Genomic DNA, 113,119 nt, shown 5'->3' with positions numbered 1-113,119 from the left:
GCCCCGAACGGCCCCTCCATCGTATAGGGCTGGAGCGCGGTCCGCAGCGCATTCGACTGGAGCAACATCGACAGGCCAGTGAGCGTCCGCTCCACCTCAGGCGCGGTCGCGAGGCTGGCGAGCGCCGACCAGAGCATCTCCTTGATCTCGGGGGTGACGGGCACACCATCGCGCGTCAGCAAGGCGGCCAGCCATTCGGAGGCCCAGACCCGCGTGTCGGGGCGGTCGATCCCCCTCAGCGGCTGGAAAGCAAGCGTCTCGTCGTCGCCCCGCACGCCGAGCCCGAAATGCGCGCCGCCCATCGCGTGCGTGACCGCGCGCGCCGAGAGTCCCTTGTCGAAGATATAGACCTGCGCGCCGGAATAGCGACGAAACTGCAGTGCCATCAGTCCTAGCAGCACAGACTTGCCAGCACCGGTCGGGCCGACGATCAGCATATGACCGACATCGCCGACATGGGTGGAGAGACGGAACGGCGTCGCGCCGCCGGTTGCTGCGAAAAGCAAGGGCGGCCCGCCGAGATGGCCGTTGCGATCGGGGCCTGCCCAGACCGACGACAAGGGCATCAGATGCGCGAGGTTGAGGCTATGGATCAGCGGCGCGCGAACATTGGCATAGGCATGACCCGGCAGGCTCGACAGCCAGGCCTCGACCGCATTCACGCTTTCGCGGATGCAGGTGAAGCCGAGCCCATGGATGATCCGTTCGACGCGCCGCAGCTTCTCGTCGGCAGCACGGGCATCTTCGTCCATCACCGTGATCGTGGTGGTGAGATAGCCGAAGGCGACATAGTCCTGCCCCAGCGCCTGAAGTGCGGTGTCGCTGTCGGCGACCTTGTTGTCGGCATCGCTGTCGGTGAGTTCAACGGGCTGGTTGTACATCACCTCGCGCAGCATTTGCGTGACGGACTTGCGCTTGTTGAACCAATGCCGCCGCGTTTTCACGAGCTGCTTGGTGGCATCGGTCCGATCGAGCGCGATGAAGCGGGTCATCCAGCGATAGCCGAAACCCAGATGGTTGAGCGCATCGAACAGACCGGGCCGGCTCGATGCGGCGAAGCCGTTGATCGTGAGCGTGCGGAGATGCTGGTCGCCGAGCATCGGATCGAGCCCGCCAGCAAGATCGGCATCGACCAGAACCCCGTCGAGATACATGGGGATCGGCGGGCACGCGACATGATGGCGGTGCGGCGAGATCGTTCCGTGAAGATAGGTCAGCGTCTCGGCATCGCTGAGATCGGCCATCTCGGGCAGAATGTCGGCGAAGAGATCGGCGGCCCGGTCAGTCTCGGTGCGGAAGCTCTGAAGCGCGCGCGACCAGTCGCGCGTGCCGTCCTGTCCCGGGCGCTCGACGAGGAGATTGCCCGCGCTGTCGACGCCATCCTCAGGCGGCAGCCAGACCAGCGTCATATGGTAGCGGCTCTCGAAATGCCCGCCCGCCGCGTCCATGAACTGCGCGCGCCGCTCGGCTTCGATGCGGGCAGAACCCAGATCGGGAAAGTCGCTTGCCGGATAGCCGATCGCGGGCAGGCGCTCGGCCTCGAAGAACAGCGCCCAGCCCGACCCGAAGCGCTTCAGCACATTGTTGGCGCGCGCCGATACTGCGACGAGTTCGGCGTCGGTAGCGCTGTCGAGATCCGGGCCCCGGAAACGGAAGCTCCGCTGGAAGCTACCATCCTTGTTGAGCACGATGCCTGGCGCGATGAGTGCGGCCCAGGGCAGATGATCGGCGAGGCATTCGCCGCGCGCGCGATATTCGGAGAGGTTCAGCACCGGTAATGACCTTTCTGACGAAGGTGGCGGATTAGGATCGGCAGGAAGTCGGGATCCCGGCGCGCGGCGATCACCGCGACGCTGTGGCCGAGCGCCCAGACGAGGATACCGGCGATCCAGAGCTGGAGCCCGAGCCCCACCGCCCCGGCGAGCGTGCCATTGACGATCGCGAGACCGCGCGGCGCACCGCCCAAGAGGATCGGTTCGGTGAGCGAGCGATATACGGGCACTTCGAAGCCCGGGATCGCGCTACCGGAAGGGGGCGCCTCGGACATCAGATGACCGCGCCGCCGCCGAAGCTGAAGAAGGAGAGGAAGAAGGACGAGGCGGCAAAGGCGATCGACAAACCGAAGACGATCTGGATCAGCCTGCGGAACCCGCCCGCGGTTTCACCAAACGCGAGGGTGAGCCCGGTCGTAATGATGATGATCACCGCGACGATCTTGGCGACCGGCCCCTGGACCGATTCCAGCACCTGCTGGAGCGGCTGTTCCCACGGCATCCCCGATCCCGCCGCCCATGCCGCGCTCGGCAAAAGCATGGCGGACACGCAGGCGGCAGAAAGACAGGTGAACGCACGGCGGAGGATCATGATTGGTCTCCTTCTGGAAGATGGGCGTTGAGGCGGTCGGTGAGCTGGTAGCCGCCGGCGGGATCGAGCCCGCCAACTGCGACGATCTCGGCGATGCGGCGCGCGGCGCCGCGTCCGGCGATGAAGACGATGATGTCGATCGCTTCGGCGATCAGGCGGCGCGGTATCGAGAGCGCGACCTCCTCGACAAGCTGTTCAAGCCGGTCGAGCGCGGCGATGGCGGAGTTTGCATGGACGGTCGCGATCCCGCCCGAATGGCCAGTGTTCCAGGCCTTGAGCATATCGAGCGCCTCGGGACCCCGAACCTCGCCGACGATGATCCGGTCGGGGCGGAGCCGCAGCGTCGAGCGGACGAGATCGCCCATGGTCACGGCGCCCGCCCGCGTTCGCAGCGCAACGGTGTCGGCGGCGGGACAGCGCAGCTCGCGCGTATCCTCGATCAGCACCACCCGCTCGCCAAGCTCTGCCATCTCGGCAAGGAGCGCATTGGCGAGCGTGGTCTTGCCAGAAGACGTGCCGCCAGCGACGAGGATGTTACGCCGCTCGATGACCGCGCGTGAAAGCAGCCGTGCCGTCGTCGCCGGCATAATGCCGTCGGCGACATAGTCGAGCAGCGTGTAGACCTTCGCAGCGGGTTTGCGGATCGCAAAACAGGGTGCCGGCGCGATCGGCGGCAATATACCTTCGAAGCGCTCGCCGTTCGGGGCAGTGCCGCTAGCGGGCAGCTCAGCGGAGACGATCGGGCTGTCGGCATGCACTTCAGCGCGAACGTGGCTCGCGACAAGCCGGATGATACGCTCCGCATCAGCGTGAGCAATCCGCGTGCCGGTGTCGATGCACCCGCGGCCCAATATGTCGAGGCGGAGAGCCCCATCGGGGTTGACCATGATTTCGACGACGAGCGGGTCCGCGAGAGCCTGCGCGATCTCAGGACCGAAAGCGGTGCGGAGCATTGCCTGACGGCGGAGCGCGATGGGTGACAAACCGGTCATGGCCGCCCTCCCCGTCCGGGTGCCTTCTCAGCGCGCGCGAGTCGTCGCCCTACTTCGGTGATAAAGCGGTCGAACCCTTGCTCACCGAGCGCATGGGCAGCGGCATCGCCCGCGCCGAAGCCCGGGCCGACGGTCAACTGGTGCAGAACAAGAAGCGATAGACTTTCAAGAAGCACTTCCACATCGCGCTGGAGCCTTCCTACATGGCCGCCGATGCGATCGAGACGGGTGCCGAACATCTCGTCGAGTTCGTGACCCGCGCGGCGGCGGAAATAATCGTTCAGCGCCGCGCAAACGATCGCCGACTTGGTTGCATTCGAGCGGCGCGCAAGCTCGTCGAGCTGTTTGCTGAGCTTCGGTTCGAGATAGAGATTGTGGCGCGGACGCATGGCTCAGAACCCCGGCAACGGAGGATCGGAACGGTCGGCGTCGTCAAACCCGTAGGCCCGTGCGACGGCGCTGAGGCCGCGGACGCGATCCATCGCGCGTGCCTCGGCAGCCCCATCGCTTTCATCTTCGCCTTCGCCCGGCGTGCGATCGGTCTGCTCCTCCGGCTTTACTTCCGTCTCTTCTTCGAGCGCGGGATGGCGCACATGCTCGGGTCCACCGCCGGCGATGGCCTCGCCATCCTCGCCTTCGTCGATTGCAACCAGGCGGGCATCGGCGCCGGCCCGGCGGTCAGCCCAAACATCGGCCTGGGGCGCGGGCCGATCCGGATAGCCGCTGGCGTTCTCCAGCCGCGGCACCGGCAGCACGCGCGTTTTCAGCGCCGGTTCGAGATAATAGCGAAGCTTCTTCGCGCGGATCGGCGCCAGCCCGGAAACGAGGATCAGTTCGTCATTGGGCGGCAATTGCATGACCTCGCCCGGCGTCAGCAGCGCACGTGCGGTTTCCTGACGGCTGACCATGACGTGCGCGAGCCACGGCGCGAGACGATGCCCGGCATAGTTGCGCATCGAACGCTGTTCGGTCGCGGTGCCGAGCGCGTCCGAAATGCGCTTGGCGGTGCGCTCATCGTTCGTCGCGAAGGCGACACGTACGTGGCAATTGTCGAGGATCGAGTTGTTCGGCCCATAGGCTTTTTCGATCTGGTTGAGCGACTGCGCGATCAGAAAGGCGCGGATGCCGTAGCCCGCCATGAAGGCGAGCGTGGTCTCGAAGAAGTCGAGCCGTCCAAGCGCCGGAAATTCGTCGAGCATGAGGAGCAGCGGCGGACGATCGTCACGGCGCGGTTCGAGCGTCTCGGTCAGTCGACGGCCGATCTGGTTGAGCATCAGCCGGATGAGCGGCTTGGTCCGCGAGATGTCCGACGGCGGCACGACGAGGTAGAGCGAGACCGGCGTCGATCCGACAAGATCCGATATCCGCCAGTCGCAGTCCGCCGTGACCCTCGCAACGGTGGGATCGCGGTAAAGCGCGAGGAACGTCATCGCCGTCGAGAGCACGCCCGAGCGCTCATTCTCGCTCTTGTTGAGCAGCTCACGCGCGGCGGACGCCACCACGGGATGCACCTGCGGATGATCGGCGTCACCAAGATGGTTGGTCGTCATCATCCGCCGAAGCGTGGCGACGAAGCTGCGCTGCGGGTCTGAGAGGAAGGTCGCGACGCGTGCGAGCGTCTTGTCGTCCTCGGCATAAAGAATGTGGAGGATCGCGCCGACGAGTAGCGAGTGGCTGGCGCGATCCCAGTGGCTTCGACGCTCCAGCGCCCCTTCCGGATCGACTAATATGTCGGCCACATTCTGAACGTCGCGGACCTCATAGGTGCCGCGCCGTACTTCGAGCAGCGGATTGTAGCGCGCAGACGCAGGATCGGTCGGGTTGAACAACAGGCAGTGCGAGAAGCGTTGCCGCCATCCGGCGGTGAGCTGCCAGTTCTCGCCCTTGATGTCGTGAACGATCGTCGAGCCGGTCCAGCTCAGCAAAGTCGGCACGACTAGGCCGACGCCCTTGCCCGAACGGGTCGGCGCGAAGGCCAAAACATGTTCGGGTCCGTCGTGACGGATCAACGCACCATGATGCTTACCGAGCATGACGCCGCGATCGGACCGAAGTCCCGCCCGAGTGATTTCACCGGAGCTGGCCCAGCGTGCCGAGCCATAGGTGGTAACGTGCCGGCGTTGCCGCGCGCGCCACAGCGAGCCGACGATCGCGGAAGCACAGCCGAGAAAGCCCGACGCTCCGGCTAGCGCGCCGGCTTTATCGAAAACATGCGGCGCATAGGCTTCGAACGAATACCACCAGCCGAAGAGATCCCAGGGCCGGTAAAGCGGCATCCCGCCGACCATCATCCACGGGCGGCCGAGCGCGGCCTGATAGCCGAGCATCGCGGCCGCCCACTGCGTCGCCGCCCAGCAGCCGATCATCATGACCAGGAGGACGACGAGCATCTGACCGACGAGGAGCTTGGTGGGCGTCATGGCGGTCCCATCGCGCCAGCTCTCGATTCAGAGAATTACGGTCCTTATCGTTGATGTACGGGCGTGGTCGGGGCACGGCGGCGCTCGCCGTGATCGATACGGAACGGGCAATCTGGAGCGTGATGGACGATACCGGGAAGACAAAGCCGCGATGCAAAGGAACGGGAATGCCGGTTGAGATGGTCACGTCGGAATAGTGCGGAAGGACAGCGCGGGCTGAGATAATCAACTGATCTCCATTCCGCGCTGCCGCCCGATCGACCAGCTAATCCCGCTTTCGCGAACGATGCCTGTGACAGGCTGCCCCAGCCCACGTTCGAGAACCGGGCGCCAAGGCACGAGTGTGAACTCGCGCGACTTCTCGATCAGCGCAAATTTTTGACCGCCGATATTCAAACCGCGACGATAGATGCCCTCGACCTTCGCACCGGTTCGCGCCTCGGCAAATTCCATCCCCAATTCTCCCGACAATTGTGCCGCCACCCTGAGCAGCTCTCGTCGCTGCAACGTCGTCACCATTCCGGAAGCGAACCGGGTCACGCCGTCGGTCTCGGTGGCAAGGCCCTGACCGACCAGCCAGGCCCGCCGCTGCAGCCGAGCCGCCGCGACATCGCTGCCAAACCCCTCTCCCTCGAAGGCTTGATCTTCAATCAGGGTTCGGTCGAGCCAGGTCGCGCCATTATGGCCAATTTGCGCACCGAGCGGCATCGTGGATAGCGGCTCGATCTCTACGGGACGATCCTTCGCACGCAAAGCCTCGCATCGACGAACACGCTCCAGATGGTCCGGCGCGATCCGCCAGCTTCCATCCGCAGCGCGCTCGATACCGGGATCGATACGACGAAGCGCCTCCAGCCTCCGCACATGGGTAGCAGCAAAACTCTCGGTAGCGCTCGGGTCGTGGCGAAGATGGGTGTCGACATCATAGCGCCCACCATGCGCTGCGGCGATGTCGACGATGGTGCGATCGGAAGTGCGTATTTCGGGCAGTCGCGCTTTCACTGCCAGGATCGATCCGACTGGCAGCAGCTCGACATTCTCGCCCTTCCCGATGTCGACATAATGGGTTCGTCCGTCGATGCCGTCGACGATCATAAAATGCCGGTCGCCAAGCTCGTCGGAAAGGCCGCGCTCGACAAGGCGGCCGACGAGCGTTTCGGAGCGAGCTTGTTCAAACTCGCAGCGCTGGCTGAGCGGTCGCTCAATTCCCGCACGCGTGACCGCCTGGTTCAGCGCAGCGATAATGTCTCCACGTCTGCCCATTTCTCGGAGCGCCGCTTCGGCTTCGTCGGAAAGCCGCCAGTGGTCGCCGCCAATTGGGGTCGCAAGGCCCATAGCCTTCAGTGTTTGCAGCCGACCTGCCCGGAGCGTCTGATCGAACGGGTCACGCGCGCGGGCCTCGACCAGTCCATTAGCAGCCTGTTCGCGGATGAAGCGCCGATCGAGACTGGTCAGTCTCTCCTGCCCCATTTCGCGGCGGAGCTGTGCGGCAATCTCATGATCGCTTCTGAGCCCCAGATCGCGCCGTACAATCTCGCATGCTCGTTCGCGCATGCCGCGGGCGATATAATCCTTGGCGATAACGAGATCGCGTCCGCTCTCCTCTCGGCCGCGCAGCACGATATGCGTGTGAGGATGGGCGGTATTGAAATGGTCGACCGCAACCCAATCAAGCTTCGTGCCGAGATCCCGCTCCATCTCGCGCATCAGGGTACGCGTGAAGGGTTTGAGGTTGGGATATTGATCGCCATCCTCGGCCGACACGATGAAGCGGAATTGGTGACGATCGCCGTCGCCGCGTTTCAGGAATGCGGAACCTTCGACCCGATCACTATCAGGTCCGTAGAGGGTGCCCCGTTCCCCATCGCGCGTGACGCCATCGCGCTTCAGATATTGGAGATGAGCAGCAGCGCCGGCAATGCCCCTACCCGACAGCCGAACGAGCCGCGTCTTGATCGTCACACGTCGCTGCCGCCAAGAGGCCAGCCCGTCCCGGCCAGCAAGAACACCGCCAGCTCCCGCACCACGCCCATTGCGCGCGCCTGTGAAATGCTTTCGCCCTAGCGGGGACTGCCCACTACCTCGGGCGAGATTGGTGGCGCGCACAACCCGACCGACATAGCGGCCCTTCCCTTTCCCCAGCCGCCCAAGGCGCGGTTCAAACCCGTCATCGTCCATGAGCCACCTCGCCGGCTGTCGTAATCGGCGGCGAGATGGGGATATGCTGGCGACACGCCAATTGGTGCCGTACCCAGCGGCAGATATCCGCCATTTTTGAAAATATGGCACCAAGCCAATCGCGATGGTGCCAACCCAAAACCCGAAAAAACGACGTGCAGACGCCAAAAATGGCCACCCTCGCCGCGCGATGGTGCCATTGCTTCTATCTTGCCCTAATCCAATTCCTCCCATTTTCGCGAACCTAGCGGGCGCCAACCCGCATCCTCGTCAGGATAAGCGGCCAGCTTCGACCATGGAGCGGCAGGCGCGACGGAAGCCTGCACTCCCCTCCAGATATGAGAAACTTGGCCCTGCGAACGATGGTGCGAAGCGTAAAGATGGGCCGTCGCAGCATCTCCAAGTGCTGCAACGGCCCGATGATTTCACATATGATACACCTCTGCCAGGGCGTCTTTCTCCACGATTGCCGCTGCGAGTTCGCGCTCGATCTGACGCCGCTCACGCTTGCAAACGCACGCCGCCAGCTCGGCGCGAAGTTCTTCGATTTGTGCCTCGATATGCATGCCAGCCTCCTCATCTACGTGAAAGATGAGAGGGCTTTCCGGCGGCGATCGTGCCGGGTCAGGGACCGCGAAGCGGCCGCGCCAGCGGCGGTGGGGGCAACGATTTTGCGCAGCAAAATGGTGGGGCCCCACCGTCCTTGACGCGGTGCGACCGCCGCTGGATCATCGGCAGTTCTTACGCGGTAAGCCTCCCACCTCCGCGTAACGAAGGCCCGCGCCGGAGACCGGCGCGGGCGGTTCGGCTCACTCGCCGGGGTTCCAGATGATCGCATAAACATCGTCATCGGATTGCCCCGCCGCGCGCCCGAGATTGGCGTAGAGCGTGCGACTGCCGAGTTCCGGTGCAGACATGGCGAGCCGGACATATTCACGCTGGCTGACCTCGCCGGTGCGAATCCAGCCGCCACCGAGTTCCACGCCACCCGACAGCACCAGATAGTCGGGCCGATCGCCGGCCTTGTCGCGATTGGGGACGATCGCGATTTCGGCGTTGACCGACAGCGTCCGGATCGAACCTTTGAAGCTGCCATCGGACTGACGCTGGACATAACCAAGTGCGGGCATTTTTCATCTCCTTCCAATGTTCGCCTGAACCGTTTCCGGGCGATGAGCGGACCGAAGGGACGGCATGGAGCGGCAGCACGAACCGGCAGGCCGAAGCGTCAGCGAAGGACCGGAGCGGCGGGCTGATTTGAGGCGCAGCCGCGCGCGAGGAGACCGGCAAAGCCGGTCGGGGAAATCAGTTCGCCGCGATGGTTTCGGGCCGTCGCGGCCGTCCCAGGTCATACGCACAGCCCGGATGAACGGTCGACCGAACAGCAGGAGATGAAGGATTCCGCGCTCGGTTTAAGCGCCAGAAAGGGTCAGCCGAGAGCGGAGATCCCCACGTCAAAAGCCAGCCGTACGCGCGCGACGGCCGAAACGATTGCGGAGAGCCACATATTTCGGGACCGCGGTGCTGCCCCGACGCGGTGCGACGTTTGCCTCAGGCCCTCTTGGCGCGGCCGCGCGCAGCCGGCTTGGCGGCGGCGGTCTTCGCGGCAGGCTTGCGGCCACCGCCCCGGCCTTTCGTGCCGAGTCCGATTTCCTTGGCGAGCGTACGGCGCTTCTCGGCATAGTCGGGAGCAACCATCGGATAATCCTTGGGCAGACCCCATTTGGCGCGATAGTCGTCAGGCGTCATGCCGTAATGCGTCATCAGATGACGGCGGAGCATCTTCAGCTTTTTGCCATCTTCAAGACAGACGATATAGTCAGGCTTGATCGACGAGCGGATCGAAACGGCGGGTTTCAATTCTTCGACGGGTGCTTCAGCGGGCGCCCCAAGGCCCGACAATGCGACGTGAACACGCCCGATGAGATCGGGAAGGTCGGCGATGGCGACACTATTGTTCGACACATGCGCGGCAACAATATCGGCGGTCAGCGTAATCAGCATTTCTTGAGCATCGTCGGACATGTTCAATCTCCTTCGAGGCGCGCGCCTAGCTGCAATTAGTTACCGCCGCTACTTCTATTTGGACAAGGACTTCGCGCCGGGCGATGGCGAAGCGGCGCCCGGCGCGCCAATTTACGGGACGGCATAACCGGAGCCTATGCGGACATAAGAGCGGCGGCTTTCGCCGCCGCTCCCTCGTCACGCTGCTTCGCGATGGTCTTCGAAGTCGGCTTCGACCTCATCCGGCACTTCGATCTCGACCGGCGGCTCTGCTTCAACCGGCGTCACTGCCTCGACGACCAGTCCGCCGCGCGCGGTATAAGCGGAAGGCGGAAACACCATCCAGCGCGGCACCCAACTTTCGACCTTCGCCCGGCCATTGGTGCCGTCCAGATGGTCGCGAATAATCGCTTTCAACGTTGCACCCTTCTCCTTGGCATTGGCGGCGGCGACCTCGGCTCCGCCCACGTCAGCGACGATGGCGGTCAGGACTTCCTTGTCACGAAGCCCTTCGAAGAAGGCGTCGTCGGCGCTCCACCATGCTGCCATATCGACCCCGATATGGAGGCCAACCCTCTCGATCACCGGACTGCCCGCGAACAGCGTCTCGCCGATAACGATAGCGACGATGTCCATCACCGCGCGGTCGGGCAGTTCGAGCAACCGCTCGAACAGCGTGGCAAGCCGCAGACTGCCGCCGCCCGTCACGGTCGGCTCCTCGGCATCGAACCCGAGCAGCGCCAGCACCGCGCGGCGCTTCTCATCGAACCGCGTCTCCGCCGCTGACGTCTCGATGCTCTCGCGCACATCGTCCTGCTTGGCGGCCTGTTCCTCGATCCGGATAGTCCAGAGCGGCGATCCCTTAATCGCATGGGCGGCCATCAGCCGCAGAGCGACTCCGGGATGATCGGTGAGCGCGACGCGCACGGCAGCATGGCGATGAAGATCGATATAGGTCTGCATCCGCGACGTGAGTTCGGGACGCGCGACCTTGCCGATGGCCGCAACCTTCTCGCCCCGATCAAGCCGCGCCGCTTCCCTCGTGGTCACATAGCCTTCGTGGAAGACCACCTCACCGCTGGCCTGAACATCGACATAGATGCGCCCGCCCTTGCGCTTGGGGGCCTTGCGATATTCCCATTGCGAGAAATATTCACCCTTGCCCACGATCACCACCTCGGCCCAGCCATCGTCCAGATAGGCCTCGCGCCGCACCTCGATGGCCGCGCTCTGCATTTCCCAGAACGCCTCGGCATCGGCAAGATAGCGATCATCGCCAAACAGATCGGCGATGATCGAAAGCCCGCTCGCCTCGACATCGAACAGCGCATGATCGACCTTGATCTCGCTGCCACCGAACAGCCACGCCTTGAGTTGGTTCCCCTGCGGGCAATAGGCATCGGCATCGTCGAACAGCGCGAGCCATGCGCGCTGCTGGCTCTTGGTCGCCAACGTCAATTGCCGGACGGTCGCGGGACTGATCTCTTCCTTGGCATAGAGCGACCGGATACGCGGCAAGAGATTCCCCAAGGCGAGAATGCGCTTCACCATGGCCTCGGGCATTCCGAAAGTGTCCGCGATCTCGGCGATGCTCCGACCTTCCTTGACCAGCCGGGTATAGCTTTCCCACTGCGTCACCTCGTCGGCATCGCGGCGCGCGACATTCTCGATAAGCGAGGCTTCGAGCGCAGCGGCGTCGTCGCCCTCGTCGAGAATGGCGCAAGGCAGCGGTTCGGCCTCACCACGCTCTGCGGCAACGATGGACGCCGCCGCGAAGCGCCGCGCCCCCGCTACGATTTCGAACGCACCTTCTGCACAGTTCGGCCGAACGATCAGCGGAACGAGAACGCCGCGCGCCCGGATCGTCGGCAATATGTCCGACACATCGGGGGCCTTTTTGGCATAGCGCATATTGGCCTTGCTGATCGACAGCTTGCCAAGGTCGATAAAGTCGAGTTTCATGAGGTTACCTTTCTTCATGAAGGGGCCGGTCCGTCGGATTTCCAGATTGGGCGGACCGGCTTAGGGATGACGGCAAGACGCGCCGCCAGCGTCTGCCGCCGCCTAGTCAGGCTTCGGAAGGTCGGAGCCACGCACCCGAAAGTCGCGGCGGAAAAGGGTTTCGGCGACAAGGATCGATCCCGCGCGGCGCGACCACGCCGCCCATGTCGAGATTGCGAGGCCGCTTTCGAAATGGAGGTCGCGCTCGATGCCGAGGCCGAAGGCGAGGCGCACCGAACCCAGTTCGCAAAGGCTGAACGAGCCGAGTTCGGGCGTCCCGAAGCCGAGATCCGCAAGGCCGAACAGCGTGTCGCCATCCTCGCCCAATTCGGTGGCGAGCCAGGTAGCCGAACCAACCGGCGAGAAGAATTTGGCGAGCGGCACGAAATCAGGCTCATTCAATCCCGCCATGACGGCGGCGCGGCGGGCTTCGTCGTTCGCGCGCAAAGCAGCGCGAAGCTCGGGGGTCAGGAGGATCATGCCGCCAGCTCCCGCCCGAGATGCTGGCCCGCATCGGCTTCGCCATAGTGCGCAAGCAACCAGTCCGCCGCCTTGCTGGCGAGGCTCGCGGCGCGGAAGATGGCGCGATTGTCTTCGCGAAGCACCTCCAGCCATGATCCGATATAATCGGCATGACGCACGGTCGGCGCGATACCGAGCGCGGCGCACAGAAAGGCGCTGCCCATTTCGGCAACCAGTTCCTCGCGCGCATAGTCCTTCGATCCGAACGCATTGAGCAGCTTGCGGTCGAGCCGCGAGGCGTGACCCGTCGCATGGGTGAGTTCGTGCAGCGCGGTGCGATAATAGTTGATCTGATCAAAGAAGGCCGGTTGCGGCGGCACCTGCACATAGTCATGCGCGGGCACATAAAAGGCCCTGTCGCCGCCGATCCGAAAATCCACCCCCGATGCCGCGATCACCGCCTCGGCGACCGGCACGATCTCGCGCTCGGACAGCGGCGCCGGATCGATCCCGATCCCCGACCGCAGTCCCTCGCACTGCGCGACATTGAAGACGGTGAAGCTTTTGAGGAACGGCACGGCGCGTGCCTCGCCGCCATCCTGTGCCACCCGTGCGGCCTCGCCCTTCGGAATGAAGCGATCGGCATAGACGACGGTCGTCCCGCGCTCGCCCTTGCGGACATTGCCGCCCGCCTCCAGCGCCTGCCGGAAGGTGAGCCAGCCCTGCGAAGGCCAGCCCGCCTCGATCACCGCACCCCACAGGATCAGGATATTGACCCCCGAATAGCTACGCCCGGTCACCGCGTTGCGCGGCAGGGCTACTGACGCGCCGCCATCGCTGCCGCGCACAGCCTGCCACGGCTGCACCCAAGGCAAGCGACCTTCTTCGAGTTCGGCAATGATCTTGTTGGTGACCGCGTCATAGAGCGACGCGCGCGGCGCGCCCGCTTCACCTCGGCTCGACCTTGCACGACGTTTCGATTGGACAGGCATATTTCCTCCATTCCCGCCCCAAATCCCACAGGCCTCCCGGCGGAGCGGGGATGGGCGGCGAGATGCGACCTGCCGGGCGCGGCCAGGAGGCGGCCCGCATCTGCAGGACCGCAATGCAATGGAGGAGCCGCGAAGCGGCTTGCGGGACGCCGGGACGCGCCCAGAGGGGAGCGCCGGCCAGCAACGCGACTGTCGGAAGGCCCCACCAGTACGCCGCCGCGCGGGGCGCGGCGTCACCATCGGGGTGTTGCGGGGTGCCCCCGCATAAGGGGTACGGACAGACTACAGGCTGGCCGTTAGGGGAAGCGTCCCCTCAAATGATGAAGTCGGGCTCCAGCCGCGCATAGGCATCGAGCAGCGCGAAGATTTCATCTCGACCTTTCGGCCCTCCGTCTGGAAGCAGCAGATAGAAGGAAGAAAAGGACGCTCGATCGATCCGCCACAAGTCTTCGAACGTGCTGATACCTCCTTCTTCGAGCGCCCGCCGGGTTCGTGCGGAGAGTGGCAGCAAGGCAACCGGACTCGATCGTATCACCTGATCAAGCGTCAGTGGTCCAGGCTGTACCTTTTGACGCCGGGCAATAAGATACAGATCCCGCGCACGCTGCGTCGATACGCCAAGCTCCGCGGCAATATCCTTGAACGTCATGCCGCGCTCCCGCAGCTCAAGCACATAGGCGCGGCGCTCGCTCGGGCTGGCAAAGGGCGGTGCGGCCATAGTCGTTTCTTTCGGGCAGCCGTCTCCAGCGCCCGACCGGACATGCCCGGCCGCGCCCGAAAAATCCGGCGGGGTTGGTTTTGGGTTCCACGCTATTGAAGCGCCGCGCCCGCCAGTTTCCACAAAAGTTGGACCCATTCTATACGGGCATTTGTCGGGGTTGTTTTATTGCCGGAGCTGTTTTGATGAGCAATCGCAGCCGTCCGTCGCTGCATGAAGAGCGGGATAATATGTACGCAAGGACCGGACGCATGAACCCCGACGGATATGCCAAGAAGTTGTTCCGCGCCTCCGGCGTTTAGGCGCAGCCAATGCCAGTAAACGGTCAAGCCTGCGGGCCTATTACCACGCACAGAGCGATCAGGCCGAGTGGTTGGATATCGGAACACGCTGATCCACGGTACGCCCAGTTCGAGGCAGAAAGCGAGAGTATCCGCAGCCGGTTGTGTCACGACCCGAAAGCTCGCGAGAATGATTGGTGAGCACCATCAGAATTTGGCCGACGAGCGGCTCGGTTGGGCTCATGCTCGATCTCCGCCCGCATGCGGGGAAAGTGATCGTAGACGTGGCAGAAAGCTCTCAAAAATCGGAAGTCTGAGTCGGATATTCTTGAGGGGCGTGAAACCCATCTGTTAGAATCGCGACAGCGCCGCTTCTAATCCCGATTGAATAGGCTTTCTGCCATTTTTTTCACTCTTTCAAAATTCGCCTTTTCTAAAAGCGAATGCTCTAGAGTAAACGCCGCTCGTGGTTCGCCGCCATTCAGCAAAATGGGCATGGCCAGTTCGTTAGCTTGCGACGGTATCTTGGCGGACGTAGCGATTACCTCGGCGACTTTTCGCCTCGCACCATCAAAATCGCCCAAGCTGAAATTTCCCTTTTGAAGGCTGTCGATTTCTTGATCAACAAGGTCGCTCAGTCCGGGAGGGCTTGCATCGCCGACAAGATAGCTGATGCGGACATCAACGAGTGCTTCACCACGGCCCGCGGCAGCGGGCCACACTCGCCAATTCACGCTCGCGCCGGTGTACACGCCATTGTTTCGAAGCAGGTCGAAAAGCCGGTCGTTCAAAATTTGGGCGACCAATCGCGAATTCGCGTAGATGTCCTGTTTGTCTTCCGTCGCAATCGTGAAGAGGCGTGTAATCTTTCGGCCGTCGACCCATTTCTTAGCCGAAAGGCCGTCATCATATGACAATTTCGGCAACGACGTCGGGGAGGTCTTCGGCATAGCCGGAGCAATATCGCTCAGATATTTCGTCGTCAGGGCGATCGCGTCGACAATCTCGAAGTCGCCAGTGATCAATATGGTCTGAGGCGAAAAGCGTTTAAAACCCTTGCCCAGCATTTCGGAGCTATCTGCTGACAGTGCGATCGCTTCCCGAAACCCAGAACGATAGTCGAACCGAGCACCAGCCGGGGTTCCGCCATATGATTGTAGGAAGTTTACGCCAGTGCCGGATTGCGCGGATTTCAGGACGACACGTACCGCCTGAAACAGACTATCCGCACTATCCGATCTCCCCGAAATCGTCAGAATTGTACGGTCGGCCGATAGGGATATTTCGGAAGCGAGGCCCTCGCGGTTCAGAAACTCCCGATACTGCATTTCGTCGAGCCGCTCTGGGCGCGCGATGAAAGCATCGGAGATCGAGTAGAGGGGTGGATTCGCAGTGCTTAGCAAGTCCTCATTGGACGTGATGCTGCCCGCGGAGGCGACCAGGGCCCCGCTGTCGACATGCTTTAGGATGACACGCTGGCCGCTCGGCAGATCGAGTACTCCGATGCCTTGCTGGTCGACGGTTGCTGGACCGACACGCGCTTGATCCTCGCTTCCCGCTGGCTCGGCAATAGAATCGAGACGCGGCTGAGCCTCGGGACGCCTGATATCGGCTTTCATCCCGCTGGACCGGGCTGACATCAGGGCAGATTTGAGTTCGGGGGTTAGCGCTCCGCGCGGTCCAGTCACAGCGATATCGAAATCGCGATCGAACCTTATGGCTTTCCGCAAATAATTGTTCACTTCGCTCAGGCTAATGGTGTCGATAACGGACTTTGCTTCCTTGCCCGATGGCAGTCGCGAAATCGCGCCGATTTGCGCCATATCCTTATATTCTCGGACACGCGCGACCGGGTTTTTAAACTCTTCATTCACCTGCTTGAGAACCGAGCGTCGGGCTTGCGCCAATATGACTTCGCTTACGCCGAACTTTTGGACCGTGCGAAGATTTCGGATGGCATTTCCCATTGCGGTCCGGGCCCCTGCAAACCCGTTCCCTCTCTCGGTATCGCCATTCAGTTCGAACGACATACTGATCGACTTCTGGTAGATGTCCGGAAGATGAGGTTCCTCCAAAGCAAATCCCATGCTGCCCGCTGCCTGGAGAGCAAGCCTATGTAGAAGAGCCTTACGTATATTCAATCGCGGTTCATCCACGAGCGATCCCTGGAGAGACCGGGGCAAAATAGCTACTCGCACAGCCGGCGACTCATCGTCCCGCTCGACAGCCAAGTAGCGCGGCGCCATCCCCATTGCCAAACCTGGCGAGCGTTCCGAACGCCTGCCTTCTCGGCCTCGCGGACTGGGGCCTGACGGATTGGGCAAAGACCCAAGCGATTCCACTGCCGGAATCCATTCCGAGATATCGATCTCTCCGCTGACGATGATGGTCGCGAGATCCGGCCTATACCATTTCTCGTAAAACCGCCGCACGCTCGCCGCCGACATCTGCTGAACCCCACGAAGCTCCATTAAGCGCGCTTCGGCAATCCGGCTGCCAAAAGCCTGCCGAATGACCTCATTCTGACCTGTCAGGGCGGAGTCTACCCTAGAGTGCTCGGAACCCACATTGACGCGCTCTCGCTGAACACTCGCCTCGTCGATCGGGGCGCCTGTCAGCCAGTCCGAAACCACCCGAATGACATCTTCGGGCGTCGCTGCGGCTTCGCGCGGAAGCTGCAGCCAATAATCGGTCCCTCGCATACCCGTTGAGCCGTTTCTAATCTTGATCTGCCCCTTTGCAACCAAGAGATTGAGGAGGCTCGCATCGTGCGCCGCCCCGAACTGTAAGCCGATATGCTCGATGACATGCGCGGCAGCCCCTTGATCAGCTTCTTGATCGAGGTCGCCCGCGTTCACCGCGAGCATGACCACGGTTTCGGGATTTGCCGTCCTCTCGATGATATATCGCATTCCATTCGGAAGCGTCCCGAACCGAAACTCAGAGCCTTCGACCATTGCGCTGTTCGAAACCGGCTGTGCCTGAAGGTGCGGGATCGGCACTATGGCAAGCGAAATCAAAAATAGCCCGCTTCGTATCAAAGCCATGCGGTCACTTTCCGGTAGATTCGTCGTTGGCACCAACGCTCGCCACGGCAGCTCACAGCTGCCGAGGCGACGCGAATGATGATCCTAGAAGGTGGCGGTCAGGCCGATCCGCAATGTGCGACCACCAAGATACTGGTCGCTCGTGGGGTATATGTCGCCGGTGGACAGTGCCTTGTCACCCGACGACTGTGTCACATCCGTCGGCCCTTTCAGCAGGTTCGAACCTTCGAAAAAGATGCGATATTCGCTGCCGAAGAGCTTGCCGTCGTAGCTCAGCCGAAGATCCAGCGTATCGAACTTCGCGCGACCTTGCTGCGTAAATCCGAACGCCGGATATCCGGAATACATGCCAGCCTGATAGGTGTATGCCAGCGAGCCGTTCACTGGCCCCTTCGAATAGGTCAAAGCAAACGTGCCTGAGTGAGGCGGCTGCTGAAGATAGGGCACTTTGGCGGTGACGAAGCCCTCCGGTACGCCGCCATAGACATAGCTGTCGTTCATCGAGCCGTTGGTGTAGGTATAATTGGCGTACACGCCGAGGCCCGAGAGCAAGCCAGGCAAGAACTTGAATTGACGCTCGATCGAGAATTCCAGCCCCCACAGCGTCGTCAGGTCGGGAGAATTTACCGGTCGCTCGGATATCAGATAGAGATTCGGGGTATCGAAGCGAGGATCATCAGGAATTGGAGCGTCGTCCGGAATTCCCTCGACCAGCAGCGAACGGATATTCATGATCGAGTTTTTAGTGGGCTTGTAGAAAGCGCCAGCCTTGATGACCCCAATATCGTCCGAATATAATTCGACCGAGAGGTCGAAACTGTGCGTCGTCGCCGATTTGAGATCGGGATTGCCGGAGATGAGCGAAAGCATCGGCTGGTCGAACTGTGGACCGTAAAAAGGCTGAAGATCGAGAAATACCTGCCAATTCTGGCTGATGCTGGAGAGCGAAGGCCGGGCAATCGCGTTATAATATCCGAGGCGTATGACCAGATTTTCCTTTGGTCGATAATTGATCATCACGCGCGGCAAAAACGTATCGTGACGTCCCCGGAAATTTACCAGATCGGAGTTGTTCGCGGCGAAATCTTCGTCAAGGAAGCCATCTGCCGAGATTATCTGCGGCGCGAACAATGTGAAGGAGTTGGTCTTCACCCTTTCGAATCTGACCCCGCCCACGATCTCAAGCTTGCCGAATTGTAGGGCCGCTTGAACATAGGCGGCCATATCCCGCTCTTCCGTAAAATCATCGAAGTCGAATGGGCTCGACAGACTTTCGGCCGCGGACACACCCGGAACATTCCCGGAAAAGAGATCACGCGCGAAACTTCTCGCCTGCTTTGCGTTCAGCATCCGGAGCGTCCCGGCGGCACCGATGCGCGATAGCGCCACATCTTCAAACGACAGTCCCAAATTTGCGGGAGGAATCCCCGGAAACGCAAAATAGCTGAAGCTGTCATAGGGCGGGTTTGCTTCGGTTCGCGACTGCTCATAGAAAGCTCCGGCCTTGATATATTTGAGAAAACCGGTTTCGAAGTTTCTCGTGGTATCAAGGCGGAGAGTAAATCTTTTGTTGGTGTCGTCGCTGGTCGATTTTTGACCGCCGGTGAAGTTGAAAAGGGCAGGATCGTTCAAACGGTCAAAGCCCGCCGAGCTAAATGAGGGTAGTTGAACGCGCGATCCACTAGTGGGCAAAAAGGCCGAAATAACTCGGCCATTAACGGTATTGCCCAGCAATTCGTCTGAAAGGTGAATCCGGTCAAACGCGACCAACCCTCCGGGAGACAGCGTGAAGCCTCCTTGAAAAAAGCGCCGCTTACCCTTCGCATAAGACGCCTGATAGCCGAAATCCCACAGACCTAGGCTGGTATCTCCGTTGAATGTAACGACGTGTGATACGTCCTTCGATTCATTAAAATTGTATCGTTGGAACAGGCTTGCTGGAAGCGTGCCCAAAATCGGAAAAAAATTCTCCCAGACCAGCGCAGAACGGGTCTGTCCGTTCAACGAATCCAAGGGAATGCTAGTGTATCCGTTGAAATCGTCGAAACTCAGAAGCGAGCTACTAACATCCTGCTTTGCTTCATTATATTGATAATCTAGGCGAAGGTTGGTGTGGGTTCCAATTTTCCACTGCATGCCAGCACCAATGTTCAAATTTTCGAATGCGTTCGCACTGTTCAATGCACCGAAGCTTGCCTGGTAGCGTTCGTCGACACCGGCTTCGAAGGGAAACCTCGTCCGGGGATCAAGGGCGAAAGTTCCCGCCACGCCTTCGGGCAGATAGGCGCCATAGAGGTTATTGGCGATCAGGCTGATCTGTTCGATATTGCGCTTGCGATACTGCGCGCTGAGGCTCAGGCCAAAGTTCTTCGAGGCGCCAAAGCGCCACGACGCAGTTCCTGAAATCCCCGTATCATCGAGAAAGTCTCTCGCGGCGAAGCCCTTTTCAACGGTGGCACTGAAATAGCGGTCGGGCCGATCAAGCGGCCCCTTGGTCTCGATTTCCACGAGGCCACCCGTACCGGATCCATCTTGGCTGGGCAGCAAGGTCTTGTTGATCGTAATTTTCGATACAGAGTCAGCCAGTATATTATTGAGAGCAGGCGCTCGATTACCGTTGGTGCTCGCCGGCAATCTCTGTCCATTCAGCGTAACGGTATTGAGGTCGGGACCTAGGCCGCGGACGATGACATTGTCCCCGGTACCGGTTCCATTGAAGTCTGTAGGTACGAAGGCGATCCCCGGCGCACGACGAAGTGCATCCGAAATGGAAATGCCGTCGAACTTTCCGGTCAGATCGTCAGAGATGATGGTCGAGGTGTTTTCGGCGGTGCGCTCTTGATTGAGCGCCTGCGCGCGACCTGCCTTGTAAGCGGTGACGACGATCTCGCCCGCCGCGCTACCGTCGGACAGCAAAATTCCGACGGTCGCCCGTCCGCTCCTCAAGTCGACAAACTGCTCGTACGGCGGATAACCAAGGTAGGAAATCCGGATGTTGTAACTGCCGTTTCTCCCCGGGAAGCGAAAATCGCCGAGATCGCCAGTTGAAGCCTTCTCGCCCGTTTCAACAAGTTCGACTAGCGCGCCTTTGAGCGCCGCCCCTGTCCGCGCATCGACTACCGTCCCAATCGGCGCCGAAACGGAAGTACCGACCGACGCGTCAGCGGATGCGCGGGCCGGAGCGGGTGCGTTTCCCGCCTGGGTTACCCGCGCGGCGTTCGCGGAGACAAATGTGAATTCAAGCCCTGACCCTGCAAGCAGACGTTCAAGAGCTTCACGAGCGGTCATGTCCCCCGACACGGCCTTGCTTGTACGCCCCTTTGTCAATGAGCTTGGTGCAGCGATCGAGATTCGCGCTTGGCGCCCCAACTGGAGAAGAGCCTTGTTGAGCGGCTGCGCCGGAATATCGAAGCGCTGCGTTGCGTTTTGCGCATATGCAGCCGGCGTTGTGGTTGCCACGGCAACGGCTGCGATGCTGATTGCAGCCGCGAGACGGAAACGCGTACCCTTAAAGTTCACTTTGCCCATACTCTTACCCCCCAATTTTATGTGGTCTGGTAGGAGTGACGATTGGTTAGCGCGCCCTACGCGGTCGCCCGAAACATTTTTGTAAGAAATTTGTATCGGCTCATTCAGAGAGGGTTTCCTGATCGCGGCCTTTGGTGATCTTGAGGCCCAAAATGTCCGCCAGAGTCCCCAGCGCGCGCTCGCGATCTTCCACCTGTAGCCTGATCGTTACGCGCTGATCGCCGAGCTTTGGATCAGCCAGCTTCACTTGCCGCGGGAAGAACAGGTTGAGGTCCTCAACGACGCGCGAGATCGGCGCATCTTCATAATCGAGCGTGCGCGTGCGCCATTCGGCGATGCCCTCGGACGGAATGGCAGCGGCTACAACCGCTGTCGTCGGTGGAAGCGCTGTCGCGTCGCCAAGCGAGACCCGCTTGCCGGCAGTAATCCGGGCTATCTCCTGCCCCCTACGCGGACCCGATAAAGCTTTGATCGCGACGACGCCTTCAATGACCGCCACATCGAGTTGACCGTCACGATTTCGGACGTTGAACGCCGTACCGACGGCGCGCACCTCATAATCCTCTGTCCGCACAAGGAACGGCCGTGACTTGTCCTTACGGACGAAGAAAACAGCCTCGCCTTCGCCTAGGTCGACGGTCCGCTCATTATGCTTTTCCGCAAAGGCGAGCTTCGTCGCGACATTGGCCGTAATGACGCTGCCATCAGGCATAGTCGCCGTGCGCTGCTCACCGATGGCCGTCGCGATCTGGCTGGAACCCTGTTCCGCTCCCGGCCAGCTCACAAAGAGAGCGCCCGCGCCAACCATCAGGGCGACGCTCGCGGCAACCGGCAACCAACGGCGCGAGACCACGGGACTATGCTGCGGCTTGACGGCATCGGGATTGAGCCCGGCAAGCTCGCCCCACAGCTCATGCATCGAGTTCAAAGCCGCCTGATTGACCGGGCTTTGGCGCCACACATCATATTCCGAGCGTTCCTCAACGGTCATGGGGCCGCGACGAAGGGCAGCGAACCAATTCGCAGCTTCTTCCCTTATGTCGTCGCTGAACTTCATGATGCGTAGAAACTCCTTGAACCCGATTGACGCTTGAACACCGCTCTCCCCCTAGTCGCCGTCGGCATCATTTTGATCCAATTCGGCAGATATTCGATTGAGGGCGGCGGCGAGATGCCCCTCGGCCGTCCGCGCGCTGATGCCAAGCCGCTTGGCAATCTGCGCATAGGTCAGGCTTTCAAAGCGGTGCAGATGAAGCACTTCACGCTGACGCGTCGGAAGACGTTCTATGATTGCCATGGTGCGCGCCAAACGGTCCGACGCAATGACCGAGCGCTCGGGATCGGGGGCAGCGTCGACCGCCACGGCGTCGAGATCGGAAGAGTCCGAGATGATCGTGGAGCGAAATGCCCGGCGGCGAAGTCTGTCTATAACGGTGTTGCGGGTGACCGCCATGACGAACGCCGCCGCCGATTTCAGAGGCTGCGCTTGTTCAGCTTCCATCGATTTCAGGAAGGCGTCCTGGACGACATCCTCGGCGTCTTCCTCGCCTCCTTTACGGGCAAGCGCGCGCACAAGCTTACGCTTGCTGCGGTACACGCCTTCGAGCGAGTCGTCATCGGATTCTGCTCTACTCCCCATGCTGTCATGATGGCGAAACAAAGAGTCTCGTCAACGCCGCGATGGGCGGCTCGCTTCAACCAACTGATTACAAATGATACTTTCGGCGCCACTTGAAGCCTCGACTCCAATGAAAACCAAATTGGCGTCAAATTCGGGCGCGTAGACATGCGCCATGAGGCGTCAGTTGCGAAGAGATCGAAATAATGTTGGTGGTTGATGCCAGACTTGGCCTTTGCTCAGAATTTCATCGACCTATCGCGCAGCGCGGCCTCCGTGGACGCGCTTTTCGCGATGCTCGCCGACGCGGCGAGATATATCGGCTTTCCGAATGTCTCGATCGTACCGGTGTTCGCTGCGGCAACGGATGAACCGCCCTGTTTCCTCCAATGCAATAATTATCCCGAAGGCTGGGAGGAGTTCTTCCTCAGCCAGGAGCTTTTCCAGAGTTGCCCGGTCCTCAGGACCAGCCAAGACACGACCGTCGGTTTCCGCTGGGATGAGATTGTGGACCCGACGGACGAAGAACGCGCGACGATCGAAGCATCTCGCCGTCTTGGTCTCGGTGAGGGTTTCACGGTGCCGAGCTGCCTTCTCGGTCTCGCCCATGGTTCGGTCAATTTCGTGACCAAGCCCGGCGTTTCGATCCCCTGTCACCGAAGGCGCCTTGTTGCCGAGATCATCGGCTCGCATAGCCTTGAACAACTTTATCGGATCTGCCTGCCGAGGAGCGACCGCAAGCCGGTCAAGCTGACCGCGCGCCAGATGGAAATCGTGCTTCTCGCAATGCAGGGCAAATCGGACAGCGTTATCGCTCAGTTGCTCGGAATCACTCCCGGCAGCGTCAACGAGACGATGGGGCGGGCGTTGAAAGCCTACAAGGTCGCACACCGCATCCAGCTCGCGCTCCGCGCCGTCTGGAGCGGCGAGGTCACGCTTATCCAAGCGATTGGCGTCAACCCTGTACCTACCCGGTTGGGTCGATAGCGCGACCTGCGCCACATCCCCGGCATCCGAACCGGGAGACAGAAACATGCTCAAATATCTCGATGCCGTGGGCGAAACGCCCACTGGCAGATATCTCCGCACGATGTTCGAAGACCGGAAACGCGTCTTCGTCGACCGTTGCGGCTGGGAACTGCCCGTGACCGACTGCGGGCTCGAACATGACCAATATGACGGCATCGACGCTCGCTATCTCGGGCTCGTCGGCGCCGACGACGCCCATCTCGCTTCACTGCGGCTGGTTCCGACAACCAGGCCGCATCTTCTCGACGAGCATTTCGGCTATCTTTGCGAATGCGCGCCGCCGACGGGGCCCGGTATCTTCGAAGTGACGCGGTTCTGCCTCACGCCCAGCGTCCCGGCGGCACAGCGTCGAATGCTGCGGACATGCCTGATATCGCATCTGGTCGATCGCTGTGTTGCCGACGGCATCCATATGCTGACCGGCATCACTTCCGCGGGCTTCCTCGCACAGCTTCTTGAGATGGGATGGCGGTGCGAGCGGCTTGGTCCGGAGGCCGCACTCGCTTCCGGGAAGGTCGGGGCATTCAAGATCAGCTTTGACAGCGATACCGCGCGCCAGCTCAGCGAGCGCGGCGAATATATTCCACCCACCGAGCGCGATGCGATCGGCAAGGCTTACCCCGAAGCTGGCTTCCTGAAATTGGAGTTGGGGCAATGACGGCCGATGCAAATCGCGCCGCGGCGGCACTCCACGATCTGGAAACGAGCGGATATGCCGTGCTGCGATCGGCAGTCCCCGCCGCCGAATTGTCGGCGATCGGCGATTGTTTTGCCCGCCGCTTCGCATCGACGCCTTTTTGCCAAGGCGGTTTCTATGGAGGCAAAACCAAGCGCTTCGGTCGCCTTCTTATTCGGCATCCCAATGTCGCGGCACTGGTCGAGCACCCGATCATCCGCACGGTAATGGACGCCGTCCTTTTGCCAGCCTGCGACCGGCTCAACCTCAATCTGACGCAGGCAATCGAGCTACACCCCGGCGCGCCCGCGCAGGTGCCGCACCGCGATCAGGATCTCTGGCCGGGCGCAAAGGGATCATTCGAATATCTCGTCAATGTGATGTGGCCGCTCACACCATTCACGGAAGCAAATGGCGGAACCTGCCTATGGCCGGGGAGCCACCGTGACGTGAATATCACCGATGCCGAACCCTCCATCGTGCCAGACCTCTATATGGGTGACGCGCTGATCTGGCTTGGCTCGACGCTGCATGGTGCCGGCGCAAACCGCAGCGAGCATTCGCGCGTCGGAGTGATCGTCAGCTATTGCCTCGGCTGGCTCAAGCCGTTCGAGAATCAATGGCTCGCCTATCCGCCGGCGATTGCGCGTCATTTCTCGACCGAGCTTGCCGCCCTTGTGGGCTACAGCCAGCACCGACCCAACCTCGGCAATTTCGAAGGGCAATGCCCGTCCATCGTCCTTCGCGACGATCTTCCCGAGCATATCGGTGCCATCGATGCGCTGAGCCCCGAACAAAGCCAAGCGCTCGCAGCATATATGGCTGAGCAGGAGCTTCGATCGATCCCATGACCCGTAAGGCTGGCCCTGATGCTCCGGGCGTGATCGACGCAGCCAAGGCCCGAGAAGGCAGCCCTTTCCTGACCACGAAGCAGGCTGCCTTCTATCTCGGCGTCTCGCCGCGCACGCTCCAGGACATGCGGACCGACGGACGCGGCCCGCCCTATCACCGGCATGGCCGGTCGGTCCGTTATCATGCGAGCGAGCTGATCGAATGGGCAACTGGCGATCCCATAATCGGCAAGAGGGCTTGATCATGCCCGTATCACGCCGCGTTCGCCCTCGGATCAGCCGAAAGCTGCTGGCGTTCGCGACCCTCGGCGTGGCGATGATCGCCCTGCCCACTTTGCTAGCTCCGGCACCGCGCCTAATCTGGAATGCATCCGCCAGCGCGCCAATAGGATTTTATCTCATTCGGCCAGGCGCGAATTGGCGAGAGGGCGACACGGTTCTGGTTCGCATTCCGCAACGGCACTCAATGCTGGCTGCCCAACGCGGCTATCTCCCGCCCGCCGTGCCGCTGATAAAGCGCGCGGCCGTCATCGGCCCAGGCACGATCTGCGCGCGCGGCGAAGAGATTCTGCTCGATGGCGAGTGGATTGCCCAAAGACGAAGAGCGGATCGCCAAGGCCGCGCCCTCCCCGCGTGGCAAGGCTGCCTGGACCTGCGATCCAACATGGTCTTCTTGCTGGGCGAAGGTCCATGGTCGTTCGACAGCCGGTATTTCGGACCGGTCCCTACGGATAATGTCATCGGCTCCGCGCGATGGATCGGACGCCCATGAAAGCCCCCACCGCGCTGGTAGCTGCGTTCGCGCTGGCACTGACCTTCCCCGCGAAGGCCAATCCGCTCGATCGTTGGCAGCCACTGATCAAGGAAGCCTCGGTCCGCTACGGTATTCCAGCGACATGGATCGAGCGCGTCATTCTCGCCGAAAGCGGCGGCCACACCCGGCTCAATGGCCAGCTCATCACAAGCTCGGCAGGAGCAATGGGGCTGATGCAGCTCATGCCGCAGACATGGGCAGAGATCACCAAAAGCGAGCGTCTTGGCTCCAATCCGCATCATCCGCGCGCAAATATCTTGGCCGGGACCTATTACCTCCGCCTGATGTACGATCGGTTCGGCTACCCTGGTCTGTTCGCGGCATACAATGCCGGGCCCGCAAGATACTCGGCCTATCTTTCCGGACGAGCCTCCCTCCCCGGCGAAACGCGCCAATATGTGCGCAGTGTCACCGCGCACAGCAGAGGTCGCCGGACATATTCCGATCAGAACCCGCCGGCGGGACTCGTCGTCCGATCCACGAAGTCGGATCCGCGCCCGGAGCCGCACGCGCTATTTGCTATCAAGGTTGGGGGCTCCGCGAGCCCAGCGCAATAGTCGGTAGTGCTGGAGAGCTGTGCCGAGGACTATTCGGCGATATCTTCTGGAATACCTTCCACGAGCACAGACGCACTGACTTTAAGAGCCGCAGCGATCTGCCCCACGATCTTCACGGTAGGATTTCTTCTGCCGCGTTCGACGTCGCTCATATAGCTGCGAGCTAGGCCCGCTTGAAACGCCAGTTCTTCCTGCGACATGCCGGATGCCACTCGTGCTTGCCGCACATTGTTACCGAAGATCGTTTGAGCATCCATCGGTAGGGAAAAGCCGCGATGGCAATTTGCTTCCACCCGATATGAGTGTCATTTCGCATCTCCCATGCTATGCGATCCGAATGCACAAATCGGACACTGTTCAGAGCCCCGGCACTCTCACCGTCGAAGATTGGGAACGGCGATTCAAATATGTCCGCTTGTTGGAAGCAGAAGCCGCGAACGTGCCTTGGGAGGCCGCGGCGCGAGAAATCCTTGAATTAGGTCCGCAGATGGACAGCGGAACGGTCCGGCAAGTTTGGCAGCAATATATGGAACGAGCCCGGCTTATGCACCGGATCGGACATGCATTCGTCTGCCAAAACAGGCACCGCTGAAGAGGGGAGAAGCGGCGCCGTATCTCGCCACACGGCCGAGCGGTGTATCGTGGCGCCATCTCGGCACTATGGTGCCGAATTGACACTCTTGACGCTCCATCCGGACGCCGCATCTTTCATATTGCGCCTATCCCCAGACGCGTATTGTGCATGAAGGATGATACCGTGCGAAACGATGCCCCCCTCGTCTCCATGAAAATCGCAATCCATCTAACCTCGCTGTCGCGAGCAACCATTTATCGCCGCATCGCAGAAAGAAAGTTCCCGCCGCTGGTCGACCTCGGTGGACGGCGCATCGCCTTTCATCGCGAAGAGCTTGACCGCTGGATCGCCAATCCTGGGAGCTACCAGCCGCCCGCCTGAACTATAACGCCGCCGGCTGGGGAGCGTCGGCGGCACCTGTTACGAGAGCGTGCGCCGAACGTCTTTCAAGAGAAGGGAGAGGTGGTAACTATCGGTGAGCGATGGCTCAAATCCGTAGCGCTCGTAAAAATCCTTCGCATCGTCATCCTTCGCATGAACGACGATCGCGCGGATGCCTGCCAAGTCGGCCGCCTGTAATGTGCGCAGCATGGCATCCTTGAGCAGCCCCGCTCCGAGCCCCTTGCCCTGATAGTCCATTGCGATCGCCAGCCGCGCGAGCAGCATGACCGGAACGGGATGCCTAGGCATTCCTTTGGTCAACCGCTCCGCAGCATCGTCATAGGCTACCTCGCCTACCACGAGACTGTAGAAGCCCACCACGCGATCCCCGTCCAACGCGACATAGCTGTTGGCGGCGCCCGCCTGCTGACTTTGCAGCGCGTGACGATCCAGAAAACGATTTAGCGGCTCTTTGCCGCAGTCGAATTCAGCGACGATATGGGTACGGTCGAGCTTTTCAATTCGCAGCGCCCCCGCTTTGGCACCACTCATTTGGCGCGCGGTTGCTCAAATACGCTCGGTTCGTTCAGCAACTTGCGCAAGGCTGGCACCGACTTTGGAGGCGCGTCCAAGGCGGCCTGAAACGCTTGCCAGCGCTCGGCATCGAGACCGAATCTTGTCCGGTCTGGAAGCGTCTCCGCGGCGCGCGCGAGCGCGCTTTCGATCACGAACTCGCTCACCGAGCGCGAGGACGCCACCGCAGCCGTCTGCAGAATGCGCTTCGCTGTGGCGGTGAGCCGCAAATCTAGCTTTTCGGTACGGGCAGCAGCGCGAGCCATTTGAAATCTCCTTGCAGCCCATATAGCAATTTCGCCCGACATTGTCATGACAATTTTACGCCGCCGTTTTCTGGCGCAGGACGGCCACACGATCGGCGCTTCGGCCGATTACCTCCGCTTCGAGATAGCTCGCCCAGGCATTCAGGGCCCGCTTACGCGGCTCGAACAATTCCGACCGGTTGTAGATGCGCTGGACCTTCGATCGCGTCGCCGTCGCGACATGGTTGAGGATACGATCCGCGACCGCCGCGTCGATCCCGAGTTCATCGCAGGCGATCGTGTTGAACGTCGTTCGAAGGTCATGGACCGTCCAGTGCGGCACCGTCACAGGGGCTCGCCCATGTTTCGCGGCCTCCTTATCTCGTGCCTCCGCTATCAACCGGTCGAGCCGGGCCTTGGCTTTTGCAAAGCCGCTGACTGGCGTCACGCCCGTGGTGGTAAACACGTAACGGCTCTCTTTTGGATGATCTTCGTCAGTCAGATCTTTCGGCCGTGCCGGATCGTTGATCGCATCAATCAGGATTGCGCGTGCCAACGGCGATAGCGGAATCCTGAGCGCCTTCGCATTCTTGGTTGCCCCTGCTCTGAGCGTCCACACGCCCTCAGTCGGATCGTCATCGTGCCCAAGATCGAGGGAATTGACTTCGATTGCTGCATTCTCCTGCCGGCGCAGCGGCTGGACGATCGACAATCGATAGAGATGCTTGAACGGGTACCCCAATGCGTCGGTGGCATCCCAGATTTCACGCAGTTCTTCCACGCTGTGAAACCGGTCGCGCTCATTCTCGTTCGAGGGTTTGCGGATATTCGCCGCCGGATTCTGATCCAGCAATTCCTCTTCGACACACCATTCAAAGAAGGCGTTCGCATACGCCAACTGACGGTTGGCCGAAATCGGCGCATCCACCGCCTTGGCCCGCACCACCTCGGCGACTTCCGCGCGAGTCAGCGTCTTGATATCGCGCTCGGAGAATGACGAGAGCAAGCCTTTGGGGCCGTCCAATGCGGACCGAGTTTTCTTATGAGTCCTCAACTGGACCAGTTTCTCGGCATCATAGCGATCGAGGGCTCGTAGAACCGAATAGCACGCGAGTTCAGCCGCCAGCTTCTCACGAGCGGCTTCCTCACGCTCCCGTTTCAACTCCGCCGACGGATCCAGACCGCGGCTAATCTGAGCCTTCCAATCGGCCGCTTTGGCCCGCGCAGCTTCGAGAGTCAGCTCGGGAAACTCTTGCGCGTACCCGCCCAATGTTCGGCGGGTCGGATTGGAACTGGGAGGGAAGCGCGCGAGCAACACAAAGCTGATCTGCGCAGCCTTACCTTTGTAGCGGCCATGCTCGACGGCCGCATCCCCAACCCGGACCCGCAAACCGCTGATGTGAGTGTCGGCAATTTCGTACCGCTTCCCGGGAGCAGCCGGCTCCAAATTATTGAGACCGCGAACGGTAAATTCGAGCTTCTTGGTCATGGCCACCTCATTCTCAGGGCAACGCTGGGGCAACACTGGGGCAACACTGGGGCAACAAATTGGCTGAGCTTCAGCGCTGCATCCTGAGGCGTGATAAATCACGGTTCATCTACAAATACAAGTAAAACAAAGATAATTTTTGGATATACGATCTCTTCTGGTTCATCTAGAAACACCCTGAAATCGCATGTTCGCTGACTCTTAATCAGCGGGTCCTAGGTTCGAGCCCTAGTGCGTCCACCACCTTTTCAAGCAGTTAAGCAGAGTGGGCCTCCCACCCCGTGCTTCATGTCCGGCTGATGTCCGAAAGAGCAGAGGGGCTACCCGCCTGCTCAAATTGCAACGCGTTGCACCGCCTCTGCTCATTGATCCCTCCTCTTAGTGCCCCTACAAACCGCGACACTTGATCGACGTCCGGCCTTCGGAGCGCAAGGAATTGTGATGATGGGGGGATCGTGACGAAGCTGACCCAGCAGGAACTGGAACGGCATCTTTGGGGCGCAGCGGACATTCTGCGCGGGACCGTGGATGCCGGGGACTACAAGCAATATATCTTCGGCCTGCTGTTCTATAAGCGCCTCTGCGATGTGTGGGACGAGGAGTTTGAGAAGCTCCTGACCGAAACGGGCGACCGCGAGGAAGCGGCGGACCCGGACGAGCACCGGTTCGACATCCCGGCGGAGCATCGCTGGGACGCGGTGCGCCAGCAATCGACCCTGATCGGCCAGCGCCTCAACAACGCGCTCGCTGCGATCGAAGACGCGAACTTCCGCCTACGGGGCGTGTTCGGCGACGTGGACTTCGCCAATCAGGATCGCTTCTCCGACGCCCTGCTCGAAAAGCTGCTTACCCATTTCGAGAAGCATCGGCTGCGCAACGCCGATGTGCCTGCCGACATGCTCGGCGACGCCTATCTATATCTGATCAAGATGTTTGCGGAGGGTGCGGGCAAGAAGGGTGGCGAGTTCTATACGCCCCGCTCGATCGTCCGTCTAATGGTCGAGATCGTCGCGCCGCGCCCCGGCATGTCGATCTACGACCCCACCTGCGGCTCGGCGGGCATGTTGCTGGAGGCGGTCCAGTATCTGAAAGATCGCGGCGAGAACGCGCGCAGCCTGTCGCTCTATGGACAGGAAAAGAACTTCGCGACGTGGGGCATCGCCGAGATCAACCTGTTTCTCCACGACGTGGACGATGCCTTCATCGCCAAGGGCGACACGATCCTGTCACCAAAGCGCTACGTTCCCAAGGCGCGCGAGTTCGTCGAGGGTGTCGGCGCTTATGATCGCGTCCTCGCCAACCCTCCCTTCTCGGAGAAGGTGTGGGGCTATGAGGTCTGGCAGAACGGTGATCCGTTCGGGCGCGATGAATATGGCTGCCCGCCCAAGGGCTATGGTGACCTAGCCTTCGTACAGCACATGCTCGCCAGCCTGAAAGACGGGGGCGTGCTGGCGGTGGTTGTGCCGCATGGCGTGCTGTTCCGTGGCGGGGCCGAGGGACGCATCCGGCAGGCTATGCTGGACGCCGACGTGATCGAGGCGGTGGTAGGACTGGCTCCGAACCTGTTCTACGGCGCGGGCATCCCAGCCGCTTTGCTGATCTGCCATAAGAAGAAACCCGCCGACCGGCGCGGCAAGGTGCTGATCGTCAACGGCGATGCGACCTACACACCCGGCAAGGCGCAGAACTTCCTGATCGACGAACATATCCGCACGTTGACCGATGCCGTCCACGGCTTTGCCGACATCGACAAGCTGGCCCGCGTGGTGCCGGTAGACGAGATCGCCGCCAACGGCCACAACCTCAATATTAGCCGCTATGTGCAGACCGGCGCGGATGCCGAGGCGGTCGATGTCGCGGTGGAAGTTGCCAAGCTGCAAGACCTGATCGCCCAGCGGAACGAGGCCGAAGCGGTGATGTTCGGCCACTTGCGGAGGCTCGGTTATGTCGAGTGAGGCGCTGGCAACCTGTCAGCCGCCCTTACAAGTTGAGGTCGCGCCCGGCCCTCCAGCCGACTGGCAAACGGCGACACTCGGCGATGTCGTCGATACGCTCATTGCCGGGGTGAGCGTCAACGCGGACAATCGTCAGATCGACGATGGCGAGATCGGCGTGCTGAAAACGAGTTGCGTTTCCGGCGGTCAGTTTGTCCCTGATGAGCACAAGGCTGTTCTCGCGGGAGAAGTTGATCGAGTGCGCACTCCTGTCCGGGCTGGCTCGATCATCATCAGCCGTATGAACACACCCGCGCTGGTCGGGGCCAACGCATATGTGGATCAGGATCACCCTGACCTGTTCCTGCCTGACCGGCTCTGGCAACTTCGCACCAATCACCGCGCCGATTGCCGGTGGCTTTCCTATTCCATGCAATCGGCATCGTTCCGGCGCTTCATCGACGACATTGCCACCGGCACGAGTGGCTCGATGAAGAACATCTCGAAGGAGCGCCTTCTCCAAGCTTCGTTGGCGCTCCCCCCGCTCGAAGAGCAGCGGCGGATAGCCGAGGTGCTGCGGTCGGTGGATGAGGCGATTGCTGCCAATGAGGCAGTCGCCGTTCAGGCAGATCGCGCATTTCAAGCTACACTGATTGAACTGATCGGTAATGCTCCCGCACACTGGGAGACGGTGAGACTAGGGCAAATCGCCGACCTCACTTTGGGGAAAATGCTCGATAAGAAAAAGAACAGGGGGGAGTTGAGGCCTTACCTTGCAAATATCAACGTACGGTGGGGTGCGTTTGATATGACCGACCTTCGCCACATGCGGTTTGAAGAGCGCGAGCTTGAGCGATACGGCCTCCGCTGCGGGGATATCGTCATGTGTGAAGGAGGTGAGCCGGGAAGGTGTGCCCTTTGGATCAATGAAGGATCAGATATGATGATCCAGAAGGCTTTGCATCGTATCCGTCCGCAAGAAGGTGTTGACTGTCATTATCTCTACTACGCACTGGTGAATGGTGTTCGTTCCGGCGCATATGATGAGTATATGACCGGAAGCGGCATCAAGCATTTGCCCCGCAATCAACTTGCGAAAATTGAAGTCTCTCTACCGCCATTCGACGAGCAGCAACGGATCGCCGACGCACTGCGGATGGTGGAACAAGCCGCTGCGACTAAACTGGATGCCTTGGAACAGGCTCGCCAGATTAAAGCCACCCTGATGTCCGACCTTCTCTCCGGTCGCGTAAGGATGCCCGCGTGAACGAGTATCGCCTTGCCGAGAAGCCCGCGCTCGATATGCTGGCGGCGATGGGCTGGCAGGAGCTATCCCCAACCGCCGCCTTGGCGATGCGGGTGGAAGAGAACCGGGTCATCCTCAAGCCCGTGCTGATCGCGGCGCTGCGCGACCTCAACGGCATTGGTGAGGCCGACGCCGAGGCGATCTACGCCGACCTTGCCACGCTGTCTGACAATGAGGATTGGCAGCGCAAGCTGCGCGGCGGCTATTCCCGCCGCCTGACCGGCGAGAACCGCGATAGCCCGATCGCGCTGGTCGACTTCAAGAACCCTAGCCGCAACCAGTTCCACGTTACCCGCCAGTTCCGCGTTGCCGCCCAGCGACCGCGCGTGGCCGATCTGGTGCTGTTCGTAAACGGCATCCCGCTGGCGGTGATCGAGGCCAAGTCGCCGCTCAAGGCCACGGCACGCGCCGAGGAAGCTTTCGAGCAGATCAAGCAGTATGAGCGCGACATCCCGCGCCTGTTCGCGTCCAACGCCTTCAACATCGTCACCGATGGCATGACGACGCTCTACGGCGCAACCGGCAGCCCGGCGCAGTTCTATGCTCCGTGGCCTGATGCATGGCCGCGCACCCGCGCGGACTTCCCGGACGATCTGTCGAAAGACCTGTGGTGCCTGTGCGAGCCGTCGCGGCTGCTCGACCTGCTGGCGCACTTCATCGTGTTCGAAGTGGACCCCGAGACGGGCCGCAAGATAAAGAAAGCCTGCCGCTATCAGCAGTTCAGGGCGGTCAACAAGGCCGTGCAACGGGTTGCAACCGGCGAGCACCGCAAGGGCTTGATCTGGCACACGCAGGGTTCGGGCAAGAGCCTGACGATGGTGTTCCTCGCGCTGAAGCTGAAAACCCACCTCACCCTCGACGCGCCGACGCTGGCCAATCCCAACATCCTCGTGTTGACCGACCGGATCGACTTGGACGACCAGATCAGCAAGACCTTCGTCGCCTGCGGCCTGCCCAATCCAGCGCAGTGCGGATCGGTGGCGGCGCTGCGCGAGGCGGTGAACCGGGGCGGCAATGGGCAAATCCTGCTCTCCACCATCTTCAAGTTCGCCGGATCGAAAGAGCCGATCTCGAACTCGGCCAACTGGATCGTGCTGGTGGACGAGTGCCACCGCACGCAGGAGAAGGACTTGGGCGCGTTCCTGCAAGCGACGTTGCCCGATGCCCACTTCTACGGCTTCACCGGCACTCCGATTAAATCCACGGACAAGGACACCTACGCCCGGTTCAGCGTTGCGAGCGAAGGCTACCTCGACAAGTATGGGATCGACGACGCCGTGCGCGACGGTGCGACCGTGCCGATCCTCTACGAGGGCCGGAAAGCCGACTGGTCGATTAACGAGGCCGAGATCGACATCCTGTTCGACCGGTGGTTCGTCGATCTGCCCGACGACAAGCGCGAGGATTTGAAGCGTAAGGGCCTAACGCTGGCGACCATCGCCAAGCACCCGGAGCGTATCCGTCTGATCGCGCTCGACATATGGGAGCACTTCAAGGCGGTGTGTCAGCCGGATGGCTTCAAGGCGCAGATCGTGGTGGTGGATCGCGAGGCGGTGATCCTCTACCGCGCCGCGCTCGCCGGGGTGATCGCCGCCGATCTCGTGCGCGGTGGCATCGATGCCGAGACGGCGCAGACCGACGCCGACGCGATGATCGCCTGCGTCTATTCCAAGAGCCAAGAGGACAACAAGCCGAGCGAGAACGCCGAGGTGCAAGCCCTTCGTGATGGTCTGGAGGCGTTCTACCTCGACGCCGAGGGCGAGAAGGACGCCAAGAAGCGGTTCAAGGCATACGGCGCGCAGCCCAGCTTCCTGATCGTCTGCGACAAGCTGCTAACCGGGTTTGACGCGCCCATCGAGCACGTGATGTATCTCGACAAGCCGCTCAAGGAGCACAACCTGCTCCAAGCCATCGCCCGGACCAACCGCACCTGTTCGATCAACCTGCCGGACGGCGGCGAGATCGCCAAGCCCAATGGCCGGATCGTCGATTACATCGGCGTTACCAACCATCTCGACGAGGCGTTGAAGTCCTACCGCGCCGACGACGTGGAAAACGCGCTGCGCGACATCGCCAATCTGCGCAACGATCTCAGGGAAGCCCATGCCCGCTACCGGGCGCAGAAGCGCGCCATGGGGTTGGAGGGCATGGACGAGAAGGCCGCAGCCTATGCCGCCGCCGCTATCGCCGCCGATGGCCGGGAGGACGAATGGTTCGACCTCCAGCGCCTCACCCGCATCTTCATCAAGGTCTATGGCGATCTGTCCCCCGATCCCGCGATCCTAGACTTCACCGCCGAAGTGAAATGGGCGGCAGCGTTCCTGCGCCTCGCGACGCAGGCCATCGCCAAGGAAGAGAGCCTCGATCACCGCAGCTACACCGGCAAGATCAGGGACATGCTCGAAACGCATGTCCATGTGACCGGGCTGTCCACCACCATCCGCTTGCGCAACATCACCGACCCGAACTTCGCCGATGATTTCGAGACCAACGAGAAATCGGACGAGGAGTTGCAGGAAGCGTTCGTGCGCAAGTCCGCCGAGCTTCGTCGGGTGACCCGCGAACTGGTGGACAAGAACCCGGCGCAATATGGCAGCTTCTCCGAGCGGGTGCTGGAGATCATCCGCCGGTTCGAGGCCGGGCAGATCGCTGCCGCCGATGGCTTGGCCGATTTCGAGGGGCTGACCGGCGACATACAGGCCGAGCAAGGCGCGCACACCGAACTGGGCATGGACGAGAACGCTTTTTCGATCCTGCGCATAATGGAGACGATCGCTCCGGACATTGCGCACGACACCTTGCAAACCGCTGCGATGGCGATCGGCGCGGTTTATGCCGACGCTGCCGCGACCCAACCCGCCTTTGCTCATATGGAAGCGTATCTGCGAAGCCTGCGGCAACAGGTGCGTCGCATCCTGACCGAGCACGGCGTCGGCGAGACCAAGATCATCCGTGAGAAGGTCGAGGACTTCGCGATCCACGCCTACGGCGGTGGGGCCTGATGCCGGTTCTCCAGATCGGCCGCGCCGAGATCGCGTATGAACTCCGGCGTAGTGCCACGGCTGCGGAGCGCCGCATTACGGTCACCCCTGACCATGTCGAGGTGATGGCGCTGACCACCGACGGCGACGACGACATCGCCGGATTTCTCGATCGCAAACGGCAATGGCTATTCAACACCATGCGCGACATGGAGCGCATCGCAGCCAGCCGCCATGCCGTGCCCCGGTTTATGACCGGCTCGAAAATACCCTATCGGGGTCGTAACATGCCGCTTACCGTCCGGCGCACCGATGCCGATCGTGCAATGGTCAACTATCGCAACGGTTTCATCGTCGATTTGCCACATTGGGCTGGGCAGGACGCTGATCGCCTAGTTGCCAGCGAGTTGCAGCACTGGCTGAAACAGCGCGCCCGCCGCGATGCAAGAGAGATCGCCGCCAATTACGGCAAGCGGTTCGGCCTCATTCCCCGGTCAATCCGAGTAGAAGATTTCGCCAACGGATGGGGATCGTGCGGGCCGGAGGGCAACGTGCTTATCAACTGGCACCTGATTTTTGCGCCAAGGAAGGTGCTAGAGTATGTCGTTGTGCATGAACTTGCCCATCTGCGTCACCGTTCGCATGACAAGGAGTTCTGGAGCTTTTTGAAAGAGCTACTTCCAAATTACGAACCAAGAAAGACGTGGCTCGACAATCATCAATCAGGACTGTCCGCCGATTTCCTCGAAGGTCGATGAGGTGGATCGCTCACAACCGCTTCTTCAAACTTCGGCTTCACCTGAAAGCCCTCTGCCAGCAAACGAAGAATAGGCTCTGGCGTCAGGACGCGCCTTATATGCTCAAATTTGAACGGCAGCGGCTCTCGATAACCACCCTGCTCCCATGGAAAGAACTGACCATCCCATATGAGCGCCGCCTGCCGACGATGTTTGTCCAACTCGACGAAAGTGCCATCCGGCAGGTTCGTGCCCGCCGAAAATCTCTCTGCCATCGGTGACAGACGGAGAGCTTCATCTATGTCGGGAGCCCGCAATGGTCTGCTGAACTGGCCAATAGCAGCGCTCCACACCGCCTTAAAGCGCTTCCAGTCTTCGCGGAGGCAAGAGCCACAAGGCCGGTGCCCAGCCGCCAAAGCGACCGCTTCATCATGGAAGAACAACGGATAATATCGACCCGGAGTATCAAACATCACTCGGCGTCCCCCACCATCTAAGGTGCAGTATATCCATGCTTTGTGTGCCCAGTGCCGTTCGCCAAGAGAACCATCTGACGCATGGATATCGCCCCGGTTGCCCATCAATGAGCCCTTTGCGAAATGTGCCTCAATGGCTCCAAATGGTGAGACGCGATTTCTGCGAGGCCGTTGAATGATCACCGCGCCATCTCCTCAACGCGCGCACGAACGCGTGCGACTTGAACACCAGTCCACGTAGCTCCCCGTGGTGTTCTCACGCCAAGGCGTTCCAACTCCCGAGCGATTGAGCGATCCGATCTTATTCCGTTGGCTTCAATCTGTCGGATGATGGGCAATACCTTCGCCGTGTAGTCGTCGACCTGCTTCGCCCTTGCTGCGCGCCCGAGCGCCTGAGCGTCGGCAAGATTAGTTCGGTTACCGAGGGGCACGCCTTGCGCCTTTCGCCGTGCTAGAGCCTCGCGTGTCCGTTGCGAGATGAGCGCCCGTTCCTTCTCTGCGAGCGCAGCGAAGAGGTGGAGGAGAAAGGGGTCTGTGTCGCTACCGAGTTCGGTCACCACAAATGGAATGCGTTGGGCCATGAGGCCGGATATGAAATGAACGTCCCGCGATAGACGATCGAGCTTTGCGACTACGATCGGGCAATCACTGCGCTTTGCATGTTGCATCGCCGCTGACAGCACAGGGCGACGATCCAACGCATCCGAGCCCTTGCCAGTCTCAATCTCTTCATACCACTCCGCGATCTCCAACCCTTCGCGCAGAGCGAAATCTGCGATGGCACTCCGTTGAGCATCAAGACCAAGGCCGGACCTTGCCTGCTTTGAAGTGGACACCCTGACATAGGCGACGGCCTGCTTCAGATGAGCCTCCAGCACTTTTGCAACAAGTTGCAACAGACTTAAACGAACATTTTAGTTTGTCGCATATGCGTAAGTATTTGTCAAATAATGCTATTTACTCCTTCTCCCGTTCTTCGCGGCGCTTTCTAATCCACTCCAACCTTTCCGCCTTGGCACGTCGTTCGCGCTCCAGAATAGGATCGACTAGTTCTCCAACTACCGATCCGTTCGATTGGTCGATCACTTCGAATGATGTGAAGCTGGCACGATACAGGCAAGCGCTAGTCTTAACCGCCCACGAGCTTTCCATACTCGCGTCCTTCTCGGTGATCCCGCATCGAAGCGACTGTCCCGGCCTCCATTCTTCCATTTGCCCTCGCAAGCGAACACGTAAGTTGCCAACTAAAGCCCGCACCCTCTCGCCAGCCATAGGGACGTGCAGTTCCAACGATTGCAGTGTGGCGTTCGGCTGCGCGATACCGATGAATGTGACGGCGGTTCGTGCAACGCTGACGGTAGCACCGAAGGCGTTTTCCATGACCTGGTTCGGCAATCGCCGTGACGAGCATTCCAACGCCACGGCCTCGAGGAACACCCCGGAGATGTCGGAAAACGGCGGCCTGGTCTCGGACTGACGGAAGTTGCGGGTGATCACCGCTTCCGGAGGGAGGTATATCGAGAGCGTGCCCGACGAAACATCATATTTCCACCAAGGGGATCCATAGCAATTTCCAACGCTAGGCCCATTGGGAGATACCTTCATCAGTAAAACTAGCGCCTGATCCTTCACGTTCGGCCCGGGGGGCGGAGCAGAAAACTGGTCTTTGGGTAAGAACGTTCTCGCTTCCCGAGCGGCAGCAATCAAGCTGTCGATGTTGGCTTCCTGCGCCATAGCCGAGCTGGTCACGGCTAGCGACATGGCGGTTATCACTCGGCAAACTTTCATATCCAATCCTCAAAATATCCCAAAATGGGATATCCCAGACCGGGATATATTTGAAGCGCTTTCCTCCCTGAGGCGGAGCGTGGACATGCCGGGCTCGGCCTTCTCTGATGCCAGTCTCCATGTAACTTTTGTGCTGCGTGAGGCTCGAAAGAATGCAGGGCTAACGCAGGTCCAGCTTGCCGTCGCGCTTGGAAAACCTCAGTCCTTTGTTGCCAAAGTGGAGAGGGGCGAACGTCGCATCGGTATCGTTGAGTTCATTGAGTGGGCCAACGCGCTCGGCATTGCCGCCGTCGACCTATTCGCAAAGGTGGAGCAGGGAATTCGCACGACAACGGCTTAGCGCTACGAAACAGGAAGCGTTTTGCAACTTGTTGCAATTCTCACCCCGGCCAGAGGTCCTGCCCGCTATCCTATAACGATCGTGTCAAAATCCATCTGGCTCACGAGCAAGCCTCTGCAATCTAAGCGATCAAATATCGACATGCTGGGGTATCGAGCAAGTATGTCGCGGATGCGATGGTTGAGCGCAATGCGGCTCATTCTTCCATCAACACCATCCCCACCGGGCTGGACAAAGCGCACTTCAATACCATCCACCTCCTCAGACAGCTCTCGAAATATGCGATCGAACGCTGGCCCGGCGGGGCCAATGCGCAAGCGGCCACACGGGCGCCGGTGAATGTTGTAACCAAGCATATCAAATCCCTCCTGGATATCGTAAATATCGGTACGGAGGTGAAAGGGGCCCGCGTGATGCGTAGCCAACTTGCTCGCAAGGTTCTCTTGCGCTTCTTCCGCTTGCTCTGATGTTGCACAGACCACCAAAAAATCATCGGCATAGCCAAATAGCTGTCCGAACTGAGAATTCCATTCTTTGTTTACGTCATCAATTATCATCGCGAACAAGGCGGATGACGAAGCTCCGCCCTCCAGCAGACCCTGCAGGCCCCTTCCCTCTGTCATCTCCTCAACGTCAAGATATCTATGATGCCGCTGAGTGTCGCTTTCCATGCTCCTTTCTCGATAGGGGTTGAAGATTTTCAAATTGCTCGGATTGAAGCGATGTTCAAAAACTTCCTCCGGCATTATTCCCAGATTTCGTATCACATCCGTGCTAACGGCAGAGAAGGCTCCAGAAATGTCACCGCGCACTACAAAGCGTAAGCCTGAATTACGGCGGAGATGATCTGCTATTGCCGTTACGCAACCGTGGTGCCCTGCTCGACCGTGCCAGCAATATTGACTTTGGCTAATCTCGTGGGCAGCAAACACGATCGCTTTGAGCACGCAATGCGCGAGTTGCATCTCGATAGGAACACGATAGACGCACCGATGGCCACCGCGCTTTTTCGGGATGGCAAGTGGGAACAACTCCGCCGATGTCGCGGCGAACAGGTCAATCTCACCAGCTCGGCGAAGTATGTGGGCGAAATTGGCCCTCTTGTCAGAGACCTTTCTCCGCTGGGTGTGAAAATAGGCTTTTAAGCCAGCATGTCGAAACAGGTGATCAACCGCGTCACGGCCGAACCTTTTCCCCATAAGCCCATCGCTGTGCCGCGAGGCGAGAGCAATCCGGCCAAGATGACGCCGCGCCTCTTCGCCGCAGCGCTGATACTGATCACGCATGGAAGTGCCCGTTGCAACCCGTTGCAAAAAATCAATGATTTGGTCAGACCTCGTTCTTCGCGAGCCATTCGGCGACCGAAGATCTACGATAAAGTGAGCGCCGACCTACCTTGATGCGCGGCGGACCCTTCTTAAGGCGATGCCACCGCTGCAGAGTTCTTGGCGCAATACCGAGAAGCGACGCGACCTCACTCTCGGACAAACTATCAATTTCAATTTGTCGACGCGTCTCGTTTATCATCGAAAACCCCCGAAATAAAATATCAGGGCTTATATGAGAGCAATTGATACTAAATGTCTCTGTAAATATATTCTATGTTTTCTGGTCAAAAATTACCGGATCGGTGGCGATATAAAATTTCGGAAAACCTATGAAATGGCCAAGTACCATCCTCCTGCGCATACTCTTCAGCGAATATGCGCCTAGCCCTCCTTGTCCAAGGCGCTCCTGATACGATTAGGCGATCGACTTCATGACCTATTTCATTATGCCATTGATTTCTGATATTTCTAATGTCCTGCTCACTGGGCTCAGACGCCCGGGTCATGCGCCATGCAGCCCTAATAATCTCCACGAGGGGTGGAGCGCTCTTGAGAGAACCGGCCTTTAACTTGTCGTCGATAACGAATAAGGCGCGGAACATCTCATCCATCGTGCGTCCATCCTCTCTAGCGGAGGAGCCGGTCAAGGCAATCCGGTCTTGGCTAAGGGCACGCTCAATACAGATGCTCATTGCCCACTTAAGTGGATCGTGAGGAAAGCGCCCGATTGCCTCAACGACGTGGCGAAGGTCGTCACTCGCCTTCCAAAGCGCTTCGAGATCAGGCGCGCTCGGAGAGTTCCGTTCAGTGGAGCCGGATCGAACTTTCCGGGGCCGCCCCATCAGCGCACTCCCTTTCTCGATACCACGGACATAATTTCAGAAGCCTCTCGCAACGGATCGTCGAATAGGTGGGCGTATCGCATGGTCGTGGCGGCCTGTGTGTGGCCAAGCAACTTACCGATTACAGGCAGTGATGCTCCATTGGAGACCAGGACGCTCGCATAGCTGTGGCGAAGATCATGTATACGTAGCCCTGAAATATTCGCCTCCATGGTTACCGACCGAAATGCCTTTTTTACGTCAACCAAGGGCCGCCCACTCGGCCCTGGAAACACCACTCCGTTGGAAGAGAAGCGTTTTTCTCTATGGAGCGTCTCGGTCGCTTCCGATGAAAGCGGAATACGGTGCACGCGACGTTGTTTCGTGTGCGCGCTCGGCTTCGTCCAATGGCCGGTAGATAAGTCTAATTGATCCCAAGTTAGTTTGAATGCTTCACCCTTCCGGCAGCCGGTCAAAATGATGAAGCGGATTGCCAACAGCGAAGGACTTTCATCCCGACGGTCCAAGACAGAGAAGAACGCCTCAAGCTCCGCTCCTGTTAGGAAGCGTTCACGAGGTTGCTCCGGATTGCATTTAATGCCCAATACCGGGTTCGATGCAGCCCACCCCCACTGCTGGGCTTTGTTAAATGCGTGCCTCAACAGCGCGATCGTGCGGTTGGCGCGGATGGGCGATGCATCAGAAATGCGATGATGAAGCCGCTCGATATCGCTGAAGCTAATATCGTTCAGCCTGCGGGCTCCAAGCTCAGGTAAAATATGGGACTGCCAGATAGACCGCTCGTCTCGCTGGCTGCTGGAGGCCTTCTTCCCCCCCACTTCCAAAACATATCGTTCCTGCAACTGTTGCAAAGTTTTCAGATTGCGGTCTGTGACCCGCTCTTCAGCGGGGTCCTCACCTGCATCAACCCGTCTGCGGAGGCGCGCCGCATGTTCACGCGCGGCCGCCACACCCCAAGCCGGGTACTGGCCAATGGTGAGCCGCCGCTCCCGGCCACTGGCAACGTAATTTAGGATAAACGACCTTTTGCCGTTCTCCGTTACACGAACGCCGAAGCCACGGATCATATCATCATACATTTTGATGTCTTTGCGGCCCGCTGGGACTTGAACATTGCGCACGAGGGTATCTGTTAGCTTAGGCATTGATGTCCGGCTGGTGTCCGACGCGTTCGCGCCATGAAAGGGTTTCACGAGCACTGTATGTCGCCGAACGTCGCTGTCAAAGGCAAAATAACCGCCTGTTTTCTTGTACTTCTCGGAGTTCTGACGGGTTCGCCAGCCAAGGCGATAACTCACAAATTAAGTCTCTTAATCAGCGGGTCCTAGGTTCGAGCCCTAGTGCGTCCACCACCTTTCACCGGTTTTCATCCCCATCAGGATCGGCCCGAGGATAGGCAGTCGGAAGACTCCGCTGTGCTTTCGGACGTTCGACAGCCCGCTTCCGCGACGCGCGGATCGCGCCGCCTGCCGTCATGTCATGTCATGTCATGTCATGTGCCCACCAATGAACCGGGCGACCATCGTACATGATCATCGACCATCACATCGAGCGCGCGCGCGGCATCGGCTGAAAGCGCAATACCCCCGTCGGCCGCCCGGCCCGGCGCCATCGCCACGCGAAAGCGCTCAAGCACCGTGCTGCACAGCAGATATTCGGGAGCATCGCATTGAGCGGCCGAAGGGAGCGCGGTCATCGGCCCCTCCCGGCTCAACCGGACGGTCGCGATCGAATCGCGGTCGCAATGCACTTGCGGGCCGGCATCGAACACATCGACATAACCCTCGAAACGGAAGCCCTCCCGCTTCAGCATCGCCATGGCCGGCGCACTGTCCTGGTGGGGCTTGCCGATCACATCGCGCGCGCTTTCGGGCAGCAGATTGATGTAGATCGGATGCTTCGGCATCAGATCCGCGATGAAATCGGATCCGCGCAACGCGCTGATGCGATCGGCGGTCGCGAAATCCATGCTGAAGAAACGCGCGCCCACCGCATCCCAGAACGGACTATGCCCCTCCGCATCCTGCCAACCGCGCATTTCCGCCATCAGCAACGGCGAAAACAGATCCGGAAAGGCGGCTGCCAGCATATAGCGGCTGCGCGCGAGCAGGCGCCCCGCCCCCGTCCCCTTCAATTCGGGGCGAACCGCCAGCGTTCCCACTTCGGTCGTGCCGGTATAATCGTTGGCGAGGGAAAGCATTTCGACGGTGCTGTCGATCCCCAGCGCCTGCGAACGCTGCACAAGCTTCAGCCGTTTGTACGAAAAGAAGCCATAGGGTGCGCCGACATGCGGATACAGCGCGGCGGTGCCGAGCAGGGTGCCGCTCTCCGGATCTTCGAGCACAAGCAGAAAATGCGCTTCGGCACGCTCGACGGCACCCCGGAAGCTGGCGACCGACCCCTCGACCTTTGCAGCCAGGCTCTCGCGATCGGCGGGCAAGGTCGTCATGCCCGGACCGAGGCTTTCCGCGAGATCGACGAGTGCGTCGAGATCCCGAGTCTCTATCGGCCTGACCGCCCACATCGGTGCTTCCCCTTCCCGTCCGCTTGAAGTTTGCGGAGGCGGTACAGGAAAGCCCGCGCATTGGGCAACAGCCCGAGATGCGAGCGCTTGCCGGGATCGCGCATGCATTGCCCAAAGGATCGACGAACACCGTCGACCCACGGGGCGTTTCCAATCCGGTCGGCCTTTACGTGCGGAGCAGGAATTTCTGCACCTTGCCCGATGCGTTCATCGGCAGCGCGTCCAGGATCTCCACCTGACGCGGCACCTTGTAATTGGCCATATTGTCGCGGCACCAGGCGATGATCTCTTCCGGCGTCGCACTGGCGTCCGGGCGAAGCACCACATAGGCTTTGGGCACCTCACCGAGCCGTTCGTCGGGAATGCCGATCACGGCGGAATGCATCACCGCCGGATTGGCGGCGAGCAGCCCTTCGATCTCGGCCGGATAGGCGTTGAAGCCGCCGACGATGAAAATGTCCTTGGCGCGATCGGTGATCTTTACGTTGCCAGCCGTATCGAGCACCGCGACATCGCCGGTTCGCAACCAGCCATCGCGGTCGATCGCGGCGGCGGTCGCCTCCGGATTGTTGAAATAACCCTGCATCACATTGGGCCCGCGCACGAGCAATTCGCCCGCCCGCCCCGCCGGCAGAGCAACACCGTCACCGTCGACGATGCGCAGTTCGACGCCGTCGAGCGGGCGGCCCGCCGTATTGGCGATCGTCTCGACCCCATCCTCCTTGCGGCACATGGTGACGACGCCACAGGTTTCGGTGAGGCCATAGGCCGTCAGCACGATATCGATGCCGAGATCGGCCCACATCGCCTCGATCAGCGAGACCGGCACCGATGCCGCGCCGGTGATCGAGAGCCGAAGCGAGGACAGGTCGAAGGCGCGATAATCCGCCGCGAGCATGCTCTGGTAAAGCGTGGGCGGCCCGGGAAGCACAGTCACCTTGTCGCGCTCGATCCGCTGAAGCGCGGCCTTCGCGTCGAACACCGCATGCGGCAGCACCGTGCATCCGGTCAGGAACGCCGCCAGCCAGCCAGCCTTGTAGCCGAAGCTGTGGAAGAAGGGATTGATGATCAGGAAGCGATCCCCGGCGCGCAAGCCATAGGTTTCGGAATAACGCAGATAGACCCAGATATTCTGGCCATGCGTCGTCACCGCACCCTTGGGGTGGCCGGTCGTGCCGGAGGTGAACAGGATGTCGCACACCTGATCCTCCTCGATCGCGGCAAGCCGCGCATCGATTTCGGATGGTGCGACCGATGCGCCTTCGGCCAGGAAATCGCTCCAGCTTGTTCCGCCCGTGTCGCCCGCGATGAGCACCGTTCGCTCCAGATCGGGCAGATCCTCGCCTTCGAGCATCTCGGGATAATCGGCGCCCAGGAATTCCGAAACCGTCAGCAGCATCCGCGCGCCGCTGGTGCGCAGGATATAGCCCGCCTCGCGCCCCTTAAGGCGAGTATTGAGCGGCACGATCGCGGCGCCGGCGCATTGCACGCCAAGCGCGGCGATGATCCATTCGACCGAATTGGGCGCCCAGATCGCGATGCGATCCCCAACGGCAACTCCGCTCGCGACAAAGGCGGCGGCGGCGCGGCGGACGCTCGCTTCCAGGTCGCGATAGAATAGCGAACTGCCATCCTCGCCACGGATCGCCTCGATATCGGCGAAGCGCCTGGCGGATGCGAAAACCATGTGCGGAATCGTCCGCTTGCCATCTGTCACGATCGGGGCCGTCCGTTCTGCTGTTCCGCGATCGGGCGTGATCGACGCCCCCATTGCCCGCAACCCCTATTCGGGGATGGCCTGGCCGTGTTCGCGGTCACTCGCCCCGGGCCAGGCCCAGGAAGATCGGGCGCTCGCCGCCGCCATGGACCGCGATCCGCGCACCGCTGACATAGGCGGCGTCGGGCGAAGCCAGGAAAGCGACGGTATTGGCGACATCCTCGCCGCGCGCCATTCGGCCCGCCGGTAGCATCGCGTCGATGCGCTTCATGCCATCCTCGCCGCCATAATGTTCGATCGCAGCCTCGGTCGCGACCAGGCCGACGACGACGGCGTTCACGCGGACCAGCGGCCCCCATTCCATCGCGAGCGTTTCCGTCAGGTTGAGCAACCCGGCCTTGGCCGCGCCATAGATGGCCGTGCCCGGCGACGGCCGCGTGCCGGACACGCTCGCGATATTGACGATGGCGCCACCCTGCGGCTGCCCCTGCATGATCCGGTTCGCCGCCTGAGCGACATGCAGCGGGCCGAGCAGGTTGAGCGCAAGCACGCGTTCCGAGAAACGCGGCGACGCGGTGGCGGCCGGCGCCTCGGGCGAACCGCCGGCATTGTTGACCGCCAGATCGAGCCGGCCATGCACCGCGACGATCCGGTCGACCATCGCGTTCACATCCTCGGCCGATCGCACGTCGCACGCTTCGAACATGGCGACGGCATCGCCATGACGCGGCAAATCGTCAGGCGCGTTGCGGCCGCAGATCACCACGGTCATGCCGTTCGACAGCAACCGTTCGGTGATCGCCCGGCCAATGCCGCGCGCACCGCCCGTCACCAGCGCCACGCGCCGCTCATTCTTCGCCATGGCCACCTCCAGATCCTTTGCCACATCCATTCTACCGGCCGCCACGAATGTCTCTCTCCATATGGTGGTAGCGGACCATCCGCGTGCCCGCCATGCAACATCATCGGCATGACGGGAGAGCGGATTGAACAAGCAATTTACCATCGAGCAGTTCGTCGCATCGCTGAAGAGCGGGATGACGATCGGGATCGCGGGCTGGGGCCCGCGCCGCAAGCCGATGGCGCTGGTCCGCGCCATCCTGCGTTCCGATCTCACCGACCTGACGATCGTCGCCTATGGCGGGCCGGACGTCGGCATGCTGTGCGCGACGGGCAAGGTGAAGAAGCTGATCTTCGGCTTCGTCTCGATGGATGCGATCCCGCTCGAACCCTATTTCCGTAAAAGCCGCGAGGCCGGCGCGCTCGATATCCTCGAACTCGACGAAGGCATGCTGCAATGGGGGCTGAAGGCTGCGGCATTCCGCCTGCCCTTCCTGCCCACCCATGTCGGGCTCGGCACCGATGTGATGGCGCATGGCGGCTTCAGGACGGTGCAATCGCCCTATGACGATGGCGAAGTGTTGCTGGCGATGCCCGCGCTCAAGCTCGATGCCGCGCTGCTCCACGTCCATCGCGCCGACCGGCGCGGCAATATCCAGGCGCTCGGCCCCGATACCTATTATGACGAGTGGTTCGCGCGCGCGGCGGAAAAGACCTTCGTTTCGGCGGAGGAAGTGGTCGACCGCATGGACCACAGCTATCCCGAGGATGCCCGCGCCAATATCGTCGAGCGCTGCTTCGTCCATGGCGTGATCGAAGCGCCGCTTGGCGCGCACCCGACCTCGATGCCGCCGCTCTATGGCTGGGATATGAAACATCTCAAGGCCTATGCCGACAGCGCGCGCGAAGAAGGTGGCTGGGACGCGTTCGCCGCCCGCACCATCGGCGCCGACGAGGCAGGCTATCTCGACCGGGTCGGCGGTGCTGCCGCCGTCTCAGCCCTTCCCCTGCCCATTTTCTGAGGGGATGACGATCATGACCACCTCGCCCGAATTCACGCTCTGCGAACAGCTGATCGTCGCGGCATCCGAAGCCTGGCGCGGCAATGGCGAACTTGTCGCGACCGGCATCGGCCCCGCGCCGCGCCTTGCCGCCTCGCTCGCCAAGGTGACGCACACCCCCGAACTGATGATGACCGATGGCGAGGCATGGCTGGTCGAGGATCCGGTGCCGATCGGACCGCGCGGCTATGACGACCGCAAGCCCGCCGGCTATCTGCCCTTCTCGCGCTTTTTCGACGCGGCGGTCTGGCCCGGCAAGCGCCACGCCATGGTCACGCCCAGCCAGATCGATCGCTTCGGGCAGACGAACATCTCCTATCTCGGCGGCAGCTACGATCGGCCCAAGGTACAGATGCTCGGCGCGCGCGGCTTTCCGGGCAATTCCATTTGTCACATCAATTCGATGTTCGTGCCGCAGCATTCGAAGCGCGTCTTCGTCGAAGGCGAAGTCGATATGGTGTCGAGCGTCGGCTACAATCCGGCCCGGCGCGTGCCCGGCGCCCGGTTCGATTTCGTCGATCTGCGGCTGATCGTCACCGATCTCTGCATCATGGATTTCGGCGGCGCCGACAATGCGATCCGCGTGATCTCGCTTCATCCCGGCATCACCTTCGATCAGGTGCAGGACGCGACGGGCTTCGCGCTCGAAGCGGCGGACAGCATCGCCGAGACTCCCGCGCCCACCACCGAGCAGCTCGCGATCATCGCCCGCTTCGATCCCCACAATATCCGCGCGAACGTGCTCAAGGACAATCCCGCGGGCCGGAGGCTCTGATCATGGTCGATATCGTCTACGAAACCGACGAACCCGTTCTCTACCGCGTCGAGAGTGGCGTGGCCTGGGTCACGATGAACCGACCGAGCTTCAACAATGCGCAGAACAGCCAGATGACCTATGCGCTCGACGACGCGTTCCGCCGCGCCGTCGACGACGACGAGGTCAAGTCGATCGTGCTTGCCGGTGCCGGCAAGCATTTCTCGGCCGGCCACGACATCGGCACGCCGGGCCGCGACGTCACGAAGAGCTTCGACCGCAAATTGCTCTGGCCCGATCACACCAACAAGCCCGGCGCTGAATTCCTCTATACGCGCGAACAGGAAGTCTATCTGGGCATGTGCCGCCGCTGGCGCGATGTACCCAAGCCGACAGTGGCCATGGTGCAGGGCGCATGCATCGCCGGCGGGCTGATGCTCGCCTGGATCTGCGACCTGACGATCGCGTCCGAAGACGCGTTCTTCCAGGATCCCGTCGTCCGGATGGGCATTCCCGGCGTCGAATATTTCGCCCATGCCTTCGAATTGCCGCCGCGCGTCGCCAAGGAATTCCTGCTGCTCGGCGAACGCATGCCCGCCGACCGCGCCTATGAGCTGGGCATGGTCAACCGCATCGTCGCGCGCGCCGATCTGGAAGCGGAGACGCGCAGGGTGGCAGAGAAGCTTGCGGAGATGCCGCGGCTGGGCCTGTCGCTCACCAAGCAGGCAGTGAACCATGTCGAGGACCTGCGCGGCAAGCGCACCGCGATGGATGCCGTTTTCCACATGCATCATTTCGCGCACGCCCAGAATGATCTGACGACGGGCAACAGCCTGGCCGGGCTCACCGGCAAGTCGATGGCCGAAGCCAACAAGAAGGATGCCGCCGCGAAGAAGGATGGGGACGCCGGCTGATGGCCGATCCGCTCAACACCGTCCTGACCGAGAGGCTCGGCTGCCGCGTGCCGGTGATCCAGACCGCGATGGGCTGGATCGCGACGCCCTCGCTCGTCATCGCGTCGAGCGAGGCCGGCGCCTTCGGTTTCCTCGCCGGAGCAGTGATGCAGCCGGCCGAGCTCGAAACCGCAATCCTTGCGGTCAAGCAGGGCACCAGCCGTCCCTTCGGTGTCAATTTTCACATGTTCCAGCCGGGCGCGGCGGAGATCGTCGAGATCATCCTGAAGCATCGCGACCAGATCCGCGCGGTCAGCTTCGGACGCGGCCCCGATGCGAAGATGATCGGGCGGTTCAGGGACGCCGACATCCTCTGCGTGCCCACCGTCGGCGCGGTCAAGCATGCGCAGAAAATGGTACAACTGGGCGTCGACATGGTGACGGTGCAGGGCGGCGAAGGCGGCGGCCATACCGGGTCGGTCGCCTCGACCGTGCTGCTGCCGCGAGTGCTCGACAGCGTGAAAATTCCGGTGATCGCGGCGGGCGGCTTCGGCGACGGGCGCGGGCTTGCCGCGGCTCTTGCCTATGGCGCTGTCGGCATCGCGATGGGCACGCGCTTCCTGATGACGCGCGAGAGCCCGATCCCGGACGCCACCAAGGCGCGCTACACCGCCGCCGGCACCGACGACATCCTCGTCTCGACCAAGGTCGACGGCCTGCCCCAGCGCATGATCCGCAACGCGCTGCTGAACCGGATCGAACGCTCGACGGGGATCGGCATCTGGCGGCGCGCGATCGAAAGCGGGCTGCAGATGAAACGCCAGACCGGCGCATCGTTCGGCGATCTGTTCAGGGCGGCAAAGGGCATGACCAGCCACGGTGGGCTCACCTTGCCCCAGGCGATGATGGCGGCGTCCGCGCCGATGCTGATCCAGAAGGCCGTGGTCGAGGGTGATCCCGATCACGGGCTGATGGCGACCGGGCTCGTCGCCGGGCGGCTCGGCGACCTCCCCAGTTGCGCCGATCTTGTCGCCGGCATCGAGGCGGAGGCGCGCGCGCGCCTCGCCGCCCTCTCCTCTCCCTCGCAAACGGTGGCCTGAACCATGCCGATCCATACCCAGATCAAGGACCGCATCGCGGAGATCGTCTTCGATCAGCCGCCGGTCAACGCGTTCGACAGCGCAACCTGGAACAGCCTGCCCGCGATCATCCGCGAGGCGGGCTGCAACCCGGACGTCAATGTCGTGCTGATCCGCGCCGAGGGACGCGGCTTTTGCGGCGGCGTCGACATCAAGGAGATGCAGGCGCATCCCGAGCGCATCACCCTGCTCAATCGCGGCAATTTCCTGACCTTCAAAGCGGTGCGCGATTGCGAGGTGCCCGTCGTCACCGCCGTCCACAAATTCGTGATCGGCGGCGGCATCGGCATCTGCGGCGCAAGCGACACGATCATCGCCGCCGACGATGCCTATTTCTCGCTGCCGGAGGTCGATCGCGGCGCGATGGGCGGCGCTTCGCACCTGTCGCGCATGCTGCCGCTGCACAAGGTGCGCGCCGCCTTCTTCACCGGCGGCAATATCCCGGTCGACGAAGCCTATCGCCTGGGCGCCGTCGAGAAGATCGTCCCGCGTGAGGCGCTGGCGGACGAGGCGCGCGCCTTCGCCGCGATCATCGCGGGCAAGTCGCGCAAGGCGCTGGTGCTCGCCAAGGAAGCACTGAACGGCCTCGAGCCCCGCGACGTCGATCATGGCTATCGCTTCGAACAGGGCTTCACGCTGGAAATGTACATGCATGAAGACAGCCAGAAGGCACGCGACGCCTTTGTCGAAACCGGCGCAGCTGCGAAATTCTGATGCCAGGAAACGAACTTCCGAATTTTCGCATCCTCGCCCCCTTTAGGGGGAGAGGATACGAAGCCTTGGACCGACGCAAGTCGGGCTTAGGCGGAGTTGGTGAGGGGGGACGCGAAGCATCGCTTCGCGGGCGCGCTCCGCGCGCCATCCCCCTCACCCAACTCCGACTAGGCAGCACGCTGCCAAGTCTGCGCAACCCTCTCCCCCTTGCAGGGGGCGAGGGGAAAAGGACGCGATGATGGATCTCGCCTACACTCCCGAACAACAGGCCTTCCGCGCCGAAGTCCGCGCGTGGATGGAGGCGAACGTCCCGCGCGAACCGCTCCTCACACTGGAGTGTGAGCAAGGCTATCGCCAGCATGTCGAATGGGAACGCAAGCTGGCCTCCGGCAACTGGGGCATGGTCACCTGGTCGGAGGCCTATGGCGGGCGCGGGCTAGACCTGATCCAGTGGCTGATCTTCGAGGAGGAATATTATCGCGCAGGCGCGCCGCTGCGCGCCAACCAGAACGGCATCTTCCTGCTCGGCCCCACGATCATGGAGTTCGGCACCGACGAACAAAAGGCGCGCTTCCTGACGCCCATGGCCAGGGGTGAGGTAATCTGGGCGCAGGCCTGGTCCGAACCCAATGCCGGATCGGACATGGCCGCGATCACCAGCAAGGCAATCCGTGACGGCGATCACTATGTGATCACCGGCCAGAAGACCTGGTCCAGCCGCGCGAGCTTCGCCGACTGGGGTTTCGGCCTGTTCCGCACCGATCCGGACTCGAAGCGCCATAAGGGGCTGAGCTTCATCCTGTTCGATCTCAACGCCCCCGGCGTCACCCGCCGCCCGATCCGCCAGCTCCATGGCGATCCGGGTTTCGCCGAATTGTTCTTCGACGAAGTGCGCGTGCCCGTCGCGAACCGCATCGCGGGCGAAGGCGAAGGCTGGAACGTCGCGATGGCGACCGCGGGTTTCGAACGCGGACTGATGCTGCGCTCCCCAGCCCGCTTCCAGGCGGCGGCGGCGCGGCTGGTGTCGCTGTTCCGCGCGCATGAAGCCAAGGCATCGCCCGCCGCGCGCGAACAGGTGATGCAGGCATGGATGGATGCGCAGGCCTATGCCTACAACACCTATGCCGTCGCCTCGCAGATCATGGCGGGCGGCCATATCGGCGCGGAAGCGAGCCTCAACAAGATCTTCTGGTCGGAACTGGACCGGGCCATGCACCGCACCGCGATGCAATTGCTGGGCGCCGCCGCCGAGCTGCGTCATCTGAACGACGGCGGGCTCAATGGCTGGCTCGAGGGCTATATCTTCTCGCTCTCCGGCCCGATCTATGCCGGATCGAACGAAATCCAGCGCAACATCATCGCCGAGCGCCTGCTCGGGCTGCCGAGGTAACGGCCATGGATTTCACGATTTCGGACGATCAGGCGACGCTGGCACAGGGCGTTCGCGACTATCTGGCGGGCGTTCACGGCCCCGAAGTCCTGCGCGAGCTCGATGCCGAAGAAAGCCGCCGTTCCGATGCGGTCTGGCAGGGACTGGTCGAGATGGGCCTGTCGGGTCTGCTGGTGCCTGAGGCACAGGGCGGACTCGGCCTGTCGCTGCTCGACGGTGTCGGCATCGCGATCGAGCTTGGCCGCGCCGGCGTCGCCGAACCCATCGCCGATACCGCGCTGGTTGCCGCGCCGCTGCTCGTGGCAGCCGGCGGGCAGGATGCGTTGCTCGAACGCATCGCCACAGGCAGCGCCAAGATCGCGCTTCAGCATCCCGTCAATCCCTGGACCGCAGATCTCGACACCGCCAGCCATGTCCTGTCCGCCGATAGCGACGCCCTGCTGCTCGCCGAACGCAGCGGCACGGCCCGGTTGCTCGACAGCGTCGATCCGCTGCGCCGCCTGTTCGTGCCGGCAAGCGCGGGAGGCGCGGCGATCGGCACTTCGGGCGCACTGCTCGATCACGCCGCGCTGATCGCCGCCGCGCAGCAGATCGGCATTGCCGAGGCGATGCTGGCCCAGGCGACCGACTATGCAAAGACCCGCACCCAGTTCGGCCAGCCGATCGGCAGTTTCCAGGCGGTCAAGCATCATCTGGCGAGCGCGGCGGTGAAGATCGCCTTTGCTCGCCCCGTCGTGCAGCGCGCGGCGGTCTCGCTCGGCGAAGGCGCCGCCCATGCCGCGGTCCATGCCAGTCATGCCAAACTCGCCGCATCCGACGCGGCCTGGGCGACCGCCGAGACCGCGACCCAGGTCCATGGCGCGATGGGCTATACCTATGAGGTCGATCTGCATTTCTGGATGAAGCGCGCCTGGGCGCTCGCATCCGCCTGGGGCGATCGTGCCTTCCATCTTGCCCGGATCGACGCCGCCGTGATCGGCGGCACGCTTCCGATCGGCCCCGGCCACAGCTTCGCATAAGGAACACAGCAATGGCGGAAGCCTATATCATCGACGCCGTCCGCACCCCAATCGGGCGCAAGAAAGGCAGCCTGGCGCAGGTTCATCCCGCCGATCTGGGCGCGCATCCGATCAAGGCACTGATCGCCCGCACCGGCATCGACGCTAATCTGGTCGATGACGTGATCTGGGGCTGCTGCGACACGATCGGGCCGCAGGCGGGCGATATCGGCCGCACCGCCTGGCTGGTGGCCGGATTGCCCGAACATGTGCCGGGCGTCACCATCGACCGGCAATGCGGATCCTCGCAACAGGCGGTGCATTTCGCGGCGCAGGGGGTGATGAGCGGCACGCAGGATCTGGTCGTCGCGGGCGGCAGCCAGGCGATGAACGCGATCCCGATCTCGGCGGCGATGTTCGCCGGTCAGCCGTACGGCTTCGACAGCCCGTTCCTGGGTTCGCCGGGCTGGCTGGCCCGCTATGGCGATGAAGAGGTCAACCAGATCCGTTCGGCCGAGATGATCGCCGATAAATGGAACATCACCCGCGATGCGATGGAGGCGTTCGCGGTGGAATCGCACGCCCGCGCGCAACGCGCGATCGACAATGGCTGGTTCAAGGCGGAGATCGCGCCGCTCGACGGGCTCGACACCGACGAAACCGTCCGCCCCGGCACGACGCTGGAGGGGCTCGCCGCGCTCAAGACCGTGCGCGAGGGCGGCGCGATCACCGCCGGGATCGCCAGCCAGAATTGCGACGGCGCCGCCGCGCTGCTCATCGCCGGCGAAGCCGCGGTGAAGGCGCATGGCCTGAAGCCGCGCGCGCGCATCCATCACATCTCGGTGCGCGCCGACAATCCCGTGTGGATGCTGACCGGCCCGATCCCGGCAACCAAATATGCACTGCAGAAAGCCGGCATGTCGGTCGACGATATCGACCTGTTCGAATGCAACGAGGCCTTCGCCTCGATTCCGATGGCGTGGATGCAGGAACTGGGCGTGCCCCACGAGAAGGTCAATGTGCAGGGCGGCGCGATCGCGCTCGGCCATCCGATCGGCGCCACCGGCGCGCGGCTGATGACCACATTGCTCGGCGCGCTCGAACGCACCGGCGGCCGCTACGGCCTGCAAACGATGTGCGAAGGCGGCGGCCAGGCCAACGTCACGATCATCGAAAGGCTCTCCTGATGCCTCCGTTCGTGTCGAGCGAAGTCGAGACACGCGTGCAAAGGCACCAACGTCCCTCGACTTCGCTCGGGACGAACGGATCCGAACTGAAAGGTTGATCTGAATGGGTATCTGCGACGGACGGACCGTCATCATCACCGGCGCGGCGCGCGGGCTCGGCCGCGCATATGCGCTCGCCTTCGCCGCCGAAGGCGCCAATGTCGTCGTCAACGATATCGGCACCAGCCTGTCGGGCGAGGGCCGCGACACCTCCGCCGCCGACGGCGTCGTCGCGGAGATCGTGGCGGCGGGCGGCAAGGCCGTCGCCAATTACGAGGACATCACCGACTGGGATGCAGCGAAGCGCATCGTCGATGCCGCCGTGGCGGCGTTCGGCGACCTGCATGTCGTGGTCAACAATGCCGGCATCGTGCGCGACCGGATGTTCGTCTCCGCGACGCCCGAGGAATGGGACGCGACGATGCACGTGCATTTGCGCGGCCATTTCTGCGTCAGCCGCCATGCGGTCGATTATTGGCGCAGCCAGCAAAAGGCGGGCAATGCCGTCGATGCACGCATCATCAACACCACCAGCGGCGCCGGTCTGCAAGGATCGATCGCGCAGGCCGCATACTCGACCGCCAAGGGCGGCATCGCGGCGCTGACGCTCGTCCAGGCCGCCGAACTCGGCCGCTATGGCATCACCGCCAACGCGCTGGCACCCGCCGCGCGCACGCGGATGACCGAGCAGGCCTTCGCCGACAAGATGGCTGCGGTCGACAGCGGCTTCGACGTGCAGGATCCCGCCAATATCGCGCCGGCCGTCGTCTGGCTCGGCTCCGAGCAATCGCGCCACGTCACCGGCTGCGTCTTCGAGCTGGAGGGTGGCCGCATCACCATCGAGGATGGCTGGAATCTCGGCCCCACCGTGGAACAGCAGGCGAGATGGGCGCCGGCCGATATCGGCGCGGCGGTCGATGGACTGCTCGCCGCACGCACCGCGCCGCGCAAGGTGTGGGGCAGCTAGGATGCATTTCGCCTTCACCGACGAACAGGCGATGATCGCCGAAACGGCGAAGGCGTTCTTCGCCGAAAACGCGACGAGCGAACGCACGCGCGCCGCGATGGCCGCGGACGGGATCGACCGGGCCTTGTGGCAGGCGTTTACCGGCGAACTGGGGCTGGCCGGCGTCGCCCTGCCGGAGGGTCACGGCGGCGTCGGGCTCGGCATGGTCGAATTCGCGATCCTCGCCGAGCAGGCCGGCAGCCAGGTCGCCGCCCTGCCCCTTCTGGCCAGCCTGGGCCTCGCCGCCCCCGCGATCCTCGCGGGCGGCACGGATACGCAGAAGAACTGGTTGCCGATGCTGGCGGCGGGTGAGGCCAGCGCGAGCTTCGCCATCCTCGACAATGGCACGCTGATCGCGCCACACGGTGCGGTCGCCGACATCTTCGTCGTCTCAACCGGCGATAGCGCCGCGATCGTCCGTCGTGACACGCCGGGACTGACGGTCACGCCGCTCATGTCGATGGACCAGACGCGCCCCTATGCGCGGATCGATATCGGCGACGCCCTGATCGAACCGCTCGCAGATCCGCGCGCCGCGATTTCGGCGGCGCTCAGCACCGGCTGGCTCGCGATCGCCGCCGACGCGCTGGGCGGCGCACAGGCCTGTCTCGACCGGACCGTCGCCTATGCATTGGAACGTGTTCAGTTCGGACGGACGATCGGCAGCTTTCAGGCGGTCAAGCATCGGCTCGCCGACATGATGGTGATGGTCGAACAGGCGCGCTCGGCGGTCTATTGGGCCGCCTGCGCGATCGACGAGGGGTCGGACGAAGCGGCGTTCGCGATCCACGCCGCCAAGGCCTTCGCCTGCGACACCTATCGCCACTGCGCGGGCGAGATGATCCAGCTCCATGGCGGCATCGGCTTCACCTGGGAGCATGACGCGCATCTCCATTTCAAGCGCGCGCGCAGCGATGCGAGCCTGCTCGGCACGCCCGACTGGCACCGTGAGCAGATCGCGCAGCTCGCAGGACTGGACGAAGCGGCATGAGGCTGGGCTTTTCCCCCGAAGAAGAAGCGTTCCGCGCGGAAGCCGCCGCCTGGCTCAAGACCGAACTGGAAGGCTCCTTTGCCGACGTCCATGGCCTCACCAGCCTGACCGACGCGCCCGATCGGCGGCGCGACTGGGAAAAACGGCTGGGTGAAGCGGGCTGGAGCTGTGTCGGCTGGCCGAGCGCCTATGGTGGCCGCGATGCGACCCTGGCTCAACAGGTGATCTTCGCCGAGGAATATGCGCGCGCCGGCGCCCCGCCCCGGCTCAACCATATCGGCGTCGAACTGGCCGGGCCGACGATCCTCGCCTTCGGCACCGAAGAACAAAAGGCCCGTTTCCTGCCCGCGATCGCGCGCGGCGAGGAGATCTGGTGCCAGGGCTATTCGGAGCCCAATGCCGGATCGGATCTCGCCAATGTCCGCACCCGCGCCTGGCGCGAAGGCGGTGACTGGCTGATCGAGGGCCAGAAGGTCTGGACCAGCCTGGCGCAATTCTCCGACTGGATCTTCGTGATCGCGCGGACCGAAGAGGGCTCGAAGGGACCGAAGGGCTTATCCTTCCTGCTCGTGCCCGTCGACCAGCCCGGCGTCACCGTCCGCCCGATCCACCAGATCACCGGCGAGGCCGAATTCAACGAGACCTTTTTCGATGCCGCACGCACGCCAGCCGCCAATATCCTAGGTGAGCCCGGCCATGGCTGGGCGGTGGCGATGGCGCTATTGGGCTTCGAACGCGGCGTCTCGACGCTCGCGCAGCAAATGGGTTTCCGCAACGAGCTGAACGCGGTGATCGCGGCGGCGCGCGCCAATGGCGAGGCCCGGAACCCGCTGATCCGCCAGCGCATCGCTCAGGCCGAGATCGGCCTGAAGCTGATGCGCTATGGCGCGCTACGCATGCTGAGCGACGCGGAGGGCGGCACGCTCGGCACGTCCGCACTCACCTACAAGATCCAATGGGCGACATGGCGGCGCGATCTGGGCGAGCTGGCGATGGACGTGATCGGCCTGTCCGGCGAGACCGTCGAGGGGCATGACTATGCCTTTCCGATGCTGCCCAATCTGTTCCTCTATTCGCGCGCCGACACGATCTATGGCGGCACCAACGAGATCCAGCGCAACATCATCGCCGAGCGCGCGCTCGGTCTGCCGCGCGAACCGCGCGGCGACCTCAAGTAAAGGAACCGATCGTGGCAAGACCCGCCCCCGACTATCCCACGCCGACCGGCCTGCTGAAGGGCAAGACCATGCTGATCACCGCCGCCGCCGGAAGCGGCATCGGCGGCGCGGTGGCGCAGCGCGCGGCGGAGGAAGGCGCGACGCTGTTCCTGTCCGACATGCACGAACGCCGGCTGGGCGAAACCGCCGACCGGATCGCGTCGCTGGGTTTCGCACGCCCCGGCACATTGGTCTGCGACGTCACCGACGAAGCGCAGGTGCAGGCGCTGGTCGCCGCCGCGATCGCGGGCATGGGGCATGTCGATATCCTGATCAACAATGCCGGGCTGGGCGGCGCCGCGCCGGTGATCGAGATGACCGACGATCAATGGAACAAGGTGCTCGACGTCACGCTGACCAGCGTGTTCCGGATGACGCGCGCGATCCTGCCGCATATGTATGCGCGCCAGACGGGCGCGATCGTCAACAACGCCTCGGTGCTCGGCTGGCGCGCGCAGAAGCTGCAGGCGCATTATGCCGCGGCCAAGGCCGGGGTGATGGCCTTCACCCGCTGCTCGGCACTTGAAGCCGCCGAACAGGGCGTGCGCATCAACGCGGTCTCGCCCAGCCTCGCCATGCATGCCTCGCTCTCCAAGGTCACGCCCCCCGGCCTGCTCGAGGAACTGACCGAGAAAGAGGCGTTCGGCCGCTATGCCGAGCCCTGGGAAGTGGCGAACGTCATGCTGTTCCTCGCCAGCGATCTTTCTTCCTATATGACCGGCGAAGTCGTCTCGGTCTCGAGCCAGCAGGCATGAGCGCGCGCATCTTCGAGACGCCGGCCGACCTTCCCGGCGCGGTCGGCGAGCGTTTCGGCCCTACCCAATGGGTGACGATCGAGCAGGAGCGCATCGACCTGTTCGCGCGCGCTACCGACGATCATCAATGGATCCATGTCGATCCCGAACGCGCCAAGGACGGTCCGTTCGGGGCAACGATCGCGCATGGCTATCTGACGATGAGCCTGGTCAACCGCTTCCTGCCCGAACTGATCGAGGTGCGCGGCGTCTCGATGGGCATCAATATCGGGACGGACGCGCTGCGTTTCCTCAACCCTGTCCGCGTCGGCAGCCGCATTCGCGGGGTCGGCGAACTGGTCAGTGCCGAGGCGGCCAAGGGCGGCATCCAGGCGGTGGTGCGCGTGACCGTCGAGATCGAAGGCGTCGAGAAACCGGCCTGCGTCGTCGATACGATCAGCCGTTTCTACCCGGCCTGACGGCTTCTGTTGTCATTCCCGCGAATGCGGGAATCCAGGAGATGTCGATCATCGCGCTCTACGCCACTGGATTCCCGCGTGCGCGGGAATGACAGGTAGATCAGCTCAAATCCCATACCCCCCGGACACCGCGATCTGCTGTCCGGTGACATACGCCGCCTTCGACGACGCCAGGAAAACCGCCGCATGGCCGACTTCCTCGGGCCGCCCCCAGCGCTTGATCGCGAGGTTGCGCAACGCATCCTTCGCCCAGACCTCGTCGAATGCACCCTGTTTCGAGAGTTCGAGGAACATGCCCGCTTCGATCACGCCGATCAGCACGCTGTTCGCGCGGATGCCGTATCGCCCTTCCTCGCGCGCGATGCCCTTTACCAGCGCTTCGTTCGCGGCCTTGGGGACAACCGAAAGCCCATCCTTGGGCGGCCAGCGCAGATCGCCCGCCGATCCCAGATGGACGATCGCCCCGCCGCCTGCCCCACGCATATGCGCGATCGCGGCGCGGGCGGCGTTGAAGAATCCGTGGGTTTCGATATCGACGGCGCGGCGCCATTGCTCGATCGTGACATCCGCCAGATAGGCCTGATCGACCAGCGGCCCGGCCGCCCATATCATCGTATGGATCCGCCCGTGCGCCGCGACCGCCTCGGCGACGGCCGTGGTCGCATCCGAAGCTTCGGTCACGTCGCAGCGATGCAGACTGGCCCTGCGGCCCATCGCCGAGATCACATCGTGCAGATTATCGGCGCGTGCCTGGTTGGAACGATAGCCGATCGCGACATCGCTTCCGGCGCGGGCGAAGGTGGCGGCAACGGCGCTGCCGATGCCGCCCGTCGCCCCGAAGATCAGCGCGGCGCCATCGCCGAAATCACGATCGTCCAAATCAGCTCTCCAGTCAGAAGGAATAGCCCGCCGACACACCGAACCAGCGCGGCTTCTGATAGGAGACGTTATCGGCGAAATTGGTGATGATCGCACCAGCATAATATTTCTGATTGGTGAGATTCTGGCCGAATACCGACAGGCGCCAATGCGTGTCCGGCGAACGCCATGCCACCGACGCATTGACCACTTCATAGGCCGGCTGTTTCACGCGATTGGTCAGTTCGACGAAATAGCGGCCACTGAAAAAGGCGGACGCGTTGAAGGTCAGCACGCCGCCCGCGAACGCCGTATCATAATTGGCGCCGATATTGAGCGTCCAGCGCGGCGCACGGATCAGATCGTTGCCCGAAACGTCCACCGGCCCGACCGTCGAATTGCCCGCAGGCAGCCCGCCGACAAGAACCGGCACATTGACCGATGCGTTGACGAAATCGACGATCTTCGGCCGCAACAGCGACAGGCCGGCATTGAGGCGCAACCCTTCGGTCACGCGCGCGCTGACATCCATCTCGAAACCGTCGACCTCGGCCTTGGGCGCGTTCTGGAGCAAGGTCGCGATCTGGTTGTTGACGGTGGTGACGAGGCTCACCTGAAGATCGGTATAATTATAGTGGAAAGCCGCGGCGTTGACCGTGATGCCCGGCGCCGGCTGGGTCTTCACACCCACTTCGAACGCTTCGATCCGCTCGGGATTGGCCGGGATCAGCGTGCCGTTGACCGTCGTCGCGTTGAAGGTGCCGGCCTTGTAGCCTTGAGTGTACGACGCATAGACGTTCGATCCCCGGCCGAATTCGTAACGGATCACCGCGCGCGGCGACCAATCCTTCCAGCTTTGCTTGCCTTGCGTCACGACATTGGTCGCGAGCGGCTGGTTGTAGGATTGTTTCTGATCCCAGCTGTAGCGGATACCCGCCGTCAGGAAGAGGTCGTCAATGGCTTCATAGGTCGCCTCGGCGAAGCCCGCGATCGCCTTGGATTTCTGGCCATAGACCAGCCGCGTCGTGGTGGTCGGCGAAATGCTCGTCAGCGGGTCGTAGAGCGTGCGGCTCTGGAAGCCGGTGGCGCCGATCAGCCATGAAAGCCGGCCGTCATTGTCACTGGTGAGCGTGATTTCCTGATTATAGGCGCGTCCGCGCTGGCGGAAATCGTTGATCGACAGGCTGAGCGGCGAGATGTCGGTCACCGAATGCGAGAAGCCGTGCGTTTCCGACCAGGACGCGAGCCCGGCAAGCACCGCGCCGCCCAGATCGATCGAGACATGGCCGTCGACCAGATACTGGTTGAGGCGGAAGAACGGCACCGTCGCCTCGGACGTCGTATAGGGCTTGGTCGGCACCCGCACGTCGATGGGCAGGTTGAGCGGATTCTGCGCCGCCGTCGCCCGTCGCGCCTGCGAATTGCCGTTCAGCGGCTGGCCCGAATAGGTGACGTTGTCCCAGCTGTAATTATAGAGCCCGTTGAGCTGGATCTCGACGGTGTCGCTCGGCACGAACAGCAGCTTCGCGCGGATGATCGCCGCCTTGCGCACGCCCTGCTGCGTATCGAGATAGATATTGTGGATATAACCGTCATCGCGCAGGCCGGTCGCAGCAAAGCTTGCGGCCAGCTTGTCGGTGACGATCGGGCCGCTCAGATAGGCCGTCGCCTTCATGAAATCATAGCGGCCATAGGTCAGGCTGGCATCGCCGGTGGTCTCGAAGCTCGGCTTCTTGGTGACGATGTTGATCGCGCCGCCTGTGGCGTTGCGGCCGAACAAGGTGCCCTGCGGCCCCTTCAGCACCTCGATCCGCTCGACATTGGAAAGTTCCTGCGCCGTCGTCGCCTGTTCGGGCTGGTAGACGCCGTCGATGAAGGTGGCGACATTGGGCTCGTCGCCCGCGCTGGCGTTGCGGCTGCCGATGCCACGGATGGTGGGCTGTGAATTGTTGCTCGATTTCGCCCAGAGCAGGCCGGGCGTGGCGAGCGTCAGATCCTGGGTGGAAGCGACGCCGGCCGACGCAAGCTGGTCGGCGGTCAGCGCGGTGATCGAGATCGGCACATTCTGCAGCGATTCGGAACGGCGCTGCGCGGTGACGACGATCTCGCCATCGCTCATCGCCTGATCCTCCGGCGCCGCCGCCGCGTCGACCGTGGCTTCGGCGGACTGCGCAAAAGCCTGCGCCGGCACAAGCACCGACAGGCCAACCGATACGAGCAGCGCCGTTTTCGTCATCGTCTTCCTCCCCCATGCATTGCGACCGGGAATCGATCGCTTCGTGCATGCCAGCCGCGCTGCCGCATCCTGTGTTCCGGATGCTCGTGCACGTCATATGCATGGAGACTAGCCAGCACCCAATCGCACAGAAAATTGGAACTTCTGACGAGCTATTGCGGAAAAACCGTCGATGATCCTGGCGTGGCTTCAGGCATGAACAGGCCCTGCACTGCAGCGCCGGCACCCGGCGCGTCGATGGAAGGACCCCGATGAACGCCCCTGTCACTCTCACCCGCAGCGGCCTGGAAGGCGCGTTGCTCGATTGCGACGCACACCTCTACATGGAACCCGATGTGATGGAGGATATCGTCCGCGATGTCGGCGCCGGCTTCGTCATGGATTTCCTCAAGCGCTTCTCCGGCTCGCCCGAGGATCAGGCCGGACGCGCGCGCAATCGCGACAATGTCTGGGCGGTGAAGGGCATCAGCGCGCTCGGCGCGACCGAGGCGGCGGACCGGCTGGAAGCGATGGACCGCACCGGCATCGCCGCACAGCTCGTCTTCCCCAACACCGCACTGATCGAGCTGCGGGTAAACTCCCCCGCCGCGCGCGAAGCCTGCCGCCGCTACAACGATTTCGCGATCGCCTGGACGCGCCAGGCCGGCGGGCGCGCCCGCGTCGTCTGCCAGATCAACATGGGCGATCCCGAATGGGCGATCGCCGAACTGGCGCGCGTGCTGAAACTCGGTGCCAAGGGCGTACTGCTCCCCTGCGCCGCGCCGCCGGGCGGGGTTTCGCCGGCCAACGAGATCTGGGATCCGTTCTGGGCGATGCTCCAGGACGCCAATGTGCCAGCGCTCATCCACATCGCGGCGGGCGGCGTCGTCAATGGCGGCGGCCCCGACGATCCGATGCTGCCGCCGCGCGAATTCGCCTATGCCAAGTCGCTGCGGATGAATTTCGACGGGCGCGCGGGCGGCGAGGAAGCGATCGGCCCCTATTTCGTGCTCGTCGCGCATATGGCGGCGGAAGTGTTCCTGCTGACGATGGTGATGGGCGGCGTCTTCGAACGCTTCCCGCGCCTGGCGCTCGGCATCATCGAGGTCGGCGCCGGCTGGCTCGGCCCCCTGTGCGAGCGCATGGACCAGCATGCGGACCTGATGGCGAAAGTGGGCATCACCTATCCGCTCAAGCCTAGCGAATATGTCCGCCGCAATGTGCGCGTGACGCCGATGTGGGCAGAGAACCTGGAAGCCATGGTGCAGCGCTACGGCCTTGCGGAAACCTATGTCTTTTCGAGCGACTATCCGCACATAGAAGGCAGCAAGGATCCGGTCGGGAAGTTCCGCAAATGGACCGACCGGCTCGATCCGGCCTTCGAACAGGCCTTTTACGTCGACAACGCGGCCATCCTGTTCCCGGGGTGAGACCGCATGATCCAACGAGGTGAGGATGAGTGACAGGCGTACCCATTGGTCGACCGAGGCGTTGCTGCTCGGCTCGGGGATGTTCGCACCGCTGGCGATGAGCGCGCTCTCGCCGGTGCTGCCCAAGATCCAGCAGGCGTTCGGCGGCACCACCGACGCGGCCTTCATGACCAAGGCGACAGTGATGGTCGTCGGCATCGCGATGATCATCGCGTCGCCGCTCAGCGGCGCGCTCGTCCGCAAGCTCGGCGCACGCAGGCTGCTGGCCGGCTGCTACACGCTGTTCCTGGTCGCCGGTGTCGCCGGCATGATGCTGCCGACGCTGCCCGGCATCGTCGCGACGCGCCTGTTCGTGGGCGCCGCCGCCGCGGTGATCGTGGCACTGGCCATCTCGCTGATCGGCACATTGTACGAGGGTCGCGCACGCGAGCGTCGCATCGGCGCGATCCACGGCCTCGGCGCGGCGCTGCTCGCCATGCTGGTGCCGACATCCGGCCTGCTCGGCGATCTCGGCGGATGGCGCATGGCGTTCCTCGTCCATCTGGTCGCCCTGCCCTTCCTGATCCTCACGCTGATCAGCCCCGATCTGGCGACGATCCAGAAGGATCCGCAGCATGGCGCGCGTGCGTCCTCGTCGATCCGGCCCGTGCTGGGCATCGCGCTCGTCGCAATCCTGGCCGGCTCGATCACCTTCAGCATTCCCGTCTTCGAACCGTTCCGCCTCGTCGAGATCGGCGTGCGGAGTTCGGCGGTCGCGGGCGCGATGTTCTCGATCACCGTCGGCTTCTCGGTCGCCAGCAGCCTGGCCTTCGGCGAATTGCGCCGCTTCGCGCCCAATGCGATCCTGTTCCTGCTCGCCTTCGGCTTCTGGGCCTGTGGGCTGACCGTGGTCGGCTTCGCTACCACCATCCAGGGCGTGGCATCGGGCATGGTGCTGATCGGGCTGGGCGGCGGGCTGGTCGGCCCGACGATCTTCTCGCTCGTCGCCTCGCTCAGCAGCGACGCCGATCGCGCACGCAACACCGGGCTGGTCAAGGGCGTCTATTATGCCGGACCGTTCCTGGGGCCGAGCGCGCTTCACCTCGCCTTTCCGCACGAACCGGCTTCCACCAGCCTGTTCGCCCTGGCCTCGCTCGCCGGTCTGCTCGCCGTGGCGGCGTGCATGATGGCGACGCGCAGCAGGACAATCGAGCCCAGCACATGACATATGAAAACCATCGCGCGTCGGTGACGCGCGGCGCCACCGACCTGCGCGATTTCTTTACGCCGGGACGCGGCATCGCGATCATCGGCCGCATCGACAACGACGCCGGCGTCGCCCGCCTGATCGCGCGCTACGGCGCGGACGTGAAGCTCTGCTTCGTCAATCCGAAGGGCGGAGAGGTCGCCGGCGTGACCGTCTATCATACGATCGACGAGGTACCGGGCGAATTCAGCGTGGCGCTGCTGCGCGTCGGCCCTGCCAATGTCGTCCAGGTCGTGCGCAATTGCGCGGCGCACGGCATTCGCCGCATCGTCATCTTCAGTTCGGGCTTTTCCGAGACCGGCCCGGATGGCGCGGAACAGGAAAGCCAGCTCGCCGCCGCGATCGCCGAGACCGGCGTGCGCGTCATCGGCCCTAACACCGCCGATAATATGTTCGAGCAATTCGCCGTACCCGACGGGCATCGCGGCGGGCTGATCGGCCTGGTGACGCAAAGCGGCGCGATGGGGCGACCGATCGTGGAGGGCATCGCGATGGGTGCGGCGTTCAGCCGCTGGATCACCGTCGGCAACGAAGTCGATCTCGAGATCGCGGATGTGATCGGCCATTTCACCGACCATGATCCCGCCCGCGTGATCGCCGGCTATGTCGAGGGTTTCAAATCGCTGCCGCGCCTGCGCGCCGCGCTCTCGGGCGCCAATCGCGCCGGCAAGCCGGTCGTCATGCTCAAGATCGGCGAAAGCGAACGCGGCGCGCGCATGGCGGCGTCCCACACCGGGCATCTTTCGGGCAATGACGCGATCGTTCAGGGCCTGTTCGATCAGCATGGCGTGACGCGCGTCCGCGATCTCGACGAGCTGCTCGAAACCGCCAATCTCTTCGCGAAACTCCCGCCCGAAACGGGTTCGCGCGCGGCGCTCTATTCGGTCTCTGGCGGCACCGCGACGCTGATGGCGGAAATCGCAGGGCGCTACGATGTCGATGTGCCGGTGCTCGCGCCGGCGACGCAGAAAACGCTCGCCCGATTGCTGCCAGGCTATGTCGCCATGACCAACCCGATCGACAATGGCGGGCAGTTCACGATGAACGCGACGCCCGAACAGCGCCGCGCGGTGTTCGACGCCATCGCCGCCGATCCCGCGATCGACGTGATCGTCGTCGGCTTCAATGCGGCGTTCGGCATGCTCTCCGACAATATGGCCGCCGATGTCCGCGCCTGGGTGGAGGGTGGCGGCGCCAAGCCCGTCATCGCGGTCTGGAGCTCGGTCGTCACCGAGGGTGCCGGCTATGCCGATCTTGTCGCCTCGGGCGTGCCGATCTTCCGTTCGCTGGACAAGGCGTTCCGCGCGATCAGGGCGTTCGGCGCCCATCGCGACGCCCGCAGGCATTTTCGCGACCGCCCTCCGATCGCACCGACGCTCGATCTTGACGCGCTGGAAACACCCGGCATCGTTGAAGACAAGGATGCCGCCGCGCTTTTGAAAGGTGCGGGCGTATCGCTCGCCCGCCAGAGTCTTGCCGCTTCGGCGGAAGCGGCAGCAGTGGCCGAACTCGCATTTCCGCGCGTGCTGAAACTCTCCTCGCCGGATTTCCCGCATCGCTCCGATCTCGGCCTCGTCATGCTCGGCATCGATACCGCCGACGCGGTACGGCAGGCCTTCGATACGATCATCGCACGCGCGCAGGCGGCCAGGCCCGATGCGCGGATCGAAGGCGTGCTGGTTCAGGAACAGATTGTCGGCGGCGTCGAGATGCTTGTCGGGCTGACGCACGATCCGCATCTCGGCCCCGCGATCACGATCGGCGCGGGCGGCATCCATGCCGAAATCCTGCGCGACGTCTCCGTCCGGCCGCTGCCGGTGGACGAGCAGGATATCCGCGAGATGATCGGGGGGCTCAGGATCGCGCCGCTGCTCGCCGGCGCGCGCGGGCGGCCGCCGGCCGATCTCGACGCGCTGGTGACGCTGGCGCTGGCGGTCGCCGGGCTTGGCCTCGCGGCAGGATCGAAACTCGCCGAACTCGATCTCAATCCGGTGATCGCGCTGCCCGATCGCGCCGTCGCCGTCGATGCGCTGATGGTCGCCGGATGAACGGCGCGCGCGACATCGCGATCGCCGGAATCGGCGTGACCGTGCAGAGCCGCGGATCGGGCCGCTCCGCGATCTCCCTGCTGATGGAATCGATCGGGCTCGCGCTCGACGATGCCGGCCTCTCGATGCGTGACGTCGACGGTTATGTCGGCTTCACCTTCCCCGCCGGCAACGGCCAGGGCATGAACGACGCCAATGTCGCGCGCCAGTTCGGCCAGCCGATGACATTGGTCGCCGAAACCTCGGGCGCACAGGCGGTGCTGCTCGCCGGTGCCGCGATCCGTGCCGGCCTTGCCGAAGTGGTGGTGATCCCGGCCGGCGGATCGCAATCGGCAGGCGCCGAAATGGCGACCTATACGCGGCCGACATATGAGTTCACCGAATGGACGGGATCGATGACCCCGGCCCAGTTCGCGCTCATCGCCCGGCGCCATATGCACGAATTCGGCACGACATCCGAACAGCTCGCCGCGGTCGCTGCCACCGCGCACCGGCACGGCCGGCTCAATCCCGAGGCCGTCGCCTTCGGCCGCCCCGCGCTCGACGCGGACGCGATCCTGAACGCACGGATGATCGCCGATCCCTTCACCCAGCCGATGTGCTCGCTCGTCAATGACGGCGCATCCTGCATCGTCGTCACCTCCGCCGAGCGCGCGCGCGATTGCCGCCATGCGCCGGTCTGGGTGCTGGGTGGCGCGTTCGAGACGCGCTCCAACAGCTATTTCGAGGCGCCGTCGCTGGGCATGATGGAAAGCCGCCCGCGCATGATCGACGGTTTCGCGCGCGCCGGCGTGGTGCATGACGATGTCGATATCGTGATGTGCTACGATCATTTCGTGCACGGCCCGATCATCCAGTTCGAGACTTTGGGCTTTTGCGCGCCGGGTGAAGGCGGCGATTATGTGCCCGTGGCCATGCAGCTCGACGGCGCACATCCCGGTTCGCTCGACGGCGGCAATCTCGCCTATAGCCACAATGGCGTCCCCTATAATTTCAAGCCGATCGAGATCGTCCGCCAGTTTCGCGGCGATACGCCCGATCTGTGCCCGGGCTGGCGTGAAGGCATCCATACCTACGATCGCAATCTCTGCCGCAAGGTCCGCGACCCGAGGCTCGCCATCGGCTGCGCGCCGATGACCGACGGGCGCCACGGCTTCGCGATCCTGGCGAAGGACTGACGATGGACGCGAGTTTCCCTGTTCCCCGGCCGACACCCCTCTCCGCGCCCTTCTGGGAAGGCACCCGCGCCGGAGAACTGCGTCTCCAGCAGTGCGACGATTGCGGCGGGTGGCGCTGGACGCCGCAGATCCTCTGCACCCACTGCCATTCGCCGCGCTTCGCATGGCAAGCGGCGAGTGGACGCGGCAAGGTCTACAGCTTCACGACCGTCCACCGTCCACCGACCCCGGCCTTCACCGCGCCCTATGTGGTCGCGGTGGTAGAGCTGGACGAAGGCCCGTTGATGCTGACCCAGATCGTCGAAGTTCCGCCCGAGGAGATCGCGGTGGAGATGCGCGTGAAGGTCAAGCTGACCGCACTCGATGAGGCGATCACGCTGTATCCGTTCACTGCGGATCGCGAGCACATCGCCTGAACATCCCGTCATTCCGGCGAAAGCCGGAATCTTCTTGGGCATCGCGCGCGAGATTCCGGCTTTCGCCGGAATGACGGGGACAGGGAGTAGCTCGCTTAAACGATATTCGCGGCTCTCAACGCCTCACGCGCCTCGTCATCGCGGCCGAGTTCGGCCAGCAGCGCATCATTGTCCTGCCCCAGACGCGGCGGCGGCATCTCCGCCATCGCCCGCGATCCGCCATAGACCAGCGGACTTGCCACTTGCGGGACCGCCCGTCCGTCCTGACCAGCCCTGCTGGCGAACAGGCCACGCGCGACCACCTGTGGATCGGCCTCCACCTGTGCCAGATCGTTGACCGGGCCCGACGGCACATCGGCGGCCAGCAAGGCCGCGTACAGATCGGCGACCGTCCAGCTCGCGAAGATCGGTTCCAATATGCCGAGCAATTCGTCGCGATGCGCCAGCCGGTCGCGATTGGAGACGAAGCGCGGATCGGTCGCGAGGTCGCCACGCCCGATCGCCCCGCACATCCGCGCATAACCGGCATCATTGCCCGGCGCGATCATGATATGGCCATCGGCGCAGGCATAACCGCCGCCCGGCACGCCGCCATTGGCGCCGGTACCGATCGGCCGTGGCGGCGTGCCGGTGAGCGCATAATGCATCGCCTGCTGCGCCATCACCGCCACGCCGCAATCCATCAGCGACAGGTCGAGATCCACGCCGGGCCCATCCTTGCCACGTTCGATCAACGCGGCCTGGATCGCGATGACGGCGTAGAGCCCGGTGACAATGTCGACGAGGCTCGGGCCCGTCTTCATCGGTCCGCCGCCCGGCATCTCGGGCGGATTGCCGGTGACGCTCATCAGCCCGCACAATCCCTGGATCACCGGATCATAGCCGCCGCGATCGGCATAAGGGCCGGTCTGGCCATAGCCGGTGATCGAACAGACGATCAGGCCGGGATTGATCATGCGCAGCGTCGCCGCATCCAGCCCCATCCGGGCGAGCGTGCCCACCTTGAAATTCTCGACAAGCACGTCGGCGGTGGCGACGAGGTCGCGCAACAGCGCTCGCCCCTCCTCTCGCCCGAGATCGAGCGTCAGCGAGCGCTTGCCGCGATTGGCCGCCAGGAACATCGCCGACGCGCCCGTCCATGCCCCGTCCTCGGCCGGCAGGAAGGGCGGGCCGAAACTGCGGCTGTCGTCACCGCGCGCCGGCCGTTCGATCTTGATCACTTCGGCGCCGAGATCGGCCAGCAACTGCGTCGCCCATGGACCGGCGAGCACGCGGCTGAGATCGACGATGCGGAATCCGGCAAGCGGACGCGGAGATTGCTGGGCACTCATCCCTCAATGGCTCCGACAAAGTCGAGGAACGCGCTCTGGAGCTGCCCCTGATAGCTGTCCTTCTTCCAGATGATCGTCGCGCGTCTCGGCACGTCGAGATCGGGAACCTCCAGGTCGATCAGCTCGCCGCGCGCGAACTCGCCCGTCAGCGTGCGACGCGACAGGCAACCGATCATGCCGCCTGCCCGCACCGCCGCCTTCACCGCATCGATGCTGTCGGATTCGAAGACGATGCGGATCGAACTCAGATGCTTGAGCGCTTCCATGGTGAGCGAGATGCGTTCGCTAGACATGGCCTTTTCGAGCGCCCAATCCTCCGCGAGCAACTTGGTCAGACAGGCGCCGATACGCCGGGCGCAGGGATGATCGGGCGCGCAGAAGATGGCGAGCCGGTCGTCGATCCAGTCGCGCGTCTCCAGATCGCTGCGATTGGTCGGTGATCCGATGAAACCCATGTCGAGCGACATGCGGTGGACCTTCGCGATCACGTCGATCGAGGCGGCGACGCTCAGGTCGATCACGACGCCGGGATGCACGCGGGTGAAGCGTCCGCACGCCTCCGACAGCGCCGAATGCGCAAGTGCCGGCGTGGCGCCCAACCGCAGCCGGCCGACCAGTTCGTCACCAGCGGTCAGCTTCTCCAGTTCTTCGGCCTGGCGCAGCAGCGACGAGGCGCGCGCCTGAACCTGTCGGCCATAATCGGACAATAACAGCCTTTTGCCCTCACGCGCGAATAGATCGACGCCCAGATGCGCTTCCAGATCCCGCAGCGCCATGCTTGCCGCGGACTGGCTCAGGGCGATCTCGTCGGCCGCCTTCGCGATGCTGCCGCAGCGCGCGATTGCCTCGAAAACAGCGAGTTGCCTCAGCGTGATACGAATCCGTCTTCTCCCGCTCCGCCAGCCTTGACGCACCCGGTTGGGCACGCGGCCGATCTTGTGATCGCGCCAAGGCTATGGACCGTTCGCCGCTTCCGCCATCAAATTTTGCTGAGGATGATCCTCAAAAGAACCGTTTTTGCGCTCGCGCGGTGCTGGATCAGGGTGGACGCCGAACAATGATCGGGAGAGGCCCTGGATGACGGCCCGGATTACGAAGACGCGGAGCAAGCTGGAGGGGCGCCTGCTCGACTGCGATTCTCATCTCTATATGGCGCCGGACATGATGCGCGAGGTGCTGGGCGAGGTCGACGGCGATTTCGTGCTCGATTTCCTCGAGCAATTTCACGGCTCGAAGACCGATTTGGCGGCGCGCGCGGGCAATCGCGACGATGTCTGGGGCACCAAGGGGATCAGCGCATTGGGCGCCTGCGATCCCGACGACCGGCTCGCCGCGATGGATGCGACCGGGATCGAGGCGGCATTGCTCTTTCCCAACACCGCGCTGCGCGAGTTGCGCATGGCAGGCAAGGCATCGGTCGACGCCTGCCGCCGTTATAATGATTACGCGCTGGACTGGACGCGGCGAACACTAGGGCGGGCACGGGCTGTCTGCCAGATCAACCTGTCCGATCCGGAGGCTGCGCTGGCCGAACTCCACCGCGTCATCGCCGGCGGCGCACGCGGCGTGCTGCTCTCCTGCGCGACGCCGCCAGGCGGCGTCTCGCCCGCGCACCGCATCTGGGATCCCTTCTGGGCCGCGCTTACAGAGGCCGACGTGCCGGCCTTTCTCCACATCGCGTCGGGCGGCGTGGTGTCGAGCGCCGAGCCCGATCCGATGCTGCCGCCCCGCGCCTTCGCCGATGCCGATGCCTTGCGCGTGAGCTTCGACGGGCGCGCAGGCGGGGAAGAAGCGATCGGCCCCTATTATATCCTCGTTTGCCATGTCGCGCCGGAGATATTCCTGCTCACCATGGTGATGGGCGGCGTGTTCGAACGCCACCCGGCATTGCGCTTCGGCATCATCGAATGCGGCGCGGGCTGGCTGGGCCCGTTGTGCGAGCGGATGGACCAGCATGCGGACCTGATGGCGAAGGTCGGCATCACCTATCCGCTCAAGCCCAGCGACTATGTTCGCCGCAATGTGCGCGTGACACCCTTCTGGCATGAGGACCTCGTCCGCATCATCGATCGCTACGGCCTGTCGGAAGTCTACACCTTCAACAGCGACTATCCGCATATCGAGGGCAGCCGCGATCCCGTCGGCAAGTTCCGCAAATGGACCGACCAACTCGGCGCCAATTACGAACGCGCCTTCTTCCGCGACAATGCGATCCTGCTCTTTCCGGGGATGAACTGATGGCGATGCCAACGAATATCGGCGTGATCGATACCATGCTCGATCTGCCCTATGCCAGCCGAGACTGGTCCAGCCAGTTCGGAGACCGGCTGCGCGACGACGACAGCCGCAACCAGCGTTTCGTCCACCCAGCCGGTTTCCTGTTCAAGGATCCACCGCAGGTCGAACGCGGGCCCGACGCGATCGGCGACACGTTGCGCGAAATGGATCGTTTCGGCATCGACAAGGCGCTGATCGGCGTCGGCGACGCCGTCACGATCGAAGCGATCACCACACATCGCGATCGGTTCCTGGGCCATGTCATGATCGATCCCGCCGGCGGCATGCCCGAACTCGCCCGGCTGACCGAGATGTACGAGAAACACGGCATCGCCGCCGCCAGCTTCTTTCCCTGCGGATGCGGCGTGCCGATCAACGACAAGCGCGCCTATCCGCTCTACGCCAAATGCGTCGAGCTCGGCCTGCCGATCTTCGTCAATGCCGGCGTGCCTGGCCCGCGCATGCCCTTCGCGCCCCAGCATGTCGAACTGATCGACGAGGTCTGCTGGTTCTTCCCCGATCTCGTCTTCGTGATGCGCCACGGCGCCGAGCCATGGGTGGATATGGCGGTCAAGCTGCTGCTGAAATGGCCCAATCTCTATTATTCGACCAGCGCCTTCGCGCCCAGATATTTCCCGAAGGCGATCATCGACTATGCGAACACGCGGGGCGCCGACAAGGTGATGTACGCCGGCTATTACCCGTCCGGCCTGTCGCTGGAACGCAGCTTCGCCGAACTGCCGTCGGTGCCCTTGCGCGACGAGGTCTGGCCCAAATTCCTGCGCGAAAATGCGCGGCGCGTGCTGAAGGCGGACTGAGGCATGACGAGCAGCGAACCCGGTGTCACGCTCGATCGCGACGATGCGATCGCGATCCTGACCCTGTCCAATCCGGCGCGCCGCAACGCCTTCACGCCGGATATGCGGCGGAGCCTCACCGCCCATCTCGTCACCCTCGCCAAGGATGATGGCTGTCGCGCGATCATCCTGGCGGGGGAAGGTGCGCATTTCTGCTCGGGCGCCGATCTGTCGCGCATCGATCCGGATCTGCCGCCGCCCTCCGCCAATGCGACACGCGAGAATATGAAGGAGGTCCACGGCCTGGTCCGGGCGATCGCGGCTGGCCCCAAGCCGGTGATCGCCGCCGTCGAGGGGATCGCGGCCGGCGGCGGGCTTTCTATCGCGCTCGCCTGTGACCATCTGGTCGTGGCCGAGAATGCGCGGCTGATCACCGCCTTCGGCAAGATCGGCCTGATCGGCGATCTCGGCATCATGTGGAGTCTTCAGCAGAGGATCAGCCCGATCGCGGCGCGGCGGATGCTGATGGTGCCCACCGAAGTCAGCGGCGCTACCGCAGTCGATCAGGGACTTGCCGACGAACTCTGTGCGCCGGACAGTGCACTCGAGGCCGCGCGCGCGGCCGCCAGGGGTTTCGCAGCACTCGCGCCGCTCAGCGTCGCGCTGACCAAATCGGTCTATGCCGAAGGCGCGCAATCCCTGGAACAGGTGCTGCAACGCGAACTCGATCTGGTCCCCGTGGTCAACCAGTCCGACTATTTCAAGCAAGCCATCGCCGGTTTCGCCAAGCGGAAGGGCGCCTGATCACACCGTCTCGAGATCGCCGCCGAGAAGATCGACGACGGTGTTGAGCGCCAGCGACAATGCCGCGCGTCCGGCCGCGTCGAGATGGGCGATGCTGTCCGAGACCTGCCGATAGACATCGCTGTCGATCGAGCGGAACAGGGCCTGGCCGGCATCGGTCAGCGTGATCGGGCGCTGCCGGGCGTCATGCCCCCGCCCCCGCACGATCAGCCCGCGCGTTTCGAACCGCGCGACGATCCGGCTGAGATAGCCCGCGTCGATGGCCAGCACCGCCCTGATGTCCGAAGCCAGCACCGGCGCCTTGCGTGCGACTTCGTAGAGCACGCGCGCCTCGACGAGCGACAGGCCGCTGCCCATGAAGGACGCATCGAGCACGCCGAAGGTTCGCGTGTGGAACCGGTTGAAGGCCCGGAGCGCCTTGATCGTGTCCTGTCGGCTTTCGGTCATGGGATTGACTGTCGCAAAATAGTTGCCATTGTCAACTAATGAGTCGTCATCAATCCATCGCGGACGCCCATCCGCTCGATCGCCCCATCTGGTCCTCGCTCACCACCGGCTGGGCACATGTCGCCGAGGGCGACGACCGCGCGCGCCGCCTCGATCCGCTTTATGGGCCATTCGGTGCACCGGCCGATGCCTCCCCGGAGAACGCCGAGGCACTGGCGGCGCTGATTCCCTCGGGCGGCGAACTCTGGCTGGTCGGCGAGAAGAACGTCGTGGCATCGCCCGGCACCGTCATCCGCCGTACCGCCCTGCTGCACCAGATGGTCGCCGATATCGTCGCGCCGCCCGCGAAGCCGATCGATTTCGTTCCGCTCGACGAGTCCGATGCGGTGGAGATGCGGGCGCTTGCGTTGCTCACAAAGCCGGGGCCGTTCTTCGAACGCACCCACAGGCTCGGCGCGTTCATCGGCGTGCGTATCGACGGGCAACTCGTCGCGATGGCGGGCGAACGGATGCGGATCAACGAATTCACCGAAGTCAGCGGCGTCTGCACCCACCCCGATCATCGCGGCAAGGGCTATGCCGGCGCATTGATGCGCATCGTCTCGGCACGGATCGTTGCCCGCGGCGAGCGCCCGTTCCTTCACACCTACGCCGATAATGTGACGGCGATCGCGCTTTACGAAACGCTGGGCTTCCGGCTGCGCACGCCGCTCGACATGACAGTGCTCGCGTGTGCCTGAGCGTTCCAGGGTGCGGATGCGTCAGCATCCCCGCCCCCTGGTATCAGCCCGCTCGACGCTTGAGCGAACCGATCGAGGATGCGCCAGCATCTTCGAGATCGCGTATGACTTCCGGAAATCAGGACGGGAAGCGGGCGGCGAAGGCCTTGTAAACGCCATTATCAGCCGTCCGATCGTAGATCGCCATGATCACGCGCTCGAAGCAGCCGGCGAATTCGCCGCGCAGCAGATCGTCGAACATCGCCGCGATCGTGGCGGGATCGTTCCCGAAAACGCCGCATCCCCAGGCGCCGAGGATGAGCACGCGGTGACCGTTCCTGTTGGCGATCCACAGCAATTTGCGCGCGCGTTCGCGATTGGTGGCGTCGATCAGGCCGACACGATCGGGCTGATTCTGCCTGACCGCGCCCGCATTGACCGCGGGCGACGTCAGGAAGGTCGCGAGATAGGGCCGATCGAGCAGCCGGCCATCATCGTTGCGGAAAACGGGAACGGCCGGCGAATAGATCATCCAGTCCGAATAGAGCTTGGAACTGCGGCCGCGATTATGGGCATACATGTCGAACCGGGCCATGAGGCACGCGTAGAGCGAGGACGAGCGTGCCAGCGATTCCTCCTGCGCCTGCGATCCGCTGAGAAAGCCGCCGCCGGGATTCATCGCCGACGCGAAATTGAGTATGAACGGATCGTCGCCATCGACACTGCCGAGGATTCGCGATGCAGCCGAAACCGTCGTCTCGCCGGTCACCTCGAAAACCGTCGACTCGGTGATCCGCGTCAGTGCCGGGCTTTCGGGAAAATCCCCGTCGCGGAACAATATCGTGCGTTCGAGCGCCCGATCGGCGGCATCGCGGATCGAGACCTGACCGCCCCGCGGCCCCTGATAAGCGCCCGTTTCGATGATCTTCAGCGTCTCTTCGGACAGCTTCACCCTGGCCGCGCGATTCATGATTTCTTCTCCATAATGCCGTCGCAATAGAACATATGGAGAACTTTATCCATCCCCTCCGCAGCGCGCTATTCGCGCGGCGGCTGTGTGGGTGTCGGCTGCTTGCCCTTGCGGTCGCGCGGATCGAGGCGCGGCATCGTCAGCACGATCAGTTCGGACCGGACCAGCACGCCGTCCCTGTCCTTGTCCATCGCGTCGAAGCGCCGGCTGAATTCGGCACGGAATTCGGCCGGAGAGACCTTGTCATCGCCATCACGGTCGAGATCATATTGCCCCGGCAATGCATAGGCATTGCCCAGCCACCTTTCCGACCAGGGCCCGAGTTCGAGCAGCGAGATCAATCCGTCGCCATCGCGATCGCCCGACTTGAAAGAGCGCTCCACCCCAGCGTCGAACTCGGCGCGCGTCACCTGCGTGTCGCCATCGCTGTCGAAGCCCGCGATCATCACCGCCGCCGGCGATGCCGACAATGTCGGTCGCGTCGGCTGGGTCGGCTCCGGCTCCTTCTTGGCGCCCGCGACGGTCGCCAGCGCAAGCAGCGGGACGAAGACGATGAAGGTGCGCATCGGCAATCCTTTCACGGCAGCAACAGGCTGGCGTCGCCATAGGAATAGAAACGATAGCCGCTGCCGATCGCGTGCGCATAGGCCGCCTGCATGCGATCGAGCCCCATCAGCGCGGAAACGAGCATGAACAGGGTCGAACGCGGCAGGTGGAAATTGGTCATCAGGCCATCGATGCCGCGAAAACGATAACCCGGCGTGATGAAGATCGCGGTGTCGCCTTCGAAGGGCCGGATGATCCCGTCCTCACCCGCCGCGCTTTCGATCAGGCGCAGCGAGGTCGTGCCGACCGCGATCAACCGGCCGCCAGCCGCGCGGACGGCGTTCAGCCGATCGGCGGTCGCGGCATCGATCCGCCCCCATTCGGCATGCATCGCATGATCGTCGGTGTCGTCCACCTTCACCGGCAGGAAGGTTCCGGCGCCGACATGCAGCGTCAGCGTCGCGGTCGCGATCCCCGCCGTCGCCAGGGCGTCGGTCAGGCCGGGCGTAAAATGAAGCGCGGCGGTGGGTGCTGCGACGGCGCCTGCCTCGCGCGCGAACATCGTCTGGTAATCCTCTGCATCGCGTGCATCGGCGGCGCGACGGGCCGCGATATAGGGCGGCAATGGCATCCGCCCCGCGCGTTCCAGCAGCAGTTCGACCGGCTCGTCGCCCGCGAAGTCGAGCGCGAAACTGCCATCGGCCGCGCGCGCCGATGCGGTCGCGGACACGCCGGCGCCGAAATCGATCACATCGCCTTCGCGAAGCCGCTTGGCATTGCGGATGAAGGCACGCCAGCGGCGCGGCCCTTCCCGCTTGTGCAGGGTCGCGCCGATCCGCGCTTCCCCGCGCATGCCTTCGAGCTGGGCAGGAATCACCCGGGTATCGTTGAACACCAGCATGTCGCCGGCACGCAGCAATCCCGGCAGGTCGCTCACCCGCGCATCGGCCATGCCCTGCGCGCCCACCACCAGCATATGCGCGCTGTCACGCGGCTCCGCCGGCCGCAGCGCGATGCGCTCCGCCGGCAGAACGAAATCGAACAGGTCGACGCGCATTATTTGGGCGGGGTCTGCGCCTCTTGGGCCGCAGGTGCCGCAGCGGCGGGCGCCGGCGCGGGCACGCCCTGCGCCGCCATCGAGGCACGCACGATCTTGCTGGGGTTTTCAGGCGGTTCGCCGCGCTCGATCGCATCGACATATTCCATGCCCGCGATCACGCGGCCGAACGCCGTATATTTCCGGTCGAGCGCTCCGCGCGGCATGAACATGATGAAGAACTGGCTGTTGGCGCTGTCCGGGCTCTCCGCGCGCGCCGCAGCAACAGTGCCGCGCAGGTGCGGATACAGGCTGAATTCGGATTTGATGTCCGGCAGGTCCGATCCGCCCATGCCCGTTCCCGTTGGATCGCCGGTCTGCGCCATGAAACCGTCGATCACGCGGTGAAAGACGATGCCGTTGTAGAAGCCGCGATTGACCAGCGTCTTGATCCGCTCGACATGCGCCGGCGCGATATCGGGGCGGAGCTGGATGGTCACGCGCCCGCCGGTCGACAGGTCGAGATACAGGATATTCTCCTGGTCGCTCTCGGGCGCGGGCGCGGGCTTGGGTACGGCCAGGTTGACCGGCGGAGGTGCCGGCGGCGCGGCCGGCGCCTTGGGAGCCTCTTCGGCGGGTGCCGCTGGCGGGGCGTCGGCCGCTGGCGGCGCGCTCTCGGCGGCCGGAGGCGTGGTTTCCGCGGCCGGCGGCGCTTCGGGGGGCTGCTGCGCCAGCGCCGGAGCGATCGCCGCGCACCCGGCGAGCGCAATCAGAAAAAGCTTCGAACGCATGTCTACCTCGATCCCAAAATCAGTTCCGGTCCATGAAAGCGCGTGGCTGAGCGGCGGCTGAACGCGTCAGCTGCCCTTGCGCCCGATCTGCTCCACACGCGCACGCACTTCGCTTTCGACCGACGACGTCACGAAACGCGAAATATTGCCGCCATAGATCGCGATCTCCTTCACCAGTCGCGACGCGATCGGCTGCAGCGAGACGTCAGCCATCAGGAAGACCGTCTCGATCCGGTCGTTCAACTGCTGGTTCATGCCCGCCATCTGATATTCATACTCGAAATCGGCCACGGCGCGCAGCCCCCGCACGATCATCGAAGCCCCTTCACGCTCGGCGAAATCCATCAGCAGCGAATCGAAGGACACGACGGTCACCGCGCCGCCGATCCCGGCCACTTCGCGCTGGACCATCGCCATACGCTCCTCGACCGAGAACATCGGCGATTTGGACGGATTGGTGGTGACCCCGATCACCAGCCGGTCGACCAGCTTCGCGCCACGCCGGATGATATCCATATGCCCCAGCGTGATCGGGTCGAACGTTCCCGGATAGACTCCAACACGGTCAGCCATCAGCGATCCCTTTCAACCACATAATGCGCCAGCGCACGCAACAGATCGGCCTCCGGGCCATAGCTGCGCAGATGCGCGACCGCCTGCGTCACCAGCGCCGCCGCCTGCTCGCGCGCACGATCGACGCCCAGCAGCGACAGGAACGTCGCCTTGCCCGCCGCCGCGTCCTTGTTGAGCGCCTTGCCGGCCACCGCCTCGTCCCCTTCGACGTCGAGCAGATCGTCGGCGATCTGGAAAGCCAGCCCCAGGTCGCGCGCATAGCCGCGCAGCCCCGTCCGCCCCTCGGGCGGCACCCGCCCCAGGATCGCCCCGGCCTCCACCGCCACGCCGATCAATGCGCCGGTCTTCATCTGCTGGAGGCGCGTGACCGTCGGCAGATCGAAATCGCCGTGCTCGGCGGCAAGATCCATCATCTGGCCGCCGGCCATGCCGCTCGGCCCGCTGGCGCGCGCCAGTTCGAGCATCAATTCGGAACGGACGAACGGATCGGGGCTCGTCGCATCCTCACCCAATATCTCGAAGGCGAGCGCATGGAGAGAATCGCCGGCCAGGATCGCCGTCGCCTCGTCGAACGCCTTGTGCACCGTCGGCTTGCCCCGGCGCATATCGTCGTCGTCCATCGCAGGCAGATCGTCATGGACCAGCGAATAGACATGGATGCATTCGATCGCGGTCGCGGTGCGGATCGCGCGCTGACGATCGACATTGAACAGTTCGGCGGTCGCCACCGTCAGCAAGGGCCGCACGCGCTTGCCCCCGCCGATCGCGGCATGGCGCATCGCCTCATAAAGCGGTCTGCGCGGATCGTCGGGCACGCGCAGAAGCAGATCGAACTGACGATCGATATCGGCCGCCACACGCTCCATCGCCGGCTTCAGGCTGAGCTTGGCGGCCGCCATCTGCGAATCAGCCAGCATCGAAGGGCGCGGTTCCAGCCGGCCGGCCATCGCCCCCCAGGCTGATCTTCTCGATCCGGGCCTGTGCGTCGGACAGCCGCTTCTCGCATTGCGCGCGCAAACGGTCCCCCTCCGCATAGAGGGTGATCGATTCGTCGAGCGACGCCTCGCCGCTTTCGAGCCGCGAGACGATCGTCTCGAGCCGTTTCAGCGCATCTTCGAAAGAGAGGCCCGCAAGGTCCTCGGTGCTCGTTTCGCCCATGGCGCCGCTATGGCTGAGAGGGCCGGGCGGGGTCAAGCAAAGCCGCGCCTGTATGAAGCCAAAGCGTCATCTCCTCCACCCGGCACCGAGACAGGATTGGAGCCAGCTCAGGACCAGGGATGGCCGTCGACCAGCAGAACCGGGCCTGTGGTCGACGAGAATCGGTCGCCCACAATCTCCAGATATTCGGGGGAAAGACGCCATTCCTCGAAGGCGGCCTCGCTCGGGAACGCCATGATGACGACCTTGTCGCCCACCCATTCGCCCTCGACGACGCGGGGCTTGTCCCGCATCGCCAGAACCTTTCCCTGAAACTTCTCAAAAACGGCGCCGAAGTTTCTTTGATAGCGCTTGTAAGTGACACGGTCTTCGATGGTGATCAACGCAACGGCGTAAACGGTCATGCTCCACCCGATCGCTTCGCCCGCTCCTCCTCCACCAGCTCCTTGCGGCTGAGCTTGCCGACCAGGGTCTTGGGCAGGCTTCCCCGCACCTCGACCGCCGCGACGCGCTCATGCTTGCCGAGCTGCGGATTCAGCCAGGCCTTCAAGTCTTCTCCGCTTATCCCCACCGTACCGTCGAGCACCACGAACGCCTTCGGTACCTCACCGTGATATTCGTCCGGGATTCCGATCACAAGCGCCTCTTTTACCCCCGGGTAACGATAAAGCACGTCCTCCACCTGGCTCGGAAACACCTTGAATCCGCCAACCGCGATCATGTCCTTCAGCCGGTCGACGATGCGGATATAGCCGTCCGCGTCGATTTCCCCGACGTCGCCGGTGCGAAGATAGCCGTCCACGAACACCTCGGCGTCGGCGTCGGGCCGCTGCCAATATCCCTTCATGACCTGCGGCCCGGCAAAGACGATCTCGCCCGGTTCGCCCGCCGCCGGGGGCTTCCTCGGATCCTCCTTGTCGACCAGCTTCACATAGGTGCCGGGAATCGGCTGGCCGATCGTGCCGGGCTTGCCGGCCCCGTCATAGGGATTGGTCGAAACGACACCCGCGCTTTCGGTGAGGCCATAGCCCTCCACGACGCGAGCGCCCGTCCGCGCCTCGAATCGTTCCTTGAGCGATTCGGGCAGCGGGGCACCGCCCGAAATGCAGACGCGAAGCGACGAGAAATCGGTCCGCTCGACATGCGGATGATCGAGCAGCGCCTGATACATGGTCGGCACGCCGGGCAGCGCGGTCGCCTTGATCCGTTCGATCAGCGCCAGGGTCTGCGCCGCGTCGAAACGCGGCAGCATCGCGATCATGCCGCCGCGCTGGACCGTGCGGTTGAGCACGCAGGTATTGGCGAAGACATGGAAGAAGGGAAGCACGCCGACGATGCGGTCCTCATGATCGTGCCAGGGGTCGATCGCGTCCACCTGGCGCGCATTCGCCGTCAGATTCTGGTGCGTCAGCATCGCCCCCTTGGGCGTACCCGTGGTTCCGCCGGTATATTGGATCAGCGCGACGTCGCGCACCGGATCGATCGACGGCGTCTCGCAGACGCCGTCATTGGCGATCAGCGCCGAAAAGCTGGAGATGCGCGGATCAGCAGGGCGGGCGGCCACGTCGCTGCGGCGGAACATGCGGTACAGCAGCGACTTGCCGGCCGGCAACGCGCCCGCCACCGATCCGACGACGATCCGCTCCAGCCCGGATCGCTCCATCACCTTGAGCGCGGTCGGCAGCAAGGCAGTGGCGGACAGCGTGAAAAGCAGCCTGATGCCCGAATCCTCGACCTGATGGGCCAGTTCGTCGGCGGTGTAGAGCGGCGAGAAATTGACGACCGTCGCGCCCAGCTTCAACCCACCATAATAGGCGGCCAGATAATGCGGCACATTGGGCAGAAACAGTCCCACCCGATCGCCGGGCACGATGCCGAGCTTCGCCAGCCCGCACGCCACGCGATTGGCGCCGTCCAGCGTCTCGGCATAGCTGTAGCGGCGCCCCATGAAATCGATCAGCGGGGCATCGGGCCAGCGCGCCGCGCTCGCCTCCAGCATGGCCGGCAGGGACAGCGGCGCGAAGCCGCGATCCCAGTTGCCGGGGTGGTCGTAATGGGTGGTCCAGATCGGGCTGTCGGCGCTCATTGACAGAAGTGTAAGCGGCGGACCCTAGGCGTCAAGCGGCCTGGAACCACCAGACGCCGTCGCGCACCTCGCGCACCGCGCGTCCCGTCACCTCCAGATGGCGCAGATGCGACAGCGCCTCGCCGGTCGCCAGGCCGAGCACGCTCTGGTCGATCACGCGGCGGAACAGCTTGGTAAAGCAATCCACGGCCCGGCGCGGCGTCTCCATGAAATCGGCGAGTTCGTCCAGGCGCGCCTCATGCTCGCGGCGCAGCGCGTTCAGCCGCGTATGGAGGCCGCGAAACGGCTCGCCATGGGCGGGCAGCACCAGCAGATCGTCGGACAGGCCAAGCAGCTTGTCGATCGAGGCGAGCCAATCGCCCAGCGGGTCCGCCTCGGGCTCACTCGCCCCCAGCGAGACGTTCGAACTGATGCGCGGCAGCACCTGATCGCCCGAGATCATCAGGCCCTGCGCATCGTTCACCAGACAGGCATGTTCCGGGCTGTGCCCGCAGCCGGTGACGACGCGCCATTCGGCATCGCCGATCGCGATCACGTCACCGTCCTGGACACGATGAAAGCCGATCGGCAACGGCGACACCATCTGCCGCATCCGCCCCCAGCCCTCCGCGCGCGAAACGTCGATCTGCTCGTCGCTCCAGCCCGCCGCGCGGCGCATCGCGATCACATCTTCGGGCACGATATCGCGCGCATCGGCACAGGCGAGCTGAGCCGTCAGCCATTCGCCGCGCGTCATCCAGACCCGCGCGCCGTCGCGCGCAGAGAGCCAGCCGGCCAGGCCGATATGATCGGGATGGAAATGGGTGCCGATCACGCGCGTGACCGTGGCGCCGCTCAGCGGGCCGGCCAGGATCGCCTCCCAATCCTGCCGGCAAAGCGGGATATCCACGCCGGTGTCGCAGATCGCCACGCCGGCGCCATCGTCGAGCACCCAGCTATTGATATGGCCGAGCGAGCCCGGAAACCGGATCCGCGCCCAGCGCACGCCGCTGGCGAGTTCGTGGAGCGTTCCCGGCTCCGGCGCGAAACGCCCGAGCGGATAGGTCAGCCCCCGGAAGCTGGTTCCGACGAAGCTTTCGTCCTGCGTCAGCGACGCATCGGGCGAACTATTACCGCTTGAAGAGCGAGTCACGCGTCAGCTCGACGGGCGCGGCGGGCGCCTCCTCGGCATTCAGCGCGGCTTCCGCGTCGCGCGCGGCCGCTTCGCGCTCGGCGCGAAGTTCTTCGATCAGCGCGGCGCGATCGCCGTCGATGCGGCTGTCGGTCGGCGTCTCGATCCCGGCCTTCTTGGCGGCGCGCGCCACGAGCGCGTCGAGTTCGCGCTGCGAGCACAGGCCCAGCGTGACGGGATCCTTGGGAATGATGTTCGCGATGTTCCAGTGCGAACGCTCGCGGATGGCCTGGATCGTCGTGCGGGTTGTTCCGATCAGCTTGCCGATCGCGCCGTCCGAGATCTCAGGGTGGTTGCGGATGATCCAGGCGATGCCGTCGGGCTTGTCCTGACGCTTGGAAACCGGGGTATAACGCGGTCCCTTGGTACGGCGGACCTGTTCCGGCCCCTTCTGCATCTTCAGCGTGTAATTGGGATCCTGCTGGCCCTTCTCGATCTCTTCCATCGTGAGCTCATGCGCACGAACGGGATCGCGGCCGGTCAGCTTGGTCGCGGCGGTGTCGTCGGCGATCGCCTGCACCTCGAGGATGTGGAGCCCGCAGAATTCGGCGATCTGCTCGAAGCTGAGAGACGTATTGTCGACCAGCCAGGACGCGGTCGCGTGGGGCATAAGCGGCTGAACCACGGCGAAATTCTCCAGATAAAATAAGGGCCGCCCCATACGGAGCGGCCGGAAACATATATTCGATCTAGTGCCGAAACCCGGCAAGGGCAAGTTTCATCGCCAAGCGGCGCGCAACGCCCTGAATCAGGGCTGCCGCGCGAATGCCAGCCTGAGCCCGAAGACGATGAAGAGCCCGCCCGTCATCCGATCGAGCACCCGCACCACGCCCCCGCGCGCCAGGAACCGCCCGAACGGAACCGCGGCGGCGATGAGGATACCGAACCAGACCCATCCAAGCAGAACGTGAATGCAGGCGAGCAGGAACGAGAACGCCACCATATCCGCCCCCGCCGGCACGAATTGCGGCAGGAAGGTGATATAGAAGATGCCGACCTTGGGGTTGAGCAGATTGGTCAGGAAACCACGCCGCAGCGCCTGATGTGCGTCGATGTCCGCCGCCCCCTCGACCGCCAGGCGATCGCGCGGCCACAGCACCAGCTTCACGCCCAGCCAGACCAGATAGGCGGCGCCGGCGAGTTTGAGCGTGGTGAAGGCCAGTTCGGACGCGGCTAGCACGACGCCGAGCCCCAGCGCCGCGGCGGCGCCCCATGCCAGACATCCAAGACCGATCCCGATCGCGGCATGAATGCCCTGGCGCGCATCGCCGCCCGCCACGCTCCGCAGGACCATCACCGTGTCGATGCCCGGCGTCACCGTGAGCAGGGCCGCGGCGGCGGTGAAGGCGATGATCGAGTGCGCGGCGTCCATGCCCCGTCCTGTAACCCTGGAAGCGGGCAAGATTATGATGCCGCCATTCAGGCCGCGACGGCGAATCCCTCTTCGGCGATCGGAACCAGCGCATCGCGAAACTCGGCCGCGCTCGCCGACCAGCTGAAGCGCCCGCCATAGGCGGCGCAGGCCGCGCGATCGCGCGTCAGCGCACGCCGGATCGCGCCATCCAGATCCTCGTCCATAGCCCCGACGGTTTCGTCGATCACATCGATCGGCCCGGTGACCGGATAGGCGGCGACAGGCGTTCCGCAGGCCAGCGCCTCGATCATCACCAGCCCGAATGTGTCGGTGCGGCTGGGAAAGACGAACACATCCGCCCCGGCATAAGCCCCCGCAAGCGCCGTGCCGGATTGCGCGCCCAAGAACAGTGCGTCCGGATAACCGGCCTCCAGCGCGGCGCGTGCCGGTCCGTCGCCCACCACGACTTTCGTGCCCGGCACGCCGCTGGTCAGGAACGCCTCGATATTCTTCTCGACCGCGACGCGCCCGACATAGAGCTGGACCGGCCGGGGCAAGCCGGCCAGCACATCGAGCGGCGGCGCATCCGGGCGGAAGTACGACAGGTCGACACCGCGCCCCCAATGGCGGAGGCGATCGATCCCGTGCGCGCGCAGCGTCGCGCGGACCGACGCGGTCGACACCAGCACCGCACTCGACGGCGCATGGAACCACTGGATGTAGCGCCAGAACCATTGGGCGGGCATGCCCGTCCGCTTCGCGGCATAATCGGGAAACTGGGTATGATAGGCCGTCGTGAAAGGAATGGCGCGCCGCAGGCACCAGCGCCGCGCGGCGGCACAGAGCGGTCCTTCGGTCGCCAGATGGATCGCGTCGGGCGCGAAATCGGCGATCATCGAACCCACCGTCATGGTGCGCGCCATGGCCAGCCTGATCTCCGGATAGGTCGGGCATGGCAGCGAGTAGAAGAGATCGGGCGAGATCACGCGGATGAGATGCCCCTGCCCCTCCAGTTGCTCGCGCACCGCCTTCAGCGTCCGGACGACGCCGTTGACCTGGGGTTCCCAGGCATCGGTGACGATCGCGATCCTCATGCCGCGATCCGCGCGACGTCGCGGCTGTTGCGCGCTGTGATCTCGTCGGCCCAGTGGAGCACTTCCATGCGCCCGTCGGAATGCTCGACCAGCGCGGTGCAGCCTTCCACCCAGTCACCGTCATTATAATAGGCGACACCTGAAATATCGCGGATCTCGGCGGTATGGATATGCCCGCAAACGACGCCATCGACGCCCCTTTGGCCCGCTTCGTGCGCCACGATCTCCTCGAACTTCGAGATGAACTCGACCGCGTTCTTCACCTTGTGCTTGGCCATTTTGGACAGCGACCAATAGGGAAGCCCAAACGCGGTGCGCACCCGGTTCACGACATAGTTGAGCTTCATCATCAGTTCGTAAGCGAAGTCGCCGACATGGGCGAGCCAGCGATGCGCCAGCATGATCGTGTCGAACTCGTCGCCGTGCAGCACCAGCAGTCGCCGTCCATCGGCGGTTTCGTGGATCGCATTGCGGCGGATCTCGACGCCGCCGAAGTTCAGCCCCGCATAGGGACGGAGCATTTCGTCGTGATTGCCCGGTACATAGATGATCCGCGTACCGCGCTTCGCGCGTTTCAGGATGCGCCAGACGATGTCGTTATGTGCGGCAGGCCAGTAAAAGCGCTTCTTCAGCCGCCAGCCGTCGATGATGTCGCCGACCAGATACAGCGTCTCGCTGTCGGTGCTGTCGAGAAAGTCGATCAGCATATCGGCATTGCAGCCGCGCGTTCCCAGATGGATGTCCGAAATCCAGATCGTCCGGAAACGGCGTCGGCTCCGGCTCTGGCAAGGTTCGGGGATCGTCGGTTCGGAACGATGAAAGTCGAATATTTCGCCATCGACGGCAAGGCGGGTGACCGCGTCCATGAATTCTTCCCCCGGACGTTGACCTTGCCCGGGAGCAATCGCGATTTTTGGTTACAGTTTGAACGCCGGAGCGATTACGCTTCCATGACAATATGCCCGGGCAGATCGGCCATCCGATCGAGCCAGGCGCGCACGTGCGGATAAAGCGAAAGGTCGAACCCGCCCTCCTCCGCGACATGGCTATAGGCGTAGAGGCAGATATCGGCGAGCGTCGGGGCCTCGCCCACGAACCAGTTCCTGAGCGCCAGATGATCATCCATCTGCTGCAAGGCCCTCTCGCCCGCCAGCCGCTTGGCCGGCAACTGGGCGCGCTGGACTTCGCTCAGCGCGTCCCCGCCGACGAACATGACCCAGAAGCGCACCGTCGCGATATTGGGCTCATGATGATATTGCTCGAAGAACATCCAGCGCAGCATGTCGGCCCGCGCAAAACGATCCTCGGGAATCAGCGCGGATCCGTCGGCCAGATAGAAGCAGGCGGCATTGCTTTCGGGCAGGAAGCGCTGCCCCACCTGAAGCACCGGAATGCGGCCGACCGCATTGATGTTGGTCAGGAACTCGGGAGTCCGGGTCTCGCCCTTCATGATGTCGTATTCGACGCGCTCGATCCGCCGCCCGAGATGCGCGGCGGTCAGCCGGATCTTGTAGCAATTCCCCGACTGGGCATATTCGTGAAGGATCAGCTTGTCGCCCATCACATGATCCCTTCGGCATCCTTGCGCTTCTGCTCCTGCCGGCGCCGCCAGACGACCAGACCGATCACCAGCGCCAGCGGGCCCCAGCCCCAATAATATTGCCAATAGGGAAAGGCGTAGTCGGCTTCGTAATCGACACCGGTAAGCTGCTTGATCGCTGCGAGCTCACGCGCCGTAGCCGGCGCCAGGTGGGTCTGGCCGTTTGCGTCTCTCGAATAGAAGACGAACCCCTCTTCCTTCCACGCAGCGAACGGCATCCACAGCGCGCTGAACTCGCGATAGGACCAGCCGAGGTCGAGCGTCACCGTCCGCCCCTCAGCGCCATAAGCCTCGAAACGCGAATCATTGGGCAGATCCGCGATCAGCGCGATTTCCGGCGTGTTCGACATCGCCGAACGCCTCGCCTCCGCCGGCCCCGAGGCCGTCAACGCGGCCGCGATCACCAGCAATACCCCCCCCAAACGCATATTTACCCCCCGGTCAGCAGCACGATCTTTCCGATATGGTCGCCGGCTTCCATTCTTTCGTGCGCCTTGGCCGCCTCGGCAAGCGGAAAGGTCATGTCGATCACCGGCTTCAGCCGCCCTTCGGCGACATGCGGCCAGACGCTGCGCGACAATTCGTCGGCAACCAGCGATTTGAATTCGACCGAGCGGGCACGCAATGTCGATCCGCTCAAGGTCAGCCGCTTGAGCATCACCTGCATGATCGGCACCTGCGCCGTCCCGCCGCCCAGCGTCGCGATCGAGACATGGCGGCCGTCTTCGGCCAGGCATTGCAGGTTGCGCGGCAGATAATCGCCGCCGACCATGTCGAGCACGGCGTTGCAGCCACGACCACCGGTCGCTTCACGCACGCGCGCGACGAAATCCTCGGTCCGGTAATTGATCGCGACATCGGCGCCGAGCGCGCGCGCGGCGTCGCACTTCGCGTCCGAACCGCAGGTGACGATCATGGTGAGGCCGAACAGCTTGCCGAGCGCGATCGCCATCGTGCCGATCCCGCTGGTGCCGCCATGAACGAGCACGCTGTCTCCCTCGACCGCATAAGCGCGCTCGAACAAATTGGTCCACACGGTGAACAGCGTTTCCGGAATCGCCGCCGCCTCGATCATCGTGATCGCTGGCGGCACCGGCAGACACTGGCCTACCGGCGCCAGCGCATATTCGGCATAGCCGCCACCGGCGACGAGCGCACAGACCGGCTGGCCGATTATGTCGGCGCCGGTGGCGTCGCCCACCGCGACCACCCTGCCCGCGATTTCGAGCCCCGGAATGCTCGGTGCCCCCTTGGGCGGCGGATAATTGCCCAGCCGCTGGACCACGTCGGGCCGATTGACGCCGGCCGCCTCCACCTTGACGAGCACTTCGCCGGCGCCCGGCCTCGGCACGGCGCGCGATACGGGCTGGAGTACATCCGGACCGCCGGGCTCGGCCGGGTCGATCGCGGTCATCATCTCGGGCAGCGCGGTCATCCTGGTCCCCCTCGCTTACGGCGCCTTTTACCATGAAAAGCGCGCGCTTTATTGACAGTCGGGCGGTTTCGGTCAACGCTTGCCGCATGGACCTCGACGAAGTTTTTTCGAAGCGGCCGGGCGATCCGCTGACCCTGCTCGCCAAAGAGGACCTCGATCCATTGTCGGTCGAGGAACTGGACCTGCGCGTGGAGGCCCTGAAGCGGGAAATCGCACGGGTCGAAGCGAAACGCGCCAGCGCTTCGGTTCATCGCGCCAACGCCGAATCGCTGTTCAAGCGATGAGTGTCGCGGCCATTCTTGATGAAGGCGGCCGCAATCCCGACATAGGGTCATACCGGGGCGGCGTCCCTCGCCCCGCATCGGAGTGAAATATCATGCCATCCTTCGCCAGCGCGCTTGAGAAGACGCTTCACAAAGCGCTCGAGGCCGCGTCAAACCGGCGTCACGAATATGCCACGCTGGAGCATCTCCTGCTCGCGTTGATCGACGACGAGCATGCCGGACAGGTGATGAGCGCCTGCGGCGTCGACCTGGGCGAGCTGCGCGACGCCGTCGCCACCTATCTCGACAATGAACTCGAAGCACTGAAGGTCGAGGGCGAGACCGATCCCTCCCCCACCAGCGGCTTCCAGCGCGTCGTCCAGCGCGCCATCCTGCACGTCCAGTCTTCGGGCCGCGACGAAGTGACCGGCGCGAACGTCCTGGTCGCGCTCTTCTCCGAGCGCGAAAGCTATGCCGTCTATTTCCTGCAGCAGCAGGATATGAGCCGGCTCGATGCGGTCAGCTTCATCAGCCACGGCGTCGGCAAGGGCAACGCCACGCCCGAACCGCGCGAGGTGAAGGGCGTCGAGGAAGAGAAGGCCACCAAGCCGGACGGCAAGCAAAAGGGCGAAAGCGCGCTCAAGCAGTTCTGCGTCGATCTCAACGAAAAGGCCAGGAACGGCAAGGTCGATCCGCTGATCGGCCGGTCGGCCGAAGTCGACCGCACTGTCCAGATCCTGTGCCGGCGCTCCAAGAACAACCCGCTCTATGTGGGAGATCCGGGCGTGGGCAAGACCGCGATCGCCGAAGGCCTGGCGCGCAAGATCATCGAAGGCGACGTGCCCGATGTGTTGCGCCCCGCCGTCATCTATTCGCTCGACATGGGTGCGCTGCTCGCCGGCACGCGCTATCGCGGCGATTTCGAGGAACGGCTGAAGCAGGTGGTGAACGAGCTCGAAAAGCTGCCCCACGCCATCCTCTTCATCGACGAGATCCACACGGTGATCGGCGCCGGCGCCACCTCGGGCGGCGCGATGGACGCGTCGAACCTGCTCAAGCCGGCCTTGTCGGGCGGCACGATCCGCTGCATCGGATCGACCACCTACAAGGAATTCCGCAATCACTTCGAAAAGGATCGCGCGCTGCTGCGCCGGTTCCAGAAGATCGACGTCAACGAACCGACGATCGAGGATACGGTGAAGATCCTGGCCGGGCTGCGCTCGGCGTTCGAGGAGCATCACAACGTCAAATACACGCCCGACGCGATCAAGGCGGCGGTCGACCTGTCGGCGCGCTACATCAACGACCGCAAGCTGCCCGACAAGGCGATCGACGTGATCGACGAGGTCGGCGCGATGCAGATGCTGGTGCCGCCGAGCAAGCGCAAGAAGACGATCACGCCCAAGGAGATCGAGGCGGTCGTCGCCACGATGGCGCGCATTCCGCCCAAATCGGTGTCGACCGACGACAAGGCGACGCTGGCCAATCTCGAGACCGATCTGAAGCGTGTCGTGTTCGGGCAGAATCTCGCGATCGAGACGCTGGCATCGGCGATCAAGCTCAGCCGCGCGGGCTTGCGCGATCCGGACAAGCCGATCGGCAACTATCTCTTCTCCGGCCCCACCGGCGTCGGCAAGACGGAAGTCGCGCGCCAGCTCGCCAGCATCATGGGCATTCCGCTCCAGCGGTTCGACATGTCCGAATATATGGAGCGGCACAGCGTTTCGCGGCTGATCGGCGCCCCTCCGGGCTATGTCGGCTATGATCAGGGCGGATTGTTGACCGATGCGGTCGACCAGCAGCCGCACAGCGTGCTCCTGCTCGACGAGATCGAGAAGGCGCACCCGGACCTGTTCAACATCCTGTTGCAGGTGATGGACAACGGCAAGCTGACCGATCACCACGGCAAGACCGTCGATTTCCGCAACATCGTGCTGATCATGACGACCAATGCCGGAGCGTCCGACATGGCGAGCGAAGGCATCGGCTTCGGCAATGTCAGCCGCGAGGATGCGAGCGAGGAAGCGGTGAAGCGGATGTTCACGCCCGAGTTCCGCAATCGCCTCGATGCGATCGTGCCCTTCGGCTATCTGCCGACCGAGGTGGTGAGCCGCGTGGTGGAGAAGTTCATCCTGCAGCTCGAACTTCAGCTGGCGGATCGCAACGTCCACATCACGCTCGACGACGACGCCAAGAAATGGCTCACCGCGCGCGGCTACGACAAGCTCTATGGCGCCCGCCCGATGGGCCGGCTGATCCAGGAGAAGATCAAGCAGCCGCTTGCCGAGGAGCTGCTGTTCGGCAAACTCGTCCATGGCGGCGAAGTCAGCGTCCACCTGAAGGATGATGCGCTCGCCTTCGAAGTGACGCCGGCAGCGCCCAAGAAGCCAAAGAAGGGCGGAAAGACGAAGTCGGAAGCCAAGGCGTAACGATGCGGCGGCGCACGGCATCGCTGCTGCTGCTCGCCGCGCTGGCGGTGTTACCCGCTGGCGCCGCGGCGCAGTCGGCCGACGATGTCTATATCATGCGCCATCTGGAGCAGCAGAGCGGCGCCGGTGCCGGCGAAGACCCCGGCCTGTCGCCGGCGGGCAAGCGCCAGGCCGACCGCCTGGCCACCTGGTTCCGCGATCGTCCGCGCGCGGTGTTCGCCAGCACGACGCGCCGCGCGATGGAAACGGCGGGCCCGCTCGCCCGCCGCCTGGGCGTGCCGCTCGAGACCTACGACGCCGCCGATCCGGACCGGCTGCTCGACCGCGTCAGGCGCACGCGTGGTGTGGTGCTGATCGTCGGCCACAGCAACACAGTGCCCGATCTGATCCGCCGCATGGGTGCGATCGGCCCGCGTGAAATCCCGCACACCCGCTACGGCCAGATCTGGCGCGTGCCACGGCGCGGCGGTGTCGCGATGGAGTCCGTGCTGCCCTTCCCGTGATCAAGGCCTGACACGGCGAAATCAGACCATCATCATGCCAGCGCAGGCACATGCCCCTCGGGATCGAGAAGCAAGAATAAAAGCGAGTACTGCTTCTCAGTCTTTCCCGAGAAAACCGTCATTCCGGCGGAAGCCGGAATCTTCTTCGACATAGAGCACCAGATTGACCTACGGTCGACTACGTCTCCAGCTTTCGCCGGAATGACGGTTACATTTCAGAATGCGATCCGTTTGCCATCGTCATGTGACGAGTTCGCGGCAAAAAACCTATTTCGCGATCACGATCAGCTCGACCCGGCGATTGCGCGCACGCCCCTCGACAGTGGCATTGTCGGCGATCGGCTGGGTCAGCCCCTTCCCTTCCACCTCGATCCGGCCTTCCGAAATGCCGGCATCGACCAGATGCTGCTTCGCCATCCGCGCACGATCCTGCGAAAGCTTCAGGTTCGCGGCCGGATCGCCGACATTGTCGGTATGGCCGACCAGGCGCAGCCGCACGGCCGGATAGGATTTGAGCAGTTCGACCAGGCCCGGCACCATCGCGCGCACCGCCGGCCGCGCTGTGGCCGACCAGTCGGCGAACTGGTCGCCCCCGATCTGGAAGCTGCGCGGCGCCGGATCGGTCGATGCCAGATAGACCGCGAGTTGCTGCCCCACCGATCCCTCTTCGACCGTGATCGTCGCGCCATTGGGCAGGCCGATCAATTGGGTGCGCGATTCAACCGGTTGCGCGGCCTGCGCATTCGCGTCGGGCGCTTTCTCGCCTTGTCCGCATGCCGACAAGGCGAGAACGGAGGCAGGAAGAACCAGCCAGCGAAACGAAAGCAACATCATCGCCCAAGACCCCCGAAACGGACACGCGCAGCCTTTCCAGACTATGGGTTTTCCGGCGATGCTGACAAGCGCTTTCGCGTCGGCATCCGATCCATTTCGGCCCTCTCTCCCTCTTGCTTCCGTGCCGGAAAGTCGCATTGTGCCGGCATCCTCGTTCCTGCCGGAGTCCATCGATGATCCGCCGCGCGCTCTGCCTTTCGCTTCTCCTTTCCGCCAGCGCCGTTCCCGCCTTCGCGGCGCCCGCCGATGGCCCGACCCGTACTCTCCAGGGTGGCGACCTGTTCGGCCTGGAAGCGGCGAGCGATCCGCAGATCAGCCCGGACGGAACCCGCATCGCCTATGTCCGCCGGTCGAACGACGTGATGACCGATCGGGCCCGGCCCTCGATCTGGCTGATCGACGTGCGCACCGGCGCCCAGGCGCCGCTGATCGCCGGCCCCGGCGCGCACAGCCAGCCGCGCTGGTCGCCCGACGGCAAGCGACTGGCCTATGTCTCGACGGGTGAAGGCGGCGGCGCGCAATTGTTCGTGCGCTGGATGGAAACCGGCGCGTCGGCGCGCGTGACCGGCCTGCCCGACAGCCCGAACGCCATTTCCTGGTCGCCCGACGGCAGCCGCATCGCCTATGTGATGACAGTGCCTGATGACGGCGTGAAACTGGGCAAGGCACCCGCGAAACCCGAAGGCGCCAATTGGGCGCCGCCGCTCGAAGTGATCGACAAGGTCGTCTATCGCCAGGACGGTGGCGGTTATGTGAAGCCCGGCTTCGATCATATCTTCCTGGTTTCGGCCGAAGGCGGCGCGCCGCGCCAGCTCAGCTTCGGCGCCTGGCACGACAATGGTCCGCTCGCTTGGACGCCGGACGGCAAGACCCTGTTGTTCAGCGCAGTGCGCACGGGCGACTGGCAGCGCAATCCGATCAACAGCGAGATCCAGGCGCTCGACATCGCAACCGGCACGATCCGCGCGCTCACCAGCCGCGACGGCCCCGATACCGATCCCGCCGTTTCGCCCGATGGCAGCCGCGTCGCCTATCTGGGCTACGACGACAAGGGCTATAGCTACCGCGACACCCAGCTCTATGTGATGAACCGCGACGGCAGCGGCGCGCGGTCGCTCACCGCCTCGCTCGATCGCAGCATCGACAGGATCGCCTGGGCCGCGGACGGCCGCTCGCTCTACGCGCTCTATGACGATCGCGGGTCCAACCGCGTCGCCCGCATCACGCTCGACGGTACGGTCACGTCCGTCGCCACCGGCCTTGCGGGTTCCGGGCTCGACCGCCCCTATAGCGGCGGCGAATTCAGCGTATCGAAGGGCGGCGCGGTCGCCTTCACCAGCGGCACCGCGCTTCGCCCGTCCGACGTTTCGATCGCAAGCGGCGGCAATATGCGGCGGCTGACCCGACTGAACGACGATTTCCTTGGCACGAAGACACTGGCGGAGGTGCGTGAACTGGCGGTCACCGCCCCCGATGGCCGCACCGTGCCGGCATGGCTCGCCCTGCCCCCCGGCCATGTCGCGGGCAAGCGCGTGCCGCTGATCCTGGAAATCCATGGCGGCCCGCACAGCGCCTATGGCCCGGCTTTCTCGACAGACGTCCAGCTCTACGCCGCCGCAGGCTATGCCGTGCTCTACACCAACCCGCGTGGCTCAACCTCCTATGGCGAGGAATTCGCGCGGCTGATCGACAAAAGCTATCCCGCCGACGATTATGGCGATCTGATCGCCGCCGTCGACGCCGCAATCGCCTCCGGCGTGGCGGATCCCGACAATCTGTTCGTGACGGGCGGCTCGGGCGGCGGCGTGCTCACCGCCTGGATCGTCGGCAAGACCGACCGGTTCAAGGCGGCCGCGACGCAGAAGCCGGTGATCGACTGGGCCAGCTTCGTGCTCACCGCAGACAACACGCCCTATTTCGCGAAATACTGGTTCGGCAAACTGCCCTGGGAAGATCCGCAGGGCTATTGGAAGCGCTCGCCTCTGTCGCTGGTCGGCAACGTCAAGACGCCGACGCTCGTCGTCGTTGGGAGCCAGGATTATCGCACGCCCGTCAGCGAATCCGAGCAATATTATGCGGCGCTCCAGCTTCGCGGCGTACCGACCGCGCTGGTGAAGGTGCCCGAGGCCAGCCATGGCGGCATCGCCGCACGCCCGTCGCAAGCGGCGGCGAAGGCCTCGGCGATCCTGGCGTGGTTTGACAGATATCGGACGGGGAAGACGGCGCAGACCGGGAATTGAGGATAATTCTCCACTGTCGCTCCAGCGAAAGCTGGAGCCCATGCAATATCGTCAGCCTCAGCAGTGGTTGAAAGATCGTATGGGCCCCAGCTTTCGCTGGGGCGACTGTAATCTATCTATGCCGGAGGGAAGGCCGAGAGGCCTGTTCACCCCCGCGCGAAGGCCTCCACCGGCAGCGCCATCACGCTTTCCGCGCCGCCCTCGATCTTGCGGCGCAGCGCGCCGGCATCGGGCATGATCCGTTCGGCGAAGAAGCGCGCGGTGACCAGCTTGGCTTCCATGAAGCCGGCGTCGCCGCTGCCCGCCTCAAGCGCGGCATCGGCGGCAGTCGCCATGCGCAGCCACATCAGGCCGACCGCGACGATCCCCATCAGGTGGAGATAGGGCACGGCCGCAGCACCCGCATTGTTGGGATTGGTCAGGCCGTTCTGCATCAGCCACATCGTCGCCGCCTGCAACTGGCCCAGCGCCTTTTCGAGCGCACCCGCCAGATCGGCGAGCTTGGCATTGCCCTTGGCGGCGGCCGCCTCCTCGCCGACGATCTTGAAGAAGAGCTGGACGGCGCGTCCGCCATTCTGCGCAAGCTTGCGGCCGACCAGATCCATCGCCTGCACGCCATTGGTGCCTTCGTAGATCATCGCGATCCGGGCATCGCGAACATATTGCTCCATGCCCCATTCGACGATGTAGCCATGCCCGCCATAAACCTGCTGGCTGGTCGTCGCGATGTCATAGCCCTTGTCGGTGCCATAGCCCTTGATCACCGGGGTCAGCAGCGAGATCAGGTCGTCCGCCGCCTGGCGTTCTTCCTCGGTCGCCGCCTTGTGCGCCAGATCGACCTGGAGCGCCCCCCACAGGCACAGCGCGCGCAGCCCCTCGGTCAGCGCCTTGCCTTCCATCAGCATGCGGCGGACATCGGGGTGGACGAACAGCGTATCCGCCTTTTCGCCGGGTTCGGCGGGGCCTGTCAGCGCGCGCCCCTGACGGCGGTCATGCGCATATTGCACGGCATTCTGATACGCGACCTCACCCTGCGACAGCCCCTGCAGGCCGACGCCGAGCCGCGCCGCGTTCATCATGATGAACATGGCGGCAAGCCCCTTATTCTCCTCGCCGATCAGCCAGCCGGTCGCGCCGTCATAGTTCATCACGCAGGTCGAATTGGCGTGGATGCCCATCTTGTGCTCGATCGAGCCGCAGCTCACCGCGTTACGCTCGCCGAGCGAACCGTCGTCGTTGACGAGGAATTTGGGCACGATGAACAGGCTGATGCCCTTGCTGCTCTCCGGCGCGCCCGGTGTCTTGGCGAGCACCAGATGGATGATATTCTCGGTCAGGTCGTGCTCGCCCGACGAGATGAAGATCTTGGTGCCGGTGACGGCGTAGCTGCCGTCCGCCTGCGGCTCGGCGCGCGTGCGGATCAGGCCCAGATCGGTGCCGCATTGCGGCTCCGTCAGGTTCATCGTGCCGCCCCATTCGCCGGCGACCATCTTGGGAACGTATTTCGCCTTCTGTTCGGGCGATCCCTTGACCAGGATCGCGGAGACCGCGCCCATGGTAAGGCCGTTATACATGGCGAACGCCATATTGGCGCTGATCAGATATTCCTCGAACGCCGTCGAGATCACATGCGGCAGCGCCTGACCGCCGAATTCCTCGGGCGCGGACAATGTCGTCCAGCCGCCGGCGACGAACTGGTCATAGGCCTGCTTGAAACCGGCGGGCGTCGTCACCGAGCCGTCGGCATGGCGCGTGCAGCCTTCGGCGTCGCCCGACTGGTTGAGCGGGAACAGCACGTCCTCGACGAATTTCGCGCCCTCGCTCAGCACCGCTTCCACCATGTCGGCGCCGGCATTCTCGAAGCCGGGCAGATTGGCGTGGCGATCGAGCCCGATCACCGAATCCAGGACGAAACGCGTGTCGCGCACCGGCGCGGAATAGATCGGCATCCCAACTCTCCAATGATGTTCTGGTCAATAATCTTCCGGCCGGCTCAGGCCTTTGCCTCGCTTTGCGCGTCAGCCTTTTCGACCATCGCGACGAAGCGCGTCAGCTCGTCGATCTGCGCGTCGATATCGATGCGCTGGCGCTTGAGCAGCGCGATCCGGTCGTTGCACTTCTCCACGGTCACGCGGCGCTGGACATGGCGGCCATCGCCGAGATCGTAGAGATCGATCATCTCGCGGATTTCGGACAGGCTGAACCCCACCCGCTTGGCGCGCAGGATCCAGGCGAGGCGGGCGCGATCGCGCTTGGTGTAGATGCGGGTGGTGCCACGCCGCATCGGCGCGATCAGCCCTTCGTCCTCATAGAAGCGCAGCGCGCGGGCGGTGACGCCGAATTCCTCGGACAGGTCCGAAATGCTATAGACATGCCGGTCGCGAATGTCCGGCGTTTCGAGCGTTGCATGAGTCGAAGCATAGGCCATGCGCCCGATACTATTTTACGTTCACGTTAACGTCAAGCAGGTCCCTCGCACAGCAATGCGCCGTCGCGGGCCACCACCGATGCCGCATCGGCGCGCGACGCGCTCGACTGGCCGAGCGCGAAGCCCGCGAGCGATCCGCGCCTGGTGCAATAGGCGGCGCATCCGTCGGGCACCGATCCGGGCAAGGCGATCTCCCGCCCGTCGAAGCGCGCCTCGATCCGGCATTCCCCCTTGCCGGCCAGCGTGATCGACACCCGCTCGCCATTGCGAACGGCATTGCCACGGGCGAGGCATTCGGTCTCGTCGCCGAACATCACATCGATGCCGATACGATAGGATTCGCCGCCATCGCGCAACAGGCAGACGCGATCGGGGCCGCCATCGCCGCTGCGTTCGTAAAGCCCCTCGATCGGTGCAGTCCTGGGGTCTGGGATCGCGCCTGCGGCGATTGCGGCGGTTTCCAGATCGCTTGCGCCGCCGGCAGCGCCATTGTCGGCCGGCGCCTGGGCGGAACAGCCTGCAAGCAGCAGAGAGAGCGCGAGGATTGCCCTCAATCCACGCGCTCCAGCCCGCCATCGACGATCCGGCGGTAGAAGCAGCTCGGTTCGCCGGTATGGCAGGCCGGGCCGGCGGGATCGGCGACGATCCAGATCGCATCCTGGTCGCAATCCACGCGCATCTCGACGACGCGCAATACATGGCCGGAGGTTTCGCCCTTTTTCCACAGCCGCCCCCGGCTGCGCGACCAGAAATGGGCCTCGCCGGTCGACTGGGTGAGCGCCAGCGCCTCGGCGTTCATATGCGCCACCATCAGCAAGCCGCCGTCGCGCGCGGTCACCACCCCGGTCACGAGCCCGTTCGCATCATATTTCGGATCGAGCGTCGCGCCGCTCTCGCGTTCACTGGTCATGCGCATGCTCTAATCCGGCACACGCACAAATTCAAAGCGCCGATCATGTGACGCACCGGTTCAATGCCGGGTGGTCGGGATATCCCCCTTGTCGACGCCCCACGACATGCGCCGCGTGCGCCGCACCTCGCCGGCGCGCACGATGCGCTCCGCCGCCTCGACCGAACAACCCTGTGAAATCAGCGCCTCCATGAGCAATTCACTCTCGGTCGGCGCCTCTTGTTTCTTCACCATATCCAGCGTCTCCAGCCGACCAACGCACGGGTCGGCGATCGGCTCCGAGCAAAATTGCGGGCAAAGGGCGACAAAACGGCTTTGCGGTCCTATATGCCGCTCGACCCCTTCACCGCGCAGACGAATCGATGCTCACCACACACCCATTTGAATCCCTGGATGACGGGGACAAACTCCGCGAGGAATGCGGCATTTTCGGCATCGCCGGTGCCGAAACCGCATCGGCTATGGTCGCGCTCGGCCTGCATGCGCTTCAGCATCGCGGGCAGGAAGCCGCCGGCATCACCAGCTTCGACGGCGATCACTTCCATACCCACCGGGCGATGGGCCATGTCGCGGGCAATTTCGACCGTGACGACGTCATTCGCAGCCTGCCCGGCCACAATGCCTGCGGCCATGTCCGCTATTCCACCACCGGCGAGACCGCACTCCGCAACGTCCAGCCGCTTTATGCCGATCTGGCGTCCGGCGGCTTCGCGGTGGCGCATAACGGCAATATCTCCAACGCGATGAAGCTGAAGCGCGACCTCGTCCGCCGCGGCTCGATCTTCCAGTCCACGTCGGACACCGAAGTGATCATCCATCTGGTCGCTACCTCGACCTATCGGACGTTGCTCGACAAGTTCATCGATGCGCTGCGCCATCTGGAAGGCGCCTATTCGCTGATCTGCATGACGCCGGAAGGCATGATCGCCTGCCGCGATCCGCTGGGCATCCGCCCGCTCGTGATGGGCAAGCTGGGCAATTCGATCATCTTCGCGTCCGAAACCGTCGCGCTCGACGTAGTCGGCGCAGACTATATCCGCAGCATCGAACCGGGCGAACTGGTGCTGGTGCGCGAGGGTGAGGTTGAATCGGTCCACCCCTTCGGCAAGCGCGCCGCCCGCCCCTGCATCTTCGAACATGTCTATTTCTCGCGCCCCGATTCGATCGTCGACGGTTCGTCGGTCTATTCGGTGCGCAAGGCGATCGGCGCACAGCTTGCGATCGAGGCGCCGGTCGATGCCGATCTGGTGATTCCGGTGCCGGATTCGGGCGTTCCCGCCGCGATCGGCTATGCGCAGGAATCGGGCATCCCGTTCGAACTCGGCATCATCCGCTCCCACTATGTCGGCCGAACCTTCATCCAGCCGGGCGACAAGGTCCGCCACCTGGGCGTCAAGCTGAAGCACAATGCCAATCGCGCGCTGATCGACGGCAAGCGCATCGTGCTGATCGACGATTCGATCGTGCGCGGCACCACCAGCCTCAAGATCGTCCAGATGATGCGCGATGCGGGCGCCAAGGAGGTGCATATGCGCATCGCCAGCCCGCCGACCCGGCATAGCTGCTTCTACGGCGTCGACACACCCGAGCGCGCCAAGCTGCTCGCCGCCAAGCTCGACATTCCGGGGATGACCGATTTCATCCATGCCGACAGCCTGGCCTTCGTCTCGATCGACGGCCTGTATCGCGCATTGGGCGAGACGCAGCGCGCCGATATCGGGCCGCAATATTGCGACGCCTGTTTCACCGGCGACTATCCGACCACACTGACCGACCAGGACGACCTCGCCCCGGAAGACCAGTTCTCGCTGCTCGCCGAACGGGTCAATTAACCCCGACATCAAGGCCCGTTCGTCCCGAGCGAAGTCGAGGGACGCGCGCGCCGGCCTGTCTCGACCTCGCTCGACATGAACGGACTTGTGATGACTGGACCAACAACGGACCTCGCCGGAAAGCTCGCCCTGGTCACGGGCGCGAGCCGCGGCATCGGCGCAGCAACCGCCGAAGCCCTGGCCGCGCGCGGCGCGCATGTCGTGCTTACCGCCCGCACGACCGATGCGCTGGAAGCGGTGGAGGAACGCATCCATGCGGCCGGCGGCAGCGCCACGATCGCGCCGCTGGATCTGACCGATGGCGACAGTATTGCCCGGCTCGCCAGCGCGATCGCCAGCCGCTGGGATGCGCTCGATATGCTGGTGATCAACGCCGCCATGCTGGGCTCGCTCGGCCCGGTAACGACGATCGACGCCAAGGAATTCAACAAGCTGCTGACGCTCAACCTGCTCGCGTCGCAGGCCCTGCTCGCCAATTTCGATCCGCTGCTCAAGCGCAGCACGGCAGGCCGCGTGATCGCGGTCACCTCCAGCGTCGGCCGCACCCCGCGCGCCTTCTGGGGCGCCTATGGCGCGTCCAAGGCGGCGCTGGAAACGCTGGTCGGCGCCTATGGCGAGGAAGTGAAGAACCTGTCGCCGATCCGCATCGCGATCATCGACCCCGGCGCCACCGCCACCGCGATGCGCGCGCTGGCCTTTCCGGGCGAAGATCCTTCGACGATCAAATCGCCCCAGGTGGTCGCGGAGCGCATAGCGACGCTTGCCGACGAGGATTTCGAGACCGGACTGTGGGAAAGAATTAACTGATTTCCTCAATCTGATCAAAGGACTTGCGTGCGATCCTTCCCGGCACGTTAAGCAAGGGGGGTCTTGCGATGATTTCACAATCCAACGCTGCGGGCCCATATGCCTTCGCCGCACAAGAGGATCGTTGCGCACCGCGCGTCAGGGTCTGCATCCCATCGATGCTGCGCCCATCGGGGTCGAACGCCTTTTCGGTCACCGTCACCAATCTCTCGATCTCGGGCTTCGCCTGCGAAACCTTCAACGGGTTGCGGCCGGGCACATTATGCTGGCTGACATTGCCGGGGCTCGGCAGCCAGCAGGCCGAAGTCGTCTGGGCGCAGGGCGCGAATATCGGTTGCGCTTTCGCCAACCTGCTCAACCAGGCCGTGCTGGACCTGATCCTGTCGCGCCACCGCTACTAAGGTTTAGAGCGGGCAGCGCGAAATCTGGATCACGCAGCCCGCTGTGACTTTTTATCGTCGCATCATGCTTGCGGAGAATCGGTTCACACCTTTCCGCGCGATGCCCTAACGTTCAGTCGCGGCGACGATCGACTGCACGAACGCCATTCGCGCGGAGCCCAGCACCGGATCGGTCGCTTTCGGCCAGGCACCCGACATCGCGATCACAAGCTTGCGCGCCGGGTCGATATAGATCAGCTGGCCAAAAATGCCCTGCGCCTGAAAACTGCCATCCGGGTTGGTCCACCATTGATAGCCATAGCCGTAACCAGGACGGCCGGTTGAGGCCTGGGCATGCGTCGCCGCGGCGAACCAGCCTTCCGGAACGACGCGCTTTCCACCCGCCATGCCATCGGCCAGCACGAACTCGCCGATCCGCGCATAGTCGCGCAGCGAAACCGAAATGCAGCAGCCACCGATATCCTGCCCGCCGGCATCGACCATCCAGAACAGATCGCGTTCCATGCCGAACGGGCGCCAGATCTTCTCCTCGGCATATCGGGCGAGCGTCTTGCCAGTCGCCTTGCTGACAAGCACGCCGATCAGGTTGGTTTCACCGGTCTTGTACACCCATTTGCTGCCCGGTGCGGCTTCGCGCGGCAGCGTCCGGAGATAGGCGATCGTCGCATCCTCGCCCGGCCCCGGCGGCACCTTGTACATTGATGCGACATCCGAGTTGGGATCGGTGTAATCCTCGCTCCAGCGCACGCCCGACGTCATGGTCAGTATCTGGCGTACCGTCACCCCGTCATAACCGCTGCCCGCCAGTTCGGGGATGTAGCGCGTCACCGGATCATCGACCGACGCGATGAAACCGTCCTGCACAGCGGCGCCGACCAGAGTGGAGGTGAGCGACTTGGCGACGGAGAAACTGGTGTAGCGGCCCTCGCGCGAATGGCCCCGCGCATAGCGCTCCAGCCGCACCTTTCCGTCCTGGACGACGATCAGCCCCGCGACATTGTTCGCCGCCATATAGGCGCCGGCGGGATCGCCAGGCCCCAGGTCGAGCGGCTTGCCGTCAGGCAAGGGATAAGGCCTGGCCGAATGCCCGGCGACGTCGCCGGGAAACAGCGTCTCCATATGCGGAAAGCGCGCATCGCGTTCGGCCTGGCTCCAGAACAGGATCTCAGCGCCCGCTTGCCGCAGCCGATCGGCATTCGCGGCCGTCACCTTCACCGGCGCTTCCGCCAAGGATACGCCACCGCCAAGCAGCGCCAGCAACAGCGCCGCCCCATAGCCCCTCTTCATGCAGTCCCCTCTTCCGTTATCGCGCCTTGATCAGCGTCACCTGTGCGACGTCGATCCCGCCCCCACGGAATCCACCCTCGCAATACATGAAATAATATCTCCACAATCCGATGAATTCATTGTCGAACTTCTCCGACAATCGACCATCGCTCACGGCTGCATCGAAACGCTCCCGCCAGCGGCGCAACGTCTCCGCATAATGGAGGCCGAAGCCGCTGCGGTCGCGCCATTCGAAGCCCGTCCGCTCGGCGATCGCGCGGAAAATCCGTTCGGAAAGCAGCAGTCCGCCGGGGAAAATATAGCGCTGGATGAAATCGACGCCGTTCGCATAGGCATCGAAGATCTCGTCGGCGATCGCGATATACTGGATCGCGGCCCGGCCGCCCGGCTTGAGCAGGCGGTGGATCGCCGCGAGATAATCCTCCCAATATTCGCGCCCGACCGCCTCGACCATCTCCACGCTCGCCAGCCCGTCATAGCGGCCCCGCGCATCGCGATAATCGACCAGTTCGAAGCGCGCCCGGCCACCAAGCCCGGCATCCGCGATCCGTGCTTCGGCAAAGCTCTTCTGGCTCGGCGAGAGGGTGATGCTCGTCACGTCCAGGCCATGGTCTCGCGCCGCGACCTCGGCGAGCCCGCCCCAGCCCGATCCGATCTCGAACAATGTCTCCCCGGGCTTCAGGCCCAGCCGCGCCAGCATCGCCTCGATCTTGCGGGTCTGCGCGCTTTCGAGCGGTTCATCGGCATCGATCGGCTCGGCGAAGATCGCACTCGAATATGTCATCGTAGGATCGAGCCATAAACGATAGAAATCATTGCCGAGATCATAGTGGAATTCGATGTTGCGGCGCGCGCCCTTGCGGTGGTTGCGTCGCAACATATGGCCGATCCGCTTGGCCAGGCGCGAAAGGCCGCGCGCACGGCCCACTTCACCCAGCGGCACCCGATTGCGCATGAACAGATCGAATAGCGGCACCGGATCGGGGCTCGCCCATTCGTCGCGACGCCAGGCTTCGTACCAGCCGACCGATCCCGAACGCACCAGCCGCAGCAACGCGCGCCAGTCTTTCAAGGATATGATCGCGGTCGGCCCGGGCGCTCGCCCGCCCAGTATCCGGCACCTGCCGTCCGGCAGCGCCACTTCGATGGCGCCAGCCTCGAGCCCCTGATCGATACGGTCGAGAATGCGATGATAGAGCGGCGCGACCAGTCGGTTCGCGGCCGTCCCCCCGGCATCACCGCCATTCCGTTCCGGCGCCCCATCCATTCGTCGCAGCATGAAGCCGATGGAGCGGCAATTCAATCGCCGAGCGTATCGATGCGCTGCACGGATGCGTCAGCCGCGCATTTTCGCCGCTGCGGCCAGCGCGCGTTCGCGCCCCTCCCGGTGCCCGACGATCTTCGCGGGATAGTCCTCGAGCGAGATTCCCGCCGACTCGGGATCATGGATCACGTCATCGTCCAGATGCCGCAACTGCGGCACCCATTCGCGGATATAGTCGCCCGCGTCGAACTTCGCGGACTGGACAAGCGGCGCCATGATCCGCCCGAACATGTTGGAATCGGTGCCCGTGCCGGCAACCCATTGCCAATTGACCGCATTGTTGCCGAGATCGGCATCGAGCAGCGTATCCCAGAACCAGCGCTCGCCCCGGCGCCAGTCGATCAGCAGATGCTTCACCAAGAAGGATGCCGTGATCATCCGCACCCGATTATGCATCCAGCCCGTCGCCCAGAGCTGCCGCATGCCGGCATCGACAATCGGATAACCGGTCAACCCTCGTGTCCAGGCGCGGAAATCATCGTCGGCGGCCCTGCCCGTCCGCCAAGTCAGCCGATCGAAGGCAGGCCGGCCGTTGCGCATCGCATAGTCGGGTGAGGCCATGACCGTGCCGGTCGCGAAATCGCGCCAGGCCAGTTCGCGCAGGAACTCGGCATGGCGCCCCAGGCGATGCCAGACGGTCGCGGGCGAGATTTCGCCGAAATGAAGATGCGGCGACAGGCGCGACGTACCCTCCACCGCCGGCAGATCGCGGCGCTGGATATAATCCCCCGCCTCCGCGACGAAATCCGCGAGAGCCGCCTGCGCGCCCGCCTCGCCCGGCGTCCAATCGGAGAAACCCGTCGCCCAGTCCGGTGACGTCGGCCGGAGACCCCAATCGGCCAGTTTCTCGCTCCTGGGCCAGATATCGGGCGCGACAATCGCCTTGGGCGCGGCAAGAGGCGCTGGCGGCGGCATATGCATCCGCAACGCGCCCCAAAAGGCGGAGAAGATCTTGTAACGCCCGCCCGCCCCCGTTGCGATGCTCTCCGGCGGCGCCAGTTGATTGCCATCATGAAGCCGGAGGTCGAACCGATCGGCAAGCTGGGCTTCCGCGGCCATCCACCAAGGCTCATAGTGCCGGATGGCATGTACCCGCTCGATGCCGCCTTCCCGCGCCAGACGGGCGATCTCGTCCACCGCCTTGCCGCGCCGCAGGATCAGGCGAGATCCCAGTCCGCGCAACGCGGTGTCGAGTTGTTCGAGGCCATGATGGAGCCACCAGCGCTGCGCGCCACCAATCCGCCAGTCGCCTGGCCCCTCATCGTCGAGCACATAGACCGGGATGACCGGCCCCTCCGCCACGGCCGCGCACAGCGCCGCCTGATCCGCCAGACGCAAATCCTGTCTGAACCAGACGATGCTCGTCAAATTCCCCACCTGTCGCGCGATCGATCCGGAAAAGCCGGGCGATATGCGAAAATCGCGTCAGACGACGTGCGGTTCCTTCTCCACCTGCCAGGTCTGGCCCTTGCTGACCAGCTTCTGCAGATCGGCGACCTTGCCCTTGGCGGCTTCGGCATTCTGCGCGACGACCGCCCGCTCGAAGGTCGGCCGGGGATGATCGTAGATCACGCCCAGCGCCACCGGGAAACCATGCTCGATCGTCATTTCGACGAGCATCTGCGCCAGGCCCTTGTTGGTCTGATCGTGCACGATCACGCCGGCGGCCTGCCAGTCGCCATCGACCACATCGACGACGCGCAGGCGCAGCGCCTCACGATCGAGCGTCAGCCCCTTGCCGCCGCCCGCGAACAGCATCGGCTCGCCCTGTGTCAGCCAGATCTGGTTGGCGGGGGCGTTCGCCTTGTCTGTGAACCCGGCGAAGACGTCGTCATTATAGACGATGCAGTTCTGGAAGATCTCGACGAAGCTGGCGCCCTTGTGTGCGTGCGCCGCCTTCAGCACTTGCGGCAGATTCTTGTGGGTATCGATGCCGCGCGCTACGAAGCGCGCACCCGATCCGATCGCGAAGCTGCACGGGCTCGCCGGCCGGTCGACCGATCCGAACGGCGTGGACGGGCTGCGCGTGCCGACGCGACTGGTGGGAGAATATTGGCCTTTCGTAAGGCCATAGATCTCGTTGTTGAAAAGCAGTATCTGACAATCGAGATTGCGGCGCAGCAGATGCATCGTATGATTGCCGCCGATCGACAGCGCATCGCCGTCACCCGTGATGATCCACACATCGAGTTCGGGATTGGCCAGCTTCACGCCGGTCGCGATCGCCGGCGCACGGCCGTGGATCGTGTGGAAGCCGTAGGTTTCCATATAGTAGGGGAAACGGCTGGAGCAGCCGATGCCGGAGATGAACACGGTGTTCTCCGGCCGCACGCCCAGTTCGGGCATGGTCCGCTGCACCGCCTTCAGGATCGCATAGTCGCCGCAGCCCGGGCACCAGCGCACTTCCTGGTCGGTCTCGAAATCCTTGATGGTGAGCTTGGTCATCTCGTTCATGGCAGATCCTCTGTCGCCCGGCTCAGCCGAGCGCGCTTTCGATGGCCGCTTCGATCTCGGCGATGCGGAAGGGTTGGCCGGAGACCTTGTTGAGCGGACGCGCATCGACCAGATATTGATCGCGCAGCACGGTCTTGAGCTGGCCCGTATTCATTTCCGGCACAAGGATCTTCTCATAACCCTTTAGAAGATCGCCAAGATTCTTCGGAAGCGGCCAGATGTGGCGGATATGGATATGATGCACGTCATGGCCGCGCGCGCGCATGCGGCGAACAGCCTGGTGAATGGGGCCGAAGGTCGATCCCCAGCCGACGATCGCCAGCCTGCCGCCCGCTTCACCCAGCGTCACATCCTGATCCGGGATATGATCGGCGATGCCCAGAACCTTGTTCTGGCGAATATCCGTCATCGCCTGATGGTTGCCGGCCTCGTAATTGATATGGCCGGTATCGATCTGCTTCTCGATGCCGCCGATCCGGTGCATCATGCCGGGCGTGCCGGGCTTGATCCACGGGCGCTTCAGCTTCTCGTCGCGGCTGTAGGGCAGCAGCTTGCCGTCGGGCGCCTCTTCCTGGAACGCCACGGGGAACGGCGCATAGCCGCTCATGTCGGGCACTTTCCACGGCTCGGCGGCATTGGCGATATAGCCGTCGGTGAGCAGCATCACCGGCGTCATGAACTGGGTGGACAGACGCACCGCCTCGATCGCGCAGTCGAACGCGTCGGCGGGGCTGCGCGCCGCGATCACCGGCATGGGCGCATCGCCATTGCGGCCATAGACGGCCTGATACAGATCCGACTGCTCGGTCTTTGTCGGCAGGCCCGTCGAAGGGCCGCCGCGCTGCGAATTGACGATGACCAGCGGCAGCTCGGTCATGATCGCCAGGCCGATCGCCTCGGTCTTGAGCGCGATTCCCGGTCCCGACGACGATGTGACGCCCAGCGAACCGGCATAGGACGCGCCGATCGCGCTCGCGATCGCGGCGATCTCGTCCTCCGCCTGGAAGGTGGTGACGTCATATTCCTTCAGCCGCGACAGATGGTGCAGGATCGCGGAAGCCGGCGTGATCGGATAGCCGCCGAAGAACATGGGCAGCCCGGCAAGCTGCGCGCCGGCGACCAGCCCGAGCGAAATCGATTCCGCGCCCGTCACCGTGCGGTAAAGCCCCGGTGCGACAGGGGCCGGCGCGATGAAATGCTGCTGCATCGGGCCTGAAAGCTCGGCGGTCTCGCCATAGGCATGGCCCGCATTGAGCGCGGCGATGTTCGCCTCCGCCAGCGTCGGCGCCTTGGCGAACTTGGAATTGAGCCAGTCGACGATCGGCTTGCGGTCGCGGCCGAACATCCACAGCGCCAGCCCCAGCGTCCACATATTCTTGCAGCGCAGCGCTTCCTTGTTGCCGAGCCCGAAGGGCTTCACGGCTTCCAGGGTCAGTTGCGAGATGTTGAGCTTCATCACCTGCCAGCGGGCAAGGCTGTCATCCTCGAGCGGATTGACCTCGTAATTGGCCTTGGCAAGGTTGCGCGCGCCGAATTCGCCTTCATCGGCGATGATCAGCCCGCCTTCCTTCAATTGCCCGACATTGGTCTTGAGCGCCGCCGGGTTCATCGCGATCAGCACGTCGGGCGCATCGCCCGCGGTTTCGACCTCGGTCGATCCGAAATTGATCTGGAACGCCGACACGCCGAACAACGTGCCCTGCGGCGCACGGATCTCGGCGGGGAAATCGGGGAAGGTCGCCAGATCGTTGCCGGCAAGCGCGGTGGAAAGCGTGAACTGACCACCGGTCAGCTGCATCCCGTCTCCACTATCGCCTGCGAAACGTACCACAACGGCTTCGGGTACTGGATGGGAGGCGGCCTCACGCGGGGTCACCTCATGTGCGGCGGATGCCATATCTGCGAACGTCCTGCTTTTTCTTCTTGAGCTTCGAAGATCAGTCTAGGCCCCTCCAAGCCTTGTCGCAAAGTAGAAATAATGGCGGGGCCGGCAATCAGGGCTTCGCCAGCGCGCATATCGCCGCGATCCGCTCACCCGGTGGACAAAATCGCAGACATGACGATCATCGTCCGAGCATGGCGGCGCGCGATCGCCATCCGGTCCGCGCCATAGCCGCCGCCCAGCGCGCTGGCGAGCGGAATGCCCCGCTTCCGCGCCAGTTCGGCGACGAAACCGTCGCGCTCAGCCAGCCCGTCATCGCTCAGCGCCAATCGCCCCAGCCGATCCTCCGTATGCGGATCGACGCCCGCCTGATAGAGAATGATGTCGGGCGCGAAATCCGCAACCATGGGGGGCAGATGATGCGACAGGGCATCGAGATAAGCGGCATCGCCGGCGCCGTCCGGCAAGGCGATGTCGAGCGTCGAGCGCGCCTTGCGCACCGGAAAATTCTTCTCGGCATGGATGGAAAATGTCGAGAATTCAGGCCGTCCGGCCAGAAGTGACGCCGTGCCGTCACCCTGATGAACGTCGCAGTCGACGATCATGATCCGTCGCGCGTCGCCATCGGCCACCAGCCGGTTGGCGGCGACGGCGAGATCGTTGAACACGCAATAACCCGCGCCGGTATCGTACAGCGCATGATGGCTGCCGCCTGCCGCATTGGCGGCATAGCCATGAACCAGCGCCAGCCTGGCCGCGGCCCAGGTTCCGCCCGGCGTCGTCCGCGCACGCCGCGCGACCCGCTCGGTCACCGGAAAGCCGATCCGCCGCGCCTTTGCGGCCGGCACGCGCAGTTCGGCCACTTCCGCCACATAGTCCGGATCGTGGATCTCGGCGATCCGCGCCAGCGGCATAGGCTCCGGCCTGTGGATCCGATGGACAACGCCGCTTTCGGCGAGCGCATCCATGACCAGCCCATATTTATCCCAGGGGAACTGGCCGCCGGGCGTTGCCGGGGTCACATAATCGGGGTGATGGACGACATGGAGCACAGTGCCTAACTACTACAGCCCGCGCGAAAAAGGAGAGCCGCTTTGTCCGACGCCACCGACACCCCCTTTGTCCGCCCCGACACCCGTGCTTTCCTCGATCTGCTCAACAATCTTCCCGGGCCGAAGACCCACGAACTGCCGCCCGAAGCGGCGCGGGAGATGACGCGCGCGATGCGCGACGTCGCCGACGTGCCGGTCGGCGATCTCGCGCTGGTTCGCGATCTGTCGATCCCCGGCCCGGCAGGCACGATCCCCGCCCGCCTCTATGATGCGCGCGACAGCCGCGAGCCCGGCCCGATCCTGCTCTATCTTCACGGCGGCGGCTTCGTGATCGGCGATCTCCACACCCACGAACCCTTTTGCGCCGAAGCCGCACGCCTGCTCGACATGCCGGTGATCGCGGTCGATTATCGACTGGCGCCCGAAAATCCCTGGCCCGCCGCCCCCGACGACTGCGAAGCCGCCGCGCGCTGGGTCGCCGGCAATCCCGCCGAACTGGGCCGGATCGCGACCGGGCTGGTGGTGGCCGGCGACAGCGCGGGCGGAAACCTGACCATCGTGACCACGATGGCGCTGCGCGACGAGCCCGCCGCCATACCGGTCCTTGCCCAGTTCCCGATCTATCCCGTCGTCGATCAGGTGGCGAAATATGAGTCGTTCGAACGGTTCGGCGACGGCTTCCTGCTGACCAAGGCCAGCATGGCCTGGTTCAGCCACGCCTATGCCGCCACCGCCGGCCATGCGCGGACCGATCCCCTGCTCCACAGCCAGGCCGGCATGCCCGCAACCTTGGTGCTCACCGCCAGCCTCGACCCGCTGCGCGACCAGGGCCGCGCCTATGCCGGCGCGCTCGCCGCAGCAGGTGTCGCGGTCACCTTCCGCGAAGCGCTCGGCAACATCCACGGCTTCGTCAATCTCGCCAAGGCGATCCCCTCGACCAGGGGCGATATCGCAGGCGCGCTCGCTGTGCTGAAGGACATTGTTGTCGAAGCCGAAGCCCAGCGCGTCATGGTTCAGGCGGCGGGGTGAAGATAGCCAGAACTCACGTCATTCCGGCGAAAGCCGGAATCTCCGGCGCCAACGCCTGAATATGGCCGTCGGCGGCTGGACCTACATCATGACCAACCGCCGCCGCGGCACACTATACATCGGCGTGACCTCCAACCTGCCGGCACGAGTCAACCAATATCGCATGGGCAATGGATCGGAATTTTGTCGACGCTACAAGCTGAGCCGGCTCGTTCTTGCCGAACATCACGTTACGATGCTCGACGCGATTGCGCGCGAAAAGGCGTTGAAGGAATGGAAGCGCGATTGGAAAATCGAGCTTATCGAGACAGCGAATCCCGCATGGGAGGATCTGTTCCAATCGATCAACAACTGAGCCAGAGATTCCGGCTTTCGCCGGAATGACGAGAGTAAGGATGCGTATGACCATGAACGACCCGGCATCCCTGCCCTATCGCCCTTGCGCGGGGGTCATGCTCGTCAATCGCGCGGGCAAGGTGTTCGTCGGACAGCGGATCGATAATGTGCTGGAAGCCTGGCAGATGCCGCAGGGCGGTATCGACGAAGGCGAGGAAGCGGAAGCGGCCGCGATCCGCGAGGTTGGTGAGGAGACCGGCGTCGCGCAGCATCTGATCGAAGTGATCGCGCGTTCGACGGAGGACCTGTTCTACGACCTGCCGGCGGATCTGGTCGGCAAGGTGTGGAAGGGGCGCTATCGCGGGCAGCGCCAGGCCTGGTTCCTGATGCGGTTTCTGGGCGAGGATGGCGACATCGACATCGCGACCGAACATCCCGAGTTCCGCGCCTGGAAATGGGCCGATCCGGCGGATCTTCCGGCGATGATCGTGCCGTTCAAGCGGGCGCTCTACGAAGCGATCGTGCGAGAGTTTGCACCATATCTCCACCCGGCCTGAGGCCGCGCATTCCCGCCCCTTGCGGAACCGTTGTGATCGGCCGGCGGTTATGTCATCCGATCAGTCCGGTCCGCAATTTTCGAAAGTACGGTATCATCGCCGACCTCAACGAAGCCCGGCGCGACGCGCTGTTCGCCGAATATGGCGTGCTGGACAGCCAGCCCGAGTCGGCCTTCGACGATATCGTCAAATTCGCGGGCGCGTTGTGCGAAGCGCCGATCTCGCTGATCAGCCTGGTCGAACGCGATCGGCAATGGTTCAAGGCCCGGACCGGGCTCGACGCCGAGCAGACGCCGCGAGAGGTGTCGTTCTGCAAACATGCCATGCTGGGTCCTGGCATCATGGTGATCCCCGATGCGACGCAGGATCCCCGGTTCGCGGACAATCCCCTGGTCACCGGCGCTCCGCATATCCGCTTCTATGCCGGCGCGCCGCTGATCTCGCCGGAGGGCATTCCGCTCGGCTCGCTCTGCGTGATCGACTCCGCGCCGCGACACGGCCTGACCCCGCTTCAGGCGCAAGGCCTCACCGTCCTCGCCGCACAGGTGATGAACCTGCTCGAAGCGCGGCGGCATCTGCATGCGATGGAGCGCTACGACGCGATCCTTGCGGAAAATGTAGAGAAATTCCGGATCCTCGCGGACACGATGCCGCAAATGGTCTGGTCCACCCTGCCGGACGGCTATCACGATTATTACAACAAGCGCTGGTACAGCTTCACCGGCATGCCCGAGGGATCGACCGACGGCGAAGCCTGGAACGGCATGTTCCACCCCGACGACCGCGAACGCGCCTGGGAACGCTGGCGCCATTCGCTGGATACCGGCGAACCCTATGAGATCGAATATCGGTTGCGCCACCATAGCGGCGAATATCGCTGGACCTTGGGCCGCGCGCTTCCGATGCGCGATCCGGGCGGACGGATCACGCGGTGGTTCGGCACCTGCACCGACATCCACGATCACAAAAGGACGCTGGAGGAGCGCGAACTCGTCGCGCATGAACTGAGCCACCGGATCAAGAACATCTTCGCGGTCATCGCCGGGCTGATCGCCCTGTCCGCGCGCACCCGGCCGGAAATCAAGCCGATCGCGGAGGATCTCCGCAATCGCGTGATGGCGCTGGGCCGCGCACATGATTTTGTGCGGCCGCACAGCGACGCCTCCCGTTCCGATCTCGGCCAGGCCAGCCTGCGGGGCATGCTGGGCCAGCTCTTCGCGCCCTATGGCGGCCCGCAAGGGCGGATCGTGATCGCCGGCGGCGATACCGATATCGACGATCGGGCCGCGACGCCGCTCGCGCTGCTGTTCCATGAACTGGCGACCAACGCCGCGAAATATGGGGGTCTTTCCACCAGCGAGGGCAGCATTCGGGTCGAGATCTCCGCCGACGAAACGCATTGCACGATCCGCTGGCAGGAAAATGGCGGACCGCCCGTCACCCAGCCGCCCGAACTCAACGGTTTCGGATCCCGGCTCGTCCAGCTCAGCGTGGTCACGCAGCTCAAGGGAGAGATCGACAAACGCTGGCAGCCGCATGGGCTGGACGCGCGGATCAGCATTCCCCTCGAATCCTTGCATAGGTAGCGAAAGCGCTTATCTTGCAATCATTGTCGGCTGGTGATATCCGCCGCGACAATATTCGAGGAACAAAATCGTGACGACGGCAGATTTCAACATGGAAGCGATGGATGCGACGGCGGCAGCCGGCGTTGAATCGCTAGATATCATCCAGATCTGACCCGTCTCTTGTTTACAGGAGG

At 63.5% G+C, this 113,119-nt stretch carries 111 protein-coding genes (1 of these 111 only partly in view); 46 read left to right on the top strand and 65 right to left on the bottom strand.

Translation table 11 applies throughout. The features are described from left to right. The 18 genes from trbE to K7G82_RS02085 all read right to left on the bottom strand — a co-directional run. On the bottom strand, window positions 1-1,772 hold the 5' portion of the coding sequence (gene trbE / locus K7G82_RS02170; RefSeq protein ID WP_222988169.1) for a conjugal transfer protein TrbE. The gene continues 610 nt to the left of window position 1, outside the view; 1,772 of the gene's 2,382 nt are visible here — the first part of the coding sequence; it begins with the start codon at window positions 1,770-1,772; its stop codon lies beyond the left edge, outside the window. Further along, a complete protein-coding gene (locus tag K7G82_RS02165; RefSeq protein ID WP_222988168.1) occupies window positions 1,766-2,047 on the bottom strand; it encodes a VirB3 family type IV secretion system protein in 282 nt (93 codons plus the stop codon). The genes trbE and K7G82_RS02165 overlap by 7 nt, the downstream gene beginning before the upstream one ends. After that, window positions 2,047-2,364: a TrbC/VirB2 family type IV secretion system protein gene (locus K7G82_RS02160; protein WP_222988167.1), complete on the bottom strand. Its 318-nt coding sequence runs from the start codon at window positions 2,362-2,364 to the stop codon at window positions 2,047-2,049. Before K7G82_RS02160 ends, K7G82_RS02165 begins: the two co-directional genes overlap by 1 nt. Then, entirely contained in the window at window positions 2,361-3,317 is a 957-nt protein-coding gene (gene trbB / locus K7G82_RS02155; protein ID WP_425517235.1) for a P-type conjugative transfer ATPase TrbB, read from the bottom strand. Before trbB ends, K7G82_RS02160 begins: the two co-directional genes overlap by 4 nt. A 35-nt stretch (window positions 3,318-3,352) precedes the next feature. Then, window positions 3,353-3,745, bottom strand: coding sequence for a ribbon-helix-helix domain-containing protein (locus K7G82_RS02150; protein WP_222988165.1), 393 nt, complete (start codon window positions 3,743-3,745; stop codon window positions 3,353-3,355). Between the two features lie 3 nt (window positions 3,746-3,748). Then, window positions 3,749-5,776 carry a conjugal transfer protein TraG gene (locus K7G82_RS02145; protein WP_222988164.1) on the bottom strand — a complete coding sequence of 676 codons (2,028 nt, stop codon included), beginning with the start codon at window positions 5,774-5,776 and terminating at the stop codon, window positions 3,749-3,751. A 225-nt stretch (window positions 5,777-6,001) separates the two neighbouring features. Continuing rightward, entirely contained in the window at window positions 6,002-7,954 is a 1,953-nt protein-coding gene (gene rlxS, locus K7G82_RS02140) for a relaxase/mobilization nuclease RlxS (protein WP_222988163.1), read from the bottom strand. A gap of 425 nt (window positions 7,955-8,379) precedes the next feature. Beyond that, window positions 8,380-8,520 (bottom strand): hypothetical protein, encoded by a 141-nt coding sequence (locus K7G82_RS02135; RefSeq protein ID WP_222988162.1) that lies wholly within the window; start codon window positions 8,518-8,520, stop codon window positions 8,380-8,382. A 243-nt stretch (window positions 8,521-8,763) separates the two neighbouring features. Next, window positions 8,764-9,084, bottom strand: a complete 321-nt coding sequence (locus K7G82_RS02130) for a DUF736 domain-containing protein (protein ID WP_222988161.1) — start codon at window positions 9,082-9,084, stop codon at window positions 8,764-8,766. A gap of 421 nt (window positions 9,085-9,505) precedes the next feature. After that, window positions 9,506-9,979 (bottom strand): Ros/MucR family transcriptional regulator, encoded by a 474-nt coding sequence (locus K7G82_RS02125; protein WP_222988160.1) that lies wholly within the window; start codon window positions 9,977-9,979, stop codon window positions 9,506-9,508. 177 nt (window positions 9,980-10,156) lie between these two features. Continuing rightward, entirely contained in the window at window positions 10,157-11,920 is a 1,764-nt protein-coding gene (locus K7G82_RS02120; RefSeq protein WP_222988159.1) for a ParB/RepB/Spo0J family partition protein, read from the bottom strand. A gap of 102 nt (window positions 11,921-12,022) precedes the next feature. After that, window positions 12,023-12,439 carry a DUF2958 domain-containing protein gene (locus K7G82_RS02115; RefSeq protein ID WP_222988158.1) on the bottom strand — a complete coding sequence of 139 codons (417 nt, stop codon included), beginning with the start codon at window positions 12,437-12,439 and terminating at the stop codon, window positions 12,023-12,025. After that, window positions 12,436-13,413, bottom strand: coding sequence for an ArdC family protein (locus K7G82_RS02110; protein WP_222988157.1), 978 nt, complete (start codon window positions 13,411-13,413; stop codon window positions 12,436-12,438). Before K7G82_RS02110 ends, K7G82_RS02115 begins: the two co-directional genes overlap by 4 nt. A 313-nt stretch (window positions 13,414-13,726) precedes the next feature. Next, window positions 13,727-14,131: a hypothetical protein gene (locus K7G82_RS02105; RefSeq protein ID WP_222988156.1), complete on the bottom strand. Its 405-nt coding sequence runs from the start codon at window positions 14,129-14,131 to the stop codon at window positions 13,727-13,729. A 655-nt stretch (window positions 14,132-14,786) separates the two neighbouring features. Next, a complete protein-coding gene (locus tag K7G82_RS02100; RefSeq protein WP_222988155.1) occupies window positions 14,787-17,459 on the bottom strand; it encodes a M16 family metallopeptidase in 2,673 nt (890 codons plus the stop codon). 84 nt (window positions 17,460-17,543) lie between these two features. Next, window positions 17,544-20,987 (bottom strand): TonB-dependent receptor, encoded by a 3,444-nt coding sequence (locus K7G82_RS02095; protein ID WP_222988154.1) that lies wholly within the window; start codon window positions 20,985-20,987, stop codon window positions 17,544-17,546. Between the two features lie 100 nt (window positions 20,988-21,087). Then, complete coding sequence (locus K7G82_RS02090; protein ID WP_222988153.1) at window positions 21,088-22,044, bottom strand: FecR family protein; 957 nt, start codon at window positions 22,042-22,044, stop codon at window positions 21,088-21,090. Between the two features lie 51 nt (window positions 22,045-22,095). Next, the gene (locus K7G82_RS02085) at window positions 22,096-22,647 is read right to left on the bottom strand and encodes an RNA polymerase sigma factor (RefSeq protein ID WP_222988152.1); all 552 of its coding nucleotides are present in this window, start codon (window positions 22,645-22,647) and stop codon (window positions 22,096-22,098) included. A 177-nt stretch (window positions 22,648-22,824) separates the two neighbouring features. On the opposite strand from K7G82_RS02085, the gene K7G82_RS02080 reads away from it, so the two are divergent. From K7G82_RS02080 to K7G82_RS02055, 6 genes are read left to right on the top strand one after another with little or no spacing between them, the layout of a single operon-like run. Next, a complete protein-coding gene (locus tag K7G82_RS02080; RefSeq protein ID WP_222988151.1) occupies window positions 22,825-23,592 on the top strand; it encodes a helix-turn-helix transcriptional regulator in 768 nt (255 codons plus the stop codon). 46 nt (window positions 23,593-23,638) lie between these two features. Beyond that, complete coding sequence (locus K7G82_RS02075; protein WP_222988150.1) at window positions 23,639-24,292, top strand: acyl-homoserine-lactone synthase; 654 nt, start codon at window positions 23,639-23,641, stop codon at window positions 24,290-24,292. After that, window positions 24,289-25,161 carry a phytanoyl-CoA dioxygenase family protein gene (locus K7G82_RS02070; RefSeq protein WP_222988149.1) on the top strand — a complete coding sequence of 291 codons (873 nt, stop codon included), beginning with the start codon at window positions 24,289-24,291 and terminating at the stop codon, window positions 25,159-25,161. The genes K7G82_RS02075 and K7G82_RS02070 overlap by 4 nt, the downstream gene beginning before the upstream one ends. After that, window positions 25,158-25,403, top strand: a complete 246-nt coding sequence (locus tag K7G82_RS02065) for a helix-turn-helix domain-containing protein (protein ID WP_222988148.1) — start codon at window positions 25,158-25,160, stop codon at window positions 25,401-25,403. The genes K7G82_RS02070 and K7G82_RS02065 overlap by 4 nt, the downstream gene beginning before the upstream one ends. Before the next feature lie 2 nt (window positions 25,404-25,405). Then, window positions 25,406-25,933, top strand: a complete 528-nt coding sequence (locus tag K7G82_RS02060) for a S26 family signal peptidase (RefSeq protein ID WP_222988147.1) — start codon at window positions 25,406-25,408, stop codon at window positions 25,931-25,933. Next, window positions 25,930-26,532 (top strand): lytic transglycosylase domain-containing protein, encoded by a 603-nt coding sequence (locus K7G82_RS02055; protein WP_222988146.1) that lies wholly within the window; start codon window positions 25,930-25,932, stop codon window positions 26,530-26,532. The genes K7G82_RS02060 and K7G82_RS02055 overlap by 4 nt, the downstream gene beginning before the upstream one ends. 29 nt (window positions 26,533-26,561) lie before the next feature. On the opposite strand, the gene K7G82_RS02050 is transcribed toward K7G82_RS02055, so the two are convergent. Beyond that, window positions 26,562-26,789 carry a helix-turn-helix domain-containing protein gene (locus K7G82_RS02050; protein ID WP_222988145.1) on the bottom strand — a complete coding sequence of 76 codons (228 nt, stop codon included), beginning with the start codon at window positions 26,787-26,789 and terminating at the stop codon, window positions 26,562-26,564. A 485-nt stretch (window positions 26,790-27,274) separates the two neighbouring features. On the opposite strand from K7G82_RS02050, the gene K7G82_RS02045 reads away from it, so the two are divergent. Further along, window positions 27,275-27,487, top strand: a complete 213-nt coding sequence (locus K7G82_RS02045) for a helix-turn-helix transcriptional regulator (protein WP_222988144.1) — start codon at window positions 27,275-27,277, stop codon at window positions 27,485-27,487. 39 nt (window positions 27,488-27,526) lie between these two features. Here the strand turns inward: K7G82_RS02045 and K7G82_RS02040 are convergent, their stop codons facing one another. From K7G82_RS02040 to K7G82_RS02030, 3 genes are read right to left on the bottom strand one after another with little or no spacing between them, the layout of a single operon-like run. Then, window positions 27,527-28,039: a GNAT family N-acetyltransferase gene (locus K7G82_RS02040; RefSeq protein WP_222988143.1), complete on the bottom strand. Its 513-nt coding sequence runs from the start codon at window positions 28,037-28,039 to the stop codon at window positions 27,527-27,529. Continuing rightward, window positions 28,036-28,326 carry a type II toxin-antitoxin system TacA family antitoxin gene (locus K7G82_RS02035; protein WP_222988142.1) on the bottom strand — a complete coding sequence of 97 codons (291 nt, stop codon included), beginning with the start codon at window positions 28,324-28,326 and terminating at the stop codon, window positions 28,036-28,038. Before K7G82_RS02035 ends, K7G82_RS02040 begins: the two co-directional genes overlap by 4 nt. A 55-nt stretch (window positions 28,327-28,381) precedes the next feature. Continuing rightward, window positions 28,382-29,794, bottom strand: coding sequence for an integrase family protein (locus tag K7G82_RS02030; protein ID WP_222988141.1), 1,413 nt, complete (start codon window positions 29,792-29,794; stop codon window positions 28,382-28,384). 455 nt (window positions 29,795-30,249) lie between these two features. Between K7G82_RS02030 and K7G82_RS02025 the strand changes: the two genes are divergently transcribed. Genes K7G82_RS02025 through K7G82_RS02010 form a run of 4 tightly spaced genes read left to right on the top strand, consistent with a single transcriptional unit; the run spans window position 30,250 to window position 36,773 of the window. After that, complete coding sequence (locus K7G82_RS02025; RefSeq protein ID WP_222988140.1) at window positions 30,250-31,749, top strand: type I restriction-modification system subunit M; 1,500 nt, start codon at window positions 30,250-30,252, stop codon at window positions 31,747-31,749. Continuing rightward, entirely contained in the window at window positions 31,739-32,995 is a 1,257-nt protein-coding gene (locus K7G82_RS02020) for a restriction endonuclease subunit S (protein WP_222988139.1), read from the top strand. Before K7G82_RS02025 ends, K7G82_RS02020 begins: the two co-directional genes overlap by 11 nt. Continuing rightward, window positions 32,992-36,036, top strand: a complete 3,045-nt coding sequence (locus K7G82_RS02015) for a type I restriction endonuclease subunit R (protein ID WP_222988138.1) — start codon at window positions 32,992-32,994, stop codon at window positions 36,034-36,036. Before K7G82_RS02020 ends, K7G82_RS02015 begins: the two co-directional genes overlap by 4 nt. Then, complete coding sequence (locus K7G82_RS02010; protein ID WP_222988137.1) at window positions 36,036-36,773, top strand: M48 family metallopeptidase; 738 nt, start codon at window positions 36,036-36,038, stop codon at window positions 36,771-36,773. Before K7G82_RS02015 ends, K7G82_RS02010 begins: the two co-directional genes overlap by 1 nt. On the opposite strand, the gene K7G82_RS02005 is transcribed toward K7G82_RS02010, so the two are convergent. From K7G82_RS02005 to K7G82_RS01995, 3 genes are all read right to left on the bottom strand, one after another. Next, window positions 36,734-37,333: a hypothetical protein gene (locus tag K7G82_RS02005; RefSeq protein ID WP_222988136.1), complete on the bottom strand. Its 600-nt coding sequence runs from the start codon at window positions 37,331-37,333 to the stop codon at window positions 36,734-36,736. The two genes, K7G82_RS02010 and K7G82_RS02005, sit on opposite strands and share 40 nt — an antisense overlap. A gap of 74 nt (window positions 37,334-37,407) precedes the next feature. Further along, the gene (locus tag K7G82_RS02000) at window positions 37,408-38,124 is read right to left on the bottom strand and encodes a recombinase family protein (protein WP_222988135.1); all 717 of its coding nucleotides are present in this window, start codon (window positions 38,122-38,124) and stop codon (window positions 37,408-37,410) included. Window positions 38,125-38,185: 61 nt separating this feature from the next. After that, window positions 38,186-38,989: a hypothetical protein gene (locus tag K7G82_RS01995; protein ID WP_222988134.1), complete on the bottom strand. Its 804-nt coding sequence runs from the start codon at window positions 38,987-38,989 to the stop codon at window positions 38,186-38,188. Between K7G82_RS01995 and K7G82_RS01990 the strand changes: the two genes are divergently transcribed. Continuing rightward, window positions 38,988-39,356 (top strand): helix-turn-helix domain-containing protein, encoded by a 369-nt coding sequence (locus K7G82_RS01990; RefSeq protein WP_222988133.1) that lies wholly within the window; start codon window positions 38,988-38,990, stop codon window positions 39,354-39,356. The two genes, K7G82_RS01995 and K7G82_RS01990, sit on opposite strands and share 2 nt — an antisense overlap. 65 nt (window positions 39,357-39,421) lie before the next feature. On the opposite strand, the gene K7G82_RS01985 is transcribed toward K7G82_RS01990, so the two are convergent. The 6 genes from K7G82_RS01985 to K7G82_RS01960 form a co-directional block, all read right to left on the bottom strand. Continuing rightward, the gene (locus K7G82_RS01985) at window positions 39,422-40,642 is read right to left on the bottom strand and encodes a reverse transcriptase domain-containing protein (protein WP_222988132.1); all 1,221 of its coding nucleotides are present in this window, start codon (window positions 40,640-40,642) and stop codon (window positions 39,422-39,424) included. A gap of 43 nt (window positions 40,643-40,685) precedes the next feature. Next, window positions 40,686-40,883 (bottom strand): helix-turn-helix transcriptional regulator, encoded by a 198-nt coding sequence (locus tag K7G82_RS30275; RefSeq protein ID WP_222988131.1) that lies wholly within the window; start codon window positions 40,881-40,883, stop codon window positions 40,686-40,688. Between the two features lie 642 nt (window positions 40,884-41,525). Continuing rightward, window positions 41,526-42,824 carry a tyrosine-type recombinase/integrase gene (locus K7G82_RS01975; protein ID WP_222988130.1) on the bottom strand — a complete coding sequence of 433 codons (1,299 nt, stop codon included), beginning with the start codon at window positions 42,822-42,824 and terminating at the stop codon, window positions 41,526-41,528. 194 nt (window positions 42,825-43,018) lie between these two features. Next, on the bottom strand, window positions 43,019-44,050 hold the full coding sequence (locus K7G82_RS01970; protein WP_222988129.1) for an arginine N-succinyltransferase: 1,032 nt from the start codon (window positions 44,048-44,050) through the stop codon (window positions 43,019-43,021). A 166-nt stretch (window positions 44,051-44,216) separates the two neighbouring features. After that, window positions 44,217-45,821, bottom strand: coding sequence for a FadD3 family acyl-CoA ligase (locus tag K7G82_RS01965; RefSeq protein WP_222988128.1), 1,605 nt, complete (start codon window positions 45,819-45,821; stop codon window positions 44,217-44,219). A 43-nt stretch (window positions 45,822-45,864) separates the two neighbouring features. Further along, the gene (locus K7G82_RS01960; protein ID WP_222988127.1) at window positions 45,865-46,629 is read right to left on the bottom strand and encodes an SDR family oxidoreductase; all 765 of its coding nucleotides are present in this window, start codon (window positions 46,627-46,629) and stop codon (window positions 45,865-45,867) included. 124 nt (window positions 46,630-46,753) lie between these two features. Between K7G82_RS01960 and K7G82_RS01955 the strand changes: the two genes are divergently transcribed. From K7G82_RS01955 to K7G82_RS01895, 13 genes are all read left to right on the top strand, one after another. Further along, window positions 46,754-47,629, top strand: a complete 876-nt coding sequence (locus tag K7G82_RS01955; RefSeq protein WP_281422955.1) for a CoA transferase subunit A — start codon at window positions 46,754-46,756, stop codon at window positions 47,627-47,629. Window positions 47,630-47,642: 13 nt separating this feature from the next. Continuing rightward, the gene (locus K7G82_RS01950) at window positions 47,643-48,443 is read left to right on the top strand and encodes a CoA-transferase subunit beta (protein WP_222988126.1); all 801 of its coding nucleotides are present in this window, start codon (window positions 47,643-47,645) and stop codon (window positions 48,441-48,443) included. Window positions 48,444-48,445: 2 nt separating this feature from the next. Next, window positions 48,446-49,336, top strand: a complete 891-nt coding sequence (locus K7G82_RS01945; RefSeq protein ID WP_222988125.1) for an enoyl-CoA hydratase — start codon at window positions 48,446-48,448, stop codon at window positions 49,334-49,336. Beyond that, complete coding sequence (locus K7G82_RS01940; RefSeq protein ID WP_222988124.1) at window positions 49,336-50,415, top strand: NAD(P)H-dependent flavin oxidoreductase; 1,080 nt, start codon at window positions 49,336-49,338, stop codon at window positions 50,413-50,415. The genes K7G82_RS01945 and K7G82_RS01940 overlap by 1 nt, the downstream gene beginning before the upstream one ends. A 3-nt stretch (window positions 50,416-50,418) precedes the next feature. After that, a complete protein-coding gene (locus K7G82_RS01935; RefSeq protein WP_222988123.1) occupies window positions 50,419-51,168 on the top strand; it encodes an enoyl-CoA hydratase family protein in 750 nt (249 codons plus the stop codon). Window positions 51,169-51,406: 238 nt separating this feature from the next. Then, window positions 51,407-52,558 (top strand): acyl-CoA dehydrogenase family protein, encoded by a 1,152-nt coding sequence (locus tag K7G82_RS01930; protein WP_222988122.1) that lies wholly within the window; start codon window positions 51,407-51,409, stop codon window positions 52,556-52,558. A gap of 5 nt (window positions 52,559-52,563) precedes the next feature. After that, window positions 52,564-53,577 (top strand): acyl-CoA dehydrogenase family protein, encoded by a 1,014-nt coding sequence (locus tag K7G82_RS01925; protein ID WP_222988121.1) that lies wholly within the window; start codon window positions 52,564-52,566, stop codon window positions 53,575-53,577. A gap of 11 nt (window positions 53,578-53,588) precedes the next feature. Then, window positions 53,589-54,743: an acetyl-CoA C-acetyltransferase gene (locus K7G82_RS01920; RefSeq protein ID WP_222988120.1), complete on the top strand. Its 1,155-nt coding sequence runs from the start codon at window positions 53,589-53,591 to the stop codon at window positions 54,741-54,743. A gap of 103 nt (window positions 54,744-54,846) precedes the next feature. Then, on the top strand, window positions 54,847-55,749 hold the full coding sequence (locus K7G82_RS01915) for an SDR family oxidoreductase (RefSeq protein WP_222988119.1): 903 nt from the start codon (window positions 54,847-54,849) through the stop codon (window positions 55,747-55,749). Between the two features lies 1 nt (window position 55,750). Further along, window positions 55,751-56,779 (top strand): acyl-CoA dehydrogenase family protein, encoded by a 1,029-nt coding sequence (locus K7G82_RS01910; protein WP_222988118.1) that lies wholly within the window; start codon window positions 55,751-55,753, stop codon window positions 56,777-56,779. Continuing rightward, entirely contained in the window at window positions 56,776-57,957 is a 1,182-nt protein-coding gene (locus K7G82_RS01905; protein WP_222988117.1) for an acyl-CoA dehydrogenase family protein, read from the top strand. Before K7G82_RS01910 ends, K7G82_RS01905 begins: the two co-directional genes overlap by 4 nt. 11 nt (window positions 57,958-57,968) lie before the next feature. Continuing rightward, a complete protein-coding gene (locus K7G82_RS01900) occupies window positions 57,969-58,751 on the top strand; it encodes an SDR family oxidoreductase (protein WP_222988116.1) in 783 nt (260 codons plus the stop codon). Next, complete coding sequence (locus K7G82_RS01895; protein WP_222988115.1) at window positions 58,748-59,209, top strand: MaoC family dehydratase; 462 nt, start codon at window positions 58,748-58,750, stop codon at window positions 59,207-59,209. Before K7G82_RS01900 ends, K7G82_RS01895 begins: the two co-directional genes overlap by 4 nt. A 105-nt stretch (window positions 59,210-59,314) precedes the next feature. Here the strand turns inward: K7G82_RS01895 and K7G82_RS01890 are convergent, their stop codons facing one another. Then, on the bottom strand, window positions 59,315-60,088 hold the full coding sequence (locus tag K7G82_RS01890) for an SDR family NAD(P)-dependent oxidoreductase (protein WP_246623169.1): 774 nt from the start codon (window positions 60,086-60,088) through the stop codon (window positions 59,315-59,317). A 13-nt stretch (window positions 60,089-60,101) separates the two neighbouring features. Then, window positions 60,102-62,303, bottom strand: coding sequence for a TonB-dependent receptor (locus K7G82_RS01885; RefSeq protein WP_222988113.1), 2,202 nt, complete (start codon window positions 62,301-62,303; stop codon window positions 60,102-60,104). A gap of 251 nt (window positions 62,304-62,554) precedes the next feature. Between K7G82_RS01885 and K7G82_RS01880 the strand changes: the two genes are divergently transcribed. The 5 genes from K7G82_RS01880 to K7G82_RS01860 are packed head-to-tail and all read left to right on the top strand — an operon-like array spanning window position 62,555 to window position 68,600. Continuing rightward, on the top strand, window positions 62,555-63,712 hold the full coding sequence (locus K7G82_RS01880) for an amidohydrolase family protein (RefSeq protein ID WP_222988112.1): 1,158 nt from the start codon (window positions 62,555-62,557) through the stop codon (window positions 63,710-63,712). 25 nt (window positions 63,713-63,737) lie between these two features. After that, the gene (locus tag K7G82_RS01875) at window positions 63,738-64,916 is read left to right on the top strand and encodes an MFS transporter (RefSeq protein ID WP_222988111.1); all 1,179 of its coding nucleotides are present in this window, start codon (window positions 63,738-63,740) and stop codon (window positions 64,914-64,916) included. Continuing rightward, window positions 64,913-67,006 carry an acetate--CoA ligase family protein gene (locus K7G82_RS01870; protein WP_222988110.1) on the top strand — a complete coding sequence of 698 codons (2,094 nt, stop codon included), beginning with the start codon at window positions 64,913-64,915 and terminating at the stop codon, window positions 67,004-67,006. Before K7G82_RS01875 ends, K7G82_RS01870 begins: the two co-directional genes overlap by 4 nt. Continuing rightward, a complete protein-coding gene (locus tag K7G82_RS01865; protein ID WP_222988109.1) occupies window positions 67,003-68,184 on the top strand; it encodes a thiolase family protein in 1,182 nt (393 codons plus the stop codon). Before K7G82_RS01870 ends, K7G82_RS01865 begins: the two co-directional genes overlap by 4 nt. A gap of 2 nt (window positions 68,185-68,186) precedes the next feature. Next, the gene (locus tag K7G82_RS01860; protein ID WP_222988108.1) at window positions 68,187-68,600 is read left to right on the top strand and encodes a Zn-ribbon domain-containing OB-fold protein; all 414 of its coding nucleotides are present in this window, start codon (window positions 68,187-68,189) and stop codon (window positions 68,598-68,600) included. Window positions 68,601-68,695: 95 nt separating this feature from the next. Here the strand turns inward: K7G82_RS01860 and K7G82_RS01855 are convergent, their stop codons facing one another. Then, the gene (locus K7G82_RS01855; RefSeq protein ID WP_222988107.1) at window positions 68,696-69,931 is read right to left on the bottom strand and encodes a CaiB/BaiF CoA transferase family protein; all 1,236 of its coding nucleotides are present in this window, start codon (window positions 69,929-69,931) and stop codon (window positions 68,696-68,698) included. After that, entirely contained in the window at window positions 69,928-70,755 is an 828-nt protein-coding gene (locus tag K7G82_RS01850) for a LysR substrate-binding domain-containing protein (protein ID WP_343228515.1), read from the bottom strand. The genes K7G82_RS01855 and K7G82_RS01850 overlap by 4 nt, the downstream gene beginning before the upstream one ends. Between K7G82_RS01850 and K7G82_RS29645 the strand changes: the two genes are divergently transcribed. From K7G82_RS29645 to K7G82_RS01835, 4 genes are read left to right on the top strand one after another with little or no spacing between them, the layout of a single operon-like run. After that, the gene (locus K7G82_RS29645; protein WP_246623233.1) at window positions 70,681-70,992 is read left to right on the top strand and encodes a hypothetical protein; all 312 of its coding nucleotides are present in this window, start codon (window positions 70,681-70,683) and stop codon (window positions 70,990-70,992) included. The genes K7G82_RS01850 and K7G82_RS29645 overlap by 75 nt on opposite strands. A 16-nt stretch (window positions 70,993-71,008) precedes the next feature. Beyond that, window positions 71,009-72,169 (top strand): amidohydrolase family protein, encoded by a 1,161-nt coding sequence (locus K7G82_RS01845; RefSeq protein WP_222988105.1) that lies wholly within the window; start codon window positions 71,009-71,011, stop codon window positions 72,167-72,169. Continuing rightward, complete coding sequence (locus K7G82_RS01840; protein ID WP_222988104.1) at window positions 72,169-73,026, top strand: amidohydrolase family protein; 858 nt, start codon at window positions 72,169-72,171, stop codon at window positions 73,024-73,026. The genes K7G82_RS01845 and K7G82_RS01840 overlap by 1 nt, the downstream gene beginning before the upstream one ends. A 3-nt stretch (window positions 73,027-73,029) precedes the next feature. Next, window positions 73,030-73,809 (top strand): enoyl-CoA hydratase/isomerase family protein, encoded by a 780-nt coding sequence (locus K7G82_RS01835; RefSeq protein WP_222988103.1) that lies wholly within the window; start codon window positions 73,030-73,032, stop codon window positions 73,807-73,809. Here K7G82_RS01835 and K7G82_RS01830 read toward each other — a convergent pair whose 3' ends face one another. Further along, window positions 73,810-74,256 (bottom strand): MarR family winged helix-turn-helix transcriptional regulator, encoded by a 447-nt coding sequence (locus tag K7G82_RS01830; RefSeq protein WP_222988102.1) that lies wholly within the window; start codon window positions 74,254-74,256, stop codon window positions 73,810-73,812. Between the two features lie 38 nt (window positions 74,257-74,294). Here K7G82_RS01830 and K7G82_RS01825 point away from each other — a divergent pair, with 38 nt between their 5' ends. After that, a complete protein-coding gene (locus tag K7G82_RS01825; protein WP_222988101.1) occupies window positions 74,295-74,996 on the top strand; it encodes a GNAT family N-acetyltransferase in 702 nt (233 codons plus the stop codon). 118 nt (window positions 74,997-75,114) lie between these two features. Here K7G82_RS01825 and K7G82_RS01820 read toward each other — a convergent pair whose 3' ends face one another. From K7G82_RS01820 to K7G82_RS01740, 17 genes are all read right to left on the bottom strand, one after another. Next, window positions 75,115-75,945 (bottom strand): TIGR02452 family protein, encoded by an 831-nt coding sequence (locus K7G82_RS01820; RefSeq protein ID WP_222988100.1) that lies wholly within the window; start codon window positions 75,943-75,945, stop codon window positions 75,115-75,117. Between the two features lie 68 nt (window positions 75,946-76,013). After that, a complete protein-coding gene (locus K7G82_RS01815) occupies window positions 76,014-76,511 on the bottom strand; it encodes an EF-hand domain-containing protein (protein ID WP_222988099.1) in 498 nt (165 codons plus the stop codon). A gap of 11 nt (window positions 76,512-76,522) precedes the next feature. After that, window positions 76,523-77,548 (bottom strand): tRNA preQ1(34) S-adenosylmethionine ribosyltransferase-isomerase QueA, encoded by a 1,026-nt coding sequence (gene queA, locus K7G82_RS01810; RefSeq protein ID WP_222988098.1) that lies wholly within the window; start codon window positions 77,546-77,548, stop codon window positions 76,523-76,525. Beyond that, entirely contained in the window at window positions 77,548-78,318 is a 771-nt protein-coding gene (locus tag K7G82_RS01805) for a peptidylprolyl isomerase (RefSeq protein ID WP_222988097.1), read from the bottom strand. The genes queA and K7G82_RS01805 overlap by 1 nt, the downstream gene beginning before the upstream one ends. A gap of 66 nt (window positions 78,319-78,384) precedes the next feature. Further along, window positions 78,385-78,891: a pantetheine-phosphate adenylyltransferase gene (coaD, locus tag K7G82_RS01800; protein WP_222988096.1), complete on the bottom strand. Its 507-nt coding sequence runs from the start codon at window positions 78,889-78,891 to the stop codon at window positions 78,385-78,387. After that, entirely contained in the window at window positions 78,891-79,790 is a 900-nt protein-coding gene (locus tag K7G82_RS01795; RefSeq protein ID WP_222988377.1) for a polyprenyl synthetase family protein, read from the bottom strand. Before K7G82_RS01795 ends, coaD begins: the two co-directional genes overlap by 1 nt. 7 nt (window positions 79,791-79,797) lie before the next feature. Beyond that, complete coding sequence (locus tag K7G82_RS01790) at window positions 79,798-80,049, bottom strand: exodeoxyribonuclease VII small subunit (RefSeq protein WP_222988095.1); 252 nt, start codon at window positions 80,047-80,049, stop codon at window positions 79,798-79,800. 107 nt (window positions 80,050-80,156) lie between these two features. Further along, window positions 80,157-80,453: a DUF1330 domain-containing protein gene (locus tag K7G82_RS01785; RefSeq protein WP_222988094.1), complete on the bottom strand. Its 297-nt coding sequence runs from the start codon at window positions 80,451-80,453 to the stop codon at window positions 80,157-80,159. Continuing rightward, window positions 80,450-82,135: a long-chain-fatty-acid--CoA ligase gene (locus K7G82_RS01780; RefSeq protein ID WP_222988093.1), complete on the bottom strand. Its 1,686-nt coding sequence runs from the start codon at window positions 82,133-82,135 to the stop codon at window positions 80,450-80,452. Before K7G82_RS01780 ends, K7G82_RS01785 begins: the two co-directional genes overlap by 4 nt. Before the next feature lie 31 nt (window positions 82,136-82,166). Beyond that, window positions 82,167-83,267: an MBL fold metallo-hydrolase gene (locus tag K7G82_RS01775; protein ID WP_222988092.1), complete on the bottom strand. Its 1,101-nt coding sequence runs from the start codon at window positions 83,265-83,267 to the stop codon at window positions 82,167-82,169. Beyond that, the gene (locus K7G82_RS01770) at window positions 83,245-83,916 is read right to left on the bottom strand and encodes a DUF1013 domain-containing protein (protein ID WP_222988376.1); all 672 of its coding nucleotides are present in this window, start codon (window positions 83,914-83,916) and stop codon (window positions 83,245-83,247) included. The genes K7G82_RS01775 and K7G82_RS01770 overlap by 23 nt, the downstream gene beginning before the upstream one ends. A 138-nt stretch (window positions 83,917-84,054) precedes the next feature. Then, a complete protein-coding gene (locus tag K7G82_RS01765; RefSeq protein WP_222988091.1) occupies window positions 84,055-84,678 on the bottom strand; it encodes a LysE family translocator in 624 nt (207 codons plus the stop codon). Between the two features lie 47 nt (window positions 84,679-84,725). Further along, window positions 84,726-85,754 carry a glycosyltransferase family 4 protein gene (locus K7G82_RS01760; protein WP_222988090.1) on the bottom strand — a complete coding sequence of 343 codons (1,029 nt, stop codon included), beginning with the start codon at window positions 85,752-85,754 and terminating at the stop codon, window positions 84,726-84,728. After that, entirely contained in the window at window positions 85,751-86,620 is an 870-nt protein-coding gene (locus K7G82_RS01755) for a UDP-2,3-diacylglucosamine diphosphatase (protein ID WP_222988089.1), read from the bottom strand. The genes K7G82_RS01760 and K7G82_RS01755 overlap by 4 nt, the downstream gene beginning before the upstream one ends. A gap of 74 nt (window positions 86,621-86,694) precedes the next feature. Further along, complete coding sequence (locus K7G82_RS01750; protein ID WP_222988088.1) at window positions 86,695-87,315, bottom strand: glutathione S-transferase family protein; 621 nt, start codon at window positions 87,313-87,315, stop codon at window positions 86,695-86,697. Then, the gene (locus K7G82_RS01745; protein ID WP_222988087.1) at window positions 87,315-87,782 is read right to left on the bottom strand and encodes a hypothetical protein; all 468 of its coding nucleotides are present in this window, start codon (window positions 87,780-87,782) and stop codon (window positions 87,315-87,317) included. The genes K7G82_RS01750 and K7G82_RS01745 overlap by 1 nt, the downstream gene beginning before the upstream one ends. A 2-nt stretch (window positions 87,783-87,784) precedes the next feature. Beyond that, complete coding sequence (locus K7G82_RS01740) at window positions 87,785-88,789, bottom strand: NAD(P)H-quinone oxidoreductase (RefSeq protein WP_222988086.1); 1,005 nt, start codon at window positions 88,787-88,789, stop codon at window positions 87,785-87,787. A gap of 32 nt (window positions 88,790-88,821) precedes the next feature. Between K7G82_RS01740 and K7G82_RS01735 the strand changes: the two genes are divergently transcribed. From K7G82_RS01735 to K7G82_RS01725, 3 genes are all read left to right on the top strand, one after another. After that, entirely contained in the window at window positions 88,822-89,073 is a 252-nt protein-coding gene (locus K7G82_RS01735) for a DUF1192 domain-containing protein (RefSeq protein WP_343228506.1), read from the top strand. A gap of 92 nt (window positions 89,074-89,165) precedes the next feature. After that, entirely contained in the window at window positions 89,166-91,481 is a 2,316-nt protein-coding gene (clpA, locus tag K7G82_RS01730) for an ATP-dependent Clp protease ATP-binding subunit ClpA (protein ID WP_222988085.1), read from the top strand. A gap of 2 nt (window positions 91,482-91,483) precedes the next feature. Next, window positions 91,484-91,984, top strand: coding sequence for a SixA phosphatase family protein (locus tag K7G82_RS01725; protein WP_222988084.1), 501 nt, complete (start codon window positions 91,484-91,486; stop codon window positions 91,982-91,984). 267 nt (window positions 91,985-92,251) lie between these two features. Here the strand turns inward: K7G82_RS01725 and K7G82_RS01720 are convergent, their stop codons facing one another. Continuing rightward, the gene (locus tag K7G82_RS01720) at window positions 92,252-92,818 is read right to left on the bottom strand and encodes an OmpA family protein (RefSeq protein WP_222988083.1); all 567 of its coding nucleotides are present in this window, start codon (window positions 92,816-92,818) and stop codon (window positions 92,252-92,254) included. Between the two features lie 173 nt (window positions 92,819-92,991). On the opposite strand from K7G82_RS01720, the gene K7G82_RS01715 reads away from it, so the two are divergent. Then, window positions 92,992-95,058: a S9 family peptidase gene (locus K7G82_RS01715; protein ID WP_222988082.1), complete on the top strand. Its 2,067-nt coding sequence runs from the start codon at window positions 92,992-92,994 to the stop codon at window positions 95,056-95,058. Window positions 95,059-95,204: 146 nt separating this feature from the next. Here K7G82_RS01715 and K7G82_RS01710 read toward each other — a convergent pair whose 3' ends face one another. The 5 genes from K7G82_RS01710 to K7G82_RS01690 are packed head-to-tail and all read right to left on the bottom strand — an operon-like array spanning window position 95,205 to window position 98,630. Continuing rightward, window positions 95,205-97,007, bottom strand: a complete 1,803-nt coding sequence (locus K7G82_RS01710) for an acyl-CoA dehydrogenase C-terminal domain-containing protein (RefSeq protein WP_222988081.1) — start codon at window positions 97,005-97,007, stop codon at window positions 95,205-95,207. 44 nt (window positions 97,008-97,051) lie between these two features. Next, window positions 97,052-97,486 carry a MerR family transcriptional regulator gene (locus tag K7G82_RS01705; protein WP_222988080.1) on the bottom strand — a complete coding sequence of 145 codons (435 nt, stop codon included), beginning with the start codon at window positions 97,484-97,486 and terminating at the stop codon, window positions 97,052-97,054. A gap of 32 nt (window positions 97,487-97,518) precedes the next feature. Next, window positions 97,519-98,040 (bottom strand): hypothetical protein, encoded by a 522-nt coding sequence (locus tag K7G82_RS01700; protein WP_222988079.1) that lies wholly within the window; start codon window positions 98,038-98,040, stop codon window positions 97,519-97,521. Next, window positions 98,037-98,396, bottom strand: a complete 360-nt coding sequence (hisI, locus tag K7G82_RS01695) for a phosphoribosyl-AMP cyclohydrolase (RefSeq protein ID WP_222988078.1) — start codon at window positions 98,394-98,396, stop codon at window positions 98,037-98,039. Before hisI ends, K7G82_RS01700 begins: the two co-directional genes overlap by 4 nt. 60 nt (window positions 98,397-98,456) lie before the next feature. Further along, window positions 98,457-98,630, bottom strand: coding sequence for a hypothetical protein (locus K7G82_RS01690; RefSeq protein ID WP_222988077.1), 174 nt, complete (start codon window positions 98,628-98,630; stop codon window positions 98,457-98,459). 128 nt (window positions 98,631-98,758) lie between these two features. On the opposite strand from K7G82_RS01690, the gene purF reads away from it, so the two are divergent. From purF to K7G82_RS01675, 3 genes are all read left to right on the top strand, one after another. Continuing rightward, complete coding sequence (gene purF / locus K7G82_RS01685) at window positions 98,759-100,228, top strand: amidophosphoribosyltransferase (RefSeq protein WP_222988076.1); 1,470 nt, start codon at window positions 98,759-98,761, stop codon at window positions 100,226-100,228. Window positions 100,229-100,318: 90 nt separating this feature from the next. After that, window positions 100,319-101,035, top strand: a complete 717-nt coding sequence (locus tag K7G82_RS01680; protein WP_222988075.1) for an SDR family NAD(P)-dependent oxidoreductase — start codon at window positions 100,319-100,321, stop codon at window positions 101,033-101,035. A gap of 68 nt (window positions 101,036-101,103) precedes the next feature. Beyond that, a complete protein-coding gene (locus K7G82_RS01675) occupies window positions 101,104-101,436 on the top strand; it encodes a PilZ domain-containing protein (protein WP_222988074.1) in 333 nt (110 codons plus the stop codon). Window positions 101,437-101,541: 105 nt separating this feature from the next. Here K7G82_RS01675 and K7G82_RS01670 read toward each other — a convergent pair whose 3' ends face one another. From K7G82_RS01670 to K7G82_RS01645, 6 genes are all read right to left on the bottom strand, one after another. Then, window positions 101,542-102,723: a serine hydrolase domain-containing protein gene (locus tag K7G82_RS01670; RefSeq protein WP_222988073.1), complete on the bottom strand. Its 1,182-nt coding sequence runs from the start codon at window positions 102,721-102,723 to the stop codon at window positions 101,542-101,544. A gap of 16 nt (window positions 102,724-102,739) precedes the next feature. Further along, window positions 102,740-103,990 carry an SAM-dependent methyltransferase gene (locus K7G82_RS01665; protein WP_246623168.1) on the bottom strand — a complete coding sequence of 417 codons (1,251 nt, stop codon included), beginning with the start codon at window positions 103,988-103,990 and terminating at the stop codon, window positions 102,740-102,742. 69 nt (window positions 103,991-104,059) lie between these two features. Then, window positions 104,060-105,415 carry a cryptochrome/photolyase family protein gene (locus K7G82_RS01660; protein ID WP_222988071.1) on the bottom strand — a complete coding sequence of 452 codons (1,356 nt, stop codon included), beginning with the start codon at window positions 105,413-105,415 and terminating at the stop codon, window positions 104,060-104,062. 57 nt (window positions 105,416-105,472) lie between these two features. Next, window positions 105,473-106,501 (bottom strand): 2-oxoacid:ferredoxin oxidoreductase subunit beta, encoded by a 1,029-nt coding sequence (locus K7G82_RS01655; protein ID WP_222988070.1) that lies wholly within the window; start codon window positions 106,499-106,501, stop codon window positions 105,473-105,475. Window positions 106,502-106,523: 22 nt separating this feature from the next. Continuing rightward, window positions 106,524-108,398, bottom strand: a complete 1,875-nt coding sequence (locus K7G82_RS01650) for a 2-oxoacid:acceptor oxidoreductase subunit alpha (protein WP_222988069.1) — start codon at window positions 108,396-108,398, stop codon at window positions 106,524-106,526. Between the two features lie 134 nt (window positions 108,399-108,532). Continuing rightward, a complete protein-coding gene (locus tag K7G82_RS01645; protein WP_222988068.1) occupies window positions 108,533-109,435 on the bottom strand; it encodes a histone deacetylase family protein in 903 nt (300 codons plus the stop codon). Window positions 109,436-109,477: 42 nt separating this feature from the next. Here K7G82_RS01645 and K7G82_RS01640 point away from each other — a divergent pair, with 42 nt between their 5' ends. The 4 genes from K7G82_RS01640 (at window position 109,478) to K7G82_RS01625 (ending at window position 112,943) form a co-directional block, all read left to right on the top strand. Next, window positions 109,478-110,464, top strand: a complete 987-nt coding sequence (locus K7G82_RS01640) for an alpha/beta hydrolase (protein WP_222988067.1) — start codon at window positions 109,478-109,480, stop codon at window positions 110,462-110,464. A 61-nt stretch (window positions 110,465-110,525) separates the two neighbouring features. Continuing rightward, window positions 110,526-110,819 carry a GIY-YIG nuclease family protein gene (locus K7G82_RS01635; RefSeq protein ID WP_222988066.1) on the top strand — a complete coding sequence of 98 codons (294 nt, stop codon included), beginning with the start codon at window positions 110,526-110,528 and terminating at the stop codon, window positions 110,817-110,819. 52 nt (window positions 110,820-110,871) lie between these two features. Continuing rightward, entirely contained in the window at window positions 110,872-111,357 is a 486-nt protein-coding gene (locus K7G82_RS01630; RefSeq protein ID WP_222988374.1) for an RNA pyrophosphohydrolase, read from the top strand. Between the two features lie 92 nt (window positions 111,358-111,449). Further along, the gene (locus tag K7G82_RS01625; protein ID WP_425517239.1) at window positions 111,450-112,943 is read left to right on the top strand and encodes a PAS domain-containing protein; all 1,494 of its coding nucleotides are present in this window, start codon (window positions 111,450-111,452) and stop codon (window positions 112,941-112,943) included. Window positions 112,944-113,119 lie beyond the last annotated feature (176 nt).

Source organism: Sphingomonas colocasiae (assembly GCF_019880585.1).
GTDB lineage: Bacteria > Pseudomonadota > Alphaproteobacteria > Sphingomonadales > Sphingomonadaceae > Sphingobium_A > Sphingobium_A colocasiae.
Note: the sequence above shows the minus strand (reverse complement) of the source record. Positions and strands in the feature narration are given on the sequence as shown.

What these genes read in the sequence shown, in the direction of transcription:
- K7G82_RS02165 (WP_222988168.1), bottom strand. Translation starts at nt 2,047, where the DNA reads ATGTCCGAGGCGCCCCCTTCCGGTAGCGCGATCCCGGGCTTCGAAGTG.
- K7G82_RS02160 (WP_222988167.1), bottom strand. Translation starts at nt 2,364, where the DNA reads ATGATCCTCCGCCGTGCGTTCACCTGTCTTTCTGCCGCCTGCGTGTCC.
- trbB (WP_425517235.1), bottom strand. Translation starts at nt 3,317, where the DNA reads ATGCTCCGCACCGCTTTCGGTCCTGAGATCGCGCAGGCTCTCGCGGAC.
- K7G82_RS02150 (WP_222988165.1), bottom strand. Translation starts at nt 3,745, where the DNA reads ATGCGTCCGCGCCACAATCTCTATCTCGAACCGAAGCTCAGCAAACAG.
- K7G82_RS02145 (WP_222988164.1), bottom strand. Translation starts at nt 5,776, where the DNA reads ATGACGCCCACCAAGCTCCTCGTCGGTCAGATGCTCGTCGTCCTCCTG.
- rlxS (WP_222988163.1), bottom strand. Translation starts at nt 7,954, where the DNA reads ATGGACGATGACGGGTTTGAACCGCGCCTTGGGCGGCTGGGGAAAGGG.
- K7G82_RS02135 (WP_222988162.1), bottom strand. Translation starts at nt 8,520, where the DNA reads ATGCATATCGAGGCACAAATCGAAGAACTTCGCGCCGAGCTGGCGGCG.
- K7G82_RS02130 (WP_222988161.1), bottom strand. Translation starts at nt 9,084, where the DNA reads ATGCCCGCACTTGGTTATGTCCAGCGTCAGTCCGATGGCAGCTTCAAA.
- K7G82_RS02125 (WP_222988160.1), bottom strand. Translation starts at nt 9,979, where the DNA reads ATGTCCGACGATGCTCAAGAAATGCTGATTACGCTGACCGCCGATATT.
- K7G82_RS02120 (WP_222988159.1), bottom strand. Translation starts at nt 11,920, where the DNA reads ATGAAACTCGACTTTATCGACCTTGGCAAGCTGTCGATCAGCAAGGCC.
- K7G82_RS02115 (WP_222988158.1), bottom strand. Translation starts at nt 12,439, where the DNA reads ATGATCCTCCTGACCCCCGAGCTTCGCGCTGCTTTGCGCGCGAACGAC.
- K7G82_RS02110 (WP_222988157.1), bottom strand. Translation starts at nt 13,413, where the DNA reads ATGCCTGTCCAATCGAAACGTCGTGCAAGGTCGAGCCGAGGTGAAGCG.
- K7G82_RS02105 (WP_222988156.1), bottom strand. Translation starts at nt 14,131, where the DNA reads ATGGCCGCACCGCCCTTTGCCAGCCCGAGCGAGCGCCGCGCCTATGTG.
- K7G82_RS02100 (WP_222988155.1), bottom strand. Translation starts at nt 17,459, where the DNA reads ATGGCTTTGATACGAAGCGGGCTATTTTTGATTTCGCTTGCCATAGTG.
- K7G82_RS02095 (WP_222988154.1), bottom strand. Translation starts at nt 20,987, where the DNA reads ATGGGCAAAGTGAACTTTAAGGGTACGCGTTTCCGTCTCGCGGCTGCA.
- K7G82_RS02090 (WP_222988153.1), bottom strand. Translation starts at nt 22,044, where the DNA reads ATGAAGTTCAGCGACGACATAAGGGAAGAAGCTGCGAATTGGTTCGCT.
- K7G82_RS02080 (WP_222988151.1), top strand. Translation starts at nt 22,825, where the DNA reads ATGCCAGACTTGGCCTTTGCTCAGAATTTCATCGACCTATCGCGCAGC.
- K7G82_RS02075 (WP_222988150.1), top strand. Translation starts at nt 23,639, where the DNA reads ATGCTCAAATATCTCGATGCCGTGGGCGAAACGCCCACTGGCAGATAT.
- K7G82_RS02070 (WP_222988149.1), top strand. Translation starts at nt 24,289, where the DNA reads ATGACGGCCGATGCAAATCGCGCCGCGGCGGCACTCCACGATCTGGAA.
- K7G82_RS02065 (WP_222988148.1), top strand. Translation starts at nt 25,158, where the DNA reads ATGACCCGTAAGGCTGGCCCTGATGCTCCGGGCGTGATCGACGCAGCC.
- K7G82_RS02060 (WP_222988147.1), top strand. Translation starts at nt 25,406, where the DNA reads ATGCCCGTATCACGCCGCGTTCGCCCTCGGATCAGCCGAAAGCTGCTG.
- K7G82_RS02055 (WP_222988146.1), top strand. Translation starts at nt 25,930, where the DNA reads ATGAAAGCCCCCACCGCGCTGGTAGCTGCGTTCGCGCTGGCACTGACC.
- K7G82_RS02050 (WP_222988145.1), bottom strand. Translation starts at nt 26,789, where the DNA reads ATGGATGCTCAAACGATCTTCGGTAACAATGTGCGGCAAGCACGAGTG.
- K7G82_RS02045 (WP_222988144.1), top strand. Translation starts at nt 27,275, where the DNA reads ATGAAGGATGATACCGTGCGAAACGATGCCCCCCTCGTCTCCATGAAA.
- K7G82_RS02040 (WP_222988143.1), bottom strand. Translation starts at nt 28,039, where the DNA reads ATGAGTGGTGCCAAAGCGGGGGCGCTGCGAATTGAAAAGCTCGACCGT.
- K7G82_RS02035 (WP_222988142.1), bottom strand. Translation starts at nt 28,326, where the DNA reads ATGGCTCGCGCTGCTGCCCGTACCGAAAAGCTAGATTTGCGGCTCACC.
- K7G82_RS02030 (WP_222988141.1), bottom strand. Translation starts at nt 29,794, where the DNA reads ATGACCAAGAAGCTCGAATTTACCGTTCGCGGTCTCAATAATTTGGAG.
- K7G82_RS02020 (WP_222988139.1), top strand. Translation starts at nt 31,739, where the DNA reads ATGTCGAGTGAGGCGCTGGCAACCTGTCAGCCGCCCTTACAAGTTGAG.
- K7G82_RS02010 (WP_222988137.1), top strand. Translation starts at nt 36,036, where the DNA reads ATGCCGGTTCTCCAGATCGGCCGCGCCGAGATCGCGTATGAACTCCGG.
- K7G82_RS02005 (WP_222988136.1), bottom strand. Translation starts at nt 37,333, where the DNA reads ATGGGCAACCGGGGCGATATCCATGCGTCAGATGGTTCTCTTGGCGAA.
- K7G82_RS01990 (WP_222988133.1), top strand. Translation starts at nt 38,988, where the DNA reads ATGGCGGTTATCACTCGGCAAACTTTCATATCCAATCCTCAAAATATC.
- K7G82_RS01995 (WP_222988134.1), bottom strand. Translation starts at nt 38,989, where the DNA reads ATGTCGCTAGCCGTGACCAGCTCGGCTATGGCGCAGGAAGCCAACATC.
- K7G82_RS01985 (WP_222988132.1), bottom strand. Translation starts at nt 40,642, where the DNA reads ATGCGTGATCAGTATCAGCGCTGCGGCGAAGAGGCGCGGCGTCATCTT.
- K7G82_RS30275 (WP_222988131.1), bottom strand. Translation starts at nt 40,883, where the DNA reads ATGATAAACGAGACGCGTCGACAAATTGAAATTGATAGTTTGTCCGAG.
- K7G82_RS01970 (WP_222988129.1), bottom strand. Translation starts at nt 44,050, where the DNA reads ATGTGGGCGGTCAGGCCGATAGAGACTCGGGATCTCGACGCACTCGTC.
- K7G82_RS01965 (WP_222988128.1), bottom strand. Translation starts at nt 45,821, where the DNA reads ATGGGGGCGTCGATCACGCCCGATCGCGGAACAGCAGAACGGACGGCC.
- K7G82_RS01960 (WP_222988127.1), bottom strand. Translation starts at nt 46,629, where the DNA reads ATGGCGAAGAATGAGCGGCGCGTGGCGCTGGTGACGGGCGGTGCGCGC.
- K7G82_RS01950 (WP_222988126.1), top strand. Translation starts at nt 47,643, where the DNA reads ATGACCACCTCGCCCGAATTCACGCTCTGCGAACAGCTGATCGTCGCG.
- K7G82_RS01945 (WP_222988125.1), top strand. Translation starts at nt 48,446, where the DNA reads ATGGTCGATATCGTCTACGAAACCGACGAACCCGTTCTCTACCGCGTC.
- K7G82_RS01940 (WP_222988124.1), top strand. Translation starts at nt 49,336, where the DNA reads ATGGCCGATCCGCTCAACACCGTCCTGACCGAGAGGCTCGGCTGCCGC.
- K7G82_RS01935 (WP_222988123.1), top strand. Translation starts at nt 50,419, where the DNA reads ATGCCGATCCATACCCAGATCAAGGACCGCATCGCGGAGATCGTCTTC.
- K7G82_RS01930 (WP_222988122.1), top strand. Translation starts at nt 51,407, where the DNA reads ATGGATCTCGCCTACACTCCCGAACAACAGGCCTTCCGCGCCGAAGTC.
- K7G82_RS01925 (WP_222988121.1), top strand. Translation starts at nt 52,564, where the DNA reads ATGGATTTCACGATTTCGGACGATCAGGCGACGCTGGCACAGGGCGTT.
- K7G82_RS01920 (WP_222988120.1), top strand. Translation starts at nt 53,589, where the DNA reads ATGGCGGAAGCCTATATCATCGACGCCGTCCGCACCCCAATCGGGCGC.
- K7G82_RS01915 (WP_222988119.1), top strand. Translation starts at nt 54,847, where the DNA reads ATGGGTATCTGCGACGGACGGACCGTCATCATCACCGGCGCGGCGCGC.
- K7G82_RS01910 (WP_222988118.1), top strand. Translation starts at nt 55,751, where the DNA reads ATGCATTTCGCCTTCACCGACGAACAGGCGATGATCGCCGAAACGGCG.
- K7G82_RS01905 (WP_222988117.1), top strand. Translation starts at nt 56,776, where the DNA reads ATGAGGCTGGGCTTTTCCCCCGAAGAAGAAGCGTTCCGCGCGGAAGCC.
- K7G82_RS01895 (WP_222988115.1), top strand. Translation starts at nt 58,748, where the DNA reads ATGAGCGCGCGCATCTTCGAGACGCCGGCCGACCTTCCCGGCGCGGTC.
- K7G82_RS01885 (WP_222988113.1), bottom strand. Translation starts at nt 62,303, where the DNA reads ATGACGAAAACGGCGCTGCTCGTATCGGTTGGCCTGTCGGTGCTTGTG.
- K7G82_RS01880 (WP_222988112.1), top strand. Translation starts at nt 62,555, where the DNA reads ATGAACGCCCCTGTCACTCTCACCCGCAGCGGCCTGGAAGGCGCGTTG.
- K7G82_RS01875 (WP_222988111.1), top strand. Translation starts at nt 63,738, where the DNA reads ATGAGTGACAGGCGTACCCATTGGTCGACCGAGGCGTTGCTGCTCGGC.
- K7G82_RS01870 (WP_222988110.1), top strand. Translation starts at nt 64,913, where the DNA reads ATGACATATGAAAACCATCGCGCGTCGGTGACGCGCGGCGCCACCGAC.
- K7G82_RS01865 (WP_222988109.1), top strand. Translation starts at nt 67,003, where the DNA reads ATGAACGGCGCGCGCGACATCGCGATCGCCGGAATCGGCGTGACCGTG.
- K7G82_RS01860 (WP_222988108.1), top strand. Translation starts at nt 68,187, where the DNA reads ATGGACGCGAGTTTCCCTGTTCCCCGGCCGACACCCCTCTCCGCGCCC.
- K7G82_RS01855 (WP_222988107.1), bottom strand. Translation starts at nt 69,931, where the DNA reads ATGAGTGCCCAGCAATCTCCGCGTCCGCTTGCCGGATTCCGCATCGTC.
- K7G82_RS29645 (WP_246623233.1), top strand. Translation starts at nt 70,681, where the DNA reads ATGCGCTTCCAGATCCCGCAGCGCCATGCTTGCCGCGGACTGGCTCAG.
- K7G82_RS01845 (WP_222988105.1), top strand. Translation starts at nt 71,009, where the DNA reads ATGACGGCCCGGATTACGAAGACGCGGAGCAAGCTGGAGGGGCGCCTG.
- K7G82_RS01840 (WP_222988104.1), top strand. Translation starts at nt 72,169, where the DNA reads ATGGCGATGCCAACGAATATCGGCGTGATCGATACCATGCTCGATCTG.
- K7G82_RS01835 (WP_222988103.1), top strand. Translation starts at nt 73,030, where the DNA reads ATGACGAGCAGCGAACCCGGTGTCACGCTCGATCGCGACGATGCGATC.
- K7G82_RS01830 (WP_222988102.1), bottom strand. Translation starts at nt 74,256, where the DNA reads ATGACCGAAAGCCGACAGGACACGATCAAGGCGCTCCGGGCCTTCAAC.
- K7G82_RS01825 (WP_222988101.1), top strand. Translation starts at nt 74,295, where the DNA reads ATGAGTCGTCATCAATCCATCGCGGACGCCCATCCGCTCGATCGCCCC.
- K7G82_RS01820 (WP_222988100.1), bottom strand. Translation starts at nt 75,945, where the DNA reads ATGAATCGCGCGGCCAGGGTGAAGCTGTCCGAAGAGACGCTGAAGATC.
- K7G82_RS01815 (WP_222988099.1), bottom strand. Translation starts at nt 76,511, where the DNA reads ATGCGCACCTTCATCGTCTTCGTCCCGCTGCTTGCGCTGGCGACCGTC.
- queA (WP_222988098.1), bottom strand. Translation starts at nt 77,548, where the DNA reads ATGCGCGTCGACCTGTTCGATTTCGTTCTGCCGGCGGAGCGCATCGCG.
- K7G82_RS01805 (WP_222988097.1), bottom strand. Translation starts at nt 78,318, where the DNA reads ATGCGTTCGAAGCTTTTTCTGATTGCGCTCGCCGGGTGCGCGGCGATC.
- coaD (WP_222988096.1), bottom strand. Translation starts at nt 78,891, where the DNA reads ATGGCTGACCGTGTTGGAGTCTATCCGGGAACGTTCGACCCGATCACG.
- K7G82_RS01795 (WP_222988377.1), bottom strand. Translation starts at nt 79,790, where the DNA reads ATGGCGGCCGCCAAGCTCAGCCTGAAGCCGGCGATGGAGCGTGTGGCG.
- K7G82_RS01790 (WP_222988095.1), bottom strand. Translation starts at nt 80,049, where the DNA reads ATGGGCGAAACGAGCACCGAGGACCTTGCGGGCCTCTCTTTCGAAGAT.
- K7G82_RS01785 (WP_222988094.1), bottom strand. Translation starts at nt 80,453, where the DNA reads ATGACCGTTTACGCCGTTGCGTTGATCACCATCGAAGACCGTGTCACT.
- K7G82_RS01780 (WP_222988093.1), bottom strand. Translation starts at nt 82,135, where the DNA reads ATGAGCGCCGACAGCCCGATCTGGACCACCCATTACGACCACCCCGGC.
- K7G82_RS01770 (WP_222988376.1), bottom strand. Translation starts at nt 83,916, where the DNA reads ATGCCCCACGCGACCGCGTCCTGGCTGGTCGACAATACGTCTCTCAGC.
- K7G82_RS01765 (WP_222988091.1), bottom strand. Translation starts at nt 84,678, where the DNA reads ATGGACGCCGCGCACTCGATCATCGCCTTCACCGCCGCCGCGGCCCTG.
- K7G82_RS01760 (WP_222988090.1), bottom strand. Translation starts at nt 85,754, where the DNA reads ATGAGGATCGCGATCGTCACCGATGCCTGGGAACCCCAGGTCAACGGC.
- K7G82_RS01755 (WP_222988089.1), bottom strand. Translation starts at nt 86,620, where the DNA reads ATGGACGCGGTCACCCGCCTTGCCGTCGATGGCGAAATATTCGACTTT.
- K7G82_RS01750 (WP_222988088.1), bottom strand. Translation starts at nt 87,315, where the DNA reads ATGGGCGACAAGCTGATCCTTCACGAATATGCCCAGTCGGGGAATTGC.
- K7G82_RS01745 (WP_222988087.1), bottom strand. Translation starts at nt 87,782, where the DNA reads ATGCGTTTGGGGGGGGTATTGCTGGTGATCGCGGCCGCGTTGACGGCC.
- K7G82_RS01740 (WP_222988086.1), bottom strand. Translation starts at nt 88,789, where the DNA reads ATGACCGCGCTGCCCGAGATGATGACCGCGATCGACCCGGCCGAGCCC.
- K7G82_RS01735 (WP_343228506.1), top strand. Translation starts at nt 88,822, where the DNA reads ATGAAAAGCGCGCGCTTTATTGACAGTCGGGCGGTTTCGGTCAACGCT.
- clpA (WP_222988085.1), top strand. Translation starts at nt 89,166, where the DNA reads ATGCCATCCTTCGCCAGCGCGCTTGAGAAGACGCTTCACAAAGCGCTC.
- K7G82_RS01725 (WP_222988084.1), top strand. Translation starts at nt 91,484, where the DNA reads ATGCGGCGGCGCACGGCATCGCTGCTGCTGCTCGCCGCGCTGGCGGTG.
- K7G82_RS01720 (WP_222988083.1), bottom strand. Translation starts at nt 92,818, where the DNA reads ATGATGTTGCTTTCGTTTCGCTGGCTGGTTCTTCCTGCCTCCGTTCTC.
- K7G82_RS01715 (WP_222988082.1), top strand. Translation starts at nt 92,992, where the DNA reads ATGATCCGCCGCGCGCTCTGCCTTTCGCTTCTCCTTTCCGCCAGCGCC.
- K7G82_RS01710 (WP_222988081.1), bottom strand. Translation starts at nt 97,007, where the DNA reads ATGCCGATCTATTCCGCGCCGGTGCGCGACACGCGTTTCGTCCTGGAT.
- K7G82_RS01705 (WP_222988080.1), bottom strand. Translation starts at nt 97,486, where the DNA reads ATGGCCTATGCTTCGACTCATGCAACGCTCGAAACGCCGGACATTCGC.
- hisI (WP_222988078.1), bottom strand. Translation starts at nt 98,396, where the DNA reads ATGACCAGTGAACGCGAGAGCGGCGCGACGCTCGATCCGAAATATGAT.
- K7G82_RS01690 (WP_222988077.1), bottom strand. Translation starts at nt 98,630, where the DNA reads ATGGTGAAGAAACAAGAGGCGCCGACCGAGAGTGAATTGCTCATGGAG.
- purF (WP_222988076.1), top strand. Translation starts at nt 98,759, where the DNA reads ATGCTCACCACACACCCATTTGAATCCCTGGATGACGGGGACAAACTC.
- K7G82_RS01680 (WP_222988075.1), top strand. Translation starts at nt 100,319, where the DNA reads ATGACTGGACCAACAACGGACCTCGCCGGAAAGCTCGCCCTGGTCACG.
- K7G82_RS01675 (WP_222988074.1), top strand. Translation starts at nt 101,104, where the DNA reads ATGATTTCACAATCCAACGCTGCGGGCCCATATGCCTTCGCCGCACAA.
- K7G82_RS01670 (WP_222988073.1), bottom strand. Translation starts at nt 102,723, where the DNA reads ATGAAGAGGGGCTATGGGGCGGCGCTGTTGCTGGCGCTGCTTGGCGGT.
- K7G82_RS01665 (WP_246623168.1), bottom strand. Translation starts at nt 103,990, where the DNA reads ATGGATGGGGCGCCGGAACGGAATGGCGGTGATGCCGGGGGGACGGCC.
- K7G82_RS01655 (WP_222988070.1), bottom strand. Translation starts at nt 106,501, where the DNA reads ATGAACGAGATGACCAAGCTCACCATCAAGGATTTCGAGACCGACCAG.
- K7G82_RS01650 (WP_222988069.1), bottom strand. Translation starts at nt 108,398, where the DNA reads ATGGCATCCGCCGCACATGAGGTGACCCCGCGTGAGGCCGCCTCCCAT.
- K7G82_RS01635 (WP_222988066.1), top strand. Translation starts at nt 110,526, where the DNA reads ATGGCCGTCGGCGGCTGGACCTACATCATGACCAACCGCCGCCGCGGC.
- K7G82_RS01630 (WP_222988374.1), top strand. Translation starts at nt 110,872, where the DNA reads ATGAACGACCCGGCATCCCTGCCCTATCGCCCTTGCGCGGGGGTCATG.